Genomic DNA, 97,438 nt, shown 5'->3' on the forward strand with positions numbered 1-97,438 from the left:
GTCGCGGCCCGGGCGCGCCGACCGCGCCGTCGGCCGGCCTGCCGTCGGCGCGGGTCTGATCGACTCGCCTGCCCTGCACCGGTGTTCAGGTCTCCGGGTAGGCGACGTGGATGCCGAAGATCGCGTCCTGCGGGTCGCGCAGCACGGCCAGCCGCGGGCCCTCGGGGACGTCGGTGGGCGGCAGGGTGACGGTGGCGCCGAGCAGTGCGGCGCGTTCGGCGCTCAGGTCGACGTCGGCGACCGCGAAGTACGGCATCCAGTACGGCGGGACTTCGGCGGGGAACTGGTCGGCCATGTCCATCATGCCGCCGAAGTCCCTTCCGCCCAGGCCGAATTGGGTGTACATCTCGCCGGCGGCGACGCTCCAGCCGAACACCCTGGGGTAGAACGCGACGGCGCCCTTGGGGTCGCGGGTGGCGAGTTCGACCCAGCCGAGCGTGCCGGGTTCGTTCAGCGCGTCGGCGCCGCGCAGGGTGCCGGGCTGCCAGGCGCAGAAGACCGCGCCGCCGGGGTCGCGGGCGACGGTGAAGCGCCCCCAGTCGAGGGCGTCCGTGGGCTCGACGACCAGGCTGCCGCCCGCGTCGGTGATTTGCCGGGCGGTGGCGTCGACGTCGGGGGTGTGGAAGCTGATGCTCCACGCGACGGGCTGGCCGGGCTGCATCAACCCGGCCAGCCCGGCGACGAGTCGGTCGCCGTTGTACAGCCGGGTGTAGCCCATGGCCCGCTCGTCGGCGGCGGTCTCGGCGCGCCAGCCGAACAGCTCGTGGTAGAAGGTCTTGGCCGCGACCGGGTCCTTGGCGGCCAGTTCGACCCAGCAGGGCGCTCCGGGGGTCGGCTCGGTGATCTTCACGGGCGGTTCATCTCCAGGATCAGCTTGCCGCGGGCGTGTCCGGTCTCGACTGCGGCGATCGCCTCGGCGGCCCGCTCCAGCGGGTAGCGGGCGCTGATCTGCGGGTCGAGGGTGCCGTCGGCGACCAGCTCGGCGAGCGCGGTGAGGACGGTCGCGGTGCCGTCGCGCCGCACGTAGGCGCCGCCGAGCTCCTCGGCGGTGGCCCGGTCGGCGGTGGACACCAGCCGTCCGGGCCGGCGCAGCGCCCCGGCGACGTCGCGGACGGCCGGGCCGCCGACCAGGTCGAGGATCGCGTCGACGCCGTCGGGGGCGGCCTCCCGCAGCCGGTCGGCGACGCCGTCGCCGTAGCGGACGGGGGTGGCGCCGAGCTTGCGGACGTGGTCGGCGCTCGACGCGCCCGCGGTGCCCAGGACGGTGAGGCCGCGGGCGCGGGCGAGCTGGGTGGCGGCGCTGCCGACGCCGCCGGAGATGCCGACGATCAGCAGGGTCTCGCCGCGTTCCAGGTCGAGCTGGTGGAGCGCGTCGTAGGCGGTGGCGGCGGCGACGGGCAGCGCCGCGACCTGGTCGAAGCCGACGGTGGCCGGTTTGCGGGCGGTGGCGCGGGCGGCGAGCAGCACCTGTTCGGCGAACGCCCCGGCGGGCGCGATGCCGAACACCTCGTCGCCGACGGCGAACCCGTTCGCCTGCTCCCCCACGGCCGTCACCACGCCGGCCGCCTCGCTGCCCATCACCAGCGGCGGTTCGGCGGCCGTCCCGAACCAGCCTTCACGCTTCTTCCAGTCGGCGGGGTTGACCCCGGCCGCCCTGACCTCGATCCGCAGCCCGCCGGGGCCGGGCTCGGGCAGCGGCCGGTCCAGGAACCGCTGCTGCTCCGGCCCGCCGTACGCGACGAACCCGAATGCCTTCACCATCTCGTCCCGCCTCTTCCTCGCCGGCTCGCCGGTGACGCCCCGGCGCCACCTCAGCTTGCCGGGGTACCGGCCGGTAGCCAGGGCACGGGTGGGCCGAACGGACCGGAGGACGCCGGACGGGGCGGTCCGAGCGGGGCACGAAGGGGCGGGGCGGTCCGGGCGGGGCGGGCGACACCGGACGGGGGCGGTGCGGGCTCAGCGCTCGCGGTCGGCGCGCGGCGCGAGCTCCGGCTGGTCCGCGAACTCCGGCCCGGGCTCGGCGAGTCGGCGCACGGCGGGCACGGCGGCGGCCGGCCCGTGGCGGCGCTCGACGCCGTCGGGGCCGGCCGCGGCGACGAACTCGGCGGCGCGTTCGGGGTCGGCCTCGGCGATCCGGCGGGCGATCTCGGCGGGCCGCACGGGCCGCCCGAAGTGCCAGCCCTGGGCGAGGTCGCAGCCCATCAGCCGCAGGCGTTCGGCGTCGGCGCGGGTCTCGACGCCCTCGGCGGTGACGGACAGCCCGAGGGTGTGGGCGAGCGAGACCAGGCCGCTGACGATCCGCCACCCGAGGTGGGTGTCCTTGGCGGGGTCGTGCAGGTCGCCGACGAAGGAGCCGGCGATCTTCAGGTTGGAGACCGGCAGGTCGCGCAGGTAGGCGAGGTTGGACCAGCCGGTGCCGAAGTCGTCGACGGCCAGCGAGACGCCCATGTCGACCAGCGCGTGCAGCGCCTTGAGGGCCTCGTCCTCGGGGCCGACCACGGTCGATTCGGTGATCTCCAGCTGCAGCATCGACGGGTCGAGGCCGGTGCTGCGCAGGATGCGGTCGATGTCGGCGACCAGTCCGGCGTTGCGGGCCTGCCGGACGGCGAGGTTGACGCTGACCTTGGGGGCCCGGTCGCCGAACCGGGCGACCCAGTCGGCGGCCTGCTCGCAGGCCTGTTCCAGCACCCAGCGGCCGAGCGGCATGATCAGCCCGGTCTCCTCGGCGACGCCGACGAACTCCTCGGGGCTGAGCACGCCCAGCTGCGGGTCGCGCCAGCGCACCAGCGCCTCGACGACGGTCATGGTGCCGGTGGAGAGGTCGATCATCGGCTGGTAGTCGATGAAGAACTCGCCGCGATCGAGGGCGGCGGGCATCCGCACGGACACCGCGTAGCGGCTGACGGCGCGGGCGTTCTCCTTGGGATCGAACAGCGTCCAGCGGCCGCGGCCGGCCTCCTTGGCGCGGTACAGCGTCAGGTCGGCGGCGCGGACGGCCGCGCCGGGGGTGGTGCTGGAGATGCGGCGTTCCAGCACGCCGACGCTGGCGCCGACGGCGAGCCGGTGGTCGCCGATGACGACGGGCTTGGTGAGCGCGGCGAGCACGGTCTTGGCGGCGGCGACGGCCTCCTGCTCGCCGCGGCAGTTCTCCAGCAGGACCACGAACTCGTCGCCGCCGAGCCGGGCCACCATGTGCCCGAGCGGGCTGAGCGCGGACTCCAGCCGGCCGGCGACCACCGTCAGCAGCTGGTCGCCCATGTCGTGGCCGAGGCTGTCGTTGACGACCTTGAAGCCGTCCAGGTCGACGTAGCACAGGCCGAACCGGGCGTCGGGCTCCGGCGATTCGAACAGCCGCTCCAGCCGTTCGAAGAACGCGGCCCGGTTGGGCAGGCCGGTCAGCGGGTCGTGGGTGGCCTGGTGGCGCAGGCGCTCCTGGAGCCGGTAGCGGTCGGTGACGTCCTCCAGCATGGCGACCTGGTACAGCGGCGAGCCGTCGTCGTCGCGGATCAGCGAGACCGTCAGGTGGGTCCAGACCACTTCGCCGTCGCGCCGGTAGTACGGCTTGTCGAACTGGAAGTACTCGCGCTTGCCGCTGATCAGCTCCTCGTAGGCCTCCCACACGCCGGGGGTGTCCTCGGGGTGCATCAGGTCGTTGACCCGCACGCCCTGCATGTCCTCGGGGCCGCCGCCGAAGATCTCGCCGAGGGCCCGGTTGACGGCCAGGATGTTGCCGTCGGTGTCGCCGAGGCCGATGCCGATCGCCGCGGATTCGAACAGGGCGCGGAAGCGGGCCTCGGAGACCCGCAGCGCCCGTTCGACCTCCTGGCGGGCGGTGTCGGCGGCCAGCCGGATGGCCTCCTGCTCGCTCAGCGTGCGTTCGCGCAGCGCCGCCGCCCAGCCGGCCGCGAACGCGCCGGACAGCGCCGGGCCGCGTTCGTCGGGGACGGCCCGGCTGTGCAGCAACTGGACGGCGTCGGACAGCAGTTGGGGGTCGGTGAAGTGGTTGTCGATGAGCAGCGCCCCGACCTGTCCGGCCAGCTCGGGGCGGAACGGCTCGTCCTCGGCGGCGCGGCGCAGCAGGTCGGCGGTCCGCGCGATCAGCGGGTTGAGGACGCCGGGGCGCACGGCCGCGCCGTGTCCGGTGCGCAGCATGGCGGCCCAGGCGGTTCTGAACCCGCTGTCCGGGGCGGCCGCCCCGGTCATGACAGGCGTCCGACGCCGGCCATCCCGGTCATCCGCTCGGGGTGCGGGCCGACCGTGTCGGCGTCGTCGGGGCGCCATTCGGGCAGGTAGACCACGCCGGGTTCGACCAGCTCGAAGCCGTCGAACATGGCGGTGATCTGTTCGCGGCTGCGCATGGTGAGCGGGGTGGGGGTCGAGCGGTAGAGGTCCTGGTGGGAGCCGGCCTGGTCGGGGCGGCCTTCGAGGGAGGCGTGCGAGAGGACCAGGGCGCTGCCGCTGGGCAGGGCTTCGCGGAGCTTGGCGAGGATCTTGTCGGGTTCGTCCTCGTCGGTGACGAAGTGCATCACGGCGTTGAGGATGACGGCGACGGGTTCGCCGGGGGCGAGCAGCTCCTCGACCTCGGGGCGGGAGAGCAGGTCGTCGATGTCGCGCAGGTCGGCGTCGACGACCTGGCACAGCGGGTCGTCGGCGAGGATCAGGCGGCTGTGCGCGACGGCGACCGGGTCCAGGTCGACGTAGACGACGCGGGCGTCGGGCTGGTACTCGCGGGCGACCTCGTGGACGGCGCCGAAGGTGGGGATGCCGGAGCCGATGTCGAGGAAGCGGCTGATGCCCTCGGCGGCCACGTACTGGGTGGCGCGGTGCAGGAACGCCCGGTTGGCCCGCATGATCTTCGGCAGGTCCGGCCAGAGTCCGATCGCCTTGCGCGCCATTTGCCGGTCGACCTCGAAGTTGTGCGAGCCGCCGAGGTAGTAGTCGTAGACCCGGGCGGCGTTCGGCTTGTCGAGGTCGGTCCCCGCGGGCACCCAGTTCGGACGCGCCATGACGGCACCCCTTCCGGCGGGCAATCGGTCGAAAAATGGCAACAGGACATAAAGATCTTCCTATACTTCGGCTCCACTCGGCAAGCGGCGTCGTCCGACCAGGGGCAATGCCGCCGCCGACCGGGCGGCTTCGGCGGTTCGCGCCGCGCCCGCGCGGGCCGTGCGGGGGCGCACGCGGGGCCGCCGCCCGCCCGCACGAGTGGCGGGGGGGGCGGCGGCCGGGTCGGGCGGTCGAACGGATCAGCTGGTCGCGGTGCAGGTCAGGGCGGGCAGGGCGTTGGTGCCGGAGTAGGTGCCGCCGAAGCCGAAGCTGGTGCTCGCGCCGGCGCCGAGCGTCCCGTTGTAGGACAGGTTGGCGACGCTCACGGCCGTCCCGGACTGGCTGAGCTGGCCGTTCCACAGGTTGGTGATCTGCTGGTTGCCGCCGAAGGTCCAGCTGACCTTCCAGGTCTTGATCGCCGAGCTGCCGGCGGTGACGGTGACGTCGGCGTTGAAGCCCGCGCCCCAGTCGTTGGTCACCTTGTAGGCGGCGGTGCAGCCGGAGCCGCCGCCGGGGCCGCCGCCGGAGGCCTGGGTGGTGGCGACCAGCGCCGCGGAGGCCGCGGAGACGTTCCCGGCCGCGTCGTGGGCCTTGACGGTGTAGGTGTACGCGGTCGAGGCGCTCAGGCCGGTGTCGGTGTACGAGGTGCCGGTGGCGGAACCGACCAGGGTGCCGCCCCGGTAGACGTCGTAGCCGGTGACGCCGACGTTGTCGGTGGAGGCGCTCCAGGTCAGCGCGACGCTGTTGGCGGTGGTGGTGGCCGCGAGGCCGGTGGGGGCGGTCGGCGCGGTGGTGTCGCCGCCGCCGGACGAGCCGAGCGCCGGGTAGGCGTTCTTCAGCAGCTCCTGGAACTGCGCGGAGAACCAGTGGCCGGCCAGCGGGGCGTTCGGCAGCGCGCCCGACATGTTGTTGTTGTTGCGCGGGTTGCCGGTGTACGTCGGGTCGCACATCCGGTCGAAGCCCTTGCCCTCGTCGTTCGAGATGGCCGAGCTCGCGCCGTCCGACTCGCCCGGGGGCTTGACCCACACGTAGGCGGCGATGCCGTCCTCGGGCGCGGCCTTGGGACGCTCGCCGAGGCCCGCGCCGGACTGGTTGCACCAGTTGCCGGTCTGGAAGCGGCGGTCGATCCGGCCGCCGTCGACGTACGCGTCCACCGAGGTCTTCGGGCCCGGTCCGGCCGGGCGGTTCGCGCCGCCCCAGCCGTTGCGGGAGGTGTCGATCAGCATGCCGATGTTCGAGTTGAAGCCGGACGCGACGGCCTTGGTGCGCCACGCCTTGGCGAACGACGCCTCGTCGACGTAGTTGTTCCAGTCCACCCACTTGCTCTGGCGGACCGTGGTGCCGTTCACCGAGTCGCCGACGGTGAAGTTCGGCTCGTGCAGCGCGCCGTAGTTGGCGGTGTTGACGACGAAGCCCTGGACGTTGGCGAGCGTCGAGCCGGACGCGGTGGCGGCCTGCTTGACGGTGTCGATGGTCGGCTGGAGGTTGGAGTCCCAGCCGAGCCAGCCGTGGTGGCCGGCGTCCACGTAGTTGTAGACGTTGGGGATCGCGCCCAGCTTGGCCAGCGCGTAGCCCACACCGTTGATGTAGTTGCCGTTGGCCTTCATGGTGTCGCACGCGGGGGTGGCGGTGGCGGTGCCGCCCGCGTTGGTCACCAGGTTCGGCAGCGAGTCGAGCTCGACGGTGGTGACGATCCGCAGACCGGCGTAGGCCGGGTCGGCAAGGATCGCGGCGATCGGGTCGATGAACTCGCTCTTGTAGCGCGGCAGGTCGGTCGGGCCGAGCTCGCCGTTGGAGGCCAGCGCGGCGCAGTCGCGGCCCGGCAGGTCGTAGATCACGACCTGGAACACGTACGGCTTGCCCGCGGCCTGCTGCACGGCGGCGTTCAAGTGGGCGCGCAGGCCCATGCCGCCGTTGGCGCCGCCGATGGCGGCGATGCGGTCCATCCACACGAAGGTGGGCTGGTTGGAGACCGCGGAGCCGCCCGACTCGGCGGCGGCATGGGCGGACCACTCGGGGTTCACGTACACCCCGGCGCCGACGAACGGATTGTCCACGCGGGCAGTCGCGGCGGCATGGGCGGCGGGAGTCGCCGCGGCGATCGGCAGCACGGTCGCGGCGCTGAGCACCGCGGCCGCTGCCGCCGTCCGAAGACGGCGCGTCAGGTTGGCCGACACAGTGACGGGAGTCCTTTCGGGTGGGGGACGGACTCGACGGAAGGGCTCCCAACTGATGGGAGCGCTCCCATACTTGACCCAGGGAGGAGCTGAACTCGCCCTGGGAACAACCGATATGAAGCCATGACCACCTGGTCGCGTCAAGAAGTTGCGCAGAAGCCGTGGGAGCGCTCCCGCTGGGTGAGTGGAACTCCGGTGCACGGCAGCGCAGTTCACCGCTGTGACGGGTGGTGCTCGGCCGCCCTTCTCCTACCCCGGAAGCGGGCCCGTCACCCCGGCGAAACTTTCACGCCGACCCGCCGCCCGGCTTCGAGGGGCGGGGAGTGACAGCGGGCCGTGGCAGGCTGGGGCGACCCGGAGTCCGAGGAGGAACGCGTGCCCGCCCGCCCGAAGTTCGACGACGACCAGCGCCGCGCCCGGCTGGCCCGCCGGCACCGCCTCGCGCCCGACACCCGGGCGGCGCACGCCGAGCAGGTGGTGGACGACCTGGTCGCCGTGCACGCCTCCGATCCCGCCACGGTCTTCCTCGCCGTGTCGGCCCGGCTCGCCACCCCCGGCGTCGCCGACACCGAGCGCGCCCTCTACCAGGACCGCACCGTGCTGCGCCAACACGGCATGCGCAGCACGCTGTTCGCCGTCCCGGCCGCGCTCGCCCCGACCGTCCACGCCTCGACCACCGCCAAGGTGGCGGCCCGCGAACGCGCCCGCCTGCTCAAGGACTTCGCCGCCTCGGGCCGCGACGCCGCCTGGACGGCCCGGGTGGAGGCCGCCGTCCGGGCCGCCCTCGCCGAATCGGATGTCGACCTCACCGGCAGCCAACTCGGCGAACTGGTACCGGAGTTGCGGGAGAGCATCACGTACGGCGCGGGCACCGGGTACCAGGCGAAGCAGTCGGTGAGCATGCGCCTGCTGCGACTGCTGGGCATGGAGGGCGTCATGGTGCGCCGCCGCCCGGTGGGCGGTTGGACCAGCAGCCAGCACCGCTGGGCCCTGGGGCCGGCGGCCCCCGCGGCGCCGACCGCCGCCGAACAGGCCGACGCACAGCGCGAGTTGGCGCGGCGCTGGCTGGCCGGCCACGGACCCGCGACGGAACAGGACCTGGTGTGGTGGACCGGCTGGGGCGTGCGCGAGGTGCGCGCGGCACTGGTCGGCTGCGCCGCCGTCGAGGTCGAACTCGCGGGCGGCGCGGTCGGGTTCGTCCGCCCCGACGACCTCGAACCGGAGGCCGAACCGGCGCCCTGGGCGGCGCTGCTGCCCGCCCTCGACCCCACCACGATGAGCGTGAAGCACCGCGACTGGTACCTCCCGCCCGCCCACCTCCCGCACCTGGTCGACCGCTCCGGCAACCTCGGCCCCACCGTCTGGTGGAACGGCCGCGTCATCGGCGGCTGGGCCCAACGCCCGGACGGCGACGTGGTCTTCGACCTCCTGGAGGACCCGGGCGCCGACGCCCGCACCGCCGTCGCCGCCGAGGCCGCCACCCTCCGCACCGTCCTCGCCGACGCCCGCGTCACCCCCCGCTTCCGCACCCCACTGGAGCGGCGCCTGTCGGCGCCCTGAGCTGCCGGCTTCCCGGCGGGCCTGGCTGGCGGCGGGCGCTACCACGCGGCCGGGCGGCGCGCCGGGCGCGGGTGGTCCGAACGGCGGTCCGAGGTGCGGCCGTCCTGCGGCCGGGATCCACTCGTCGGTGCCGGGGATTCCTCGACCGTCAGCGGTCGATCTTCCCGGCGGACGGATATCGGCCGACCACGAGGATGGCAAGCGATGAGGACCGAAGAATTCGAATTCGACCACAAGCCGGAGGACATGCCGACCGACCCGGTCGAATTGCGCGGAAGGAGCCGCTCCAGCGGAAGGATGGTCGTACTCGAACGCTCATCGGGAACGGTCGAGCACACCCGGTTCGCCGCCATTCTCGACCATCTCCGGCCCGGTGACCTGCTGGTGCTGAACGACAGTTACATGCTGTCGAACACGCTGCCGTTCCGGCTCGGCGGCGAAACGGTGGACGTGACCGTCTACGGCCATGAGCCCGACGGCGCGAACATCGTGAAGGTCGACACCGGGAAGCCCCTGGAACCGGGGCTCGAACTCGTCGCGGTCGACGATCCGGAGCTGCGCTGTACCTTGGTCGCGGCCCAGCCCGACCACCTCTGGAAGGTCACGTTCACGCCCGCCGACCGGCTGATCCCGACCCTCGACCGGCACGGGCGGCGCGTCGACGAGACGGTGCCGCTCGACCCGAAGGCCTGGCGGTCGACGCCCGAGGCCTACCGCTCGGTGTACGCCAGGAAGCCCGGTTCGCTGGAGATCCCGTCGGCCGGGCTGCATTTCTCGCGGGAACTGCTGGAGCGGGTCGCCGCGAAGGGCGTGGAAATCGCCTACATCACGCTGCACGTCGGGGCGACCGAAATCCTGGCGGTTCGCCACATCAGCGCGGAGAATGTCGAGAACCACAAGGTGCGGTCCGAATTCTTCGAGGTCGACGAGGAGACCGCCGAAAAGATCAACCGGGCGCGCACCGAGGGGCGCCGGATCGTCGCGGTCGGGACGACCGTCATGCGGACCCTCGAATCGCTGGCGCTCGACGGCGGGCCGAAATCCCCGGTCGAGGCGCAGAAAGGGTGGACGGATCTCTACATCTATCCGGGATTCCGGTTCAAGGTCGTGAACGGGCTGGTGACCAATCTGCACCGGCCGCGCTCCAGCCACATCGTGCTGACGGCGGCGTTCGGCGGGAAGGACCTCGTGATGCGGTCCTACACCGAGATCCTGGAGAAGGGCGGGTACGAGTTCGACATGTTCGGCGACTGCATGCTCATCCTGTAGCGGCTGCGGGCAGCCGAAATCGGCTTGATCCACCGGCCTATGGTGTCCCGCATGACCATCGTGACCACCGCGCTCCGACTGGAGCCCATCACCCCCGCCAACGTGGACGCCGCGATCGCCCTGCGGGTCCGCCCGGACCAGGAGCACCTGGTCGATCCGGTCGTGAAGTCGCTCGCCGAGGCGTACGCGCACGGCGACACGGCATGGCCCCGGCTCATCCTCGACGGCGAGCGGCCCGTCGGCTTCCTGATGGCGTTCCTCGACATCGACTTCGCCGGCGACGGCCGCGGCCTCGACATCCGCTCGGGGCTGTGGCGCCTCAACATCGCCGCCGGGGAGCAGGGGCGCGGCTACGGCCGCTTCGCGGTGCGGTCGGTGGCCGACGAGATCCGCCGTCGGGGCGGCACCCGGATGACCACCACGTGGCATCCCGGCGAGGACGGGCCGGAGCGCTTCTACCTGGGCCTCGGGTTCCGGCCGACCGGCGAGGTCAGCGGCGGTGAGACGGTGGGCGAACTCCAGCTGGTGTGAACCCCGGCCGGCCGACGGGCTCCGGTCTCCGGCCGGTGGGCGGCGGGCTCCGGTCGCCGCCGGCGGCGCACCCGCGGGGAGCGACCGCTCACCCAACGTAAGATCGAACTGGTGGGCGATTCCGGTGCCGCTCCGGCCGGCTCCGGCTCCTCGCGCCCGGATTCCGGCCGGCCGCCGGAGCGGCCCGGCGCCGCGCTCACCCGCTTGACCTGCCGCTCCGACGGCCGGGCAGCGGCGAGGTTTGCCCGGGGGCAGACTGAGCAGGAACAACCGGGCCCTAGTCGCGTACCGAGGGATGGTGAGTCCGGTGACATCTTTACGCCCGCAGCAGGCCGATCGACCGGCCGGCTCGACACTGAGCGTGACCCCGCCGACCGAGTTGACCGAGGCGTCGGCGGAACGGCACCTGGGTGCCATCTGCTTCAAGATCGGCCCTCCGGCGCTGGTCGGGGTGGAGACGGAGTGGTTCGTCCATGACGGACGATGTCCGACCGCCCCGGTGGATCCCGCCCGGGTGGCGGCCGCGATGGCGGCGCTGCCCGTGTCGGCCGACGGCCCGGTGTTCCCGGCCGGATCGCGGCTGACGTACGAACCCGGCGGGCAGGTCGAGCTGAGCTCCCCGCCCGCCGCCGACCCGGCCGTCTGCGCCGAGGGTCTGAGCGCCGACCAGGCGGTGCTGCGGGCGGCGCTGGCCGCCGAGGGGCTGCGCCTGACGGGCACCGGCACCGATCCACTGGACCGGGAGCGCCGCATGCAGGCCACCCACCCGCGCTACCGGGCGATGGAACGCCACTTCGGCCGCGGCGGCCCGTGGGGCCGGATCATGATGACGGGCACCGCCTCGGTGCAGGTCTGCGTGGACGCGGGCACCGACGCGACGTACCGCGAACGCTGGCGGCTCGCCCACCTGCTGGGCCCGGTGCTGGTCGGGGCGTTCGCCAACTCGCCGCTGCTGGAAGGCCGTCCGACGGGCTGGAAGTCGACCCGGCAGCTGGTCTGGTCGCGGATGGACCCCACCCGCACCCTCGCGCCGCCGCCGCTCGCCGATCCGCGCGAGGCCTGGACCCGGTACGTGCTGGACGCGACGGTGCTGTGCGTGCGCCGCCCGGAGGGCCTGCCCTGGGACGCGCCGGCGGGGCTGACCTTCCGCGAGTGGCTGCGCGGCGGCGGCGAGCGCGGCGCCGTCCTGGCCGACCTGGACTACCACCGCACCACGCTGTTCCCGCCGGTGCGCCCGCGCGGGCACCTGGAGCTGCGGATGATCGACGCCCAGCCGGGCGAGGGCTGGCGGGTGCCGCTGGCGCTGGTGTCCGCGCTGATGGACGACCCGGCGGCCGCCGACGAGGCGCGGGAGGCGCTGGAGCGCCTCGGCCACGCGGGTTCGCGCGCGCCCCGCTCCGGCCTGTGGCGGCGCGCCGCCGCGCTCGGCATGGCGGACGCCGAGCTGCGCCGGGCCGCACTGGCCTGCTTCTCCGCCGCCGAGCGGGCCCTGGCCCGCCGTGACGGCCGACTGCGGCCCGCGCTGGTGCAGTTCGCCGAACGCTACCCGGCCCGGGGCCGCTGCCCCGCCGACGACCAGTTGGCCGCGCTGCGCACCGGCGCCGCGCCCGCGCTGCAGGAGGACGCCTCGTGCTGAACGCCGACCGCACCGACCCCGCCGTGCTGCGCGAGCTGATCGCCGGCGAGCTGATCGCCGCCCGGGAGCGCACCGGCCTGCTGACGGGGGCCGTGGACGACGCCGAACTCGTCGCCCAGCACTCGCCGTTGATGTCGCCGCTGGTGTGGGACCTGGCCCACATCGGCAACCAGGAGGAGCTGTGGCTGCTGCGCAACGTCGGCGGCCGCGACCCGATGCACCCGGAGATCGACCCGCTGTACGACGCCTTCGAGCACCCGCGCTCCGAGCGGCCCCGGCTGCCGCTGCTGCCGCCGGAGCAGGCCCGCGCCTACGCGCACGAGGTGCGCGGCCGGGTGTTGGACCTGCTGGCCGCCTCGCCGCTGGAGGGCGCGCCGCTGCTGGACGCCGGGTTCGCGTTCGGGATGATCGCGCAGCACGAGCAGCAGCACGACGAGACGATGCTGATCACCCACCAGCTGCGGCAGGGCCCGGCGGTGCTGGACGCCCCTCCCCCGCCCGCCGCCGAGGGCCCGCTCGCGCCCGAAGTGCTCGTCCCCGCCGGGCCGTTCACCATGGGCACCGACACCGAGCCGTGGGCGCTGGACAACGAGCGCCCGGCCCACCGGGTGGACCTGCCGGCGTTCTGGCTGGACACCGCGCCGGTCTTCAACGCCGCGTACCAGGAGTTCATCGCCGACGGCGGCTACCGCGAGCCGCGTTGGTGGACGCCGGCCGGCTGGGAGCACCGGACGGCGGCGGACCTGACCGCGCCGCTGTTCTGGACCCGACAGGACGGGCAGTGGCTGCGCCGCCGCTTCGGTCACGTCGAGCCGGTGCCGCCGAACGAGCCGGTGCTGCACGTGAGTTGGTACGAGGCGGACGCGTACGCCCGGTGGGCGGGGCGGCGGCTGCCGACCGAGGCGGAGTGGGAGAAGGCGGCCCGGCACGACCCGGCGTCCGACCGCTCCCGGCGCTTCCCGTGGGGCGACGGGCCGCCCGGCCCGGAGCACGCCAACCTCGGCCAGCGGCATCTGCGCCCGGCCCCGGTCGGCGCCTACCCGCAGGGCGAATCCGCCTACGGGGCACGGCAGTTGATCGGCGACGTGTGGGAGTGGACGGCGAGCGACTTCACCGCCTACCCGGGTTTCCGGGCCTGGCCGTACCGGGAGTACTCGGAGGTCTTCTTCGGGCCCGAGTACAAGGTGCTGCGCGGCGGTTCGTTCGCGGTCGCGCCGGTCGCCTGCCGGGGCACCTTCCGCAACTGGGACTACCCGATCCGGCGGCAGATCTTCGCCGGCTTCCGCACCGCCCGCGACGCCGAGGGCGAGGCCGGTGCCTGATGTGCCGTCACTTCGCTTATCTGGGAACGCCGTTGCCGCTCCGATCGGTGCTGCTGGATCCGCCGTTCGGGCCGCTGCGGCAGTCCTGGGCGCCCAGGCTCCAGCGCTACGGCACCGTCAACGTGGACGGCTACGGCGTCGGCTGGTACGCCGAGGGCGACGAACGGCCGGCCCGCTACCGCCGGGAGGGGCCGATCTGGGCCGACGGCGACCTGGCGGACCTGGCCCGGGTGATCCGCTCGCACGCGATCCTGGGCGCGGTCCGCTCGGCCACCCCCGGCTGCGCGCCGGGCCCGCAGGCGGCGGCCCCGTTCGCCGCCGGGCGCTGGCTGTTCAGCCACAACGGGATCCTGCCGGGCTGGCCGAACGCCTTCGCGCCGCTGGCCGAACTGCTGCCCACCGGCGAGCTGTTGGAGCTGGAGGCGCGCACCGACTCGGCGCTGCTGTGGGCGCTGGTGCTCAACCGGCTGCGCGCGGGCGTGGAGCTGGGCAAGGCCCTCGCCGAAGTGTGCCTGGCCGCCTCCGAGTTGGCCGACGCACGGCTCAACCTGCTGGCCACCGACGGCCGTTCGCTGGCGGCGACCGCCTGGGGCGACACGCTGTTCCAGCGGCGGGAGGCGGACGGCTCGCTGCTGGTGGCCTCCGAGCCGTTCGACGACGGGCCCGGCTGGTCCGAAGTCCCCGACCGTACCCTGCTGGTGGCCGACGCGGCCGGCAGCGCGCTCACCCCGCTGGCCCCGACCGGGCCGCGATGCCGAGAGGACGCACCGCTGTGACCGGATACCGGCTGACCCGTCTGCTGCCGCCCGACCACCTGCACCACGCGCTGCGCGCGGACGTGCGCGAGGGCCTCGGCGGGCATCCCAAGCGGCTGCCGCCGAAGTGGTTCTACGACGCCCGGGGCTCCGAGCTGTTCGAGGAGATCACCCGGCTGCCCGAGTACTACCCGACCCGGGCGGAGCGCGAGATCCTGACCGCCCGCGCCGGGCAGATCGCGTCCGCGACCGGGGCCCGCACCCTGGTCGAACTCGGCTCCGGTTCCTCGGAGAAGACCCGCCTGCTGCTGGACGCGCTGCGCGCGCACGGCACCCTGGAGCGGTACGTGCCGGTCGACGTCAGCGAGAGCGCGCTGGAGTCGGCCGCCCGGTCGCTGATCGCCGACTACCCGGGGCTCGAAGTCTCCGCCGTGCTCTCGGACTTCACCACCGGCCTCGGCCTGCCGGAGGAGGGCGGCGGCCCCCGCCTGGTGGTGTTCCTCGGCGGCACCCTGGGCAACCTGGTGCCCGCCGAACGGGCCGCGTTCCTGGCCGGGCTGCGCTCCCAACTGCTGCCCGGCGACGCCCTGTTGCTCGGCACCGACCTGGTGAAGGACCCGGCCGTGCTGGTCGCCGCGTACGACGACGCGGCCGGGGTGACGGCGGCGTTCAACCGGAACCTGCTGTCCGTGCTCAACCGCGAACTGGGCGCGGACTTCGACCCGTCGCAGTTCGCGCACGTCGCGCTCTGGGATTCGGAGCAGGAGTGGATCGAGATGCGGCTGCGCTCGCTGCGGGAACAGGAGGTGAAGGTCGCCGAACTGGGTCTGGTGGTGCACTTCGAGGACGGCGAGGAGCTGTACACGGAGGTCTCGGCGAAGTTCCGCCGCGAGCGGGTGGAGCGCGAACTCTTCGCCGCCGGGCTGCGGTTGAGCGGCTGGTGGACGGACGAGCAGGGCCGGTTCGGGCTGTCGCTGTCCCGGCCGATGGCGGACGCCTCGGACTGATCCGCACCCCGAACTGCTTGCCCGCCTGCGGAAATTCGCTGGCGGGCGGGCACGTCGGCCCGGACAATGCCCTGGTGCAGAACACCGAACAGCGGACGGCGACCGTCCTGATCGCATGGCAGGGCCGACTCCTCGGCGCAGTGGGCCCCTTCGCCGCCCCCTCGCCGTACTGGGCGCAGATCGGGGAGGTGGTGCGGGCCGCGTCCGAGGCGGCCGGGGCGCCGGTGGCGCTGCTGCGGATGCTGTCCGTCGCGGGCGGCGAGACCGGCAGCGGCGGCGACGTGGTCTACCTGGCCCAGGCGCTGGAGCGCCCCTCGCGGCCGCTGGCCGCCGCCCCCGACACGCGGGTGGACGACGAGCAGCCGCTGCGCCTGCCCTGGGCGTCGGCGGACGGCCTGGCCGCCGAATGGGCCTGGGCGGACGGCGAGTTGGCGGCCCTCGGGCGGCCGCGGACCGGCCCGGTGGAGCAGGTGCGCAGCTGGAACCTGTCGGCGCTGTCCCGGTTCCCGACCGGCACGGGCGCGCTCTGGTTGAAGAGCACCCCGCCGTTCGCGGTGGCCGAGGCCGCGGTGATCGCCCGGGTGGCGAAGGCCGATCCGGGCCTGGTGCCGCAGGTGGTGGCGGCGGACGGGCGGCGGATGCTGCTGGCCGAAGTCCCGGGCGTGGACTGCTGGGGGCTGCCGGAGGACGGCATGCTGAGCGTCGTCGACCGGTGGGCGGCCGCGCAGGCGGCCGTCGCCGCGGACGGGCCGGGCGAGTTGACGGACCGGTCGCCGGCGGCGCTGGCCGCGCTGTTCCCGGCCCTGCTGGAGCGGCTGCGGCCCGAACTCACCGACGACGAGCACCGGCAGGCCCTCGCCCTGGCCGGGCGGCTGCCCGCGCTGGCGGGCGAACTCGCCGACTGCGGGCTCCCGTTGACGCTGGTGCACGGCGACTGGCACCCGGGCAACTGGCGCTGGGACGGCGAGCGCGCGGTGCTGCTGGACTTCTCCGACGCGATGTGGAGCCACCCCGCCCTCGACGGCCTGCGGCCCGCCCCGTTCCTCTCCCCCGAGCGCGCCGCCACCGTCCGCGAGCGCTGGTCCGCCGCCTGGCGGTCGCTCGCCCCGGGCAGCGACCCGCTGCGCGCCCTGGAGTTGGCCGCGCCGCTGATGCACATCCACTTCGCGGTGCGCTACCAGGAGTTCCTCGACGGCATCGAGCCCAGCGAGCGCCCGTACCACGCGGGCGACCCGGCCGCGTCGCTGCGCCGCGCGCTGCGGGCGGCGGCGACGCGATGAGCGGGGGCGGGGCGGTGGACGAGGACGACACGTTGAGCGGGTACGGCGCGGGCCGGGAGCTGTACAAGTCGCTGGTGCGCATGGAGTCGGACGGCCCGGCGCGACCGCTGCTGGACGCGTGGCAGGCGCGGGTGCTGCCCGCGTACCCGGCGTGGCTGGCCCGGGCGGCGGCGTTCGACACCTTCTCCGCACTGTCCGCCAGGGACGCGGACCTGCTGGAGTGCGAGCTGTTCGCGCTGGCCCGGGTCTCGGACGCGATGACGCTGGGCTTCCAGCCGCCGTACGACGGGCGGGAGGCGAACGACCGGCCGTGGCTGGACCCGGACCGGGAGCAGTACCTCGGGTTCTTCGCCACGTTGGGCATGACGGAGGTCGGCGCGGCCGACGGCTTCGACCCGTTCCTGCACGAGATCGCCGAGCTGGTTCCGGCCGAGGATCCCGACGCGCCGATCGAGCTGCTGGACGTGCTGTGGCCGGGCCTGTTCCTCGGCGAGCTGCTGTTCACCCGCGCGGGGGTCCGGGTCCGGGCGGGCGCGCACGTGGCGGAGCCGGGCTGGGCGGACACCTCGCCGCTGTACTGGGCGAACCGGCGGCGCGGCCGTCGGCCCGTCGACCTGTCGCACGGCTGGGGCTCCAACTCGCAGTGGAGCACCAGCCACCGGATGGACTTCCGGACGGCGGACGGCGACCGGTGGAACGTCGTCCGGGATCCCGAGCGGGTCTCGGACCACTGCGTCGAACGCCACGCGATGACCCTCGCCGAGGCCGAGTCGCTGGTGAAGCACCGCTGCCTGCTGCGCCGCCCCGCCGGGCTCCCCGCACTGGTCGCGGACTCGCAGGGCGCGGCGGACCTGTGGCCGTTCAACTGGCAGCTGCCGGAGCCGGCCGAGTGCACACCGGGCTGCCGCAACCACGGCGGGCCGTTCCGCCGCTGACACCCCGGGGCAGCGAGCTGCGGAGACCACCAGGCATCCTGGCCCGGTGCCGAACTCCGCAGCTCGCCCCGGCGGCCGTCCGTCGTCCGGCTCCGCCGCCCGGCGTCAGAAACCTTCCGGCAGCTGATTGACGCCGATCGCGACGGCGATGCCGATGACCGTGACGATCAGCCCGGCCAGTGCGAACACCGAGAAGAACGCGACGAAGAGCCCGACCACGATCCTCGCCCCGACACGTGCGCCGCCGTCCATCGGTATCGCCTCCCGGGGATGGCCGGGCCGGTACCGCACGGCCACCCGGTCGCCGGCGACCCGCGGAACGCCGGAGGTGTCCCTGACCCGGACCTCCTGGCCGTCCTCGGTCCGGAAGACGAGCACCGCGGCGCGCTGGATCCGCGTGCCCCGCCCGGCCTCGTCACGGTCCTTCGCGAGCGATGTCCCCATCACCTCCGCCTCGACGAGCACACCCCTGCTGCGAATGCGGCTGCGACGCACGGCCCGCCGGAGTATCAGCACCACAACGCCGATGCCCATGGCCGCGAACAGCAGGCCCACGGCGGCAAAGAGCACCCCGAACGCCGTGCCGAAAGTCTGTCCCGCGTCATCCATCTCGTCCCCCCTGGTGCTGCGTGGTCCGCCGCATCATACGGCCGTGATCGTCTCCCTCGACCGGCCCCCGGTGCGAAGGCGTCGCCCGCATACGTCGGCGGAGACCTGGGACCGGCATCGACACGCTGCCGATGGAGCGATTTCACGGTGATGATCGTCCGCTCCGGGCATGGATGTGGCCTGTGTCCATCGGCTCCCCGGAGCTTTCGGAAGGGGTCGTGACCGTGCTCTCCGCAGTCATCCGTGCCGGAGCGCTGTGCGCAGGCGTCCTGTCCGGCGTCCTCCTGGCACTTCCCGCAGCGGCTCTCGGGTCGGCGTCGGCCGGGTCCGAACGCCCGCCGGCGCTGAGCGGCGAGCCCGCGCAGGCGCGGTTCGCGGTGGGTCAGCCCGTTCGGTTGAGCTTCACGGTGACGAATGCCGGCGCCACACCGTGCGGGCTGACCTCGGTGGCCACCGGGGCGTTGACCATCACCGCGATGTCGCGCGACGGCGAGGCCCTCACCCCGGGGCTCTCCCCACGGCTCTTCCAGGACGGACTCGGTCCGGTGACCTCGGAAGGGCTCACCAGCACCCCGGCGGGCGGGAGTGCCCGGCTGAGCCTGGAGAGCGCGGACCTGAGCGCCGCCGGGCTCGCCGCGGCCCTGCCCTCGGTGACCTGGTCGGACGAGTCCGGCAGCGTGGAGGCGCTGTGGCCGGTCGACGCCGCGGGCAGGTACGAGATGACCGCGGTCTACGCCTTCCCTCCGGTGCCCGGCCGGCCGGCCGACGTGTGTCCCGGAACGAGCGGGCCGGTGAGCGTCGCCTTCTCCGTCGGCGACCCCGGTCCCGCGTCGTGGCAGCCCGCGGTGTGGATCCCGCTGGGCGGGATCGCGGTGGCGGGCGCGTCGGCCGTGCTCTGGTTCCGGTTCCGGCGCAGGTCTCCCGCAGCGGCGGGGCTCGCGCTGCTGGCCGTCGCTTCGGCCGGCGCCCTGGTCCTGGGCGGCGCCCCGCACGCCCGGGCGGAGATCGTCGTGGACCCCGCCGCGGCAGGGGCGTTCGGCCGGTGCATGAACACCTACCGGGCCGAGGACAACAGCGGCGACCCCGCCGGGGTCGTCCGGGACCTTCAGTTCTCCCCGCACAAGGTGCGGATCGTCCTCAACAACGGCACGCCGACGAACCCCGGCGACAGCTTCTCCAGGCCCGTGAACGATGCCTGGGACAAGGCACAGGACGGCACCGGAACCGACAGCGTCATCTACTGGAACAGCCGGAGCACCCGGCCGCTGAGCGACGGAACCCCGATGGATCCGTGCGCGCAGCTGTACCACGAGATGTTCCACGGGCGGGACTACGGCCGGGGCACCCTCGACCTCCACCAGTGCCGCGGCGCCGCCCCCGGCCTGGAGACCGCCGAGGTGGAGGCCACCTTCGCGGAGAACGCCTACCGCAGCTTCCGGGGCCTGCCGCTGCGCACCGCCTACGGAGGAATGAAGCTCCCGGACTCCGCGGAGAGCTGCAAGAAGGGCAAGCCGAGCCCCTCGCCCGGGAAGCACGGCCCGACCGGCTCCGACTGCCCGGCCCAGGGCTGCGGGGGAAGCAACGGCGACCCGCACCTGACCACCTTCGACGGGCTGCGCTACGACTTCCAGGCGGCGGGCGAGTTCACCGCCGTCGAGTCCACCGCCGACGACCTCAGGATCCAGGTGCGGCAGACCCCCTACCCCGGCTCCACGCTCGTCAGCATCAACAGGGCGGTGGCGATGAACGTCGCCGGCGACCGTCTCGGCCTGTACCTCGCCGAGACCGGCATCGACGTGCACGTCGACGGAGCGCTCCAGCACCTCCCGGAGGGCGACACGAACCTGCCGCGGGGCGGTCGGATCACCCGCGTGAACGCCGAGGGCCTGGAGTCGTACCGGGTGGTGTGGCCCGACGGCACCCTCCTCACCGCCAACGTCGTCGGCACCTGGGGACTCAACGTCCAGGTCCGCCTCGCACCGTCCCGCAAGGCCCTCGTCCGCGGACTGCTCGGGGACTTCGACGGCGATCCCGACCAGGACCTGCGGACCCGGGACGGCCGGACGCTGCCCGCGGATCCGCCGTTCGACCAGCTCTACCGCACCTTCGCGGACGGTTGGCGGGTGGAGCAGGCCGGCTCCCTCTTCGACTACGGGCCCGGCGAGAACACCGGCACCTTCACCCTGCGGAGCTTTCCCGCACGCCCGGTCACCCTGGAGAACCTGCCCAACCGGAAGGTCGCGACGGCGCTGTGCCGGGCGGCGGGCGTCCCGGCCGGAGCGCCGCTGGACGAATGCGCGGTCGATGCCGCCGTGACCGGTCAGGCGTCCTTCGTGGCCGGCGCGGCTGCCATGCCCCCGACCGGCGGAGGCCCCGCGGTCGTCCACGACGGCGACCTGGTCACCGGGAACATCGCCGCGAGCGGGCAGTCCGCCCAGTACCGGGTGGCCCTCGACGGGGCCGCCGCCTTCGCGGTCGCCGACTGGCTCGGAACGAGCGAGGAATGCGACCAGACCTTCACCGTCGACCTCCTCGACGTCTCGGGCAACAACTTCCCCTGCACCGGCGGCAACGTCCGGTTCACCGTCCCGGACCCGGCCCGGACCTACGAGCTCAGGATCTCCTCCCCCACCGGCGGCACCGGCCCGTTCCGGTTCCAGCTCGTCACCGTCAAACCCCGCACCCTCGGCGCCACCCCCGGCCAACAGGTCACGGGGCTGCTCGACGTACGCGGCCGCGAGGACCGGTACGAGTTCGACGCGGCCGGAGCCCGCTCGGTCCGACTCACCGACCTGCCGTCCGGTTGTGACGCCGGCCTGGTCGCCGACGTCGTGGACGTGACCTCGGGCACGCCGGTCAGCGGCAACAACGCGCTCTGCGGCACCGCGATCGGCCCCGTCCCCCTGCCGGACCCGACGCACCGCTACGCCGTCGTGATCCGCTCGGTGAACCTGGACACCGGCCCGTACGGCTTCCGCATGCGGACGGAGAGCTGAGGGGCGTCAGCGGGCGGTGGCGAGCCTGCGGCGCTTGCGCCAGCGGGCCCGGTGGAAGATCGGGTCGGCGGCGACCAGGACCAGCGCGTGCATCGGCTGGTGGAGGTGGCGCAGCTCGAAGAAGCGGGCCAGGTCGCCGAAGCCGGACTCGCCGTGGCGGTGGATGTGCTGGTCGCCGGCCACGGTGTCGCCGCCGGCGGTGAGCAGGTCGCCGATCCGGAAGAGGAGTTCGGGGCGGGCGGTGACGATGACCGTGTCGGCGTGCTCGGTGAACCGGGCGGGCCGGTCGTCGGCGCGGCGCAGGACGTCCTCGGAGCGGTCGTGGGGGCGGGGCGCGGGGGCGGTCACGGTGAGCGGGGTGCCGGTGCGGCGCATCCGGCGGCGCAGCGCCGGCCAGTCGGAGGGGCGCAGCCCGGCATCCTCGCGGGCGATCAGCAGCGGCAGTGCCGGGTTGTCGACGAAGTCGGAAGGCCGCGCCGGGGCGTCCGGCGGGGCCGGGACGTGCACGACGGTGTGCGGGCCGGTGGCGGCGATCCGGAACAGCGCGCCGAGGCGGAGCAGGTCGGCACGGGGCGCGGTCAGGTACCCGACCTCCGGTCTGGGCGGGTGGAGGTGGAGGTTGCGCAGCATCGGGCCGCTGCTCAGCACCCGGCTGAGCCGGTGCCCGTCGTCGCCGACCCGGTGACTCGTCAGCCGCAGCCGCATCCGGCCGTCGCTCTCGCCCATCCGGCAAGTACAGCACGCACCTCGCGGCGCGCGAACTGCTTTTCCGCGCCTGCCCGGCGCGGTGCGGCGGCGAGGGTCAATTCTCGTGTCGCAGGCGGGCGTAGCGCAGTTCGAGGCCGTCGAGGAGTGCGGCGAGGCCGGTTTCGAAGGCGCCTTCGTCGATGGTGCGGCGGTGTTCGGCGAGGCGGTGGGCGTCGGTGAGGTGGGGGTAGTCGGCGGTGTAGAGGGCGGCGTCCTCGGGGAAGCCGGCGGCGAAGGAGCCGAGGGCGGAGCCGGTGATGAAGTAGCGCATCAGGGCGCCGATCCGGGTGGCTTGGCCGCGGGGCCAGTCGGCGGCGACGAGGCAGCCGAAGACGGCGTCGGCGAGGCGCAGCGCGTTGGGCCGGCGGCCGGGGCCCTGGGCGAGGACGGGGACGAGGTGGGGGTGGGCGACGAGGGCGGCGCGGTAGGAGTGGGCCCAGTCGTGCAGGGCGGTGCGCCAGTGGTCCGGCGCGTCGAACATGGTGAGGTCGACCTCGCCGATCACACTGTCGACCACGGCGTCGAGGAGTTCGTCCTTGGTGGCGAAGTGGTTGTAGAGGGACGGTCCGCTGACGGAGAGTTCGGCGGCCAGGCGGCGGGTGGAGAGGGCGGGCAGGCCCTCGGTGTCGACCAGGGCGAGTGCGGCGGTGACGATCCGGTCCCGGTTGAGCAGGGGGGTGCGGGGTCGGGCGATCTCCGCCTCCTGGGTGCGCGGGCCGATGCGGTGGGGGGTTCATTCTTGCAGGCGGGCTCTTCCGTGCGGGGCCGGGGAGGGCTACAGTCACCGTAAAACTTGCACTGCTAGTTTTCTGCCGAAGGGGTCGCCGCGTGGACCTGGAGCTGACCGAGGAGCAGGCCGCCGTACGGGAGTTGGCGGCGGGGTTCACGGATCGGGAGATCGTGCCGTTCGCCGCCGAGTGGGACCGGGCGGAGTCGATCGACCTGGGGATCGTGAAGAAACTCGGCGATCTGGGCTTCCTCGGGCTGACGCTGCCGGAGGAGTACGGCGGCAGTGGCGGCGACCATCTGGCGTACTGCCTGGTGCTGGAGGAGTTGGGGCGCGGCGACTCCGCGGTGCGCGGGGTGGTGTCCGTGTCGTTGGGGCTGGTCGGCAAGTCGATCAGCGCGTTCGGCACCGAGGAGCAGAAGCGGCGGTGGCTGCCGCGGCTGTGTTCGGGCGAGGCGTTGGGGTGTTTCGCGCTGACCGAGCCCGGCACCGGGTCGGATGCCGCGAACCTGACCACCCGGGCCGTGCGGGACGGCGACGACTGGCTGATCTCCGGCGCGAAGATGTTCATCACCAACGGGACGTGGGCCGAGGTGGCGCTGGTGTTCGCCCGCACGGGTGAACCCGGACACCGGGGGATCAGCGCGTTCCTGGTGCCCACGGACGCTCCCGGTTTCACCCGCACGCTCGTCCACGGCAAGGTGGGCCTGCGCGGCCAGGCCACCGCCGAGCTGGCCTTCGACGCCGTCCGGGTGCCGGACAGTGCGCGGCTCGGCCCGGAGGGCAAGGGCTTCACGGTGGCGATGGCGGCGCTCGCCAAGGGCCGGATGTCGGTGGCGGCGGGCTGTGTCGGCATCGCCCGGGCCGCGCTGGAGGCGGCGGTGCGCCACGCCGGCGAGCGCGAGCAGTTCGGAAAGCCGATCGCGGCGCACCAGTTGGTGCAGGAGCTGCTGGCGGACATCGCGGTGGACGTGGCCGCGGCCCGGCTGCTGACCTGGCGGGTGGCCGACCTGATCGACCGCGGGCTGCCGTTCGCCACCGAGTCCTCGGTCGCCAAGCTGTTCGCGAGCGAGGCGGCGGTGCGGTCGGCGAACAACGCGCTGCAGGTGTTCGGCGGGTACGGCTTCATCGACGAGTACCCGGTCGGCAAGTACCTGCGCGACGCCCGCGTGATGACGCTGTACGAGGGCACCAGCCAGATCCACAAGCTGCTCATCGGGCGTTCCCTGACCGGGGTCAACGCTTTCTGACGCCGTCCGCCCACCAGGCGGGAACCCCTATCGAAGAGGAGCTCGACGAAGTGCTTCCGGTCTTCATCGCCGCCGCCCGCCGCACCCCGATCGGGCGGCTGCGCGGCGCACTGTCCGCCGTCCGGCCCGACGACCTGTCGGCGGCCGTGCTGCGCGGACTGCTCGACCAGGCGCCGGGGTTGGACCCGGCGCGGATCGACGACGTGTACTGGGGCGCCGCCAACCAGGCCGGCGAGGACAACCGCAACCTGGCCCGGATGGCGGTGCTGCTGGCCGGGCTGCCCGACAGCGTGCCGGGCGCGACCGTCAACCGGCTGTGCGCGTCCGGGATGGAGGCCGTCACCATGGCGGCCCGGGCGATCGGCTCCGGCGAGGCGGACGTGGTGGTGGCGGGCGGCTGCGAGTCGATGAGCCGCGCGCCGTTCGTCCTGCCCCGCCCCGACGAGGCGCTGCCGCACCGGATGGAGACCTTCGACACCCGGCTCGGCTGGCGGCTGACCAATCCGCGCATGCGCGAGCTGCACGGCGTGCTGTCGATGGGCGAGACCGCCGAAGAGGTCGCGAGCCGCTACGGCGTCTCCCGCGAGGCGCAGGACGCGTTCGCCCTGCGCAGCCACCGACTCGCCTCGCTCGCACGGGAGTCGGGCCACTTCGACGCCGAACTGCTGCCGGTGCGGCGCCCGGACGGGGTGCTGGTGGACCGCGACGAGTCGATCCGCCCCGACACCACGGCGGAGAAGCTGGCCGCGCTGAAGCCGGTGTTCCGGGCGGGCGGCAGCGTCACGGCGGGCAACGCCTCGCCGATGAACGACGGCGCGGCGGCGCTGCTGCTGTGCAGCGAACGGGCGCTGTCGGAGCTGGAGTTGGAGCCGCTGGGCCGCTACGTGGCGGGCGCGTCGACGGGCGTGCACCCGGACGTGATGGGCATCGGACCGGTGCCGGCCACCCGGCGGGTGCTGGAGCGCGGCGGCTGGAAGCTGCGGGACGTGGAGACCGCCGAGTTCAACGAGGCGTTCGCGGCCCAGGCGCTGGCGTCCGTCGGCGAGTTGGGCATCGACCCGGAGGTGGTGAACCCGTCCGGCGGGGCGATCGCGCTGGGCCACCCGCTGGGCTGCTCGGGCGCCCGGATCCTCACCACGCTGCTGCACCGGATGCACCGCACCGGCGCCCGCCGCGGCCTGGCGACCATGTGCGTGGGCGTCGGCCAGGGGTCGGCGGTGCTGGTCGAGCGGGACTGGTAGTTCTCAACCGATGGAACGTCAGAAAGGTTTCCCAGTGGGCAAGTTCGACGGCAAGGTGGCGGTGGTGACCGGCGCCGCGCAGGGCATCGGGGCGGCGACGGCGCGGCGGCTGGCCGAGGAGGGCGCGGCGGTGGCCGTGGTCGACCTGACGGCGGAGCGCGCCGAGGGCACCGTCGAGGAGATCCTCGCGGCGGGCGGCACGGCGCGCGGCTACGGCTGCGACGTGGCCGACTACGCGGCGGTGGAGGCCGTGTTCGCGTCCGTGGTCGAGGAGTTGGGCGGGGTGCACATCCTGGTGAACAACGCCGGGATCACCCGCGACAACCTGTTCTTCAAAATGCCCAGGAGCGACTGGGACGCGGTGCTGTCGGTCAATCTGACCAGCGCCTACAACTGCTCGCACGTGGCGCAGCGGTACTTCGTGGCGCAGAAGTACGGCAAGATCGTGTCGCTGAGCTCGCGTTCGGCGCTGGGCAACCGGGGCCAGGCGAACTACGCGGCGGCGAAGGCCGGCATCCAGGGCCTGACGGCGACGCTGGCGATCGAGCTCGGCCCGTTCAACATCAACGTCAACGCGGTGGCGCCGGGCTACATCGCGACCTCGATGACGGCCGCGACCGCCGAGCGGGTCGGCGCGACGCCGCAGGAGCACCAGGCGGAGGTCGCGCAGCGCACCCCGCTGCGCCGGGTGGGGCTGCCGGAGGAGGTCGCCTCGGTGGTGGCGTTCCTGGCGAGCGAGGACGCGTCGTACGTGAGCGGGCAGACGCTGTACGTCAACGGCGGGGCCCGGTAGGCGAGTTGGCGCAGCCGGGCCCGCCGTGACCGTCGCCCGTCCGGGTCGGGGTGCGCCCGCGTCGACGGCCCGGGGGGCCGCGGTGCGTGCGTCGGACGGGCGGCGGGTCAGGGGTTGAGGTCGATCTGCCGGCCCTGCCAGCGGCGGCGCAGCCAGCGGTCGTGGCCGGCCACCACGATCGCGCCCGGGCCCTGGCCGCCGATGGCCTCCTCGAGTTCGTCGCAGAGCACCGGGGAGAGGTGGTTGGTGGGCTCGTCGAGCAGCAGGAGTTGCGGCGGGCGGGCCACCAGCAGGGCGAGGGCGAGGCGGCGGCGCTGGCCGACGGACAGTTCGCCGACGGGGCGGTCGAGGTCGGCGGCGGCGAGCAGGCCGAGCGACGCCAGCGGGACGCGTTCGGCGCGGGCGGGGCCGAGGGCGAGTCGGTAGGTGTCGCGGGCGGTGCAGTCGGGCCGGTCGAAGGCGGTGTCCTGGGTGAGCAGGCCGACCGTCAGTCCCGGCCGCCGGCGGACCTGTCCGCCCGCGTCGAGGCGGCCGGCCAGGACGGCCAGCAGGGTGGACTTGCCGGTGCCGTTGCCGCCGGTGATCAGCAGGCGCTCGTCCGCCGCCACCTCCAGTTCCTCCAGCGCGAGCCGGCCCGGCACCCGGACGCGGTGCAGCGCCACCAGCGGCTCCGGGCGGTCCCCGCCGGAGACGGCGTCGGGAGCGGTGGCGACCGTGAGGGCGTCGGGGGCGAAGCGGAGCGGGACGGGCGGCCGGGCGACCTGCCGGCGTTCGAGGTCGGCGAGCCGGCCGGCGGCGTCCCGCACCCGGCGGGAGATCTGCTGCTGCACCCGGCCGGCCCGGTGGCCGTGGCCCATCTTCTCGTTGTCGGTGGGCCCCCGGTCGGGGGCGAGCCGGTGCGCGGTGACCTCCGCGGAGCGGCGCAGGTGCTCCAACTCCCGCTGCTCGTCCGCGTACTGGCGCTCCCAGCGGTGCCGGTGGGCGCGCTTGGCGGACAGGTAGGCGCGGTAGGCGCCGCCGAAGCGGACGGGGCCGTCGACGGCCGGGTCGAGGTCGAGCAGGTCGGTGCAGACGGCGTCGAGGAACGCCCGGTCGTGACTGGCGACGACCACCGTGCCGGGCAGCGCGCGGAGTTGTTCCTCCAGGAAGGCGGCGGCTCCGTCGTCGAGGTGGTTGGTGGGCTCGTCCAGCAGCACGGCGGCGGGTCGGCGGACCAGCAGGGCGGCCAGGGCGAGCCGGCCGCGCTGCCCGCCGGACAGCGAGCCGAGGGTGCGCTCCGGGCCGACGGCGCCGAGGCCGAGGCCGTCGAGCAGCAGGGCGGCCCGGCGGTCGGCGTCCCACGCTTCGCGGTCCTGGGCCTGTTCGAGCCGGGTGCCGTAGGCGGCCAGCAGACCCGCCTGGCGCGGGTCGCCGTCCTGGATCCGGGCCAACTCCTCGCCAAGCCGGTCGAGTTCGGCGAGGTCGGCGCGCGCCTCGCGGAGCGCCTCGTCCAGCACGTCGGCGACGGTGGCGAGGGCGTCGAACGGCATCTCCTGGTGCAGGAAGCCGAGTTCGCCGGGCCGGACGACACTCCCGGCATCGGGCTCGTCCACCCCGGCCAGCACCCGCAGCAGGGTGGACTTCCCGCAGCCGTTCTCCCCGATCAGGCCCAGCCGGCGGCCGGGCGCGGCGGTCAGCGACAGCCCGTCGAGAATGCGGCGGCCGCCGAGGACGCGGACCAAGTCGTGTGCGATCAGGGCCGGTTGGGGCATGGATGTCTCCACTGGGTCGTTACGGGACGGCGCGCCCGGCGCGCCGTGAAGAGGGACAGGGGGCGCCGCTCGCCGGAGACCTCCCGCACGCGGCGCGGTTGCCGACGGCAACGGGCCGGGCGGCGCACCGCCACGCGAGCCAACCCGCCCTCAGGCGAGGCGAGTTGCTCGGCGCGGCGGAGATCCGACGCGACCGGAGCCGGCCTGCCCGGCGCACCGAACGGGCCGGCCGAACGGGCCGGCCGGGCGAACGGCCGCAGGACGGGCGCCCCGGGCACGCTCGCGGGCCGACTCGCGACCGGACGGCGCCGGTTGTGCCACCGTGGCCCCGCCCGACCGCTCGCGAACCAGCCACCACGAGCGGCCGCGCCGCCCGGCGCAGCCCGCCCCGAACACGGCCGTGCGGACCTGATCCACCGACGAACAGCGCAGACACGGCCGAGTTGCTCCGGTGCCCCTGACGGGTCGCCTCCCAGGCCGACCGGGCCGCCGCCGTCGAAGCAGGACGGAGGTCCGCCGTCGCCCCACCGGGGCGGGATGCCTCGGCGGGGCGACGGCGCGGCCGGTGGCGCTACAGCGCGGGCGCCGCCGAGGTCTCGGTGAGCGTGCCGTCGGCCAGCAGCAGGCGGCGGTCGACGCCGATCCCGGCGAGGAAGCGCTCGTCGTGGCTGACCACCAGGAACGCGCCCCGGTAGGCGTTCAGGGCGCTCTCCAACTGGCCGACGCCGACCAGGTCGAGGTTGTTGGTGGGCTCGTCGAGCAGGAGCAGCTGCGGGGCGGGTTCGGCGCACAGGACGCAGGCGAGGGTGGCGCGCAGCCGTTCGCCGCCGGACAGCACTCCGACCGGGAGGTGGGCCCGGGGGCCGCGGAACAGGAACCGGGCGAGCAGGTTCATCCGCTCCGCCTCGGGGCGTTCGGGGGCGAACTCGGCGAAGTTCTCGGCGACGGTGCGGCTGTCGTCGAGCAGGTCGAGGCGCTGCGACAGGTAGGCGATCCGGCCTTCGCCGTGGCGCAGCTCGCCGCCGTCCGGGGTGAGCGCGCCGGTGATCAGCCGCATCAGGGTGGTCTTCCCGGCGCCGTTCGGGCCGGTCAACGCGATCCGCTCCGGGCCGCGGACCATCAGGTCGATGCCGCCGGGGGCGAACACCTCGTGGCCGTCCAGCCGTGCCTGCATGCCCTGGCCGTGGAAGAGGGTGCGACCGGCGGGCACCTGGGTGTCGGGCAGCTCCAGGCTGAGGCGCTGCTCCTCGCGCACGGCCCGCCCGGCCTCGTCGAGGCGGGCCTTGGCCTCGTCGACGCGGGCGGCGTGCACCTGCCCGGAGCGGCCGGCGGCCTCCTGCGCGCCGCGCTTCATGGTGCCGGCGAAGATCTTCGGCAGGCCGGCGCTCTTCAGGTTCTTCGCGGCGTTGCTGGCGCGCCGGTCGGCGCGCTCGCGGGCCTGCTGGGCTTCGCGCTTCTCGCGCTTCAGGGTCTGCTCGGCGTTGCGGACGTTGCGTTCGGCGACCTCCCGCTCGGCCCGGACGGCCTCCTCGTAGGCGGTGAAGTCGCCGCCGTACAGGCGCAGTTCGCCGTTGCCGAGCTCGGCGATCCGCTCCATCCGGTCGAGCAGCGCGCGGTCGTGGCTGACCAGCAGCAGGCAGCCGTTGAACTCGGACAGCACGTCGTACAGCCGGTGCCGGGCGCCCAGGTCGAGGTTGTTGGTGGGCTCGTCGAGCAGCAGCACGTCGGGGCGGCGCAGCAGTTGGGCGGCGAGGCCGAGGGAGATGACCTGGCCGCCGCTGAGCGTGTGCAGGCTGCGGTCGAGGGCGAGGTGGCCGAGGCCGAGCCGGTCGAGCTGGGCGCGGGTGCGCTCCTCGATGTCCCAGTCGTCGCCGATGGTGGCGAAGTGCTCCTCGGCGACGTCGCCGGACTCGACGGCGTCCAGCGCGCGGATCACCTCGGCGATGCCGAGCACCTCGGCGACGGTGAGGTTCGCCGTCAGCGGCAGGGTCTGCGGCAGGTAGCCGAGAGTGCCGGAGACCGTCACCGAGCCTGCGGTGGGCTTGAGTTCACCGGCGATCAGCCGGAGCAGGGTGGACTTGCCGGATCCGTTCGGCGCGACCAGGCCGGTGCGGCCGGTGGGCACGCTGAACGACAGGTCGTGGAAGACCGGGGTGTCGTCCGGCCAGGAGAAGGACAGGTTGGAGCAGACGACGGCAGCGTCGGACATGTGAAGAGACCTCGAAGGTGCATCGGGGCAGGGAAAGGCCACTGCCCCGGGACGGGCGGGCGAAAAAGGGGACGACGAAACGGACCACTCCGGCAGCGCTCCTGTGCGCCGGCCCGGTGGCCGTCAGATCCGGATCTCACCCGGAGATGTCGTCGTCACCCGCCACGTCTCTGTCCCTCTGCTCACACGACTCGCGTACCCCGCGCGTCGCGTACCAACGGTGTCGCGGCGAGTGTAGCCGAACGCCACGAGGGACGTCGCGCCATTTATTCGCGCGGACCGCCACGCGAACCGCCACGCGGGCCGCCGCGCGGCCGATCTCCCCGGCGCGGGACGGGGGTTGCTCCGGCCGGGGGGTGCGGCGGCGCGGCCGGGGGCGGCGGCGTGCGTCACCTGCCTACGGTGGCCCTCGAACCGTCGGACACCCCAGAGCCAGGGAGCACGGCATGACCACGGACGACCGGCGTGAACGCTTCGAACGGGGCATGGAGGTCCTCGCGAGCATCGACGGCGAGGCGGGCGAGCGCGTGGTGGCGGCCCTCGCGGACGTCTCCCCCGAACTGGCGCACCAGATCGCCGCCTGGGGGTTCGCCGAGATCTACTCCCGCCCGGCACTGGCCCCGCGCGACCGGCAGTTGGTCACCCTCGGCATGCTCACCGCGCTCGGCGGCTGCGAACCCGAGGTCGAGGTGCACGTCAACGCCGCGCTGAACGTGGGCCTGACGCCGTCGCAGATCGTCGAGGCGCTGCTGCACGCCGCCGCGTACTGCGGGTTCCCGCGTGCGATCAACGCCACCCTCGCCGCGAAGCGGGTCTTCGCCGAACGCGGCCTGCTGCCCGTCCGCGACGCCTGAACCCCGTCGCCGACGGCACCCGGGCGCGCCTCGCGCACCGTCGCGACCGGCCGCTTGGCGCGGCCGGCGTCGGCCACGAAGCGCCCGCCTTCGGCCCGGGCGGCCGTTCCGCACCGGCCGCCGGGCACTGGAGAGGAGCACGCCAATGCCCGAACCGTGCTTCGAACGCCGGCAGTTCACCGACCGGAGCCCCGCCGCGACGAACGGTCCGGACGCCGTCGCCGAGTTGCGGCGTCGGATGGCCGACGGCCGGACGGAGACCTGGCTGCGCAGCTCGCGCGGGCGGCAGTTGGCGGTGGTCGGGCGAGCACGCCGTCGATCCGGACGCGCCCGGCCGGAGCGACAGCTACCTGCTCGCCAACGGCCAGCCGGACGAGTACCCGGACGAGGACACCGTCCCGCTCCACCGGGCCCTGTGCATCGTCCGACATCTGCTGGACCACGGCTTCCCATCGCCGGGCACACCATGGTCCGTCGATCGCTGATGCTTCGTCAATTCACCATTGCGGCCTTGGCGTTGACGAGCTGCTGGAGGTAACGCTCGGCGGCACGCAGCTTGCGGCTGTCGGGGCCGGGCAGGTGGGCGCGGAGCTCTATGATCTCGGGCGCGATGCGGATCGCCTCGGCCGGGTCCTTCACGGCGCGCCAGCAGGCCTCGGCGTTGGTGGCGGCGCGCTGGGTCTCGGGGTGCTCGGGGCCGTCGGTCTGCAGCAGCGCGGTGGCCACCTGGCGGTACAACTCGGCTGCCAGCACGGGCAGTCCGGCGACCCGGGAGACGTGTGCGCGGACCTGCCGGACCTGGAGCACCACCGGCGCGAGGGTGCCGTGCGCGGCGACCGCCTTGTCCTCCAGGGCGAGCGCGAGCGCGGCGGCGGTGTAGTGGTCGCCGGCCTCGGCGGCCCGCACGATCTCGCCGATCGTCTCCAAATAGTCGGTCGGCGGGGCCTGTTCGGCGGCGGGCGCGGGCGCGGCAGGCCGCTTGTCCAGCGGCACCGTCGCCGCCGACGGGTCGTTCCGGACGGCCGGCCGGGGCACCTCCAACGGCACCGTCGCGGCCAACGGGTCGTGCTGGACGGCGGGTTGGGGCTTCTCCAGCGGCACGGTCGAAGCCGTCGCCCCGGGCTCGGCCGACGCCAACGCGCCGGCCAGGGCCCCGCCGGTCAGCGGCACCGTCGCGGCCAGCGGGTCGAACTGCGGTTCCCCGCCTGCGGGTTCGGGCGCGGCGGCGGCCTTGGCGAAGTTCACGGCCCGCGGATCGACCGGCGCGGGCACCGACACCGCGGCAGGCCCGGACGCGGCGGCGAACGCGGGCACCGCCCCGGCGGGCGCGGGCACCGTCCCGGACTCGGACTTGGCGAGCTCGACCAACGGCGCAGCGGGAGCCGCCGGAAGGTCCTTGCCGAGGTCCACCACGGGCTGGGGCGCGCCCGTCGGCTTGCCGAGGTCGACCACCGGCGTGTCCACCGGAACCATCGGCACCCCGCGCTCCAGCGACACGATCATCCGGCGGCGGGCGGGAGTTGCGGGCACCCCGGCCTTGCGCAGCGAGACCAGCACGCGCGGCGTCCAGCCGGGGGCGAGCCGGGGACGGGCCGGTTCGGCGGGGCGCGCGGCGGGGGCGGCAGGTGCGGCGGGCGGCGCGTTGAGCGGGGCGGGGGGCGCGGCGGGCCGGGCGGCGGCGGGGTCGGCGGGGCCGATCTGCCGGGCGGTGTTGCGGAACCAGGGCCGCTCGGCGGGGTGCGCGGTGATCACCACCGTGTCGGAGCGCAGCACCGAGTGGACCTGCTGGCGCACCAGTTCGGGGGTGAGCAGCTGATCGGCGCCGGGGCGCCCCCGGTGCAGGGTCTCGATCAGTGCGCGGGTGAACGTGCCGAGCTGGTCCGGGTCGTGGTTGACCACGGCCCACAACGGCACGCCCTCGCACAGCTGTTGGCCGGAGGCGGCGACCAGCTGCGGCCACAGCACCGGGTCGGCGCTCAGGTCGCCGATCACCAGGGTGTCGAACTCGCTTCCGCGGTGCCGCAGTTCGGTGGCGAGGGCGCTCCACGGCAGGCTCTCGGACGCCTTGTTCTCGCGCAGCGACAGGTACATCTGGTCGCCGCGCCGGTCGGTGACCAGGTGGCCGCCGAGGTGGATCAGCAGCGGCCCGGGGTGGCGGGCGGCGGCGCGCAGGTGGGCGAGCACGGTCTGCGGGTCGTTGGCGCCGGGGAGGTGCACGGCGTCGACCTGTTCGGCGGAGAGCAGGGTCTGCGGGGCGACGCCGGCCAGTGCGGCGGACAGCACGGAGGCGTGCGCGGTGCCGCCGCGTCCCCAGCGGCGGCCGCCGCCGTAGCCGCCCTCGACGACCAGGATGCGGCCGCGCAGGCCGTGGCCGATGCCCCGGGCGGGCGCGGGGGCGGCTGCCGGAGCGGCGGCGGGCGGCGGGGTGTCGGCGGTGATCACCGGGATCATGCCCGTCCAGCCGGTGGTGACCGACGCGGGCGGCATCGCGGGCGGCGGCGGGACGGGCGTGCCGCCGGCCGGGGTGGGGGTCGGCGGGGCGGTCCGGTTGCCCCCGGGGGTGAGGTCGGCGGGCGTCAGGTTGACCCGCAGGTTGACGGAGGTCGCGAACGGGTCGTTGGCGGGCGGCACTTCGACCCGCTGAGCGGCGCCCTGACTCGGCCCCGACGGCTGGGTCGGCAGCTTCAAGGACTCCCCCAGGTCGGCCGCCGCCGGCCCGTCCCCGGACGTCGATGCCACATCAGCCACCGTCAGGTCACCGCCCCCGTCCGCCGCCTGTGCGACGTCGTGCCCGTTCACCGTGGCACCAGGGCGCCACGTTCCGATCCCGGCCACGATACGTGGTCGGCGGGCGGCCGGGCCAGGGCGGGTGGCCCGGCCCGCGCCGGCCCGCGCCGGTCGGCGCGGGTGCCGGACGCGGGTCGTCGGCGCGGCCGAGCGGCCGTCAGTAGGTGACGGTGATCCGCCGGGCCGGGCCGTCCACCCGGATCAGGCCGCCGTACGGGATGACCTGCTGCGGCTCGGTGTGCCCGAGGTCGACGTCGAACACGGCCATGGCGTCCGGCGCGTACGCGTCCAGCGCGCGCAGCACCGCGGCGCGCTGCTCGGCCCGGTAGGTCGCCCGCTGCTCGGCGTCGTTGGGCTGCTCGAACGACCAGGCCATCGCGCGGCCGACCAGCACCGCCGGGAACTGCCGCAGCAGCCCGCGCTCGCCGAGGTTGCGCAGCATCCGGTACACCTCGCCGCCGGACGGCATCTCCTCCGACGTCTCCAGCACCAGCACGCCGCCCGCGTACGCCTCGACGGGCAGCAGCCGGTCGGCCGCGGCCATCCAGTGCAGGATCTCCAGGTTGCCGCCCCAGCTGACGCCCTCCACCACCCGGTCCGGGCGGTGCCAGTACGCGCCGCCGGCGGGCTCGCTCGCGGGCATCCGCTCGAACGTCGCCGGGTCCTCCCAGCGGCCGAGCTCGGTGCTGACGTCCTCGGCCTCGCTCAGCTCGAACTCGCCGCGCTCGAACAGCGCGGCCCGCAACGAGGCCGCGGTGAGCGGGTGCATCGCCCCGGGCCGGCCGAACTGCGTCATGATCGCGCCGCCGTGGTACGAGACCACGCCGTGCCGCCACAGGAAGTCCAGCAGGTTGGTGTTGTCGCTCCAGCCGAAGAACGGCTTGGCGTGCGCCCGGATCAACTCCCCGTCCAGGTGGGGGATCACCGTGATCTGGTCCTCCCCGCCGATCGACGCCAGCACCGCCGTCACCCCCGGGTCCAGGAACGCCGCGTGCAGATCCGCCGCCCGCTCCTGCGGACTCGCCCCCGCCTTCCGGGTGCTCGGATACTCCACCGGCTCCAGCCCGAACTCCTCCCGCAGCCGCCGCAACCCGAGCTCGTACGGCAGCGGGAACACCGCCGGCCCACCGAACGACGGCGACACCACGGCCACCCGATCACCGGGCGCGGGCTTGGACAGGTACTTCGGCTGCTCCGACATGCCGCGATGCTAACGACCCGCTCCCCTACCCCTCGACCGCTTTTCCGACCGCCCGGTGGCGCGCTCAGGGGGTGGGCGGGTGGATGTCCAGCAGGGTCTTGCCGAGGGTGGCGCGGGATTCGATGGCGCGGTGGGCGTCCGCGGCGCGGGAGAGGGGGAAGCGGCGGCCGATGACGGGGCGCAGGCGGCCGGCGGCGGCTTCGGCGAGGACGTGGGCGGTGGCGGCGCGGACGGCCTCGGGGGTGGGGCGCAGGGCGAGCGCGGTGAGGCGGCGGGCGGCGATCTCGTGCTGCGGAAGGTCGGTCCAACTGCCGCCCGCGAGGCCGTAGTTGAGGAAGCTGCCGCCGGGGCGGAGCAGGGTGGCGGCGGTGCGGCCGAGGGCGCCGCCGACGCCGTCGAGGAGGAGGTCGACGGGGGCGGTGCGGGTGGTCCAGTCGGGTTGCAGGTAGTCGAAGGTCTCGGCGGCGCCGAGTTCGGCGGCGAGCGCGAGTTTGGCGGGTCCGCCGGCGGCGGCGACCACGTGCAGGCCCGCGCGGGCGGCGAGTTGGACGAGCAGGGTGCCGACGCCGCCGGCCGCGGCAAGGATCAGGACGCGGGCGCCGGGGTCGGGCGCCGCGGTCTCCAGCAGCAGCCTGGCGGTGCGTCCGTCGGCGAGCAGCGCGGTCGCGGCGTCCAGGGCGAGCCCGTCGGGGACGAGGTGCAGGCCGTCGGCGGGGACGGCGGCGCGTTCCGCGTAGGCGCCGCTGCCGCCGGTGGAGGAGATCACCCGCCGTCCGACCAGCGCGGGGTCCACGCCGGGTCCGACCGCGCCGACGGTGCCGCCGACGCCGTTGCCGGGGACCATCGGCAGCGAGCCGCTGAACGGGCCGAGGCCGGTGGCGCGGAACTGGGTCTCGACGAAGGTCAGGTTGGCGTGCGCGACCTCGATCAGCACCTGCCCGTCCCCCGCCACCGGGTCCGGCGCCCGGCCCGGCACCAGCACCTCCGGCCCGCCGAACTCCCGCAGCCACACCGCCCGCATCACGCCACCACCCCTCCTCGGACCGGACGTTCCGGCCGCCGCCCATCCTGTGAGTTCAAGTGCCCTTGAGGTCAAGGGCCACCCGCCGGAGGCGTGTCCGAGCCGCGTGCGAGCATGGCGGCCATGAACCTGAACGCCTTCTGGGACTTGCTGGAGTCCACCGCCGGCGCCGACGCCCCCTGCTCCCGCGCCGAACTGCTGACCGAACGCCTGGCGCAGCTCCCGCCGGACGCGATACGCGAGTTCCAGCTGCGCCTGGACGAGGTCCGCGCCCCGCTCGACACCATGGCCACCGTCGCGTTGGCGCGGCTCGTCGGCCCGGGCTTCATCAGCGACGACACCCTCTGGTACTTCCACGCCTGGCTGGTCGGCCTCGGCCGCGACGCCCACCGGCTGGCCGTCCACGACCCGGACGCCCTCGCCGACCACCCCGCCTTCCGCCGGCTGGCCGCCCTGGACGAGCGCCAGGTGCCCGACTGGGAGGCGCTCGACTACTGCGCCTCCGACGCCTGGGAGCAGCTCACCGGCGAGGAGGACGGCCTGGAGGAGGCCCTGCTCGCCGAGGGCCACGAGAGCCCGGTGAACGCCGACCCGGAGGGCGAGGAGTGGACGCCCGAGCAGACCGCAGCCCGCCTTCCGAAGCTCACCGACCTTTTCGCCAGGGTGAGTTGACGGTACGTCTATTGTCGTAGCGCGCCTCTACGCTGGTCGCCCATGACCACCATCGACGACCCCGAGTGGCTCGACAACCCACGGCTGGACGCCTGGCTGGCCGCCGGACGGGACGGCTTCCCGGCGTGGGCCGAACTCACCGGCGGGGGCTGGGATTTCGGCACCGATTCCCTCCCCCGCCTGGAGCGCGCGGTCCAGGACCGCTTCGGGAACCGCGAGCGCGCGGACGCCGCGCGCCACGAGCCGTTCCTGACGGCGGCGGCCTGGTACTTCGGCGAGGTGCACATCCGCAACTACGGTGCGCTGTGGCACTGTTCGCCCGAGCCACTGCCCCACGCGCCCGACCGCATCCAGCCGCTGCTGCGGTTGCCGAAGGAGGTGCTGGACGAGGACGAGGCGGAGGAGCTGGCCGAGGCGGAGGAGCTGTACGAGGACGACTTCCCGATGTGCGACGCGCTCGGCACGGTCGTCGCGGTGGCCGATCCGGCGAACGCCGGCCTGCTGTCGGAGACGCTGGAGGGCTACGCGTTCTGGGCGTCGGTGGTGGACCGGGCGGTGGCGCTGGCCCGCACCCGGCCCGGCCGGAGCCCGGGCAGCCGTCCCCTGCCGGACGCGCCCGGCCCGCTCGACCCCGGCCCGCCCGGCCAGGACCTCGCGCGCTGGCTGGCGACCCGGCAGGAGGCGTTCCCGCTGTGGGCCCGGGCCGTCGACCGGCAGGCCGAACTCGACTTCTCCGAGCGGTCGTTGGACGTGCTCGAAGACGTCCTGCGGCAGCGGATCCACACCCTGGGCCTGGGCGACCGACTGAACCACATGGCGGCGGTGGAGGAGTACCGGATCGCCTTCCTCCCGCAGGTGATCCGCCTGTTCGAGGACCCGGTCTTCGACTGCGCCCTCTGGTACCTCGGCGAGACCGCCTGCCGCCGCCGGGGCGCCCGCTGGCTCCCGCTGCGCGGCAACGTGGACGTCGACGCCGAGTCCCACCCCGACCTGGCGGTGGCCCGGATCGGCCGCCGGATCGGCCCGCGACTGGAGCTGACCGCCGCCGTCCACCGCTGCCTGCGCGACCGCACCGACCCGGACGACGGCTACCGTCCGCTGCGCGGGGCGCTGTCCGTCCTCACCTGAACCCGCCTCATTCCAGCGCCCGTTCGATCGTGGTACGGGTGAACAGCCGGGCCTGCTCGGCGCGTTGCTCGCGCCGCGCGTCGGTGATCTGCAACGGGGTGCCGTAGCGGCGGGCGGTGATGTCCGCGACCAGCGTGAACGAAGCTCCCAGGTGCGGGAGTTGGGAGATCGCCTCGCGCTTGGTGATCAGCCGGTTCTCGCGCAGCGCGACGGTGGCGCGGGCGGCGGTGATCGGCCCGAAGTCCACCCAGATGTCGTGCTGCCAGAGGTCGAGGCGCGCGGTGTGGGGGTACCAGTAGGTGCGCAGGTCGGTGCGGATGTACTCGTGCAGCTCCGCGTCGGAGACCGGCGGCAGCAGCGCGGCCGGGGTCGCGCTGCCCGCCAACCGCAGTGCGCCGTCCAGGAGTTCGCGGCGGCTGATGAGGGAGACCGGCCGGTCCATCGGCTCGCCCTGGGCGAAGGTGAAGTGGTCGTCGGCCGGGTCGGCGAGGCCGTCCTGCGGCAGGTAGCCGCAGTGCAACTTCTCCGCGTCCGGCCGGTCGTCGATCAACTTCCGGTGCAGCTCGGTGAGTTCGGCGCGCAGCGCGGCGTCGGGAGCGGTCGGCAGGACGGCGATCAGGTCGAGGTCGCTGAGCCCGTGCCGGTAGTCGCCGAACGCCAGCGAGCCGTGCACCCACAGCGCGGTGACGCTGGTGGCGGCGCGCACCCGGGCCGTGAACTCTCTCAGCACCGGGGCGGCGAGCGCCCGTTGGCCCAGGTCGCGGGTGGCCTGTTCGGCGGCGGTGGGCAGAGCGGCGAGATCCCAAAGCGGCATGGCACCGACTCTCGCACAGCGGCGGCACTCCTGTCCCCCGACCTGCCGCACCCCCGGAGCGCCGCCCGGCCCGGCCGGAGCTGCGGCGCTAGGGTCTGTCCGGCACGACGCCGAACCCACCGTCCCGAAAGGCGTTCCCGCGATGGCGCAGAAGATCACCACCTTCCTGTGGTACGACCACCAGGCCGAGCAGGCGGTCGAGTTCTACCTCTCGGTGTTCCGCGACGGCCGGGTCACCGACGTCCGGCGCTACTCGGAGGCCGGCCCGGGCACGGCGGGCAGCGTGATGCTGGTCGAGTTCGAGCTGTTCGGTCAGCGCTACCGGGCGCTGAACGGCGGCCCGGTGTTCACCTTCAACGAGGCCGTCTCGCTCCAGGTCGACTGCGACGACCAGGCCGAGGCCGACCGCTACTGGGACCTGCTCACGGCGGACGGCGGCGAGCCCGGCCAGTGCGGGTGGCTCAAGGACCGCTACGGCCTGTCCTGGCAGATCGTCCCGCGCCGCATGCTCGAACTGCTCGCCGACCCGGACCCCGACCGGGCCCACCGCGCGATGACCGCGATGCTCGGCATGACCAGGCTCGACGTCGACGCCCTGGAGGCCGCGGCCGACGGCCGCCCCTGAACCGGCCCTTGCCAGCACTGCCGGCCCCGCTCGTGCGAGGATGGCCGGCATGTCTGCTCCCGCCCTGGGCTTCGGCCCGATCGCGGAAGCCTACGAGAGGTACCGACCGGGGTATCCCGAGGAACTCGTCGGCCTGGTGACGACGTACGCGGGCCGGCCGGTCCGGACCGCCCTGGAGATCGGCGCGGGGACGGGCAAGGCCACCCGCCTGTTCGCCGGCCACGGAATCCAGGTCACGGCGACGGAGCCCGACCCCGCCATGCTCGCCGAGCTGAACAGGGCCGTGCCCGCGAACGTCACCACCGTGCGCGCCGCGTTCGAGGACCTGCGGCCTGGTCAGACCTACGGGCTGGTCTACGCGGCGGCCGCCCTGCACTGGACGCGCCCGGAGGGCCGATGGCCGAGAGCGGCCGCACTGCTGGAGCCGCAGGGCGTGTTCGCCTCGTTCGGCGGCCAGGTGCGACTCGCCGACCCCGCTGTCGCGGAGTCCGTCCGTGCGGCGCGGGCGCCGTTCCTGGCGAGCGACGAGGTGCCGTCCCCCGACGGGACCGCCCCTGACGAGGAGATGCAGTGGCCGGGCACCGAACTGCGGCAGTCCCCGTTGTTCCTCGACGTCCAACAGGCCGTCGTCGAACGGCGCTTCACGCTGAGCGCTCCTGACTACGTCGGCTACCTCTCAACCGTCTCGGCGTACCTCCACCTGCCGCCGGCAAAGCGCCGCCCGGCGTTCGACGCGATCACCCGGGCCCTTCCCGGGACGGTCGAGATCGCCGCCGACCTCACCGTCCATCTCGCCCGCCGCCACCCCGAGTAGCCCGCCGCCGTCCTGGGCTTCAACGTTTCCTGGGTCCGTCACCGGCAAGGCGCACGGACAGGCACAGCATGGTGGCACAGCCGGGAATCCCGGCGCGAGGCCAGGGCGCGGCGTGGCCCGACCGCCGACGACCCCGGCACGTGAACCCCAGGCACGAGCCGTCAACGGTCTCCCCCGGCAGATCCCCCTCCGGACTCGCTCCGTCCCACCGGCCGCGAACGCCGCCGCACGCCGGATCCGACGACGTCAGCTCCCCTGGAGCCCGCCCGGCGCCTCCACTGCCCGGCCCTCGGCGTCCAGGCCCTCCGGGCCGAACGGGCGGGCCTTCCTGAAGTCGCGGATCGTCCAGGGCAGTCCGACGTTCGCGGTCTCCACCCACAGCCGGTCGGCCTCCTCCGTTCGACCGGCCCGGGCCGACTTGACGGCCAGCCATGCCAGGGCCTCGGCAGTCCCGGCATCGACGGCGGCGCGGGCGAGGCGCTCCGCGTGCTCCCAGCGGCGGGCCCCGGCCAACTGCCGGACGAGGTGCACCAGCCCGGAGCCGCCGCCCGCGAGCGCCAGCCGCTCCGCTTCGTCCCACTCCCCTGCCAGCGCACGCAACCGCGCCAGCGAACCGAACGCCGACGGGACACCGGACTCGGCAGCCAGGCGCTCCGCTTCCTCCCACGAGCCTTCGTGCGCCCTTCGCCTGGACAGGTCCGCCAGCGCGAACAAACCACCGGCCTCGTGGGCGAAGGCTTCCGCCTGATCCCACTTACCCGCGTCGGCCGCGCAACGCGAAAGCGCCAGCAGAGCGAGCGAGTTGCCGGCTGTCGCCGCACGGGCCAGGCGCTCGGCCTCCTCCCACCATCCGTTGCCCGCGTGCATGGCCGCGAGGTGCCCGTAGGCGTCGGCCGGCCCACCCCGGTCGGCGATATGGGCCAGGCGTTCCGCGTCGCCCCAGTGCCCGTCCTCCGCGTACCGAACGGCGAACCGACTCAGGAGGTACGGGTCCTCGGTGTCACACGCCAGCCGTTCCGCGTCCTGCCGGCGCCCCGCAGCGAACATCGACTCGGCCACAAGTCTCAGCACCTGGACCTCACCGATCGCCGCCAGCGCGAAGCCCAACTGTTCGGCGTCCTCCCACTTTCCGGCTTGCACCTGCTGCTCCGCCAAGTCCCTCATGGCCAGGACGCCGGAGAGCCCGGCCTCCGCCAGGCGCTCCTCCGCTTCCCACCGGCCCAAGAACGCCTCCCGCTCGGCCAGTTCGGCACCGATCGAAGGGTCACCGCGCTCCTCCGCCGCCCGCCCCAGGCGCTCCACCCCCGGGCCCTCCGCATTGGCCCGCGACACCGCCAGGCCCGCCAGCACCTCCGTCCCGGCAGCCCCGAACGCCAACTGCTCGCCGATGCGGTACCGGTAGCGCGCGTCCGCCGCCCGCGCCAACGCCAGCAGTGCCCCGGGCGAACGTACCTCCGCCCCCACTGCGTCCCAGAAGCCCTGCGGCGGAAAGCACAGCCCCCGCACCCCGGCCCTCCGGGTGTACGACAGCAGATAGTCGGCCAAGACGTACCGCGACTCCGGCCCGGCCGCCCGCCCCGGCGGCGGCGCCTCCCGGACGAGTGGCCCGGGCACGCCCCGGCACGCGCGGGAGGTGTACCGCACCGCCCGTTCGAACCAGCTGCCGCGCCACTCCTCGGACTGCTGCTGCCAGTGGCTCGGGTCCAGGTAGGCCGCGCCCGCCGCGCGCAGGAAGGGCTCGGTCAGGGCCTCGGGATGTCCCATCCGGCGCGCGTCGGCGGCGGCGTCCAGCAGCGCCCTGGCCTCGTGCGGCGCCGTCTCGTAGCGCTGCACCAACTCCGGCGAGCCCGCGAGGTACTGGGTGATGCGCCGCCCGCCGCGATCGATCGCCTCCGCCAGCCGGGGGTCCTGGGGCGCGAGGAGCCGCAGCGCCGCCAGGGCCGCCGCGTCGAACGACTCCGGGACGACGATCACGGCGGCCGAGGTGAGCAGCGCCGCCGTCGGCGGACGGACCGCGCCGTCCCGCTCCGCCGTCAGGGTCGCGAACGCGTCCCGCCACAGCGTGCCGAGCACCAGGACCGGGCCGCGTCGGGCGTCGAGCAGCAGCGCCGTCACCGCCTCGGCGACCGCGCCGCCGTCCGGCCCGGCAAGGAACCGCTGCGACTCGTTGAGCCACAGCACGGTGTGCGCCAGCGACCGCTCGCCGTCCAGCACCCGCAGCAGCTCGCCGGGGCCCGCCGGGCGCCAGACCTGCCAGGGCTCCGGCAGCAGGCGGACGGCCTCCCACAGCGAACGCGTCTTCCCGGCGGAGGAGTCGGCGACCAGCACCGCCATCCGACTCTCCCGCCGCCCCGCCTCGACCTCCGCCCGCAGCCGGTCGTCGTGCGGCCGCCGCAGAAAGGCCGGCAGCGGATCGGCCGAGCCGGAGGAGTCGATGGCGGGGTGCACCTCCAGATCCTTGACGGGATGGAACCGGCCGACCGGCTGCCCGGGCCGGGCGGGCACCGGCCGGGCCGGTACGGCGACGTCCGCACCCCGCGCCGCCTCCCACCGCTTCCGCCACACCTCCTCATCGGCGCGCACCACCGCACGCGCGCCGGGCATGGTCGCCGCACGCCCGCCCGGCGGCACCGCCCCGCGCACACCGGGCGACTTCGACGCGCGCCGCTCCGCCCACTCCCGCAGCACCTGGACGAAGGCCAGCAGCTGCCGCGGGTCGGCCGCCGGAATGCCCTCCCGGATCCAGCCGCTGACCGTCTTGTCCACCAGCTCCGGCACCTGCTGCGCGCCGCACAGCGCATTGGCCTCGGCGATCACCCGGGCCCGCGAGCGCTCCCCGGAACGCGGCACGACCCCGGCCCGCGCCTCGGCCTGCCGAAGCGCCCCGGCCAGCGCCGCCCGACCCGGGTGGACGATGTCCTGCGTCACGCGCTCTTCTCTCCCGTCTCCGCCGACCGGACTCCCCCGCACCGCCCCCGACCTGCGAGAACACCGCCCGTCTCCGACGTCTCCGACAACCCTGCCGACCACCGCCGCCCGCACGGTCTGCTGTTCGGCACGCCGCGAGGGACGCGGCAGCAGAGGAGGACAACGAGATGGATCCGGTTCTGGGCGCACTGCTGGCCACGGTCGTGGTCACCCTCATCCTCGCCGTCGCCGCCGTCCTCGTGGTGCGTTTCGCCGTCGGCGGGACGGATGGCAGGACCCGCGCCGCGATCCTGAAGGCGGCCGCGGAGGTCGTCCGGGCGATCCGCGGCCGCCGTTGACGCTCAGCCGTTGACGCTCGGCCGTTGACGCTCGGCCGACGATCCGCGGCCGCCGTTGAGCCTCCGTCAGCCTCCCGTGAGCAGGTCGCGCAGCAGGGCGACGGTGTCGGGGTCGAGGTCGCGGCCGGTGCGGCGGCTCAGCGCGTCGAGGCGGTTGACGGCGCGGACCAGCTGGTCGCGGGCGCCGGCCGAGGCGTACGCGTAGAACAGGTCGCGGTGCAGGAGTTCGACGTCCGGGGCGACGGCGAGGGCGCGGAAGATGGCGGCCTCGGCGGTGCGGTGGTCGCCGTACTGGAGGCGGCGGGCGGCGAGTTCGTGCGCGGTGTCGACGATCGCGGCCAGCATGTCCTGCCGTTCGGTCTCGGCCCAACCGTAGGTGCCGGCGGGGGCCTCGGCGAACGGGGCGCCCCGGACCAGGGCGAGGGCGTGCGCGAGCGCGGCGTCGGCGGTGGTGGAGGTGGAGCGCATGCCGCGCCGGTACAGGCTGCGGAACTCGTCCCAGTCGCAGCCGACCGTCGGGGCCAGGCTGTACGTCTCGGCGGGCTCGGCGGGCAGGTAGTCGCGGCCCTCCGGGGAGGTGCCCAACCAGGCGGCCAGGGCGGCGAGTTTGACCGGCAGCGGCTCGGCGAGGCGCTCGGCGGTGGCCTTCGGGTCGAGGTGCGCGGCACCCGGGTGGATGTCGCGGTCGAGCACCGAGTGCTCGGTGCCGGGGCGCAGCGCGAGGTACGCGGCGAGCTCGGTCAGCCGGGGGCGGCCGGCCGGGTCGATGTTCCCGGCGACGCCGAGGACGTCGACCGGCCCGAGCAGCCGGATGCGCGGCGCGGACCGCAGGTGGTGCGCCTCCGGGGAGCGCAGGATCGCCAGCAGGTCGTCGCTGTCGGTGCGGGCGGCGGTGGTTCCGGGCCGCGCGGACGGGCGGGCGCTGGCGCTCGCGGCGTGCGGGTCGGGGGCCGCCGCCTGGTCGTGGATCGGCGCGGGCTCGAACACCGCCGGTGCGGCGGGCGGGAGTTGGACGGGAGCGACGGCCGGCTCCGGGACGGTCTCCACCGGCGCGAAGTCCGGCACGGCGGCGGGCACCGGCTCGGGCGCGGCCTGCACCGGCGGCAGCTCGAAGTACTGCGTCCCCTCGCCGTACCGCACGCCGTCCGTAACCGGCTCGACGTCCGCGACCGGCTCGACCGGATCGGTGAACTCAACTGCCACGGGCGGCAGTTCGGCGGTGTCGGTGTCGTCCGCGCCGGGCTCCGCCGGGAGGGGGCCGGGGCCGACCACGGCGAGGCGCGGGTCGACGGGAGTACCGTGCGGCGGCGTGGTGGCCTTGCGGGCCTGTCCGTTGGCGGCATGCCGGGGCTCGGCGGGCGCGGCAGGCTCAGCAGGCGAAGCGGGCAAGGCGGGCGAAGCAAACGCCGCAGGCAGCGCGGGCGCACCCGCAGCCCCGCCCCCCGGCCCCGGCTGCACCGGCACCACCGGCGTGATCGCGTACGGGTTGGTCGGCGCGGTCGGCAGCAGCCCGGCGAACGGGCTGCTGCCGGTGGGCACCACCCGCGCCAGCAGCTTCGGCCCGGCCGCGTCGCCCTCCGGCGCGCCGGGCTTGGCCAGCGAGAGCGGCGCGGGCGCGTCCGAGCCGGACGCCGCGCCGCCGGGGCCGCCGAGCAGCGCGATCAGCCGCGCGTCCAGGCTCCCGTCGGAGACCGACCCGGCCACCCCGCCCGCCCCGACCGGCTCGGTGTCGAACCCGAGCGGCCCGGGGTGGGCGGCGATCGCCGCGCCGACCGTCGCCAGCGCGGGTACGGGGGGCAGCGGGACCTCCTCCTCGTCCTCGAAGCCGTTGTGCGGGCCGTCGAGGGTCCACTCGGGGGCGGGGTGCTGGGTGAAGTCGCCGGAGGCGCGGACGAGTTCACCGAGCTGGTCGTACTGTTCGCGACTCAGGCGCTGGAGTTCGACGCTCAGGTGCAGCCCGGGCAGCGTGGACTGCCCGGTGGCGGGCAGCGTCCAGCGGGCGACCGGGCCGGCCCCGCGCTCGGGGGCGCGGGTGAGCACGGCCAGGCAGGTGCGGGGGCGGCCGTCGAGCAGACGGCCGAGCTCGGCGGGGATGCTGCCGGACGGCGGCTGCGCGGACAGCACGATCTCCGGCACCCACGCCTCGTCGGCGCTGCCCCGGCTGCGGGCCTCGCGGGGGCTGCCCGCCTCGGCGGCGACCAGCGTGGCGCGGGCCTTGGCGGTGCGCGGGCCGAGGGCGGCGAGCGCGGCCTCCAGGGTGGCGTGGTGGTGGACCCGGTCGGTGGCGGGCCCGGCGGCGGGCAGGTCGGCGGCGATGCCGACCAGGTGCAGGTGGAGGCGGTCGGCGAGCGGGCTGTGGGCGAGCTCGACGGCGAGGGTGCGCAGCACGTCGTCGGCGTCCTCGGGGTGGCCGGAGAGGTGCACCAGGCGGACGGTCTCCAGGTCGGCGAGGACGGTGGACCCGTCGGGGCTGTTGCCGAGGGTGACCAGCGCCGGGTAGGGGGCGCTGTACTTGGCGGCCTGCCCGGCGGACAGCAGTTCGGCGGAGTCGTCCGGGCACCACCACACGTTGGCGGCGTGCGCGGCCCGGAACGGGGCGATCGGCACGGCGGGCGCGGCCAGGTGCAGTTCGACGGTGCCGGCGGTGGTGATCCGGGCGGCGACCAGGGCAGGCAGCCGCTTCTCGCCCCGGACGGTGTTGCGGCCGAGGGTGCGCAGCGCGCGGTTGAGCAGTTCCAGGCCGCTGTCGTTCTGACGGGCCTTCAACTCGGCCTCGAACTGCCCGGCGGGCGCGGACGGCAGCGCGATCCGGTGCCGGGGGCGGCGGGCCCGCTGCTGGTCGGTACGGCGGCGGGCGACCAGGCTGATCAGCGCGGCGGCCATCACCACGCCGACGGTGGAGACGGCCAGCGGCACCGTGTAGTCGTCGTGGCGGGCCTGCTGGTCACCGGCGGTCGCGCCGTCCTGCGGCGCGGGCGTCTCACCGGCGGGCGTCCCACCGGCGGGCGTCTGAGCGGCGGGCGTCTCGGCAGCCGGTGTCTGAGCAGCCGGCGTCTCGGCGGCAGGCGTCTGCGCGGCAGGCGTCTCGGCCGCGGGCGTCCCGGCCGCGGGCGTCTGAGCAGCGGCGGGCTGCTCCCCCACCTCCGGCCGCTCCGGCGCGTGGCTGCGCGGCACAGTCAGCTGCGGCGCCCCGGCCGCGGTCCCGGCCGGCGGCTGCGCGGCAGGCGTCTTGGCCGCGGGCGTCCCGGCCGCAGGCGCCTGCGCGCCGGGCATCGTCAGCACCATGCCGGGTGCGAGCACGTCCGGATCGGTGAGCGTCTCGCCGTCGGGCGCGGCGACGCCCTTGTTGGCCTCGAACAGCTCGGGCCAGCGGTCGCCGTCCCCCAACTCCCGCTGGGCGATGCCGGACAGCGAGTCCCCGGAGTGCACGGTGACGGTGGCGTGGGCGGGCGCGGCCAGCCCGGCCGGGGGGACGGCGGCGCTCTGGGTGCCGCCCGCCATCGCGTTCCCGGCGGCGGCCGCCGGGGCGCCGCCCGCGGCCGGGTCGGGCTTGGCGTCGGCGGGCATCAGCAGCTGCCAGCCGGGCTGGATCGGCCGGTCGGCGTCGAAGCGGGTGCCGGAGTCGTCCATCGGGCGTCCGGCGTTGAGCTTGGCGATCTCCGTCCAGCGTTCGCCGGCGCCGAGTTGGCGTTCGGCGATGCTCCACAGGCTGTCGGCGGGCCGGGAGTCGCGCACCGTGTACGAGGGCTGCTGCGGGTCGGCGGCGGGGGCGGCGGCGGGCGCTGCGGCGGGCAGCGCGGCGAGGGCCGGGGAGGACGTCAACTGGGCGACAGCGGTGGGGCGTTCGGCGAGTTCGGGGGTGGCGGCGAAGGCCGATCCGGCGACCGGCAGCAGCGCGATGACGGAGCCGACCAGGCCGGCGGCGATCCGCTGCGACCAGCCGAAGGCGGGGATCCGGCGGGCGACCCGGCCGCGCAGCTGGGCGGGGATCTCGATCAGGACGGAGATCAGGAAGCACAGCCAGCCGAGCCAGCCGACGGCGACCAGCAGCCACAGGAACAGGCTGCCGTCGTCGGGGCTGGTGAGGGCCTCCAGCAGGCCGCGGGCGAACGGGTTGCCCATGGCGGCGACGGTGGCGGTGCCCAGGCCGAGCAGGGCGGGCACGCCGACCAGCAGCAGGGCCAGCGCCAGCAGTGAGCCGAGCGCGGCGAGCAGCGATCCGCCCGCGCCGCGCCGCCGGCGGCCCGCCGGGTGGACGGGCGGGGTGCCGCCGGGGTGGGGTCGCCGCCCCTGGCGGCCCTTGCGGTGCTGGTCGTCGGCTCCGCGCGCGGCCATCAGCCGGTCGTCCCTTCCGTGATGCCGTGCACCAGGGTGGCCTTGCCGTGGCCCTGCACGGGGAGTGTGGTGATGCCGACCAGGCCGAGCAGCGCGGTCGGGTAGTCCGTTTCGACGGTGACGCCGAAGGTCTGCGGGTCGCCCTGCTGCGGGAAGCCGATGGCGCCCTTGACGCCGTGGCTGCGCAGGTAGGCGGTGGCGGTGCGTTCGGCGGCGGCCCGGTCCAGGCGGTAGCCCCGGCCGGCCCGCAGCGCGTCGATGTCGAGCTGCTGGCCGCCGGCCCGGGCGGCTTCCTGGGCGAGCGCGTCGGCCCGTTCGACGGCGCGCAGTCGGCCGCCGCAGTCGAGGACCAGGCCGACCACGGCCACCAGGCTGACGGCGGTGACGGCGACCATGACCGAAATGCTGCCCCGGTCACGGCAGTTCACGCGTTGTTCGTGCACGGTCCCTCCCCTCGGCGTACGGTCAGTTTCCTCGGTACCGGTCCACCACGGAGGTGAATGTACCGGTGAGCGTCTTGTGGCCGGGCAGTCCGTCCAGTTCCATCAGGTCGCCGAACGCGACGGTGCAGGAGACCTGGACGGTGACGGTGGTGAGCGGTTCGCCGTCGGTGTTCAGGATGCCGTACTGGGGCTCCCCCACGGGCTCGGTCGCGCACAGTACGCCGCGGTCGTCGAGGGCTTGTCGGACCGCGTCGGCGGCCGCCTGCCGGGCGCCCTCGGGAGTGCGGGCCAGCGAAGCGGCGCGCGCGCCGGAGCGGGCGGCGGAGTCCACCACCGCGCCGGTGCTCTGCACGCGCCCGGCGGCGACCGCCATCAGCGCGAAGGCGAGCACCACGGGCACGAGTATCGCGGCCTCGATGGCGAACGACCCGCGGTCGTCCCGGGCCCTCACGGCTGCCCCTGCGGGACGAACTTCTCCCGGGGCGCGCTGGCGGTCTTGGTGAGCGTCAGCCGGTCGAAGAACGGCAGCACGGAGGCCGGGTGGACGGTGACGGACAGCCGGTACAGGTCGGGGTCGTCGGTGCCGGGCTCGATGCGTTCCAGCCGGGCGAGGTTGCCGAGCCGGTCGGTGAAGTCCTTGGCCCGCCTCGGCCCGTCGTCCGCGTGCGCGCCGTTGACGCGCCCGGCGTCCACGCCCTCCCGGGCGGCGGTCAGCGCGGCCTGGTCGGCGTACCACCAGAGTCCGGCCTGCACCACCAGGAGGATGGCGAACAGCACGGCGGGGAAGACGATGGCGAGGCTGATCGCCATCGCTCCCGCGTCGGGCGTCCGTGCACGCAGGCGGCGGAGCGCCGCGGCGACGGGTCGGGGCGGGCGGCGGGTCACGGCGCCTGGCCCCCGTCCGGAACGCTCGGCGGGATCTTCTTCGTCACGTTGTTGCCGAGCTGGGTGATCGCGTAGACCACGGCGCCGGCGATGGCGACCAGGACGATGACGGCGAGCGCGAGTTCGATGCTGATCGCGCCCCGGTCGCCGGACTCGCGGGCGGCCCGCAGCTTGACCAGCCGGAACTGCAGGACGGGGCGCAGCAGGTGGACGGGGAACAGCAGCGGCAGCAGAACTGCCGTTGCCAGGGCGCGGATTCGGTTCATGGTGTGCTCTCCGGTGCAAGGGGGCGGGGTGTGCGGGCGGGGGTCATTGGACGGTCAGCATCTGGTAGAGCGCGGGGAAGACGATGAGGACCGTCATCAGCAGGGTGAGCGCGGAGCCGGGGGCGACCATCCGTTCGCTGTCGGTGTTGGCCTTGGCGAGTTCCTCGGAGAGCAGTTCGCCGCGCAGGCTCTTGGCGCGGGCCCGCAGGGTGTCGTACACGGCGGCGCCGTCGACGCCGGAGATCCGCATGATGTCGGCGACGTCCTGGAGCGGGGTGAGGCCCAACTCCAGGGCGAGGGTGTCGAGTCCGTCCCAGGGCGGCAGCCGGTCGGTGGCGGCGCGTTCCAGGGCGTCGCGGATCCGGCGGAAGACGGTGCCGCGGCCGACGGCGGCGGCGCGGCGCAGCGCTTCGGCGGGTCCGCAGTCGGCGGCGCGTTCGAGGGCGACGAGTTCCAGGTAGGCGGCGATGCCGTGCAGGTACTCGGTGCGGGCCTCCTTGGCCTCGCCGGCCACGATGCCGTCGGGGACGAACCAGAGCAGGGCGGCGAGCAGCGGTCCGACCAGCAGCGGGACGGCGAGCGGCAGTCCGTCGCCGAACAGGGCGGCGACGGCGGCGAACCAGCCGGGCAGGGCGAGTCCGAGGGCGGCGAACAGCACCTTGTGGGCCATGAACCGGGCGGGGCTGCGGCCGATCAGGGCGAGTTCCTGCTGCGGGATGCGCACGCCGGGCAGCTGCAGGGTGCGGGTGCCGACCCGGTCGTACCAGGGGTCGGCGCCTTCGTCGGCGGTGTCCCGGCGCGGTTCGGGGGTGCGGTGCAGCCGGTCCAGGGCCTGGCCCAGGTCCGGTGGGGCGGGGCGGAGTTCGGCGAGCAGCAGGGCGAGGCCGCCGGCTGCGGCGGCGCCGGCCAGGACGGCCCAGGGCGAGATCATCGGGCCCCCTTGACCAGCGGGTCGGTGTCGTCGCCGGTGGTCTCGGCGGCGGCGTTCTCCTCGCCGGTGCGCTGTCCGGGCATCCGGCCGGCCCGGGAGCGCCGGTCCTGTTCGAGGACGCGGGGCAGCGGGGTGTAGGAGGCCAGTGAGCGCATCCAGGCGATCACCAGCACGAACGCCACCGCGACGACGGCGAGGACGAGTTGGCCGACGCCGGTGGTGTAGGGCTCGGTGTAGCGGGAGTTGAGGGAGCCGAGGACGACGACCAGCAGGATGATGCCGACCATCCAGCGGATGGTGGTGCGGTGCTTGGCCCGGTCGGCTTCGATGGTGCGGCGCTGGCGGACCTCCTCGCGGACCGATTCGGCCATGTCGGCCAGCGCCCGGGCGAGGCCGGGGCCGCTGTCGCCGGCCCGCAGCAGCAGGGCGGCGAGCACCTTGTCGGCGGTGGCGTCGGCGAGTTGGTCGGCGAAGGCGCGCAGCGCGTCCTCGGGGCGCCAGCGGGCCTGCAGGCGGGCGGCGAGGTCGGTGATCTCGGTCTCCAGGGCGGCGGGGGCGGTGCGGCGGCTGGTGACGATGGCCTGGTTGAGGCCGACGCCGAGCAGCAGCACGTCGGCGAGGCGCTGGGTCCACTCGGCGAGGGCTTCCAGGCGTTCGATCCGGCGGGTGTCGGAGCGGGTGGCGTCGAACAGCCAGGGCAGTCCGAAGACGGCGGCGGGCACCAGCAGGGCGACCAGCGGGATGCCGGTGAACAGCCAGCCGGCCGGGCCGCCGAGCAGGGCGAGCGCGAGTTGGACGCGGCGCAGCCGGGCGACGCCGGGCGAGGCGGTGCCGGGCGCGCCGTACCAGAGGGTGTGCAGCCGCCCTTCGAGCGGGTTGGCGCGTTCCTCGGGGTCGTGGCGCCGGCCGACCAGGCCGGTGACCAGGGCCACCAGGCCGCCGGCGACGAGCAGTCCGCACAGCACGTACAGGATCATCAGCGCATCCCCCCGATCCGCAGGTTCAGCGGCGCGCCCCAGGTCCCGTAGGGGGAGGCGAGCAGCCCGGCGTCGAAGCCGGCCCGGCGCAGGTCGTCCAGGCAGTGCGGCGGGGTGACGGGGACGGCCCGCACCTCGCCGAGTTCCGGGCGCGGCCCGAAGACGGTGTTCATGGCGGGCCGTCCGGATTCGCCGAGTCCGGCGACTTCCAGGACGTGCGAGACGAAGCGGTGGCGGCGGCCGCCGACGGCGGTCTCGTCGACCATGGTGACGTGCACGATGAAGTCGATGGCGTTGGCGGTGAGCCGGTAGGCCAGGCTGTCGGTCATGTGGGAGCCGTACTCCAGGCAGAGTTCGGCGATCCGGTCGACGACCATGTGCGGGCCGCGGGCGTGCAGGGTGCACATGGAGCCGCCCTCGCCGTTGGTCATCACCCGCAGCATCGGCACCACCTCGCCGGAGCGGACCTCGCCGACGATGATCCGCGACAGCGTCATGCGCAGTGCGGCGGGGATGAGTTCGCCGATGGTCAGTTCGCCGGCGAGGCGGCCGTCGACGCGTTCGCCGTTGCCCTCGCGGGCTTCCATGGGCACGACCTGGCGGAGGTGGCCGAGGGTGTGCAGCCACAGTTCGAACTCGGACTCCAGGGTGCCGATCCGCTCGTCGGGCGGGATCTCGGCGGCCATCGCGCGCAGCAGGCTGGTCTTGCCGACGCCCTGGGTGCCGGTGATCATGACGTTCTTGCGGGCCCGGATGGCGGCGGCCAGGAACGCGGCCAGGGTGGTGTCCACGGTGCCGAGTTGGACCAGGTCGCGGAGGTTGGCGCTGGCCACCCGGTGGCGGCGGATCGCCACGTAGGGGCGCGGGGTGACCTCGGTCATCGCCTGCAGGCGCATGCCGCCCTCCAGGCGCAGCGCCAGCATCGGGCTGGCGGTGGACAGGCTGCGTTCGCCGCCGCCGTGCTGGCGGGCGAGGTCCTGGAGGAGTTCGATCAGTTCCTCGTCGGTGTCGGCGACCGGGGGGACCTGCCGCAGCGGCTGGTGCACCCGGGAGACCCACACGTCGTCGCAGCCGTTGATCAGGATGTTCTCGATCTCCGGGTCGTCCAGGTAGGGCTGGAGCCGGCCGGCCCGGAACAGCAGGTCGTAGACGGCTTCGGAGAGGGCCCGGTCCTGTTCGCGGGTGGGCGGGATGCCGTGGGTCTGCGCGTAGGCGTCGGACCAGCGGGCGACGGACTCCTCGATCAGGGCCCGGCCGCGCTGGCGGCGGGTGGCCCGGTCGGCCTCGGTGCCGGAGGCCTCGTTGAGCCGGGACAGCTGCTGGTGCAGTTCGGCGGCGACCTGCCGCTTCAACTCCCGTGCCACCTGCGGGTCGACGGCCGGGACCGCCCCGGCGGCGGCGAGCGCGGGCACGGCGGCCACCGGCGCCACCGGTCCGGGCAGCGGCGCCACCGGCCCGGGCACCACCGGCCTGGCCCACGGCAGTCCGGCGGCGTCGGGTGAACCTCCGTACACCACCTGCCCGTTGACGGGCTGCTGGCCGGCCTGGTGCGGCGGCGGCCCCTGGTACGGGTTAGCGCGCACGGTGCGCCTCCCCCCTGCCGTCCTCGGGCTCCTCGTCCTGCCCGGGGAACGGCCCGGGGACCGGCGCGGCGAACGGCCCGGGGAACGGCGCGGGCGCGGGCGGCTGCGGCGCCACCGGCGGCGCGATGTACGGCGCGGTGTACGAGATCGGCGGCGGACTCTCCGTCCGGATCGGCCACTCGCCGGTGAACTGCCCGGTGGGCTGCGGCCGTTGCGGCTGCGGGTGCTGCGGCGGGACGGGCTGCTGCGGCTGCGGCCAGCCCTGCGGCGGGTACGGCTGCTGGGCGTGCGTCTGCTGGGGGTAGGGCTGCTGGGGCCGCCCGCCCACCGGCCCGGCGGCGAACGGCGGCTGGCCGAACGCCGGCTGGCCGAACGCCGGCTGGCCGAGCGGCGGTTGGCCGGTCGGCGGGGTCACCGTCGGCGGCTGCGCGAACGGTGCGGCGGGCGGCGCGACCTGCGGGTGCGTCACCTGGGGCGGCGTCATCTGTTGCTGCGTCATCTGCTGCGAGGGTACGGCCTGCTGGGGTGTCGGCGGCTGCGGGGCCGCCGCCGGGTAGGCCTGCGGCTGCGGTGGCTGGGGCGGGAGTTGCTGCTGCGGCGGCCGCGCCGGGACGGGCTGGGCGGGCCGGCCGGGCTGCGGGCCGAGGCGGCGGCGCCGCCCGTCCGCGAGGTGCTGGATCCGGTCGGCGGTGGTCCGCGCGGTGCGCATCAGCTCGGAGCGGATGAACCGCCGGTCGGTGGTGTCGCCGCCGTCGGACAGCACCCGGGCGGTGCGCGGGGCGTGCGCGAGGGCGCCCAGGACCGGCAGGTGGAACTGCCGGGAGACCTCCTGCTCGGGGTAGGGCCCTTCGGCGACCAGCAGCAGCCCGAGGCTGTCGGAGCCGGTGCCGTTGGTGTCGAGGTCCTCGCGCAGCGCGGCCAGCCGGGGCCGGGCCGCGGACAGCCCGCGCAGCGTGGTGCGGACGGTCGCGGCGACCACGTCGGCGCGCCGGGCGAGCACCGCCATCGGGCCGTTGGCACCGGAGCGGCCGAGGTCGAGGATGACGTCGTAGCCTTCGGGTTCGAGCGCCCGCAGCGCCTCCACCAGGGGCTCCCAGGTGTAGGCGAGGCCGGGTGCCTGGGTGGGGTCGGTGAGGCCGGGCAGCAGCAGGCGCTCGCCGGTGCCCTGCGGGGAGACGTCCAGGAGTTGTTCCCACAGGGTCTGGGCGAGCAGTCCGCGCCGGTCGGCGACGGCCAGGTTGCGCAGCCCGTAGACGGCCTCGACGCGGCCTTCCAGCGCGCCGGCCAGGATCGCGCCGCCGTCGGGGTCGCACTCGGCGAGCAGCACCCGCCGGCCCGGGCGCAGCGGCCAGGACAGCAGCAGGGCGAGGGCGCTGCTGGTGGCCCCGGGCGCCCCCGGCCCGCCGAGTACGGCCACCACGGTCATCAGGAGCCCCCGGCGTTTCGGGGTGCGAGGATCACCTGGAACTTGCCGCCGGCCACCCACGCGGCGAGCCTGGGGCCGTCGTTGGGGCCGACGGCGACGTCGATGACGGTGCTGCCGTCGGTGTCGGCGCGGCCGACTCCGGCGACGGTGGCGGCCATCGTCTCGGGGGTGCGGGTGGTGGTGGCGCCGTCGGCCTTGGCGCTGTCGGGGGTGTAGACGATCAGCACCTGGAGCCCGGGCTGGAGCCGGGTGGCGGGCAGCTGGGAGCGCTTGGCGGCGACGCCGACGATCTGCTGGCCGGGCTGGGTGGCCGGGTCGCTGGTGAGGTCGGACTTGACCAGCAGCGCGCCGCGCTTGAGGTCGGTGGTGGCGCGCAGCCCGACGGTGTGTTCCAGGTCGCGGGCGTCCAGCGGGCGCAGCGCGGGGTCGCCGGCGATGTGCGCGACGACCAGGTCGTCGGCGCCGATCACCTGGCCCATCGGGACGTCGCGGGCCAGCGCCAGGACGGCGATCCGCTGCCCGCTGCTGTTGTACAGCACCGCCCCGCCCAGCCCGCCGGCGGCGATCAGCGCGGCGGCCATCGCCAGCACGGCGGGCCTGCGCCGGCGCACCCCGAGACGGCGCGGCGGGGTCGGCATGCTTCGGTTCTCCACCGCTTCGCGGCCTCTCACTCGTGATGGAACGTCAGTGCCCGGAGACGGCCGGGCCGGTCAGTTGAGTACCTGGACCTCGTTGACCGGGATCCGCAGCACCGGGTCCTTGAGGTCGGTGCGCCAGGTGAAGTCCGCCATGTCGATGTCGACATTGGTCGAGGTGTGGGCGGTGACCCGCCACAGCAGGCTGACCCGCACCGTGTAGGCGTGGCCGTCCATCTGCGCGGAGCTGGCGGTGAAGGTGTGGCTGCAACTGGGCGTCCCACCGGCGGTGTAGGGCGTCCCGGCGTCCGCGCAGACCACGTCCCGGATCCGTCCGGAGCCGGCGGGGCCGTCGTCGACGTGCCAGACGACCTGCTTGAGGGTGACGGTGGTGATCACGTCGTAGGCGGGGGCGTGGACGGTGCCGGTGAGCGGGCCGGTGAAGTCCTTCGCGGGGTCGAACCAGAGCCACACCGGGGAGCCGACCACGGCGTCGGTGCTCGGGGCGACGTGCAGTTGGCGCAGCCCGATCTCGATCTTCCCGAGTGCCTCGAAGGCGTACTGGCGGGGCGACTTGGGTCGCGGCCCGCCGGGGGGCTTGGCGAGGAACACCGTGCCCAGCCCCTCGTTGCCGAGGCAGTACCGGTCGTAGATCGCGCCGTCCTTGCTGGTCTTCCCCTCCCAGACCTCCTCCGACTCCAGCGGCTGCGGGTCGGCCGTCCGGTAGTAGCAGCCGTCGGAGAACCAGTCGAAGCCGGGGATCGTGCAGTCCACGACCTGACCGTTCCAGCGGCACTCCTCGGACCCGGAGTCGCCGCCGCCGCCCGTCCCGCCGCCGGGGATCTCGGCGCTGCCGGTCTCCTGGTGGCCGGTGCACACGGTGGTGTCGCCGCAGGGCCCCACGACGTCGGCGCTCGCGGACGGGACGGCGGCGACCGTCAGTCCGATTCCGGTCAGTACACAGAGGGCGGCGCGCCAGGCGGAGTTCAGCATGTCTTGGTCACCTCACGGGTGATGTCGGCGATCAGCCAGCGGTTTCCGTATTTCTTCAGCACGGCCGTCGCGGGATAGCGCGACAGCCGCTGTGCCGGGTCCTTGGTCTGGCGGGTGGCGGGGTCGATCTGGTGCCAGTCGGTGACGTCGAGGCAGTCGTCGATCGTCGCGACGGGCGGATTCGCCTTCAGGTCAAGGTTTTTGACGACGGGTGCGGTCTTGGGTCGGCCGGTCATCACGAGTTTGGCATCGTGCAGCCGGTTGAGCGAAAGCTGGGCGTCGCTGAGTGCGTTTCCGGTCGCGTACTGGCTGAGCGAGGTTCCGTCCGAATTCGATCGCTCGAACACCTGGCTGCGGACGTCCCACCAGGACTGATAGGCCGTCACCGCGTTGTGCGCCTCGATTCCCTCGACGCCCTGATCGGGCACCGGGCCGCGGCCGGAGTCGGCCTGAACGGTGGGGGAACCGGCAGCGCGGGGCAGTCCGGACGCGGGGGTGCCGAGGCGGTCCGCGGAGCCCTTTTCGGCGGCGCCGCACGCCGTGACGGCCGCCAGCAGGAAAGGCAGAAGCAGCCCGCCGATCCCAACCGCCTTAGGGCGCACCAGAATTACGCGCTGCCGCATAGCCCCACCTTGTCGCGGCCGAACCTGTGGCGGTCCGGGCCGCGGATCTCGTCTGCCGTCCCCTGTGGTGATTCCGGGCGGCTCGGAGGTCGATTCTTCGCCACCTTGCCCCGGAACGGCAACACCCGGGGCGTCCTGACCTTACGCGGAAGGCGGATCCGTTGGGGCACTTTCTCGCCACAGAACCGCCAAAAGTTCATCGGAGAGCGGCAGTCCGGCGAGCGCTCCCCGCACGGCGGCCCGGTTGCGCATCAGGAGTCTTCCGCCGTCACGCGGCACCAGCAGTCTGGCCTCGCCGGCGGCGGCCGGTTCGCCCCAGCCGAGTTGGCCCTCGACAGCGGGCTGGAGGTCGAGCGGGCCGACGGCGGCGGGCGCGCCGGGCACGCCGTGCTCCAGCACCCGGCCGAGTGCCCAGCTGAACGAGCCCTCCGCGCCGGGCAGTACGCCGTCGCGCCCCCTGCGCCCGGCGCTCCAGCGTCCGATCCGCCCCCACAGCGGCACCCGGGAGTGGCCGAGCAGTTCGCCCGCGCCGTCCTCGCGCAGCAGCGCGCCCCAGGTGTCGCGGTCGGCGACCGCGTCGACGATCAGCAGGGTCTCCTCCTGTTCGCCGTGCACCATGGCGCTGGTGATCCAGTCCCAGGCGAGGCCGCGCCGGTAGGCGTTGTCGGGCGTGGAGCCGGCGGTGACCAGCGCGACCCGCCGCCCGCGCGGGTCGGCGACCAGCTGGCCGAGCAGGCAGACCACCAGCCAGCGGGCGGGTCGGGCGGCGGCCTGGCGCAGCGCGGTGAGCAGGGCGTTGGCGTCGCCGCCGGCGGGCGGCACGGTGACGTTGCTGCCCCGGGTGCCGGCGTCGAAGGTGCGCCCGGGCAGGGCCGCGGCGAGGGTGCGGGCGCCGTCGGCGACCCGTGCGGAGCCGCCGTGGCCGCGTTCGGGGCCGCCGTCCGCGCCGATCACCACCAGCTCGATGCCACCGCTCACCTGTACCGCCCCCTCGCCCGACGTGCCGGGCCGCTCGCGCCGCGACCGGAGCCAAGGTATCGCCGAGCGGCCCCGGCGCGGGCCGAATTGGGCCCGATGAGCCCCAGCTCAGGGACCATGGGCCCTGTTCGGCGGCGGGTCGGACGGGGCACCATCGACCTCATGGACCGTGACGACCGGGTGGAGACCCTCAGCGAGGCCGAGTGCCTGCGCCTGCTCGGCGCCATGCCGTTGGGACGTGTGGTGTACACCGAGCACGCGCTGCCGGCGGTGCTGCCGGTGGCTTTCCGGCTGGCCGAGGACGGCCGGCTGATCCTGGCCCTGCGCACCGGCACCCGGGTGGCACGGGCGCTGGACGGGACGGTGGCGGCGTTCCAGGTGGACGATTTCGACCCGGCGGGCCGCTGCGGCTGGAGCGTGCTGGTGCACGGGCGGGCCGAGGTGGTGCGCGACGCGGCCGAGCGCGCCGCGCTGGAGTCGGACGGGCTGCGCCCGTGGATCCCCGAGCCGGGCCCGGAGTACGTGGCGATCACCCCGGAGCTGGTCTCCGGCCGCCGGCTGGTCCCCGACGGCGCGCTGTGACGCCCGGCGCCCGGCCGTTGCGGCCGGGCGCCCACTGACAGGTGACCGGCGAGTAGGCATACTCTGCGGGGCGGCCCGCCGGGCCGGCCCCTGCCCCGTCGCACCTGTGGAGCGCCCCGTGACGACCTTCGCCTCGCTCGCCGACCTGACCGCCGCCGTCGGCGCCGAACTCGGCACCAGCCAGTGGCACACCGTCGACCAGGAGCGGGTGAACCTGTTCGCCGAGGCCACCGGCGACCACCAGTGGATCCACGTCGACCCGGAGCGCGCCAAGGACTCGCCGTTCGGCGGGACGATCGCGCACGGCTACCTGACGCTGTCGCTGCTGCCGGTGCTGGCGAAGGAGTGCTACGCGGTGGAGAACATCGCGATGGCCCTCAACTACGGCTCGGACAAGGTCCGTTTCCCGGCCCCGCTGCCGGTGGGCACGGCGGTCCGGGCGACGGCGGTGCTGGTGTCGGCGGACGAGGTGCCGGGCGGGGTGCAGGCGGTGGTCCGCTTCACCATCTCCAGCGCGGAGAGCGCCAAGCCGCACTGCGTCGCGGAGACCATCACCCGCTTCTACCCGGCCGCCTGAGCCCGCCGCCCCCCGCTTCCACCCGCCTGACCTGCGTCTTCCGCACGGACCGTCCCTCCCCGGGGCGGTCCGTTCGCGTTGCTCCCCGGCGGCGCGCCGCCCGTTGCTCCGAACGGCGCGTCGCGAGCCCGTTCGACTGGTTCCGGGCGTTTCGGACGGTAATGTCCTGGTTCGAGATGCGTCGTCCGCCCGGGGCCCCCCGGTTGTCCGGGCGGCGCCTTCCGGCCTGCCGTCGACCCGGGCGGGGCGCTGCCCGCGTCCCGCGGTCCCGGCACGCCGCCGTTCGGGTGCTCTACCGTGGAGGTTCCTTGTCCCGCCCCGTCTCCTGGCTGTTGCGCGCCGGTGAGCTGGCCGCCGAGGCCGGCCTCGCACTGCGCGACGCGAAGCGCACCTACCGGACGCTGCCCCGGGAAACCTGGCACCGGGTGCGCACCGAGGCCTTCGGCGCCGATCCGCGCGGCGGGCGCTGGCACCGGGTGCGCAGCTCGCCGCACTTCGTCGACGGCTCGTTCCGCAACCCGGTGCCCACCCGTCCGCTGGCGTACGGCCACACGCCGCTGGCGCTGATGCGCACCAGGCTGGGCACCGACGGCGGCCGCCGCAGCCCGGCCGCGGCGGTGCCGGTGCACCGGCTGCTGCCGGTCGAGCTGGCCGACCGCCCCGCGTCCGGCCTGCGGCTGACCTGGCTGGGCCACGCCACCGTGCTCGCCGAGATCGACGGCGTGCGGGTGCTGTTCGACCCGGTGTGGAGCGAGCGCGTCTCGCCGTTCGGCTGGATCGGCCCGAAGCGGCTGCACCCGGTGCCGCTGCCGCTGGCCGAACTCGGGCCGGTGGACGTGGTGGTGATCTCCCACGACCACTACGACCACCTCGACATGGACACCGTCCGCACGCTGGCGGCGGGCGACGCGGTGTTCGCGGTGCCGCTGGGCATCGGCGCGCACCTGGAGCACTGGGGCGTGGAGCCGTTCCGGATCGTCGACCTGGACTGGTGGCAGTCGGTCGAGCTGGACGGCCTACGGCTCACCGCCACCCCGGCCCGCCACTACTGCTCGCGCGGCCCGCGGCCCAGCGGCAAGTTCCTCTGGTCGTCCTGGGTGGTGGAGGGCAAGCACCACCGGCTGTTCCACAGCGGCGACACCGGCTGGTTCCCGGGCTTCGCGGACATCGGCCGCCGCTTCGGGCCGTTCGACGTCACCATGATGCAGGTCGGCGCGTACTCCGAGCACTGGCCGGAGGTGCACCTGACGCCCGAGGAGGCGGTGCAGGCGCACCGCGACCTGCGCGGCGAGGTGATGCTCCCGATGCACTGGGGCACCTTCGACCTCGCCCCGCACCCGTGGGAGGAGCCCGCCGAACGCACCGTGGCGGCCGCGCAGGCCGCCGGTGTCACGCTGGCCGTCCCCCGCCCCGGCAAGCCCTTCGAACCGGCCGACCCGCCCCCCGTCAAACTCTGGTGGCGCGCCGTCGCGGCCGCCCCCTCCGGCACCGACCTCCTCACCGCCGACGCCGTCACCGCCGCCCCCGGCCCGGCAGTCGCCGAAGGACCCGAGGCCGCCGCCGCCTCCGAGCAGGCACAGGGCCGCCCGGGGGAAATCCCACTGTCCTAGACATCTCCCCGAAACGCACCGACCGGCCGGGCCCGCGCCCGGCCGGTCGATGCGTTTCCGTCGGCTACCCCTGCCGGCGGTGTCGGCGGCGCGCCGTCGCGGCGAGCGTCCCGCCGGCGAGCAGGGCCGCGAGGGCCGTCGCGGCGAGCGCCGCCGCCGGTCCGGAGCCGGTGGCCGGCAGCGGCGGAGCGGTCGGCCCGGCGGCGGCGCCGATGCGCAGCGCGGCCCGGCCGCTGTTGTTCGACAGGTCCGGATCGGCGGTGTCCGCAGAGACGGTGGCGAGGTTCTCCACCGTCGTCCCGGCCCGGGCGGCCGCCGGGTCGAGCCGCACGGTGATCCGGAAGACCGCCTGCTCCCCCGGCTCCAGCCGGGCGACCGGGCCGCAGTCGACGACCCGGCCGCTCGGCGCGCAGCCGTCCGAGGCGGAGACGAACCGCAGGCCGTCCGGGAGCGGGTCGGCGACCCGGACGTTCACCGCTGCGGACGGGCCGCGGTCGGTGACGGTGAGGGTGTAACTGACGGTGTCGCCCGGATCGATCCGGTCCTTCCCGTCCGGCAGGTCGACGTGCTTGGCCAGGGCCAGGTCCGCCGACGGGGCGCCGGTGCGCAGCGTGAACCCGGCGTCGTCGTCGGCCGGGACGTCGTCTCCCGGCTCGTCCACGTGGCTGTGACCGGTCAGCACGAGGTCCGCGCCCGCGTCGGGCGAGACCAGCACGGTGAACCCGTACGTCACGTCGGCGCTGTCGGGGACCAGGCCCGGCGGGATCGCGCACACCGCCTCGGTGGGGCTGCTCGCGGTGCAGCCCGGGGGCAGCGGGCCGGCGAACGTCAGCCCGGCGGGCAGCGTGACGGTCTGGACGCCCTGCCCGCCGGTCGCCGACGGGCCGTTGTTGTGCAGGCGGGTCTCCAGCCGGACGCTCTCGCCGGGGGTGGCCCGGTCGGTGGCGAGCCGGGCCTGCACCGCCACGTCCCGCTTCGGCTTCGCCGGGTGGCCGCCGGACGGCAGCGGCGCGCTGTCGGTGTTGTCGGCGGTGTTCGGGTCGACGGTGGCGGCGGTGACGGTGGCGGTGTTCACCGCGTCCGAGCCGTCGCCCCGGTAGGCGGGGTCCAGCCGCAGGGCGAGGGTGTAGACGATCTGCTCGCCGGGCCTCATCCGGTCCGCGACGGGGCAGGTCAGCTCGCGGGTCGCGGCGTCGTACCGGCAGCCGGCGGGCTGCGAGGACAGGTAGGTCAGCGGCGCGGGCACCCGGTCGGTGAGCACCACGTGCTCGGCGTCGCCGGGGCCGTTGTCGGTGACGGTGATCGTGTACGGGACGCTCTCGCCGGGGGCGACCTGCGGCCCGGTGGCGGTCTTCTCGACGGCGAGGTCGGCGACCGCGCGGGGGGTCCTGCCGCCGGGCAGGCCCGCTTCGGCGGTGTTGTTCGCCGGGTTCGGGTCGTCGGTGTCGGAGGAGACGGCGGCGCGGTTGCGGACGTCCGAGCCGTCGCCGGAGTAGTCGGCGTCCAGCCGCACGGTGACGGTCCAGGTGTGGGACGCGCCGACGTCGAGGCCGGCGAGTGCGGGGCAGTTGACGCTCTGCCCGTCGGCGGTGCAGCCGTCCGGGGAGGACACGAACGCCAGCGGCGCGGGCAGCGTGTCGGTCACCTGGACCCGGCCGGCCCGGGAGGGCCCGTTGTTGGTGACGGTCAGGACGTAGTCGAAGGTCGCTCCGGGCGGCACGGGCGCGTCGCCCACCGGCTTCTTCGTGATCGCCAGGTCGGCCGCCGGGACGATCGGGCCGGGCGGGACGACCGGCGGGGTGCTGTTGTTGCCGCTGTCGCTGTCCCCGGTGTCCGAGCTGACGACGGCGACGTTGCCCAGGTCGGACCCATCGCCCAGGTAGGCGGGGTCCAGTCGGGCGAGGAACGTCCAGCTCTTGCTGGCGCCCACGGCGAGGACGGCTTCGGGCCCGCAGCTGACCGTCCGGCCGTCGGCGGTGCAGCCGTCGGCGGAGGAGACGAACGTCAGGCTCGCGGGCAGCTCGTCGGTGGCGATCACGTTCCGTGCCACGGCCGGCCCGTTGTTCTTCGCGGTCAGGGTGTACTGGAGCAGGTCGCCGGGGTGGACCACCCGGGAGGTCGGCTCCGCGGCGCGGACGTCGACCGTGCCGCGAAGCTCGGACCAGGTCTGCTCACCGGATGCGGAGGCCGCCGGACGACGGGGGCTCCCGGTCGCGGCCCCGCTCGCACCCGTGGTGCCGGCGCACGACAGCACGGCTGCCGCGACGGCGATCCGGGCAGCGAACCGCCATGCGCCTGCGGTCATTTCACCGGCTCCTCGCCGAGGAACCGCGCGATCGCGGACAGCCGGCCGTCGAGCGCCGCGCCGGGCCGGGCCTTGGGTGCGACGGGCTGGGTGCCGCCGCTGACGTCCTTGGAGATCTCCAGGTCGGCGTTGCCGGGGTTGACCGTCCCGCCGGGCAGCCCGGCCGCCGGGGTCGGTCCGGTGTTGTTGGCGAGGTTCGGGTCGTCGGTGTCGGAGGAGACGGTGGCCTGGTTGCCGATGTCGGAGCCGTCGCCGGTGTACGCCGCATCGAGCTTGACGGTGAACGTCCATGCCTTGCTCGCGCCGGGGGCGAGCGTCGCCTCCGGTCCGCAGCTGACGTCCTGTCCGGTGGCGGTGCACCCGTCGGTGGAGGAGACGAAGGACAGCTGGCTGGGCAGGGTGTCGGTGGCCTTGACGTTGACGGCCTGCGAGGGGCCGGCGTTGCTCGCGGTCACGGTGTACTGAAACGTTTCGCCGGGGCCGACGGCGTTGCCGACGGGCACCTTGTTGACGGACAGGTCGGCTTCCGGGGTGAACGGGCCGGGCGGCGCCACGGGCGGGTTGGAGTTGTTCGACGGGTTGCCGTCGGTGTTGTCCGACTTCGCCGCGGCGACGTTGCCGAGGTCGGAGCCGTCGCCGGTGTAGGCGGGGTCGAGCTTGACGACGATCTTCCAGGTCTTGGTCTGTCCGACGCCGAGCGTCGGCTCGGGCCCGCAGCTGACGTCCTGTCCGCTGGCGGTGCAGCCGTCGGGCGAGGACACGAAGCTCACGTGGGCGGGCAGCGTGTCGGTGGCGGTCACGTTGTGCGCCACCGCCGGGCCGTTGTTCTTCACGGTGAGCGTGTAGGTGAAGGTGTCGCCCGGGGTCACCGCCCGGGCTGCGGGGAGCGTGGCGGGGACGACTTCCAGAGCCAGGGCCGTGCAGGCGAGCAGTGCGCCCGCCCGGGCCCTTCGAACGAATCCTGCCATGGCTTTCGACGCCTTTCGGGGGAGGACGGCACGGCGGCGCACCGTTGCGCCGCCGGTGGGATCGGGGTGGTCGTCAGGGCCCGGCGGCCTTGCTCAGCTCCAGGTCGGCCACGGCCGGCCCGGGAGCGCCGCCGGGCAGGCCGACGCCGGGTTCGGGACCGGTGTTGTTCGCGGGGTTCGGGTCGCCGGTGTCGGAGGAGACGGTCGCCCGGTTGGCGATGTCGGAGCCGTCGCCGGTGTACGCCGCATCGAGGCGGACGGTGAAGGTCCACGCCTTGCTCGCACCGGCGGCGAGGCCGGCCACCGGCCCGCAGCCGACGGTCTGTCCGGTGGCGGTGCACCCGTCGGCGGAGGAGACGAACGACAGCTGGGCGGGCAGGGTGTCGGTGGCCTTGACGTCGACGGCCTGCGAGGGGCCGGCGTTGCTCGCGGTCACGGTGTACTGAAACGTTTCGCCCGGGCCGACGGGAGTACTGCCCACGGTGGCCTTCGCCACCGACAGGTCCGCCGTCGCCGCGCCGACCACGACGCTCGCCCGGCAGGTGCTCCCGGCCGCGGCGCACAGGTCCGGTGTCGAGGTGACGGTGTTGACCAGGTCGGTGCCGGCCGCGACCGGGTCGCCCACCCGCACCGTGTAGCTGAGCGTGACCGTCCCCGGCGTGCCCCCGACGGCCGCCGGGATGCTGCCCGACCAGGTGAGGTCCCGGCTTGCGGCGTCGTACTGCGGGGCCGCGACCGTGGCGGGCGGGGAGGCGACGGCGGCCAGTGCGGTCGGCGCGCCGGTGTGCGCGACGACCTGGGAGAGGTCGTCCAGCAGGCTGAACGCGGCGATCGGCGCGGCGCCGGGGTTGCTCACCACGATCCGGTAGTGGACCGACTCGCCCGGCGCGGCGGACGTCCGGTCGGCGCTCTTGACCAGCGTCGCCCCGCCGGTGAGCGAGACGCAGGCGCCGAACGGGGAGGCCAGCACCAGGTTGCTCGGCGCCAGGCCGCTCATCCGGTCCGCGCCGTCGGTGACGGCGGCCGAGGGGCACGGCGTCGCGGTGACCGTCGTCGGCGAGGACGTCACGTTCACCGACACGGTGCAGGTCGCCGGACCCGGGCCGATCGAGCCGCCGCTGAAGGAGACCGTGCTGCCGGAGGCGGTGACGGTGCCGCCGCAGGTCGTCTCCGGCGCGGGAACCGGGGCCACCACCAGCCCGGCGGGCAGCGTGTCGGTGAACGCCAGGCCGTTCTGGCCGGTCGCGCCGGCGGCGGTGGAGACCGTGAAGGTCAGCCTGGTGGTGCCGCCCACGGGCATGCTGGTCGGGCTGAACGACTTGGCCAGCTGCGCCTGGGTGGTGCTGGCGAAGAACACCGACCCGACCTGGAAGGAGTTGGCCACGTCGCCCGGCGGCCAGGTCCGGGCGGAGCAGTCCACCGAGCCGTCCCGGCTCCTGGCCTCGGGCCAGGCCAGCAACTTGTAGTAGCCGGGGCCGTCCGGGCCGAAGTCCTCGGCGGGCAGCACGACCTGCTTGCCGACGTCGTTGTGGTGGGAGACCACCGAGACCTTCACCGGGCTGGGCGTCAGCCGGGTCGGGCTGCCGTCCTCGTGGACGAACTGCCACCAGACGGTGTCGGTGACGCCGCAGTCGTTCTGGCCGCTGGTGCTGCCGGTCAGCGGGTTGTCGGCGTCCAGGATGAACTTGTCGCCGGGGACCTTCCCGTCCGCGGTGACCACGCCCCAGCCGTCCTGGCTGTTCCCGTCCGCACTGTTCCACACGTTGTCCCAGGGCAGGCGCATCAGCGGCCGGCCGTTGCCCGGGCACGCGTTGAAGCTGCGCTGGTCCAGCGGCATCGGGACGGTGACCACGGTCGAGCCCACCGTGACCTCGGCCTTGAGGTTCACCGGGGTGTTCGGGCAGGTCGAGTTGTCGAACGCACCGTCGCCGCGCAGCGTGATGTAGAGCCAGTCCTCGCCGCCGCCCATCGGTTCGCGCCGGACGATCTGGTACTCCTGGTCGATGCCCGGGCCGGTCTTCAGCACGGCGGTGAGGTCCATGCTCCCGTCGCCGTTCCAGTCGTAGCGGACCAGCGAGGGGGAGGTGCCGGACGGCACCGCGATCACGAAGTCGGCCCGCACCTCGCTGTCCAGGCTGTTCGGGCGCGGCAGGCCCAGCACCTTCACCAGCCGGGGTGTCACCACCCGTACCGACGGGGCCTCCTGACCCGCCGTCGCCCCGGCCGGCAACACGCCGAGCAGCACGGCCGCCCCGACCACGGCCCCGACCACGGATCTGATCCGTCCGACTGCCCCGAACACCGGCATCGACCTCCGCTCCTGCCCACACTGCGCGAAATCCCCCACCGGCCCGTCCCGGGACGAGGCATCCGTGCCGCGACGGGCAGGTGGGCGAAACGCCGGAACGGGCCGCATCCCCCGGACGCACGCGCGTGCGCGGCCGGACGGAGCAGGCCCGCTATGGGCAGAAGAGCGGATCGGGCGGGGCGGGTGTCAGTGCCGCAGGGCGTCCTCGACCAGGGCGACTGCGGCGCGCGGGTCGTCCACCTCGACGATCACCCGGGCGTAGCGCTCGTCGGCGAGCTCGATCACCACGGCCTTCGCCGGGTTCTTCACGTCCCAGAACACCAGCTCGCCGTGCCGCCGGAACCGCCCGGCCGTGATCAGCCCCGGCCACTGGGTGCCGCCGACCTTGATGCCCTTGGGCTCCGCGGCGACGCCCGGATCGGCGGTCGCGCCGCGGACGTTGGCGAGCGGTATCTCGATCCGGCTCTTGATCGCCCAGAGCTTGTCCAGGCCCTCGATCTCCACGACCAGCGTTTCGTTGTCGACGGACAGTCGAGCCATGTCGGTGAACCCTCCCTCTCGTGTATGTGTGTGACGGCCGGTCAGCCGGCCAGCCGGGCGGCCAGCGCCCGGACCTGCGGGGCGGACGCCCCCGGACCGAGGGCCCGGTCGCGCAGCCGCAGCCCGAGCACGCCCGCCGCCAGCGCGCCGATCAGCGCGCTGTCCTCGGGCTCGCGCAGCACCGCCGCCAGGGCCCGCTCCAGCGCCCGCAGCGCGTGCGCGACCACCGCGGCGACCTCCGGATCGGTGGGTGCCTGACCGACCGCCGCCGACAGCAGCAGCCCGGCCGCCGCCCCGCCGTCGAACGCCCCCGCCGCCTGCGCGAGCGCCTCCGCCGGCCCGGTGGTGACGGTCAGCGCCGCCACCGTCGGCAGCACCTCGTCCTCCAAGTGCTGCCGCAGCGCGGCCAGATACAGCCCCCGCTTGCTCCCGAACACCTTGTACAGGCTGCCCCGGTGCACCCCGAGCCGCTGCACCAGATCGTCCACCGACGTCCCGTCGTACCCGCGCTCGGCGAACAGCACCGCAGCGGCCCGAACGGCCTCGGCCTCGTCGAAGGCACGTGGTCTTCCCATGCCGACGACCCTAGACATTCGAGAACGGTCAGTCAAGAACGACCGTTCCAAAACGACTCCGGGCAAGTGGCCGCCCCGCCACCCGGGCCCCCGCGACGCATACGCAGCCATGCGCGACAGCTCCCCACCGGGCTCGCCCCAAGCCGACCCGACACCCCCGCCCACCCGCACGACGCCACCACGCGACGCGACGCGCAGCCGCCCGCGCCCGGCCCGCCCGCACGCGGCCACCGCGCGAAGCGAGGCGCCGCCGCCCGCGCCGTGCCCGCCCGCGCGGGGCCACCCACCAGGCCCGCCCCGCACTCCACGCCACGCACGAAGCAGCGCGCAGCCGCCCGCACCGGAATCCCCCGAGCCCCCGCGACGCATGCGGAGCCATGCCCCCTGCGGCAAGCCGAACCCACACCCCCGCCCACCCGCACGACGCCACCACGCGACGCGACGCGCAGCCGCCCGCGCCCGGCCCGCCCGCACGCGGCCACCCACCAGCCCCGCCCCGCCCCGCCCCGCACTCCACGCCATACGCGAAGCAACGCGCAGCCGCCGCACCGAAATCCCCCGAGCCCCCGCGACGCATGCGCAGCCATGCGCAGCAGCCCCCACCCCCAACCGAGCTCGCGCCGGGCCGCCCGCCTGGCGCCTTCGGGCTCCGCAGCCCCACCGGCCATGCCTGCCTGTGCCGCGAACACCGGCGAGCCCTGGTCGAGCGCACCCGGCCGCGCTTCGGGCCCGCCCGTCGCGTGCACCGGCGGGGGCGGTTGCGGGCCTTCCCCTGCCGCTCCGACCAGACGTCACCGTCCCCGGCGACCGCCGGGCAGGCAGTCCGCCCGCTACTCCTCCAGCAGCCCCGCCAGCACCTTCGCCTCCGCCGCCAGCTTGCTGCGGGCCCCGCTCGCCGCCGCGGCCGTCACGGCCGGGATCGGGCCCCGGGCTCCGGACAGGCGGGCGCACTCCACGGCGGCGGTGAGGACGGCAGCAGTTCCGGCGGGCGGGTGGGGGGTGAGCACGGCGGGGAGGACGCCGGTGAGGAGGGTCCAGGTCAGGCGGGGGGCACCGGCGGCGGTCAGTTCGGTGCAGGTGGCGGCGAGGCGGGTCGCGGAGAGCGCGCCGGCGCGCAGGAGTTCGCCGGTCTCGCGGGCGAGCAGGTCCGCATCGAGGTCGCCCTGGGCGGCCAGGGAGAGCACGGCGTCGACGGTGGCGGTGCGGTCCTCGGGGGTGGCCGCGCCCAGGCCGTAGGCGAGGGCCTGGTGGACGGCGAACCCGGCGGGTCCGGCCGTCTCGGCGAGCAGCGGGAGCAGCTGGGGGCCGCCCCGGTCGGCCGCCGATTCGGCGGCGGCGGCGAACTGTCCGATCAGGCGGGCGGCGGTCTCCTCCCGGTGGTGCGGCAGGACGGCGAGCCAGCGCCCGTCGGGCATGGAGTGCTCGACCTCGGAGCGCCGGTGGAACGGCTCGACGGGGCCGAGCAGCGTGCGGACGGCATCCGGCACCCCGTCCGCCCAGCGCGCCCCGGGCGCACCCGCGCCGGGCACCCCGAGCATCGCCAACTCGTCCGCCGACAGGCCGGGTTGGTCGCTGAACCGCAGGCACTCGGTCATCCACACGCCGGGCCGCGCCACCCCGGCGGGTATCGGCGTGGTCTCCTGCCGCCGCAGCCCGCCGGCCCGCAGCCAGGCGGCGAGCCGCGCCCCGGCGGGGCTGCCGAGCTGGTCGGCGACGCCCGGCGCCCCGTCGGGGACGGTCCGCAGCAGTGCCTGCGCGAGGTCCATCGGCCCAGGTTCGATGCCGAGCGTCTCGTACCGGCCGAGGCGCGCGGCGAGTTCGGCCGGGTCGATGGCGCCGTCGCGGCGGGTGGGGGTGGCGAGCAGCAGCGGCACGGGGTCGCCGGACAGCCGCCAGGCGATCTCCTCCAGCCGGGCGGCGAGGAACCCGCCGAAGCCGCCGCGCAGTTGCCAGGTCCGGAACGGGCTGGCCTTGGGGTCCTGCAGCGAGAGCCAGGTCCGCTGCTTCGGCAGTGCCCCGGTGACGGCGTTGGCGAGCATGCCGAGCGACCGCCACTCCTCCCCGGTGCGGACGGGCGCGAGTGCCGCCGCGAGCGCGTCCCGGTCGGCCCAGGCGAAGCGCACCAGCCCGTCCAGGATCCGTTCGAAGCCGACGCTGTCCTCCTCCTGCGCCGCGAGCGCCGCGGCGAGCTCCTCCGCCACCTCGGCGGGGCTGCCGAGCGGTGCGGGCATCGGCGCGGGCCGGAACGGCTCGGGCAGCCGGTCGTGTTCGGCCACCGGTTCGGCCGACTCGACGCCGAGGCCCAGCAGCCGGGTGGCGAGGGCGGCGTGCGCGGGGTCGAGCAGCAGCGCCTGCGCCCGCAGCTCGGTGAGCAACTCCCGGCTGCCGGTGGCCAGGTGGCGTCCGGTCACCTTGAGGGCCTGCTCCTGGAGCTGCCGGTCCGGGTGGCCGTAGCACTGCGCGACCGCCCGCAGCGCCGCCTCGGGCGCGCGCGCCGCGAACCGGTCCAGCCAGGCCAGTTGGGCGCGGACGAGCTTCTTCTCCGGCCGGGTGAGCAGCACCTCGGACGCTTCGACCACCGTCGCCCCGTCCAGTCGCCCGGCCCGGTCGAGGGCGATCAGGCGCTCCTGCGCGTACCCGGCGAGCGTCGAGGGGCCGTCCAGCAGCGCCGTCAACGCCCGCAGGTTCACGGCGAGTTCGTCCTCGGTGGGGTTCAGCGTCCGGAGCGCCGCCAGGTAGCTCCGCAGTTCGCCGGCGCCGCCGCCGCGCAACAGGCGGGCCAGGGCCCGGGCGATCAACTCGCCCCGGTCGATGACCTGTTCGGCGGCGAGCCGGGCCAGGACGGCGGGCCAGCGCTGGCTGTCGTCCTTGGCGGCCCAGGGGCCGGACAGCTGCTGGGCGGTGTCGGCCTCGAAGACGTACGGGGCGAGGACGGCGGTGAAGCTGTCCCGGACGAGTCGCGCGTACAGGTCGGGGCCGGGCGGCAGCTTCGGTTCCCGGCGGCGCGGCCGGGGGTCGCCCCGGTCGCGCATCCACTCGACGACGAAGCCGGGCTCGGCGGGCGGCGGGGTGGCGGAGCGGCGCAGCAGGTGTTCGGCGACGGCGAACGCGGTGGAGGCGGTCCAGTCGGTGCGCTCGGCGGGGCGGCGGGCCAGGCGCAGCGCCACGTCCCGCTGCCAGTCGGCGGGTTGGGCGTCGAGGAGCAGCAGCAGGGGCGGCTGGTCCCAGCGCTGGATGTCGTCGAAGTCGCGCTGGGCGATCCAGTCGGCGGCGCCGGACGGCGCGGTGTGGCAGACGGCGCCGACCACCAGCAGGGCGGTCCAGGTGTCGGCCCGGGAGGCGGGCGCGGCCCGCAGTTCGCGTCGCAGCGCCTTCAGCCCGGGCAGCTGCGCCCGCCGCTGCGCGCCGTCCAGGCCGCCGACCAGCTGGGCGAGTCGGTACAGTGCGGGCGCCCGGAGCGCCGCCGCCAGGTCCGTCATGTCGTGCTCCTCGCTCACCGCTGCCGCTCCTGGTCCTCGATCGTCCGCACGGCCAGCAGGTGGCTGCAGGGGCCGCGTCCGCCCCGGTGGCGGGCCCACCAGCGGCAGGTGCAGCCGGCGGGGCCGTCGGGGCCGATCCGCACGTGGTGGGCGTGGTCGCCGACGGTCACCGCCCGGATGTCGCCCTCGACCGGCCCGACGGCCCCGGCGGCGAGCAGTTCGCGGGCGGCCCGCAGGCGCGGGTTGGCGTCCGCCGCCTGGGGGGCCGTGTAGGGCAGTCGGCGGTGGAAGTGGGCGGCGTCGGCGAGGTCGTGGCCGATCAGCCCGGCGGCGGCGAGGCGGGTGAGGGCGGCGCGGACCCGGTCGGCGGGCAGGCCGCAGTCGGCGGCCAGTTCGACCGGGTCGATCCGGGGCTGCCAGGCCAGCAGTGCGGCGACCGCGTCCGTCCCGGCGGGCTCGTCGGCCTGCCGGGCGAGCTGTTCGAGCAGTCCGCCCTCGCCGGAGAAGCCGCGCGAGGCGTCCGGCGAGAGGGTGAGCGTGATCCGTCCGCCGGGCAGCGCGAGTTCCCAGGCGGACGCGCTGGCGTCGGCCGGCCCGTAGATCCGCAGGCCAAGGGCGTGCCGCAGCAGCGGCCGCAGCGCGGCGAGCCGTTCGGGTCCTGCCAGGCGGATCGCGCCGCCGGTCGGCCGGGAGACGAAGCGCAGCCCGGGGCCGGCGGGCAGCACCCAGCGGACGCCGCCGGGGCCGCCGGCGGGCAGGGCGCGCAGGAAGCGGACGGCTTCGGGGCCGGACAGTTCGGCCCGCAGGTCGAACCGGGCGGTGAGGACCTGGGTCTCGGCGAACCCTTTGAGCCAGCGCAGCGGCAGCGGCACTCGCCGTTCGACCAGCGTCCGCGCCCCGACGCCGACCTCCAGCCGCTGCGCCCCGACGCCGAGGGCGAGGCGTTCGCCGGGGGCGCGCAGCCGCAGGGCCTCGCGCAGGGCGGGGCCCACGTCGACGTTGGTGGTGCCGAGGGCGGTGGCCGCGCCGTCGAGCCCTTCGGGCAGCACGTCCAAGCGGGCGTGCACGCCGCCGCAGCCGGAGAAGGACTCGAAGCGCAGCCGTTCGCCGTCGGCGGTGACCACGGGGTCGAGCGAGGCGGCGGCGAGCGGCCGGTGGTAGCGGGCGGCGGCCACGTCGGCGACGGCGAGCAGCGCGGCGGCGGCCGCGTCGGGGTGGCGCAGCGCGCCGTCGAAGAACCGGGGGTGCTCGGCGTCGCCGTGCGGGGTGGCGCCGCCGCTGGTGGCGAGGTCGAGCCGGTGCGGGCGCAGGGCGGAGGGCGCCCGGTACCGGAAGGCGTGAACGGCCGTGGTCATGCGCGCCACGCTAACGATCAGCGCCGACACCGCCGCGGGCGCCGGGGACGTGATCCGTTCCACACCCACCCCGTACTGCAACGTGTTCTAGCATGTGCCGCGTGACCGCCTCTGCCGCTCTGCCGCCGATTCCCGCGCCTGCTGCCGTGCCCTCCTTCACCGAGCTGCTCGCCATCGAGGAGCTGGACGAGAACCTGTTCCGGGGCTACTGTCACGCGGGTGCGCCGCTGCGGGCGTTCGGCGGCCAGGTGGCGGCGCAGGCGCTGACCTCGGCGGGCCGGACGGTGGAGGCGACGCGGCGGGTGCACAGCCTGCACGGGTACTTCCTGCGGCCGGGCGATCCGCGCCGCCCGATCGTCTACCAGGTGGACCGGGCCCGGGACGGGAACTCGTACGCGACGCGGCGGGTGACGGCGGTGCAGCGCGGCGAGGCGATCTTCACCATGTCGGCGTCGTTCAAGCGCCCGGAGGCCTCGGGCGACCGCCAGCGCGCCATGCCGCCGGTGCCGGGCCCGGAGGAGCTGCCCGACCCGTACCTGGCCTGGCGGCGCGACGCCCCCGAGGAGTACGAGCGGGCGGCGATCTTCCGCGCCCTGCAGATGCGTTTCGTCCCGGCCGACGCCCCCGGCCTGCCGCCCGAACTGCCGGGCGTGCCGCAGCAGTTCGTGTGGCTGAAGACGGACGCCCGGCTGCCGGCGGACGATCCGCTGCTGCAGGTGTGCGCGCTGACCTACCTGTCCGACCTGACGCTGGCCTCCACCACGGCGCTGCACCTGCAGCCGCACCGGGTGCACCGGGTGGCGGAGTCGCGGGTGGCGCTGGCCTCGCTGGACCACGCGATGTGGTTCCACCGGCCGTTCCGCGCCGACGAGTGGCTGCTGTTCGCGCAGCGCAGCCCGTCGGCCGCGGACGGGCGGGGGCTGGCGATGGGCGAGTTCTACGACCGCGACGGGGCGCTGGTGGCGTCGGCCGTGCAGGAGACGCTGCTGCGGGAGCTGCGCCCCGCGTCCGGCTGAGGCCCGCGGGCGGCCCGGCCAACCGTCATTGAGCGGTGACCTGTCGCGTCATACCGCCGTGCGGGGCCGCCCCGTATCATGGTTCGGGTGACCAAGGTTGACCTGTCACCTCGTCCGGTGGAGGCGATGTCCCCCCGTCAGCTCGAACGCCGCGGCTCCCTCCTGTCCGCCGCCCTGGCCCTGGTGACCGAGATCGGCGTGGAACGGCTCCAGATGAAGCAGGTGTCGGAGCGTTCGGGAGTGGCCCTCGGTACCGCCTACCGGTACTTCTCCTCCAAGGATCATCTGCTGGCCGCGGCGATGGCGGACTGGCACCGGCTGCTGCTCGCCGACCTGGTGGGCGAGGTGGGGGCGGGGCGCAGCGCCTCGCCGACCGAGCGGGCGGTGCGGTTCGTGCGCCGGGGGATGCGGGCGTACCAGCGGCAGCCCGAACTGGCCCGGCTGCGGGTGGCGGTGGCGACCTCCACCGATCCGTTCGCCAGCGAGGCCCTGCAGGGGCTGGCCCGGGCGGACCGGGCGGCGCTGGGGGCGGTGCTGCCGGAGGTTCCGTCGGCGTCCGGGGAGCTGGTGCGGCACATGGTGGGGCACGCCTGGCAGGGCGAGTTGACGGCCTGGGTGACCGGCCGTTCCACCCTGGACGACGCCCGCACCCGGCTGGAGGAGATGGTCCGGCTGGTGCTGGGCCCGTACGAGCCGCCGGCGCCGCTGCCCTGACGCCTGGCCGGCTCTCGGCGTGCCGCCTACCCCGAAACCGACATGTGTGGACATAGTGCCTCACATGTCCACACCTTCGGAGTCTTCGACCGACCGTCAGCCCGCGCCGCCGGACGCCTTCCCGTTGGACCGGGTGGTGTTCGGCGTCGGCGCGGTCGCCGTGCTGGCGGTGGTCGCCTGGGGGGTGTTCGCCGAGGACTCGCTGAGTCGCGCGTCGAGCACCGCGCTGTCCTGGGTGCTGCACTCCTTCGGCTGGCTGTTCGTGGTCGCCGCGGACGTGTTCCTGGTGCTGGCGGTGGTGATCGCGGTGAGCCGGTTCGGCCGGATCCCGCTCGGCCGGGACGGCGAGCAGCCGGAGTTCTCCACGCTGGCCTGGGTGGCGATGATGTTCAGCGCCGGCATGGGCATCGGCCTGCTGTTCTACGGCGTCGGCGAGCCCCTTCAGCTGTACGCGCAGCCGCAGCCCGGCTCGGACATCGTGCCGCAGACCTCGGCGGCGGCGCAGCGGGCGCTGGAGTTCTCGCTGTTCCACTGGACGCTGCACCCGTGGGCGATCTACGCGGTGGGCGGTCTGGCGCTGGCGTACACGACGTTCCGCAAGGGCCGGGGCAACCGGATGTCGCAGGCGTTCGTGCCGCTGCTCGGCGAGCGCCGGGCGCACGGCTGGGCGGGCCGGGTGATCGACCTGCTGGCGGTGTTCGCGACGGTGTTCGGTTCGGCGACCAGCCTGGGCCTGGGCGCGATCCAGGTGGCGGGCGGCCTCGGCTACGTCACGGACGTCCGGGCCACCCAGGGCGTGGAGCTGGTGGTGATCGCGGCGCTCGGCGGCGCGTTCGTGCTGTCCGCGATGTCGGGCGTGCACCGGGGCGTGAAGTGGCTGTCCACCACCAGCGTGGTGCTGGCGGCGGCGCTGATGGCCTTCGTCTTCGTGGTCGGCCCGACGGTGTTCGTGCTGGACGCGCTGCCGTCCACGGTCGGCGGCTACCTCTCCGACCTGGCGGTGCTGGCCACCCAGACCGGGGCGTTCACCAACGAGGACTGGCTGGGCTCCTGGACGATCTTCTACTGGGCGTGGTGGCTGTCCTGGGCGCCGTTCGTCGGCACCTTCATCGCGCGGATCTCGCGCGGCCGCACGGTGCGGCAGTTCCTGGTCGGGGTGCTGCTGGTGCCCAGCGGGGCGACCACCCTCTGGTTCGTGGTGATGGGCGCCTCGGCGATCCGGCTGCAGTCCACCGGCGCGGCCGACCTGGTGGCGACCATTCCGCAGGGCGCGGACGCCGGGCTGTTCGAGATGCTCAAGGCGCTGCCGCTGGGTTCGCTGACCAGCGTGATCGCGGTGCTGCTGGTGATGCTGTACTTCATCACCTCGGCGGACTCCGCCTCGCTGGTGCTGGGTTCGCTGTCGTCCGGCGGCGCGCTGCACCCGCGGACCTGGCTGGTGGTGGTGTGGGGCGCGCTGATGGCGGCGGTCGCGGCGGCGCTGCTGCTGGCGGGCGGGCTGACGGCGCTGCAGAACGCCACCATCCTGGTCGCGCTGCCGTTCGTCCTGGTGATGCTGGCGCTGTGCGTGGCCCTGGTCCGCGAGCTGCGGGCCGACCCGGCGGCCGGGCCGGCCCGCTCGCACCCGGCGCACGGCCTGCGGGACGCGGTCGGCACCGCCGTCGGCGAGGAATACCCCGGGCGGTCTCGCCCGCAGGAGTGAAACCTCCCCGGCGCGCCGCCCGGCCGCGCGCCCGGGCGGCCCGTGCGGCGTCTGGGCGCGCGGCAACTCTGCTGCCTTTACCAAGAGTTCGTAATGGTCCGGGCCGCCGCGCGGCGGTGCCAGGCTGGGCCGGGTCGGACTCCACGCCGAAGCGGCGGCCGGGCGGCCGTCATCCGCCCGCGCCGCCACGGCCCGTCCGGCCGCACCACCGCCGGCCGAAAGCCTGAACTCCCATGCTGTGCACCGCCCTCGACGCCACCCTGCGCCGCCGTCTCGGCGCCGCCACCCTCGCCGCCTGCCTGCTGGGCGGGCTGCTGCCCGACCCGGCGGGGGTGATCCGGCACTGCCGGGCCGACGGGGTGACGGTGCCGACGCTGATGCTGTTCGCGGCGATGTTCATCGGCGGGTTCGAGACCCGGGCGGCGGACGTCGGCCGGGCGCTGCTGCGGCCCGGGCTGCTGCTGGCCGGGCTGGGCGTGGCGGTGGTGCTGCGCGCGGTGGTGCTGCTCGGCGCGGAGCGGGCCACCGCCGGGTGCTGGCCGGACGGCCGGGAGGCGCGCTGGCTGGTGGTCGGGCTGGCGCTGACCGCCGCGATGCCGGTGGCCGGCGCCGCGCAGACCTGGGGCGCCAGGGCCGGCGGCGACGCCCCGCTCGGTCTCGGCCTGGTGCTCACCACGACGCTGCTCAGCCCGCTCACCACCCCGCTGGGCCTGGCGCTCGCCGAGGGACCGGAGAGCGGCGGCCCGCGCCGCGCCCTGGACGCGCTCGCCCACTCCGACGCCACCAGCCGGTTCATGGCCCTGTGGGTGGCCCTGCCCTGCCTGGCCGGCCTGCTCGCCCGCCGCGCCACCCGCCGTCCCCTGCACGGCCGGCTGCGCGCCGCGCTGCTGCCCCGGCTGCGGCTGACCGGCCTGCTGATCGCGCTCGCGCTGACCTACCTGAACGCGGCGGGCGTGGCCCGGGAGATCGTGCTGCGCCCCGAGCCGCGCCTGGTGGCGATCGCCGCCGGCTGCGGCGCGCTGGTCTGCGCCGGCCCGTTCCTGGCGGGCTGGCTGGCCACCCGCCGCTCCCCCGCCGCGCCGGCCGCCCGCACCACCCTGACGCTCGCCTCCGGCCTGAACAACACCAGCGCGGCGGCCGCCCTGGCGGGCGCCCAGTTCGGCGGCCACCCGGCCGTGCTGCTGCCGATCTTCTTCTACGGCGCGGCCCAGCAGGTGCTGGCCTCGCTCCTGCCCGGCCTGCTGCGCACACCGACGATCACCGCCCCGACCTGCGGCGATCCGGCTGTGGAGGTTCCGACGCCGAGATCCCTTCCGGATTTCACCCGCGTTTCGTGACCGCGTAACGCCGCCCTGCCAGGCTGCCTGCCATGAACGCCCGCACCGCCCCGAGCTTCCCGCTGCCCAAGCGGCACCGCCGGATGCTCGCCTGCGCCGCCGTCGCGGCCTCCGTCGTCCTCGGTTCCTTCGGCGTCGCCGCCACCGTGGAGACCGTCGGCCATCGGCCGCCCGCGGTGAGCGCCGCGCAGCGCTGACGCTGCTCCGAACGAGTGGTGGGCTCCCCGGCCGCATCCGATACTGAGGGTGACCGGCCCGAAGGGAGCCCCGCCATGGAGACCGGCACCGTCCGGTGGTTCGACACCCGCCACGCCTACGGCTACATCGCCCCGGACGACGGCGGCCCCGACGTCGCCGTCTACTACGACTCCGTCGTGGCCCCCGAGGACGACCGCTTCCTGCACCGGGGCCAGCGCGTCCAGTACGACGCGACCGTCCAGGAGTTCCGCCCGGTCGCCGAGCACGTCCGCCCGCTGACGCCCTGAGCGCGCTCACACCGCCTGGCGGTCGCGGCCCTTCGCGGGGCGGGAGTGCCGGCCGGAGCCCGGGGCGGGCTGGAGCTCCGCGCGCGGGGCGTAGCGGGCGGCGGGGGCGCGCAGCAGCCAGTTGCGGCCGGCGGGGGCGGCCAGGCCCATCCGGTGCAGCAGGTCGAGGGCGTCGCGGCGGAAGGCGGCGAGGTCGGCGAGGTAGCCCGCGTCCCAGCCGGCGCTCATGCCGTAGTCGTCGGTGATGTCGCCGAGGGTGCCGTCGATCAGGGCGTCGGGGATGAGGACGGCGGGCGGGGCGCTCTCCGTCTCGACGGGGCGGAGGTCCTCGACGAGGCGCTCGGCGAGCAGCAGCGCGGCCTGGGCGAGGGTGCCGGGGCCGGGCAGGGCGAGGTCGGTGAGCTCGTCGGCGGGGTCGAGCAGGGCGATGCCTTCGGCGCGGATCTCGGCGGTGAGGCCGAGCACTTCGGCGAATCGTTCCGTCTCGGCGGGGGCGGCCCTGCGCAGGTGCTCGCGTTCGGCGGGTGCGAGGTCGTCGAGCAGCACGACGGGGGTCTCGGCGAGCAGGCGGCGGACGGTCAGTTCGGGTCCGGCGGGCGGCAGCGGCACCGCGGTGAGCAGGTCGGCGGCGAGGTCGGCGGGCGGCCGCCACTGGTCGAGCAGGGCCCGCACCCGCTCGTCGGCGACGTCCGGGCGCGCGCCCTCGGCGAGCGCGGCGAGCGCGTGGACGAGCGCGGCGTACCCGGCGGGGCCGAGCCCGGGCAGTCCGCGGCCGGGGAGCGCGGCCTTGTGCAGCCGGGCGTGGCCGGGGCCGAGGGTGAGGCGGTAGCCGAGCAGGGTGTGGAAGCGTTCGGCGAGGGTGGTGGCGTGACGGCGGATCAGCGGCAGCGAGGCGCCGTGCGGGCCGTCCGCGGTGACCACCGGGTGGGCGAGCAACAGCCGTGCGGCGATGCGCAGTTCGGTGGTGGGGCGTTCGGTCTTGCGGTGCCGGCCGCCGCCGGTGGGGCGGGCGGCGGGCAGCGCGGGGGCTTCGCGCCGGACCCGGCGGTAGCCGAGCGGGCGGAACAGCGGCGAGGTGGTGTGGTGCACGCTCGGGCCGTGCCACCAGCTGGTGCCGGCGGCGGGTTCGGCCTGCTGGGGTGCGCCGCCGAGGTGCCGGGCGCCGTGCAGGCCGAACACGGCGGAGGCCAGCAAGTCCGCCTCGGCGGCCTCGGCGGCGGCGAACCGCTCCGCCAACTCCCGGGCGCGATCGGCGAGTTCGCCTGCGCCGGCGGCGTTCTCCGGGTACGGCCGGGCCGGGGTCGCGAGCCGTTCGGCTCCGCCCGTGGGCCTGATCCCCGTGCCGCCGGCGGCCGTTCGGGCGCCGGCGGTTGCTTCCTGCCGCTCCATGTCGCCCCCAAGCCTAGACGCCGAATCGGACTGTACGCGCCGGTAACAACCTCTTCCGCAGGCCCACCCGGGTCGCTTATGGTTCCGGGCATGCCTCAGCTGCCCGATGTCGTGCTCTGGTCGATACCGGCCTTTGTGCTGCTCACCGTTCTCGAGATCGTCTCCTACCGGTTCCATCCGGACGAGGAGGAGCAGGGCTATGCCGTGAAGGACACCGCGGCCAGCCTGTCGATGGGCCTCGGCTCGCTGCTGTTCGACGCCGGGTGGAAGATCCCGATCGTGGCGATCTACTCGTTCCTGTACGAGTTGACGCCGCTTCGGATCCCGGTGCTGTGGTGGACCGTGCCGCTGATGCTGCTCGCCTACGACTTCTTCTACTACTGGTCGCACCGCGGCCACCACGTGATCCGCCTGCTGTGGGCCTGCCACGTGGTGCACCACTCCAGCCGGCACTACAACCTGTCGACGGCGCTGCGCCAGCCCTGGACGTCCGCCACCGGCTGGATCTTCTACCTGCCGATGATCGTGGCGGGCGTGCACCCGGCGGCGGTGGCGTTCTGCGGCTCGGTCAACCTGGTGTACCAGTTCTGGATCCACACCGAGCGGATCGGCAAGCTGCCCCGGCCGATCGAGTACGTGCTCAACACGCCCTCGCACCACCGGGTGCACCACGCCTCCCAGGGCGGCTACCTGGACCGCAACTTCGGCGGCATCCTGATCGTCTTCGACCGGTGGTTCGGCTCCTTCGCGACCGAGGCCGAGCAGCCGGTGTACGGGCTGACCAAGAACATCACGACCTACAATCCCCTGAAGGTCGCCACCCACGAGTACGCGGCGATCGCCCGGGACGTGGCGCGCGCCACCACCTGGGGGGACCGGCTGCGCCACCTGGCGAAGGGCCCGGGCTGGCAGCCCGCGCCGCGTACCGAGTCCCCCGCCGCCAACCCGGAGAGTGCCCCCGCATGAGCCCCGCCCGAGACCCGCGCACCGCGCGGGCCCTGCTGATCGCCTTCGCCGTCGTCTCGGCGGTGCACCTGCTGGCGATCGCCGTCCACCTGCCGCCCCTGCGGTACTGCACCAAGCCGCTGCTGATGCCGCTGCTGGCCGCCTGGGTGTGGGCGTCGGCGCGGCCGGGGACGCCGAAGCTGCTGATCCCGGCGCTGCTGTTCGGCGCGGGCGGCGACATCCTGCTGCAGGTCGGCGGCACCGGCGGGTTCCTGGCCGGGATGGGCTCGTTCGCGGTCGGCCACGCCTGCTACGTGACGATGTTCGTGAAGCTCGGCGCGCTCGCCGACCGCCGGCGCACCGCGCTGGTCGCGGCCGGCTACCTGGTGGCCTGGGCGACGCTGATCACGCTGCTGCTGCCCGACCTGGACGCGGGCATGCGGATCCCGATGGCCTGCTACAGCCTGCTGCTGGCGTCCACCGCGGTGACCTCGTCCCGGATCGACTGGCGGGCGGGCCTGGGCGGCGCGCTGTTCCTGCTGTCGGACACCCTGATCGCCACCGACATCGCGGAGTGGAAGCACCTGCCCGCCCACAGCTTCCTGATCATGCTGACCTACATCGTCGGCCAGTACCTGCTGACCGTCGGCACCCTGGAGCGCACCTCCTCCACCGCCGCGGCGCGGCCGGTCCCGGCCACCGCGGGCTGAGACACGTCGAGAGGGCGGCCCCACCACGACGGTGGGGCCGCCCTCCGCTGTTCTCCGGGGGACGCGGAGCGTGCCGGGTACGGTGGGCGCGTACCGGACGACCGCTCAGAGCGCCCGGCTGTCGGCCGAACCGCGCCGGCGCAGCAGCCAGAACCCGGCCACGCCCGCCGTCACCAGCCCGGCCCCGGCGGCCAGCCGCCCGGCGTCCATGCCGACCGAGCCGCCGACGCCGGTCTCCACCCCGCCGTGCGGGAGCCGCGTGCCCTCCCACTCGCCGCCCGTGCTGCCGCTGCCGCCCGTGCCGCCGGCGGCGCCGGTGCCGCCGCCCTCGGACTTGGCGGCGATGCCGACCGCGCCGGTGAAGCTGTCGCCATTGGGGCACTTGCCTTCGATGCCCCAGGACGCCTCGCCGGCGGTGGAGCGCTTGGCGGCGTCGGCCATCTCGTGCTCGGAGATCACGGTGGCGGTGCCGGAGTACTTGCCGTCGGGGCCGACACTGAGCGTGGTCGAGCCGCCGACGAAGGCCGTCGAGGTCGCCGTCAGGGACTTCGTCGAGCTGCCGGCGCAGTTCACGCTGACCGAGACGGACTGGCCGGGCAGCGCCTGCGCGGGGCTGACCCAGGCGGGCTGGCCGCTCTTGGCGGACGCGGGGGCGGTGGCGCCGGCCAGCGCGAGCAGGGCGGTGGTGCCGAGCAGAGCGGCGGCGGCGGTGCGCGTTCGGCGCATGCCGTACCTCCAGGGGGATCGAGGTGGGGGCAGCGGTCGCGTAGCCGTTCCGCTACCCCTGGTCACCGACCACGCTAGGCAGCGCCACCCGCCCCGGCTACACCTCAAGGGCCGTTCGGGTCCGAATAATGATCCGAACGCGAACGGCCCTTTCGGCCGAACGGGTACTCCGTACGGGCGCTACTCGTTGCGGGCGGTCTCCGGGCCGGTGATCCGCCGCAGCAGCGGCAGGGTCGCGCCGATGACGGCCAGCGCGACCGCCAGACCCGCCGCGACCACCGCCCAGTACCCGGCGCCCAGCGCGTGCAGCGAGTACTTCAACTGCGAGCGCAGGAACAGATCGGCGGCGAGCAGTCCGACGCCGACCGCGACGGTCGCCATCACCAGCAGCGGCACCACCGACTCCATCGCCACCACCCGGCGCAGCGTGCCCAGCGACACACCGGTCAGGCGCAGCAGGCTGAACGGCCGCTTGCGTTCGCTCAGCGACCCGGCGACGCTCACCGCCAGGCTGCAGCCCGCGATCGGGAAGGTCGCCAGGATCACCGCGTCGGCCAGCTGCCGGAAGGCGCGCATGTCGGCGCCGGCCAGCTTCCACGACTCGGCGAGCGTCATCGCCTGCCGCGTCCCGGGGTAGGCGGTGTCCACCATGGTGCGGGCCTGCTCGACGGCGGCGGTCGAGCCGTCGGTGTCCACGACCACGTTCAGCACCCCGAGCGCGGCCAGCTGGTCGGCGGTGTAGGGCGCGGTCGGCCACTGGGTGGCGCTCTCGTCGCTCCAGCCGGACCAGACGTACGCCACGTAGGCGGCCTGCGCGCCGGGCGCGCAGTGGCCGTACAGCCCGATGGCGTTCAGCCGGCGGCAGTCCACCACCTGACGGCTGGTCTCGTCGCCTTCGCCGGTGTGCACCTGCACGGCCTCGGCGGCCGGGTGGGTCAGCAGCACCGTCCGCACGCCCGGCACGTTCTGCAGGCGCTCGACCAGTTCGGGCGGGGCGGGACGGCCCTGGCTGACCGGGCGGCGGTCCTCCTCGTAGCCGCCGCTGAGGTCGTTGACCAGCAGGTTGTTGAACTGCGGGCCGCCGTGCGGGTGGTCGCGCTCCTCGCCGATCGCGGTGATGACGCCGATGGTCGCCGTCATCACCAGCAGCGCCAGCACCAGTCCGCTGACGGCCCGGAAGCCGGCGGTCGGATTGTCGGCCAGGCGGCGCACCGCGATCAGGGTGGCGGGGCGCTGGGTGCGGCGGGCCAGCAGGGTCGCGCCGATCATCGTCAGCCACGGGCCGGACAGCACCAGACCCAGGGCGATCAGCAGGAACGACGACAGGTACCCCCTGACCTGCCCCGGCACCGACTCCGGGTGCCACACCAGGAACGCGACCAGCTCCACCAGGCCCGCCACCAGCGGCACCACCCGCCACGCCCGGGGCGGCTTCGGCGTCACCCGGCGACTCACCCCGAGCGGCGAGATCTGCACCCGGCGCAGCGCGATCCGCGCGGCGACGGCGGCGGCCAGCGGCACCCCGAGGGCGACGGCGGCGATCTGGCCGGACGACAGCGTCAGGTCGGAGCGGAAGAACGGCGAACCGGTCAGCTGCGCCTGCGCCACGGTGCCGCGCAGCGCCAGGAACGGCACGAAGCCGACCAGCACCCCGATCGCGGCGGCGACCGCCGCCTCCACGGCGGACACCACCGACACCTGCCGGGGCGTCGCGCCGACCAGCCGCATCGCGGCGAAGCGCTGCTCGCGGCGGGCGGCATTCAGGCGGGTGGCGGTGCCGATCAGGATCAGCACGGGGAAGACCAGGGCGCCGCTCACCACCGTCAGGATCAGGTCGATCCCGTTGGACTTGATGCCCACCACGCAGTCGCCGCACTTGTCGGGCGCGGCGGCGGCGACACTGTCCACCAGCACGGCGTCGCGCTGCTCCCGCAACTCCTGCGGGCTACGGCCGACCAGCGCCACCAGGCTGTCGGGCGAGGGCAGCGCCGCCGCGCCGAGGATCCCGATCCGGCGCCCCTGGAACCGGTCGGCGAGCTGGGCCGGCGGCATCTCGTCCGCGAGGCGCGCCAGCGCCGGCGACAGGTAGTACTCCCCCGGCCCGGGCATCCGCGCCACCCCCGGCGCAAGCGCCGCATTCGGCCCGGTCACCGCCACATCGACGCGCGCGACCTCCTTCCCCACCACGGTGTCCCGCCGAGTCAGCCACCACATCGGATCACCCCCGGAACCACCCGCACTCGCCCCGCCGGAGGCAGATTTCGCCTGCCCGCCGGACCCGCCGGAGGCGGATCTCCCTGCCGCCTCACCGCCAGAGACGGAACTCGCCGCCGCCACACCGCCGGAGGCGGAACTCGCCTGCCCACCGGCCCCGCCGGAGGCGGAACCCCCCGCCGCCACACCGCCGGAGGCGGAACTCGCCTGCCCACCGGCCCCGCCGGAGGCGGAACTCCCCGCCGCCACACCGCCGGAGGCGGAACTCGCCTGCCCACCGGCCCCGCCGGAGGCGGAACTCCCCGCCGTCACACCGCCGGAGGCGGAACTCGCCGCAGTCGCACCGCCGGAGGCGGAATTCTCCTGCCCGCCACTCCCGCCAGAGGCGAAACTCCCCGCAGCCGCCCCGCCGGAGGCGGAACTCGCCTGCCCACCGGCCCCGCCGGAGGCGGAATTCGCCACACCGCCGGAGGCGGTGTTCCCCGCGGCCTCCCGATCCGCGGGGTGGCCGTGGACGAACGGGGTGTTGAACCAGGCGTTGCGGCCGTTCTGGGCGTGCACGCCGTTGATCGCGGCGAGCGTGGTGAACAGCAGGCCCACGCCGATGGCGACGGCCCCGGCGGTGATGGCGAGCCGAATGATCGCCTCGCGGCCGCCGCTGACGGCCAGTCGCAGTCCGAGTCGGATCATGAGGTCAGCCGTCCGCTCAGCGAGGTGGCCCGGCCGTCGCGGACGATCGCCTCGCGGTCGGCGTAGGCGGCGATCCGCGCCTCGTGGGTGACCAGGACGACGGTGGTGCCCTGGTCGCGGGCGCTGCCGACCAGCAGGTCCATCACCTGTTCGCCCGTCAGGGAGTCGAGCGCGCCGGTGGGTTCGTCGGCGAACAGGACGCGCGGTTCGGCGACCAGTCCGCGGGCGAGGGCGACGCGTTGGGCCTGGCCGCCGGAGAGTTCGCCGGAGCGGCGGGCCTCCAGGCCGTCCAGGCCGAGCCTGGGGAACCAGCTGCGGGCACGCTGGAGCGCGGCACCCCGGCGGGCGCCGCCGAGCAGCAGCGGCAGGGCGACGTTCTCCTCTGCCGTCAACTCCGGTACCAGCTGGCCGAATTGGAAGACGAAGCCGAAGCTGTCGCGGCGCAGGGCGCTGCGTTCCTGTTCGCCGAGGCGGTCGATCCGGCGGCCGTCGAAGTGGATCTCGCCGCTGTCGGGGGTGAGGATGCCGGCCAGGCAGTGCAGCAGGGTGGACTTGCCGGAGCCACTGGGGCCCATGATGGCGAGGATCTCGCCTGCGTCGACGGCGAGTTCGGCGCCGCGCAGGGCGGGGGTCTCGCCGAAGGAGAGGGTCACGTCCCGGGCGTGCAGCAGGGGTTCGGTCATCGCTTGGCCACCTCCGCGGCGAGGGCGTCGAGTCGGGCGGCGGTCAGGTCGATCCAGCGCAGGTCGGACTCCAGGTGGAACAGTCCGTGGTCGGCGAGGAGGGCGTCGACGAGGCTGCCGGAGCGCTTGATCGCGGTGAGTTCGCGCATCCGCGCCAGGTGGGCGGCGCGCTGGGTGTCGAGGTACAGCTCGGCGTCGCGGCCGAGCATCAGGGCGAGGACGACCTTGCTGAACAGCACGGTCTGCAGGTGGGGTTCGGCGGCGACGGGTTCGCGCAGCCAGTCCTCGAACTCGGTGGCGCCGGTCTCGGTGATCACGTACCGCTTGCGGTCGGGCCCGTCACCGGCCTCGGGCTCCCCGACGACCACCTTGCCGTCCCGGGCGAGCCGCCCGAGGGTCGCGTACACCTGGCCGAAGGGCAGCGGTTTGCCGCGCCCGAAGAAGGCGTCGTAGTCCCGCTTGAGGTCGTAGCCGTGGCTGGGCTCGCGTTCGAGGAGCCCGAGCAGGGTGAGTGGAACGCTCATGATCGGAACAGTACGCCGGAGGTGTACTTCGCGTCTATACACTCAGAGAATACTGCCGCAGAAATCTCCGCCCACCGGCCCCGACCTGCGGTTTCACGAACGAGGAGACGAAACAGTGGAGTTCACGAAGCTGCGCCCGGACGGGGCGTCAGCCGCCACTCGGCTCGGTGAACTGACGCTGCACCGGACCCGCGCCAGGACGTACGGCGACACCGCGGAGTCCTGGCGAGTGGAGCTCGACGGCCGCCCGCTGGCCGAGCTGCCCCGGTTCGGGCGGCCCGGCTCCCACGCCGCCGCGTTGGCGCGCCGCGGCATTCTCGGCACCTTCGACGGCGCCGAGCTGCACCTCCGCGCCCGCGGCCGGCATCTGCTGCGCTCCGGCCGTTTCGTGGAGTTCCGCGCGGGCGACCGCACGCTGCGCTTCGTGCGCCGCGGCCTGCTGTGCGCGGAGCTCCTGGAGGACGGCCGGAGCGTGGCCGGCTCCGACGGGCGGGTGTCGGTGGAGCCGGATCCGCTGCTGGTGTGCGCCGTCGCCCTGTACCACTGGGCCGAGTTGGACCACGTCAACGCCAACCCGGTGCTGGGCGGCGTCGTCCTCGCGGCACTGCTCTCCTGACGGCTCAGAGGTCCAGGTCGACCAGGACGGGCGCGTGGTCCGAGGTGCCCTTGCCCTTGCGGGCCTCGCGGTCGACGTAGCTGTCCGTGACGGCGTCGGCGAAGGGCTTGTTGGCGTAGGTGAGGTCGATCCGCATGCCGCGGTTCTTCGGGAACGCCAACTGCCGGTAGTCCCAGTAGGTGTAGGGGTGGTCGTACTTGAGCGGGCGGGGGACGACGTCCTGCAGGCCGATCTCCTGGAGGGCGGTCAGCGCGGCGCGCTCGGGGGCGGTGACGTGGGTGAGGCCGGCGAAGGCGGCGATGTCGAAGACGTCCGCGTCGGTGGGCGCGATGTTGTAGTCGCCGAGGACGGCGAACGGGCGCTCCCCCGCCGCGTCCTCACGAACGGCGTCGCGCAGCGCGGCCAGCCACTCCAGCTTGTAGCGGTAGTGGGCGTGGTCGACCTCGCGGCCGTTGGGCACGTACACCGACCAGACCCGGACGGGGCCGCAGGTGGCGGCGACGGCGCGCGGCTCGGTGACCGGGAGCATCGCGTCCTCGGCGAGGTAGCCGGGCTGGCCGGGCAGGTCGCGGACCACGTCCGCCAGGCCGATCCGGGACAGCACGGCGACGCCGTTCCACCGGCCGGTGCCGTGCGCGGCGGCCTCGTAGCCGAGCTCCCCGATCGCCTCGGCCGGGAACGCCTCGGTGGAGCACTTGAGTTCCTGCAGGCAGAGCACGTCCGGCTTGGCGGACTCCAGCCACTCCAGCAGCTTGGGCAGCCGGGCGGTGACGGAGTTGATGTTCCAGGTGGCGATGCGGACGGTCACGGCGGCCTTCCCTCGGCGGTACGGACGGACGGGGCTCCCGGCACCGGGCCGGCCACCCCGTCCGAACATACCGCCCACCACCGACAGCGCCCGGCAGGCGACGGCTCGGCGGGACGGCTCAGCGGGACGGGTGCACGACCGCTGCCGAGCCGCCGCCGCGGCGGGTGGGTTCGGCGGCGGCCAGCCAGCGGCCGTCGGGGAGCCGTTCGATGCCGGTGGCGGCGCCGATCTCCGGGGTGGAGCTGAACACGTGGCCCATGGCCTGGAGCTTCGCCGCCTCGGGCGAGGCGAGGAAGGCCGGCTCGGCCTGGGTGGCGGCGGTGTTGCGCTGGCTGGCGCGGGGCGCGGCGATGGCCTGTTCCAGCGTCAGTCCGCGGTCGATCCGTCCGGTCAGCACCTGGAGCACGGTGGTGATGATGGTGGCGCCGCCGGGCGAGCCGACCGCCAGGTACGGCTTGCCGGCCTTGAGCACGATGGTCGGGGAGATCGAGGAGCGCGGCCGCTTGGCCGGGCCGGGCAGGTTGGGGTCGGGGACGCCCGGGGTGAGCGGGGCGAAGTTGAAGTCGGTCAGCTCGTTGTTGAGCAGGAAGCCGCGGCCTGGCACGGTGATGCCGCTGCCGCCGGTCTGCTCGATGGTCAGCGTGTAGGAGACGACGTTGCCCCACCGGTCGGCGACCGTCAGGTGCGTGGTGCTCAGGCCCTCGTACGGTTCGGCCGCCGGCTGCCCGCCGCTCGCGCAGGGCGCCGGGTGGTACGGGTCGCCGGGGGCGACGGGGCTGGTCAGGGCGTGGGCCGGGTCGATCAGGCAGGCCCGGGAGGCGGCGTAGGCCGGGGAGAGCAGCTGCCGGGTCGGCACCTGCACGAAGCGCGGGTCGCCGACCCAGCGGTTGCGGTCGGCGAAGGCGAGCCGGCTGGCCTCCAGGAAGCGGTGGTCGTACTGGACGGGGTCGGCGGCGGCGCCGGTGCCGAGGATGTTCAGCGCCTCGCCGACGGTGGTGCCGCCGGAGGAGGACGGGGCGATGCCGTACACGTCCAGGCCGCGGAAGGAGACGTGGGTCGGGTCCTGCTGCTCGACCCGGTACGCGGCGAGGTCGGCGGCGTCGACCTTCCCGGGGCGGGCGTTGCGGCCGGAGGCGGGGTCGACGGGCGGGTGCTGGAGGGTGCGCACCACGTCCGCGCCGATCGGTCCCCGGTACAGCGCGGCGGTGCCGTTGCGGCCCAACTCCCGGTAGGTGGCGGCGAGATCGGGGTTGCGGAAGGTGGAGCCGACGACCGGCAGGGCGCCGTTCGGCAGGAACAGCGCGCGGCTGGCCGGGAAGTCCTGGAACCGGGCCTGGTTGAGGGCGGTCTGGTCCTGGAAGGTCTGATCGACCGTGAACCCACGGTCGGCGATCCGCTCGGCCGGTTTCAGCACCTCGCCGAGATCCCGGCTGCCCCAGCGCCGCAGCGCCTGCTCCCAGGTGGCGGCGGTGCCGGGCACGCCGACGGACAGGCCGCTGGTGACGGCGTCGGCGAACGGCAGCGGCTGCCCGTTCTCCAGGAACAGCGAGCTGTCGGCCGTCCGCGAGGCGGTCTCCCGGCCGTCCAGCGTGGTGACCTTGCCGGTGCGGGCGTCGTAGTACACGAAGTACCCGCCGCCGCCGATGCCCGCCGAGTACGGTTCGGTGACGCCGAGCGCGGCCGCGGTGGCGACGGCGGCGTCCACCGCGTTCCCGCCGTGCCGCAGCACCTCCAGCCCGGCGTTGGTGGCGTCGGCGTCCACGCTGGCCACCGCGCCGCCCCACCCCACCGCCTCCGGCTGCTTGCCGGCCGTGCCGGGCGCGGCCTGGGCGGGTGCGGCGGTGCAGAGCAGTCCGGTGACGAGTGCGAGTGCGGGGACGAGACGGGCGAGGGGTCTCATACGGCCTCCCTGGGACGGCGTCGGTCTCCCGTTCTCCCACACCCGCCCCACCCCCGACAACGTGCCCTTCGGCCAACTGCCGCAAGCAGAACCGTATCTGTCGGTGCGTCAGCGACCGGTCGCGCGTTCCACCCGGCGGCGTTTGACGGTGCGGAAGCGGCGGGCGACCTGGCGGGCCAGGTCGGCGGCGCCGACCAGCCCGGCCTCGTTGCCGAGCGCGGCGTGCACGATCTCGGCCTCGGGGCGGAAGCCGCGGCCGGTGAGGGTGCGGCGGAAGGCGTCCTGGGCGGGGGCGAGCAGCAGGTCGCCGGCTTCGCTGACGCCGCCGCCGACGACGAAGCGGCCGGGGTCGAGCGCGGCGGCGAGGTTGGCGATGCCGACGCCGAGCCAGCGGCCGACCTCGTAGAGCAGCTCGACGGCGACCGGGTCGCCGTCGCGCGCGGCCTCGGTGACCAGCGGGCCGGAGATGCCCAGCGGGGTGCCGCCGGCCCGGGCGAGCAGCGGCTGGACCACCGGGGACTCCTCGGCGGCGAGCTCGCGGGCCTCGCGGACCAGCGCGTTGCCGGAGGAGTACTGCTCCCAGCAGCCGCGGTTGCCGCACGGGCAGCGGTGGCCGCCGGGCACCACCTGCATGTGGCCGAACTCGCCGGCCAGGCCGTGCTTGCCCCGGTCGACGTACCCGTCGCGGACCACCGCGCCGCCGATGCCGGTGCCGAGGGTGATCATCACCATGTGGTCCTCGCCGCGGCCGGCGCCGAAGCGCCATTCGGCCCAGGCGGCGGCGTTGGCGTCGTTCTCGACCACCACGGGGAAGCGCAGCCGGGCGCTGAGCGCCTGTTGGAGGGGCTCGTTGCGCCAGTTCAGGTGGGGGGCGAACAGCACGGTGGAGCGTTCGGAGTCGACCCAGCCGGCCGCGCCGACGCCGACCGCGTGGACGTCGTGCTTGTCGGCGAGCTGCAGGACCAGGTCGATGATGACGTCCTCGACGACCTTGGGGCTCTTGCTCTTGTCCGGGGTCTCGGTGCGCACCCGCTCCAGCACCCGGCCCTCGCCGTCGACCACGCCGGCCACCACCTTGGTGCCGCCGATGTCGACGCCGATGGTGGGCAGTCGCAGCACTCCGGCGGGCAGCGTGCGGCGGCGGCGTTCGGCGCGCGGGCCGAGGCCCAGCAGGCTGGGCAGGGCGGGGCGGGCGGGGCCGTTGGCACTGGTCACGGAATGAATGCTCCTGGTTTCGGTAAAGACTGCGGGCTGGTGCGGGAGGGCTGTGGGCGAACTGGCAGACTAGGCCGCGAACGCACAGCGGATTCTCACGAAAACGTGATGTTCCTCTCAGGTTTCTGCGGGTGTCGCCAGCAACTGATCGTGTGTTTGACGCAGTCTGACAAGTGTGATGTGCGAACCGGGGGACCGTGCCCCGGACGGCCGGACGACCCGATTCGAGAGAACCCGATGCAGCTGACAGGCACCCCGTTCCTTATTCTGACGATCATCCTGGTGCCGATCTCGATCGCCGTGGCCCTGCTGCTGTGGGGCCGGGCCCGGGGGCCGAAGCCGGTCCAGGTGCTCTCCAGGATCGTGATGCTGCTGTTCTGTCAGATCACCGCCGTCCTGACCGTCTTCGTCATGGTCAACAACGCCAACCTGATCTACGGCAGCTGGGACGACCTGCTGGGCACCGGCAACCACGTCCGCGCGGTGCCCAACGTGCAGGCCGACACCGGCGCGAGCGGCACCCCCGGCAACGACGCGAAGCCGCAGCACACCAAGGTCGTCCAGCAGTTCAAGCCGGTCGGCGACTCGAAGGTGCCCGGCGACGTGCAGACCACCGACCTCAAGGGCGCCCTCTCCGGCGTCGACGGCGAGGTGCTGGTCTGGCTGCCGCCGCAGTACAACGACCCGGCGTACAAGGACAAGACCTTCCCGGTGGTCGAGCTGCTGCCGGGCTGGCCGGGCTCCTCGAAGACCTGGTTCGGCACCCTGCGGGTCTCCGAGCAGCTCAAGCCGATGATGCAGAGCGGCCAGGTCACCCCGTTCATCCTGATCTCGCCGCGCACCAACCTGCTGGGCGACTCCACCGACACCGGCTGCGCCGACGTGCCGGGCAAGGTCAACGCCGACACCTGGCTGTCCAAGGACGTCCCGCAGATGGTGCTGGACAACTTCCGGGTGGACCCCTCGGCCGACCGCTGGGCGGTGGCCGGCTACTCGGCGGGCGCGCACTGCGCGGCCAAGCTGGCGCTGGAGCACCCGGACCGCTACCGCGCCGGGATCAGCCTGTCCGGCTACAACGACCCGGCCGCCGAGGGCCAGTCGCTGACCGCGAAGGACCCGCACCTGCGGGAGATCTCCAACCCGCTGAACATCCTGAAGAACGCCAAGACCCCGCCGAAGACCGCGCTGTACGTCTCCGGCAACAAGGGCGACGGCCTGGAGGGCGGCGAGGCGCTCAAGGCGGCGGCCAAGGCCCCGACCACGGTGACCGTCCAGGAGACCACCGGCGCGCACAGCAGCGACGTGTGGAAGCCGATGGTCCCGGGCGTCTTCACCTGGCTGACCGGGATCATCCCCGCCCAGCACTGACACCCCGCGACGCACGAAGGGCCCGGCAGCTGCCGGGCCCTTCGTGTTCCCGCGTCAGGACTTCGGCAGGGTGTCGACCCAGTCGGTGCCGGCGCCGTAGAAGCCGTCCACCGTCTGCTGCACCTCGGCCGCGGAGACGGCCTGGTCGGCCTTGTAGTAGAACCAGTTGACCTTCATGTCCCAGCTGCGCGGGCCGCTGATGGTGGGCAGCAGGTCGATGAACCAGTTGCTGAAGTGGACGTCCATCCGCTCGCGCGGGACGTACTTGTCGGAGCTGGTGAACAGCTCCTTGCCGTCCAGCGAGTAGACGACCTTGCCGTCCATCGCGGTGACCATCAGGGTGTGCCAGCCCTCCAGGCGCTGCTTGGCGGCGTGGGTGACGCGGTCCGGCGGGTCGGCCTTGAACCAGCTGGTGGTGTCGAGCTTGGGGCCGGGCGCGCCCCAGCCGCCGTTGGGCAGGTACTCGTAGTCGAGCTCGCTGTAGTTCGCGGAGTCGTCGGCCGGCGAGATCGGGAAGAAGGTCTGCACCACGTGGTCGCCGGTGCGGCCGCTGGACGGCTTGTCGCTGAACCGGATCCGGGCGGCGAAGGTGCCGTGGAACAGGTTGGTGCCGGTGCTCTGCACCTCGACCTGCCGGGTGCCCTGCTTGGTGCCGTCGGTGGTCGAGCGCAGTTGCAGCGCCCGGCCGCCCTGGGCGCTCTGGTCGTCGGGGAAGGACGCGCCGGCGGCGCTCCAGGTGTCCTTGATGCCGGGGCCGCCGCCGCCCTCCCGGACCTCCCAGCCGTGCGCGGCGAAGTTCGGGTCCTCGGGGCCGGTGTAGCGGAAGGTGTCGAACAGGGTTCCCGGCGGCCCGCTCGGCTTCGACGGGCTCGCCGCGGCGGGCCCGCCCTTCGCGGCGGAGTCGCCGCCGGCGGCGGGGTCGCCGGTGCAGGCGGCGAGCGCGCACAGCAGGGTCGGCAGCGTGATCACGCTCCACACGCGGCGGGCGGGACGGCGGGACTGGCGCACACGGGCTCCTTGGGGCGCGGCGGCGGTGGCTGGACACGCCTGCCGCACGGGGATCGACGACCGGTCGGAGGCGGTCATCCTAACGGGGCTCACCGGCCGCGCCGCCGCCGGGACGGCCCGCGCGGGCGGGCATCGGCCGAGGTCCACGGTCCGTGCACAGGTACATACCAGTACGTGATGGTAGGGGTCTCGATCCGGTCACAACCCTGACTCAGAAGGTGTCGAAACTGGACATCGGGGCCAATTCGGCTCAGGTCGGTGCACTAGCGTTCGATCCACGCTCCCGCGGTCTTCGCTCCCTGCCCCTGAAAGGCCTCGCTCGGTGCGCCCTGCCATGACCTCCTCCGAGCGCGAATCGACGCACCCGGCCCCGGACTTCGACGCGCGCCTCGCCGAAGAGCCGCTGCCCGAGCCGGTGTTCGTGGACGAGTCGGGGCTGCGCGGCCGGCTGCTGCGGGGCCTCGGCTGGCCGGTCTCGGTGGTGGGCGCGGTGCTGGCGGTCGCGATGGGCGGCAGCCTGATCGGCGTGCAGGCGGACGCCCCGGCGATGGAGATCCCGCCGCAGAGCGCCCAGCCGGAGCGGCCCGCGCCCTCCCCGTCGCCGTCGCCGTCCGCCTCGGGCAGCGCGTCGCCCTCGGTCGGCCCGTCGTCCTCCCGCTCCGCGCCCGCCAGGCCCAGCAGCTCGGCCGGCTCGAAGACCACCGTCAAACCGACGGGGCAGTCCACCAAGCACCCCTGATCCATCCGCACCACCCTTTCCAGGAGCGCCCTTTGTCCCGCCACCAGCGCCGGCGGCAGTCCCTGCTGAGGCCGCGCCGACTGGCCGCCCCGCCGCTGCGCTTCGTGATGCCGCTGTCCCTGCTGGCGTGCCTGCTGGTGCTGCTGGTGCTGCGCGGCCTCGCCACCAACGAGGTGTTCCACGACACCCGGATCGCGCAGTCCGTCGACAAGACGACCGTGCCGGAGGACCTGCTCAAGGGCGGCCCGGTGATCGACGCGCGCGGCGACAAGAAAGGGAACCCGGTCAGCTACCGGATCCCGGACAAGACGGTGGTGCTGAGCTTCGACGACGGCCCCTCGCCGGAGTGGACGCCGAAGATCCTCGACGTGCTGAAGGCGCACGACATCCGCGCGGACTTCTTCGTCACCGGCGCGATGACCACCCGCAACCCGGAGCTGATCCGGCAGATCGTCGCGAACGGCCACGAGATCGGCCTGCACACCTTCACCCACCCCGACCTGGCGTTCCAGTCGCACACCCGGATCAGCTGGGAGCTGGCGCAGACCCAGCTGGCGCTGGCGGGCGTCGCGGGCGTGCACAGCTCGCTGTTCCGGCCGCCGTACTCCTCGGACGCCTCGGCGATGGACGACTGGAACTACCCGGTCATCAAGTACGTCGGCGCGCACGGCTACCTGACGGCGTTCATCGACAAGGACACCGACGACTGGAAGCGCCCGGGCGTCGAGGAGATCGTCAAGGCGGCGATGCCGTCCAAGCCGGGCGCGGGCGAGCTGATCCTGCTGCACGACGCGGGCGGCGACCGCTCGGAGACGGTGGAGGCGCTGGAGCAGATCATCGTCAAGCTCCAGGCCGAGGGCTACCGCTTCACCACCGTCTCGGACGCGCTGGGCGCCACCCCGGCGATGGTGCCGGTGCACGGCTTCCAGCTGTGGGCGGGCAAGGGCTTCGTCTGGGCCACCCAGGTCGCGGTGTACACCCTGCCGCTGCTGGTCGGGCTGCTCGCGCTGGTCGGCTTCCTGAACTTCGGCCGGTTCGCGCTGATGATCGTCCTCGCCCCGGTGCACGCCCGCCGCTCCAAGCGCAAGGGCGCCTGGGGGCCGCCGGTCACCGAGCCGGTCACCGTGCTCGTCCCCGCGTACAACGAGCTGGAGTGCATCGCCAACACCCTGAACTCGCTGGCCGCCAGCGACTACCCGATCGAAGTGATCGTCATCGACGACGGCTCCACGGACGGCACCGCGGACATCGTCGAGGAGATGAACCTGCCGTTCGTCCGGCTGATCCGCAAGGTCAACGGCGGCAAGCCCAGCGCGCTCAACGCCGGCATCGAGGCCGCCTCGTACGACATCGTGGTGATGATGGACGGCGACACTGTCTTCGAGCCGTCCACGGTGCGGGAGTTGGTGCAGCCGTTCGCCGACCCGAGGATCGGCGCGGTGGCCGGCAACGCCAAGGTCGGCAACCGGGACAGCCTGATCGGCGCCTGGCAGCACATCGAGTACGTGCTCGGCCACAACCTGGACCGCCGGATGTACGACGTGCTGAACGTCATCCCGACCATCCCCGGCGCGGTCGGCGCGTTCCGCAAGGAGGCGCTGCGGCAGGTCGGCGGGATGAGCGACGACACCCTCGCCGAGGACACCGACATCACCATCGCGGTGCTGTGCCAGGGTTGGCGGGTCGTCTACGCCGAGCGGGCCCGCGCCTGGACCGAGGCGCCCGCGAGCCTCCAGCAGCTCTGGTCGCAGCGCTACCGCTGGAGCTACGGCTCGATGCAGGCGATGTGGAAGCACCGCCGCGCCGTGGTCTCCCGCGGCCCGGCCGGGCGCTTCGGCCGGATCGGGCTGCCGATGGTGGTGCTGTTCGGCGTGGTCGCCCCGCTGCTGGCGCCGCTGGTCGACCTGTTCCTGCTGTACGGCGTGCTGTTCACGGACGCGCCCATCACGCTCGCCAGCTGGGGCGGTTTCATCCTGCTCCAGGCGGTGCTGTCCTGGTACGCCTTCCGGCTCGACCGCGAGAAGCCCTGGCACCTGATCAGCCTGCCGCTGCAACAGGTGGTCTACCGGCAGTTGATGTACATCGTCCTGCTGCAGTCCACGATCACCGCGCTCACCGGCGGCCGGCTGCGCTGGCACAAGCTCCGGCGCACCGGCGAGGTCGCTGTCCCCGTGGAGGCCTGACCATGAGCGACACCATCCGGCTGCGGATCCCCGAGCAGCTGCGCCGCGACCACGCCCCGGACACGTTCGTCTCGTCGGTGCGCAAGGCCGGCCGGGACCGCTACCTCGACCTGCTGCGCGCGATGGCGCTGGTCCGCGTGGTGCTGTACCACCACTTCGAGTGGTTCTGGCTGCCGCTGGCCTTCCCGTCGATGGGCGTGATGTTCGCGCTGGCCGGCTCGCTGATGACGCGTTCGCTGAGCCGCCCCGCGCTCGGCGTGATCCGCAGCCGGCTGCGCCGCCTGCTGCCGCCGATGTGGCTGTTCGGCGCCGTGGTGGTGACCCTCCAGGTCCTCGACGGCGGCGGCCCGGACGCCGACGGCCACCCCGGCTGGTGGTGGGCGAAGCTGGCGTTCTGGGTGCTGCCGCTGAGCACTCCCCCGTTCGCGGCCGAGTTGCACGGCTTCGGCGGGCACCTGGAGACCGGCTGGGCCTCCCAGCTCGTGGTGCCGCTGTGGTACCTGCGGGCCTACCTCTGGTACGTGCTGCTGTCGCCGCTGATGCTCAGGGCGCTGCGCCGCTTCCCGATGGTGACGCTGTTCGCCCCGCTGGCGCTGGTGATCGCCATGAACGCGTTCTTCACCGGGCAGGACTTCCCCTACGGACGCGTCTGGGAGACCGTCAACGACTTCGCGATGTTCGGCTCCTGCTGGATCCTCGGCATGGCCCACCGGGACGGGCTGCTGCGGCGGATCCCGCAGTACGTGGTGCCGTCGATCGCGCCGCTGATCATGGTGGCGGGCTTCTGGTACCTGCAGACCCGGCCGGTGGATCCCACCCAGCCGACCGACATCGAGGTCTGGCCGATCGCGCAGGCGCTGTGGTCCTTCGGCTTCGTCGCGCTGCTGCTGCACATCAGCCCGTCCTGGGAGCAGTGGCCGCCGCGGCTGGAGCGCTGGAACGGCCTGGTGGGCCTGCTCAACTCGCGGGCCGTCACCGTCTACCTGTGGCACGTGCCGGCGCTGGTGCTGGCCTTCCCGCTGATCGACCCGCTGTGGGACGTCGACTTCTTCTACCAGCACCTCAGGTGGCTGCTGACCAGTGAGTGGTTCAGCCTGCTGGTGGCGATCCCGGTGCTCGTGGTGCTGGTGGCGGCCCTCGGCTGGGTGGAGGACGTGGCGGCGAAGCGCAAGCCGCGGCTGTTCCCGTACCCGCGCCGTCCGCGCGGGCGGCGGCGGATCGGCTGACGGCGCCGGTCAGTCGATCTGGAGGGCCAGGTAGAAGTCGACCCGGTCCTCCAGTCGGGACAGGTCGCGGCCGGTGAGCTCCTCGATCCGCCCGATCCGGTAGCGCAGCGTGTTGACGTGGACGTGCAGCTGGGCGGCGCAGCGGGTCCAGGAGCCGTCGGCGCGCAGGAACGCGGCGAGGGTGTGCAGCAGGTCGGCCTGGTGCTCCTGGTCGTAGGCGGCGACGGGGTCGAGCAGCCGGGCCCGGAAGGCGCGCCGGACCTGGTCGGGGACGGCGGCCAGCAGCAGGACGTGCGAGGCGAGTTCCTCGGGTCCGGCGACCCGGATCCGGCCGGGGCGGGTGTCGGCGATCCGGCGGGCGTGCCGGGCCTCTTCGAGGGCGCCGCGCAGGCCGCCGGGTTCGGTGGCGGGTTCGCACACGCCGACGGTGATCCGGGCGTCGTCGTCGAGTCCGGCGTCCAGTGGGGCGAGCCGGGCGCGGACGGCGTCGGCGGGGACGGGGGCGTCGGGGGCGGGCAGCAGGGCGACGGCGCCGGCGGGGCCGGGGGCGGCGACCAGGGCGGTGGCGGGCAGGGCCTCTTCGAGGATCGGGCGCAGCGCGCCGTCGGGCAGGCCGGTGGCGTGGGCGGACAGCACCAGCCAGCGCGGGTGGTCCTGGTGGGTGGCGGCGTGCAGGGCGCGGGCGATCTCGGCGGGGTCGGCGGCGTGCCGGAGCAGGGTGAGGAGTTCGTCGGCGATCCGGCGGCGCAGGCGGCGGCCGTCGTCGCGGCGGGTGCGTTCGGCGGCGACCAGGCGGGCCAGGTTGTCGGCGAGCTGGCGGCGTTTGGCGGGCCAGTCGGCGAGGTCGCCGGCGAGGACCAGGAACCAGTCGGCGAGCGGGGAGGCGGTGGCGCCTTCGGCGGCGGGCAGCAGGGAGTAGGCGCCGTCGGCGAGGCGGACCCGGTGCGGGGGGCGGTGGCCGCGGTGCTGGGCGGCGAGGTGGGCGCGGGCGAGGCGGTCGCGGTCCTCGGGGGCGAGGCGGTCGGCGGGTCCGGCGATCACCCGGCCGGTGGGGGTGAGCACCCAGCAGTCCAGGTCGAGGTCGCCGCCGAGCAGGTCGAGGACGGCGTCGAGGCCGCCGGCGCCGCCGGCGGAGACCAGCAGCCGGTGCCGGTCGACCAGGGCGGCGAGGTCGGCGGCGCGCCCGGCGGAGACGTGCCGGCCGACGTATTCGGTGACGGTGCCGAAGGCGATGTCGTCGGGGACGGCGAGCAGCGGCAGGCGCTGGCGCCGGCAGGCTTCGACCAGGTCGTCGGGGACGGGTCCGACCTCGACCTCGCCGGCCCCGAGCGCGGCGGCGCCGCCGGCCACCAGGGTGCGCACGAAGCGCTCGGAGTCGGCGGGGGCGGTGCGCCACAGCATGCCGGTGAGGACGAGTTCGCCGCCGTGCAGGAACCGGCCCGGGTCCTGGAGGTCGGTGGTCATCACCGAGGTGACCTGCCGGTCGAGCTCCTCCGCGCCGGCGAGCAGGCGCAGCCGGGGTGCGCCGGGGGCGAGCAGGTCGCGGACGCGCATGGAGGGGGCCCTTCGTGACGGTGCGGCGGGTGGTGCGGGTGCTTCGTGGGGGTGATTCCGGGGCGGGGACGGCCCAGGGTGACCCGGTCGGGCCCATGGATCGTCCACATTGGACGAACGTACAGGACAGTGCGGTGGCGCACCGTCGGCCCTCATGCCATCGGTGACTGCCGGCGGCCCCTTCGGCGGCGGTTCACTGGCCTGCAGGCCGCCCGGTCCGGCCCGGCCGGGCCCGGCCGGGCCCCGCCGGGGCGTCCGGCCCGGGCGTGCGGCCGCGGCGGGCGCCCGC

Annotated in this window: 80 protein-coding genes; 35 read left to right on the plus strand and 45 right to left on the minus strand. The window is 74.7% G+C overall.

Features of this window, described 5'->3' with window-relative positions:
• Positions 1–85: 85 nt before the first annotated feature.
• The 5 genes from ACWEMJ_RS09870 to ACWEMJ_RS09890 form a co-directional block, all read right to left on the minus strand.
• Complete coding sequence (locus ACWEMJ_RS09870) at positions 86–850, minus strand: VOC family protein (RefSeq protein ID WP_452136474.1); 765 nt, start codon at positions 848–850, stop codon at positions 86–88.
• A complete protein-coding gene (locus ACWEMJ_RS09875) occupies positions 847–1,761 on the minus strand; it encodes an NADP-dependent oxidoreductase (protein WP_452136475.1) in 915 nt (304 codons plus the stop codon). Before ACWEMJ_RS09875 ends, ACWEMJ_RS09870 begins: the two co-directional genes overlap by 4 nt.
• Before the next feature lie 195 nt (positions 1,762–1,956).
• On the minus strand, positions 1,957–4,203 hold the full coding sequence (locus tag ACWEMJ_RS09880) for a putative bifunctional diguanylate cyclase/phosphodiesterase (RefSeq protein WP_452136476.1): 2,247 nt from the start codon (positions 4,201–4,203) through the stop codon (positions 1,957–1,959).
• Positions 4,200–5,006: an SAM-dependent methyltransferase gene (locus ACWEMJ_RS09885; protein WP_452136477.1), complete on the minus strand. Its 807-nt coding sequence runs from the start codon at positions 5,004–5,006 to the stop codon at positions 4,200–4,202. Before ACWEMJ_RS09885 ends, ACWEMJ_RS09880 begins: the two co-directional genes overlap by 4 nt.
• Before the next feature lie 240 nt (positions 5,007–5,246).
• Complete coding sequence (locus tag ACWEMJ_RS09890; RefSeq protein ID WP_452136547.1) at positions 5,247–7,175, minus strand: glycoside hydrolase family 6 protein; 1,929 nt, start codon at positions 7,173–7,175, stop codon at positions 5,247–5,249.
• 423 nt (positions 7,176–7,598) lie between these two features.
• Between ACWEMJ_RS09890 and ACWEMJ_RS09895 the strand changes: the two genes are divergently transcribed.
• The 9 genes from ACWEMJ_RS09895 to ACWEMJ_RS09935 all read left to right on the plus strand — a co-directional run bounded on the left by ACWEMJ_RS09895 (position 7,599) and on the right by ACWEMJ_RS09935 (position 17,518).
• The gene (locus ACWEMJ_RS09895; RefSeq protein ID WP_452136548.1) at positions 7,599–8,783 is read left to right on the plus strand and encodes a winged helix DNA-binding domain-containing protein; all 1,185 of its coding nucleotides are present in this window, start codon (positions 7,599–7,601) and stop codon (positions 8,781–8,783) included.
• Positions 8,784–8,987: 204 nt separating this feature from the next.
• Positions 8,988–10,052 carry an S-adenosylmethionine:tRNA ribosyltransferase-isomerase gene (locus ACWEMJ_RS09900; RefSeq protein ID WP_452136478.1) on the plus strand — a complete coding sequence of 355 codons (1,065 nt, stop codon included), beginning with the start codon at positions 8,988–8,990 and terminating at the stop codon, positions 10,050–10,052.
• Between the two features lie 60 nt (positions 10,053–10,112).
• Positions 10,113–10,583 (plus strand): GNAT family N-acetyltransferase, encoded by a 471-nt coding sequence (locus tag ACWEMJ_RS09905; RefSeq protein ID WP_452136549.1) that lies wholly within the window; start codon positions 10,113–10,115, stop codon positions 10,581–10,583.
• 361 nt (positions 10,584–10,944) lie between these two features.
• Positions 10,945–12,219, plus strand: a complete 1,275-nt coding sequence (gene egtA / locus ACWEMJ_RS09910; protein ID WP_452136479.1) for an ergothioneine biosynthesis glutamate--cysteine ligase EgtA — start codon at positions 10,945–10,947, stop codon at positions 12,217–12,219.
• Entirely contained in the window at positions 12,213–13,541 is a 1,329-nt protein-coding gene (egtB, locus tag ACWEMJ_RS09915; protein ID WP_452136480.1) for an ergothioneine biosynthesis protein EgtB, read from the plus strand. Before egtA ends, egtB begins: the two co-directional genes overlap by 7 nt.
• Entirely contained in the window at positions 13,541–14,317 is a 777-nt protein-coding gene (gene egtC, locus ACWEMJ_RS09920; protein WP_452136481.1) for an ergothioneine biosynthesis protein EgtC, read from the plus strand. The genes egtB and egtC overlap by 1 nt, the downstream gene beginning before the upstream one ends.
• Positions 14,314–15,303 carry an L-histidine N(alpha)-methyltransferase gene (gene egtD, locus ACWEMJ_RS09925; RefSeq protein WP_452136482.1) on the plus strand — a complete coding sequence of 330 codons (990 nt, stop codon included), beginning with the start codon at positions 14,314–14,316 and terminating at the stop codon, positions 15,301–15,303. Before egtC ends, egtD begins: the two co-directional genes overlap by 4 nt.
• Before the next feature lie 74 nt (positions 15,304–15,377).
• Positions 15,378–16,583, plus strand: a complete 1,206-nt coding sequence (locus ACWEMJ_RS09930) for a phosphotransferase family protein (RefSeq protein ID WP_452136483.1) — start codon at positions 15,378–15,380, stop codon at positions 16,581–16,583.
• Between the two features lie 14 nt (positions 16,584–16,597).
• Complete coding sequence (locus tag ACWEMJ_RS09935; RefSeq protein WP_452136484.1) at positions 16,598–17,518, plus strand: hypothetical protein; 921 nt, start codon at positions 16,598–16,600, stop codon at positions 17,516–17,518.
• 105 nt (positions 17,519–17,623) lie between these two features.
• On the opposite strand, the gene ACWEMJ_RS09940 is transcribed toward ACWEMJ_RS09935, so the two are convergent.
• On the minus strand, positions 17,624–18,127 hold the full coding sequence (locus ACWEMJ_RS09940) for a DUF3592 domain-containing protein (protein ID WP_452136485.1): 504 nt from the start codon (positions 18,125–18,127) through the stop codon (positions 17,624–17,626).
• A gap of 407 nt (positions 18,128–18,534) precedes the next feature.
• Between ACWEMJ_RS09940 and ACWEMJ_RS09945 the strand changes: the two genes are divergently transcribed.
• Positions 18,535–21,123: a VWD domain-containing protein gene (locus ACWEMJ_RS09945; RefSeq protein ID WP_452136486.1), complete on the plus strand. Its 2,589-nt coding sequence runs from the start codon at positions 18,535–18,537 to the stop codon at positions 21,121–21,123.
• Between the two features lie 6 nt (positions 21,124–21,129).
• Here ACWEMJ_RS09945 and ACWEMJ_RS09950 read toward each other — a convergent pair whose 3' ends face one another.
• Positions 21,130–21,849: a hypothetical protein gene (locus ACWEMJ_RS09950; RefSeq protein WP_452136487.1), complete on the minus strand. Its 720-nt coding sequence runs from the start codon at positions 21,847–21,849 to the stop codon at positions 21,130–21,132.
• A 76-nt stretch (positions 21,850–21,925) separates the two neighbouring features.
• Positions 21,926–22,564, minus strand: coding sequence for a TetR/AcrR family transcriptional regulator (locus ACWEMJ_RS09955; protein ID WP_452136550.1), 639 nt, complete (start codon positions 22,562–22,564; stop codon positions 21,926–21,928).
• Between the two features lie 134 nt (positions 22,565–22,698).
• On the opposite strand from ACWEMJ_RS09955, the gene ACWEMJ_RS09960 reads away from it, so the two are divergent.
• Genes ACWEMJ_RS09960 through fabG form a run of 3 tightly spaced genes read left to right on the plus strand, consistent with a single transcriptional unit; the run spans position 22,699 to position 25,881 of the window.
• Entirely contained in the window at positions 22,699–23,847 is a 1,149-nt protein-coding gene (locus ACWEMJ_RS09960) for an acyl-CoA dehydrogenase family protein (protein ID WP_452136488.1), read from the plus strand.
• A 50-nt stretch (positions 23,848–23,897) separates the two neighbouring features.
• A complete protein-coding gene (locus ACWEMJ_RS09965) occupies positions 23,898–25,088 on the plus strand; it encodes a thiolase family protein (RefSeq protein ID WP_452136489.1) in 1,191 nt (396 codons plus the stop codon).
• A gap of 34 nt (positions 25,089–25,122) precedes the next feature.
• The gene (gene fabG / locus ACWEMJ_RS09970) at positions 25,123–25,881 is read left to right on the plus strand and encodes a 3-oxoacyl-ACP reductase FabG (protein ID WP_452136490.1); all 759 of its coding nucleotides are present in this window, start codon (positions 25,123–25,125) and stop codon (positions 25,879–25,881) included.
• A 107-nt stretch (positions 25,882–25,988) separates the two neighbouring features.
• Here the strand turns inward: fabG and ACWEMJ_RS09975 are convergent, their stop codons facing one another.
• Together ACWEMJ_RS09975 and ACWEMJ_RS09980 are read right to left on the minus strand one after the other, a co-directional pair.
• The gene (locus tag ACWEMJ_RS09975; protein ID WP_452136491.1) at positions 25,989–27,632 is read right to left on the minus strand and encodes an ABC-F family ATP-binding cassette domain-containing protein; all 1,644 of its coding nucleotides are present in this window, start codon (positions 27,630–27,632) and stop codon (positions 25,989–25,991) included.
• Positions 27,633–28,203: 571 nt separating this feature from the next.
• Complete coding sequence (locus tag ACWEMJ_RS09980; protein WP_452136492.1) at positions 28,204–29,841, minus strand: ABC-F family ATP-binding cassette domain-containing protein; 1,638 nt, start codon at positions 29,839–29,841, stop codon at positions 28,204–28,206.
• A gap of 446 nt (positions 29,842–30,287) precedes the next feature.
• Between ACWEMJ_RS09980 and ACWEMJ_RS09985 the strand changes: the two genes are divergently transcribed.
• Positions 30,288–30,695, plus strand: coding sequence for a carboxymuconolactone decarboxylase family protein (locus ACWEMJ_RS09985; RefSeq protein ID WP_452136493.1), 408 nt, complete (start codon positions 30,288–30,290; stop codon positions 30,693–30,695).
• Between the two features lie 492 nt (positions 30,696–31,187).
• Here the strand turns inward: ACWEMJ_RS09985 and ACWEMJ_RS09990 are convergent, their stop codons facing one another.
• From ACWEMJ_RS09990 to ACWEMJ_RS10000, 3 genes are all read right to left on the minus strand, one after another.
• Positions 31,188–33,434 carry a hypothetical protein gene (locus ACWEMJ_RS09990; protein WP_452136494.1) on the minus strand — a complete coding sequence of 749 codons (2,247 nt, stop codon included), beginning with the start codon at positions 33,432–33,434 and terminating at the stop codon, positions 31,188–31,190.
• A 205-nt stretch (positions 33,435–33,639) separates the two neighbouring features.
• Positions 33,640–34,683, minus strand: coding sequence for a S66 family peptidase (locus tag ACWEMJ_RS09995; RefSeq protein WP_452136495.1), 1,044 nt, complete (start codon positions 34,681–34,683; stop codon positions 33,640–33,642).
• A 64-nt stretch (positions 34,684–34,747) separates the two neighbouring features.
• A complete protein-coding gene (locus tag ACWEMJ_RS10000) occupies positions 34,748–35,704 on the minus strand; it encodes a zinc-binding dehydrogenase (RefSeq protein WP_452136551.1) in 957 nt (318 codons plus the stop codon).
• 123 nt (positions 35,705–35,827) lie between these two features.
• On the opposite strand from ACWEMJ_RS10000, the gene ACWEMJ_RS10005 reads away from it, so the two are divergent.
• Together ACWEMJ_RS10005 and ACWEMJ_RS10010 are read left to right on the plus strand one after the other, a co-directional pair.
• Positions 35,828–36,376, plus strand: a complete 549-nt coding sequence (locus tag ACWEMJ_RS10005) for a DUF4240 domain-containing protein (protein WP_452136496.1) — start codon at positions 35,828–35,830, stop codon at positions 36,374–36,376.
• A 42-nt stretch (positions 36,377–36,418) separates the two neighbouring features.
• Positions 36,419–37,504 (plus strand): hypothetical protein, encoded by a 1,086-nt coding sequence (locus tag ACWEMJ_RS10010; protein WP_452136497.1) that lies wholly within the window; start codon positions 36,419–36,421, stop codon positions 37,502–37,504.
• A 7-nt stretch (positions 37,505–37,511) separates the two neighbouring features.
• On the opposite strand, the gene ACWEMJ_RS10015 is transcribed toward ACWEMJ_RS10010, so the two are convergent.
• Positions 37,512–38,318, minus strand: coding sequence for a nucleotidyltransferase (locus tag ACWEMJ_RS10015; protein ID WP_452136498.1), 807 nt, complete (start codon positions 38,316–38,318; stop codon positions 37,512–37,514).
• A 142-nt stretch (positions 38,319–38,460) separates the two neighbouring features.
• Here ACWEMJ_RS10015 and ACWEMJ_RS10020 point away from each other — a divergent pair, with 142 nt between their 5' ends.
• Complete coding sequence (locus ACWEMJ_RS10020) at positions 38,461–38,943, plus strand: VOC family protein (RefSeq protein ID WP_452136499.1); 483 nt, start codon at positions 38,461–38,463, stop codon at positions 38,941–38,943.
• A 49-nt stretch (positions 38,944–38,992) separates the two neighbouring features.
• Positions 38,993–39,757 (plus strand): class I SAM-dependent methyltransferase, encoded by a 765-nt coding sequence (locus tag ACWEMJ_RS10025; protein WP_452136500.1) that lies wholly within the window; start codon positions 38,993–38,995, stop codon positions 39,755–39,757.
• Positions 39,758–40,003: 246 nt separating this feature from the next.
• Here the strand turns inward: ACWEMJ_RS10025 and ACWEMJ_RS10030 are convergent, their stop codons facing one another.
• The gene (locus ACWEMJ_RS10030) at positions 40,004–42,685 is read right to left on the minus strand and encodes a hypothetical protein (RefSeq protein WP_452136501.1); all 2,682 of its coding nucleotides are present in this window, start codon (positions 42,683–42,685) and stop codon (positions 40,004–40,006) included.
• A 167-nt stretch (positions 42,686–42,852) separates the two neighbouring features.
• Between ACWEMJ_RS10030 and ACWEMJ_RS10035 the strand changes: the two genes are divergently transcribed.
• Positions 42,853–43,023, plus strand: a complete 171-nt coding sequence (locus ACWEMJ_RS10035) for a hypothetical protein (protein ID WP_452136502.1) — start codon at positions 42,853–42,855, stop codon at positions 43,021–43,023.
• 66 nt (positions 43,024–43,089) lie between these two features.
• On the opposite strand, the gene ACWEMJ_RS10040 is transcribed toward ACWEMJ_RS10035, so the two are convergent.
• The 13 genes from ACWEMJ_RS10040 to ACWEMJ_RS10100 all read right to left on the minus strand — a co-directional run bounded on the left by ACWEMJ_RS10040 (position 43,090) and on the right by ACWEMJ_RS10100 (position 57,098).
• Positions 43,090–47,358: a BTAD domain-containing putative transcriptional regulator gene (locus ACWEMJ_RS10040; RefSeq protein ID WP_452136503.1), complete on the minus strand. Its 4,269-nt coding sequence runs from the start codon at positions 47,356–47,358 to the stop codon at positions 43,090–43,092.
• Positions 47,358–47,753 (minus strand): hypothetical protein, encoded by a 396-nt coding sequence (locus ACWEMJ_RS10045; protein ID WP_452136504.1) that lies wholly within the window; start codon positions 47,751–47,753, stop codon positions 47,358–47,360. The genes ACWEMJ_RS10040 and ACWEMJ_RS10045 overlap by 1 nt, the downstream gene beginning before the upstream one ends.
• A gap of 70 nt (positions 47,754–47,823) precedes the next feature.
• Complete coding sequence (locus ACWEMJ_RS10050; RefSeq protein WP_452136505.1) at positions 47,824–48,252, minus strand: TadE/TadG family type IV pilus assembly protein; 429 nt, start codon at positions 48,250–48,252, stop codon at positions 47,824–47,826.
• Positions 48,249–48,611 carry a TadE family protein gene (locus ACWEMJ_RS10055; protein WP_452136506.1) on the minus strand — a complete coding sequence of 121 codons (363 nt, stop codon included), beginning with the start codon at positions 48,609–48,611 and terminating at the stop codon, positions 48,249–48,251. Before ACWEMJ_RS10055 ends, ACWEMJ_RS10050 begins: the two co-directional genes overlap by 4 nt.
• A gap of 71 nt (positions 48,612–48,682) precedes the next feature.
• On the minus strand, positions 48,683–48,952 hold the full coding sequence (locus tag ACWEMJ_RS10060; RefSeq protein WP_452136507.1) for a hypothetical protein: 270 nt from the start codon (positions 48,950–48,952) through the stop codon (positions 48,683–48,685).
• A gap of 43 nt (positions 48,953–48,995) precedes the next feature.
• Entirely contained in the window at positions 48,996–49,883 is an 888-nt protein-coding gene (locus ACWEMJ_RS10065) for a hypothetical protein (RefSeq protein WP_452136508.1), read from the minus strand.
• Positions 49,880–50,860: a type II secretion system F family protein gene (locus ACWEMJ_RS10070; RefSeq protein WP_452136509.1), complete on the minus strand. Its 981-nt coding sequence runs from the start codon at positions 50,858–50,860 to the stop codon at positions 49,880–49,882. Before ACWEMJ_RS10070 ends, ACWEMJ_RS10065 begins: the two co-directional genes overlap by 4 nt.
• Positions 50,860–52,443 carry a CpaF family protein gene (locus ACWEMJ_RS10075; protein ID WP_452136510.1) on the minus strand — a complete coding sequence of 528 codons (1,584 nt, stop codon included), beginning with the start codon at positions 52,441–52,443 and terminating at the stop codon, positions 50,860–50,862. The genes ACWEMJ_RS10070 and ACWEMJ_RS10075 overlap by 1 nt, the downstream gene beginning before the upstream one ends.
• Complete coding sequence (locus tag ACWEMJ_RS10080; RefSeq protein ID WP_452136511.1) at positions 52,433–53,869, minus strand: hypothetical protein; 1,437 nt, start codon at positions 53,867–53,869, stop codon at positions 52,433–52,435. Before ACWEMJ_RS10080 ends, ACWEMJ_RS10075 begins: the two co-directional genes overlap by 11 nt.
• The gene (locus ACWEMJ_RS10085) at positions 53,869–54,507 is read right to left on the minus strand and encodes an SAF domain-containing protein (RefSeq protein ID WP_452136512.1); all 639 of its coding nucleotides are present in this window, start codon (positions 54,505–54,507) and stop codon (positions 53,869–53,871) included. The genes ACWEMJ_RS10080 and ACWEMJ_RS10085 overlap by 1 nt, the downstream gene beginning before the upstream one ends.
• Before the next feature lie 72 nt (positions 54,508–54,579).
• On the minus strand, positions 54,580–55,497 hold the full coding sequence (locus tag ACWEMJ_RS10090; protein ID WP_452136513.1) for a hypothetical protein: 918 nt from the start codon (positions 55,495–55,497) through the stop codon (positions 54,580–54,582).
• Positions 55,491–56,120: a hypothetical protein gene (locus ACWEMJ_RS10095; RefSeq protein WP_452136514.1), complete on the minus strand. Its 630-nt coding sequence runs from the start codon at positions 56,118–56,120 to the stop codon at positions 55,491–55,493. The genes ACWEMJ_RS10090 and ACWEMJ_RS10095 overlap by 7 nt, the downstream gene beginning before the upstream one ends.
• Before the next feature lie 141 nt (positions 56,121–56,261).
• The gene (locus ACWEMJ_RS10100; RefSeq protein WP_452136515.1) at positions 56,262–57,098 is read right to left on the minus strand and encodes a hypothetical protein; all 837 of its coding nucleotides are present in this window, start codon (positions 57,096–57,098) and stop codon (positions 56,262–56,264) included.
• Positions 57,099–57,260: 162 nt separating this feature from the next.
• Between ACWEMJ_RS10100 and ACWEMJ_RS10105 the strand changes: the two genes are divergently transcribed.
• From ACWEMJ_RS10105 to ACWEMJ_RS10115, 3 genes are all read left to right on the plus strand, one after another.
• Entirely contained in the window at positions 57,261–57,680 is a 420-nt protein-coding gene (locus ACWEMJ_RS10105) for a pyridoxamine 5'-phosphate oxidase family protein (protein WP_452136516.1), read from the plus strand.
• Positions 57,681–57,798: 118 nt separating this feature from the next.
• Positions 57,799–58,257 carry a MaoC family dehydratase gene (locus ACWEMJ_RS10110; RefSeq protein WP_452136517.1) on the plus strand — a complete coding sequence of 153 codons (459 nt, stop codon included), beginning with the start codon at positions 57,799–57,801 and terminating at the stop codon, positions 58,255–58,257.
• Positions 58,258–58,565: 308 nt separating this feature from the next.
• Positions 58,566–59,867, plus strand: a complete 1,302-nt coding sequence (locus ACWEMJ_RS10115) for an MBL fold metallo-hydrolase (RefSeq protein WP_452136518.1) — start codon at positions 58,566–58,568, stop codon at positions 59,865–59,867.
• A gap of 64 nt (positions 59,868–59,931) precedes the next feature.
• Here the strand turns inward: ACWEMJ_RS10115 and ACWEMJ_RS10120 are convergent, their stop codons facing one another.
• From ACWEMJ_RS10120 to ACWEMJ_RS10150, 7 genes are all read right to left on the minus strand, one after another.
• Positions 59,932–62,172, minus strand: a complete 2,241-nt coding sequence (locus ACWEMJ_RS10120) for a DUF11 domain-containing protein (RefSeq protein WP_452136519.1) — start codon at positions 62,170–62,172, stop codon at positions 59,932–59,934.
• Positions 62,169–63,140 (minus strand): DUF11 domain-containing protein, encoded by a 972-nt coding sequence (locus ACWEMJ_RS10125; RefSeq protein ID WP_452136520.1) that lies wholly within the window; start codon positions 63,138–63,140, stop codon positions 62,169–62,171. The genes ACWEMJ_RS10120 and ACWEMJ_RS10125 overlap by 4 nt, the downstream gene beginning before the upstream one ends.
• A 73-nt stretch (positions 63,141–63,213) precedes the next feature.
• Positions 63,214–65,412 carry a DUF11 domain-containing protein gene (locus ACWEMJ_RS10130; protein WP_452136521.1) on the minus strand — a complete coding sequence of 733 codons (2,199 nt, stop codon included), beginning with the start codon at positions 65,410–65,412 and terminating at the stop codon, positions 63,214–63,216.
• 222 nt (positions 65,413–65,634) lie between these two features.
• Positions 65,635–65,988, minus strand: a complete 354-nt coding sequence (locus ACWEMJ_RS10135) for a hypothetical protein (protein ID WP_452136522.1) — start codon at positions 65,986–65,988, stop codon at positions 65,635–65,637.
• Positions 65,989–66,029: 41 nt separating this feature from the next.
• Positions 66,030–66,563, minus strand: a complete 534-nt coding sequence (locus tag ACWEMJ_RS10140) for a TetR/AcrR family transcriptional regulator (RefSeq protein WP_452136523.1) — start codon at positions 66,561–66,563, stop codon at positions 66,030–66,032.
• An 830-nt stretch (positions 66,564–67,393) separates the two neighbouring features.
• A complete protein-coding gene (locus ACWEMJ_RS10145) occupies positions 67,394–70,060 on the minus strand; it encodes a DUF6493 family protein (RefSeq protein WP_452136524.1) in 2,667 nt (888 codons plus the stop codon).
• Positions 70,057–71,397 carry an SWIM zinc finger family protein gene (locus ACWEMJ_RS10150; protein WP_452136525.1) on the minus strand — a complete coding sequence of 447 codons (1,341 nt, stop codon included), beginning with the start codon at positions 71,395–71,397 and terminating at the stop codon, positions 70,057–70,059. The genes ACWEMJ_RS10145 and ACWEMJ_RS10150 overlap by 4 nt, the downstream gene beginning before the upstream one ends.
• 92 nt (positions 71,398–71,489) lie before the next feature.
• On the opposite strand from ACWEMJ_RS10150, the gene ACWEMJ_RS10155 reads away from it, so the two are divergent.
• The 6 genes from ACWEMJ_RS10155 (at position 71,490) to ACWEMJ_RS10180 (ending at position 76,651) form a co-directional block, all read left to right on the plus strand.
• Positions 71,490–72,413: an acyl-CoA thioesterase gene (locus ACWEMJ_RS10155; protein ID WP_452136526.1), complete on the plus strand. Its 924-nt coding sequence runs from the start codon at positions 71,490–71,492 to the stop codon at positions 72,411–72,413.
• An 87-nt stretch (positions 72,414–72,500) separates the two neighbouring features.
• Positions 72,501–73,127, plus strand: coding sequence for a TetR/AcrR family transcriptional regulator (locus ACWEMJ_RS10160; RefSeq protein WP_452136527.1), 627 nt, complete (start codon positions 72,501–72,503; stop codon positions 73,125–73,127).
• A gap of 64 nt (positions 73,128–73,191) precedes the next feature.
• Positions 73,192–74,829 carry a BCCT family transporter gene (locus ACWEMJ_RS10165; protein WP_452136528.1) on the plus strand — a complete coding sequence of 546 codons (1,638 nt, stop codon included), beginning with the start codon at positions 73,192–73,194 and terminating at the stop codon, positions 74,827–74,829.
• Positions 74,830–75,062: 233 nt separating this feature from the next.
• Positions 75,063–76,166: a hypothetical protein gene (locus ACWEMJ_RS10170; protein ID WP_452136529.1), complete on the plus strand. Its 1,104-nt coding sequence runs from the start codon at positions 75,063–75,065 to the stop codon at positions 76,164–76,166.
• Positions 76,167–76,198: 32 nt separating this feature from the next.
• A complete protein-coding gene (locus ACWEMJ_RS10175) occupies positions 76,199–76,363 on the plus strand; it encodes a hypothetical protein (protein WP_452136530.1) in 165 nt (54 codons plus the stop codon).
• Positions 76,364–76,438: 75 nt separating this feature from the next.
• Entirely contained in the window at positions 76,439–76,651 is a 213-nt protein-coding gene (locus tag ACWEMJ_RS10180) for a cold shock domain-containing protein (RefSeq protein WP_452136531.1), read from the plus strand.
• A gap of 6 nt (positions 76,652–76,657) precedes the next feature.
• Here ACWEMJ_RS10180 and ACWEMJ_RS10185 read toward each other — a convergent pair whose 3' ends face one another.
• Positions 76,658–78,040: a DUF2398 family protein gene (locus tag ACWEMJ_RS10185; RefSeq protein ID WP_452136532.1), complete on the minus strand. Its 1,383-nt coding sequence runs from the start codon at positions 78,038–78,040 to the stop codon at positions 76,658–76,660.
• Positions 78,041–78,130: 90 nt separating this feature from the next.
• On the opposite strand from ACWEMJ_RS10185, the gene ACWEMJ_RS10190 reads away from it, so the two are divergent.
• Complete coding sequence (locus tag ACWEMJ_RS10190; protein ID WP_452136533.1) at positions 78,131–79,006, plus strand: sterol desaturase family protein; 876 nt, start codon at positions 78,131–78,133, stop codon at positions 79,004–79,006.
• Complete coding sequence (locus ACWEMJ_RS10195; protein WP_452136534.1) at positions 79,003–79,695, plus strand: lysoplasmalogenase; 693 nt, start codon at positions 79,003–79,005, stop codon at positions 79,693–79,695. The genes ACWEMJ_RS10190 and ACWEMJ_RS10195 overlap by 4 nt, the downstream gene beginning before the upstream one ends.
• Before the next feature lie 105 nt (positions 79,696–79,800).
• On the opposite strand, the gene ACWEMJ_RS10200 is transcribed toward ACWEMJ_RS10195, so the two are convergent.
• The 4 genes from ACWEMJ_RS10200 to ACWEMJ_RS10215 form a co-directional block, all read right to left on the minus strand.
• Positions 79,801–80,421, minus strand: coding sequence for a hypothetical protein (locus ACWEMJ_RS10200; RefSeq protein ID WP_452136535.1), 621 nt, complete (start codon positions 80,419–80,421; stop codon positions 79,801–79,803).
• 180 nt (positions 80,422–80,601) lie between these two features.
• A complete protein-coding gene (locus ACWEMJ_RS10205) occupies positions 80,602–82,530 on the minus strand; it encodes an FtsX-like permease family protein (RefSeq protein ID WP_452136536.1) in 1,929 nt (642 codons plus the stop codon).
• Between the two features lie 791 nt (positions 82,531–83,321).
• Positions 83,322–84,008: an ABC transporter ATP-binding protein gene (locus tag ACWEMJ_RS10210; protein WP_452136537.1), complete on the minus strand. Its 687-nt coding sequence runs from the start codon at positions 84,006–84,008 to the stop codon at positions 83,322–83,324.
• Positions 84,005–84,532, minus strand: a complete 528-nt coding sequence (locus ACWEMJ_RS10215) for a helix-turn-helix transcriptional regulator (RefSeq protein ID WP_452136538.1) — start codon at positions 84,530–84,532, stop codon at positions 84,005–84,007. The genes ACWEMJ_RS10210 and ACWEMJ_RS10215 overlap by 4 nt, the downstream gene beginning before the upstream one ends.
• A 115-nt stretch (positions 84,533–84,647) precedes the next feature.
• Here ACWEMJ_RS10215 and ACWEMJ_RS10220 point away from each other — a divergent pair, with 115 nt between their 5' ends.
• Positions 84,648–85,148, plus strand: a complete 501-nt coding sequence (locus ACWEMJ_RS10220; protein WP_452136539.1) for a hypothetical protein — start codon at positions 84,648–84,650, stop codon at positions 85,146–85,148.
• Between the two features lie 4 nt (positions 85,149–85,152).
• Here ACWEMJ_RS10220 and ACWEMJ_RS10225 read toward each other — a convergent pair whose 3' ends face one another.
• The 3 genes from ACWEMJ_RS10225 to ACWEMJ_RS10235 form a co-directional block, all read right to left on the minus strand.
• Positions 85,153–85,956: an exodeoxyribonuclease III gene (locus ACWEMJ_RS10225; RefSeq protein ID WP_452136540.1), complete on the minus strand. Its 804-nt coding sequence runs from the start codon at positions 85,954–85,956 to the stop codon at positions 85,153–85,155.
• A gap of 118 nt (positions 85,957–86,074) precedes the next feature.
• The gene (ggt, locus tag ACWEMJ_RS10230) at positions 86,075–87,856 is read right to left on the minus strand and encodes a gamma-glutamyltransferase (protein ID WP_452136541.1); all 1,782 of its coding nucleotides are present in this window, start codon (positions 87,854–87,856) and stop codon (positions 86,075–86,077) included.
• A gap of 108 nt (positions 87,857–87,964) precedes the next feature.
• Positions 87,965–89,029, minus strand: coding sequence for an ROK family glucokinase (locus tag ACWEMJ_RS10235; RefSeq protein ID WP_452136552.1), 1,065 nt, complete (start codon positions 89,027–89,029; stop codon positions 87,965–87,967).
• A 279-nt stretch (positions 89,030–89,308) separates the two neighbouring features.
• Here ACWEMJ_RS10235 and ACWEMJ_RS10240 point away from each other — a divergent pair, with 279 nt between their 5' ends.
• Positions 89,309–90,439 carry an alpha/beta hydrolase gene (locus ACWEMJ_RS10240; protein ID WP_452136542.1) on the plus strand — a complete coding sequence of 377 codons (1,131 nt, stop codon included), beginning with the start codon at positions 89,309–89,311 and terminating at the stop codon, positions 90,437–90,439.
• A gap of 54 nt (positions 90,440–90,493) precedes the next feature.
• Here ACWEMJ_RS10240 and ACWEMJ_RS10245 read toward each other — a convergent pair whose 3' ends face one another.
• Entirely contained in the window at positions 90,494–91,447 is a 954-nt protein-coding gene (locus ACWEMJ_RS10245; RefSeq protein WP_452136543.1) for a glycoside hydrolase family 16 protein, read from the minus strand.
• Positions 91,448–91,781: 334 nt separating this feature from the next.
• Here ACWEMJ_RS10245 and ACWEMJ_RS10250 point away from each other — a divergent pair, with 334 nt between their 5' ends.
• The 3 genes from ACWEMJ_RS10250 to ACWEMJ_RS10260 all read left to right on the plus strand — a co-directional run bounded on the left by ACWEMJ_RS10250 (position 91,782) and on the right by ACWEMJ_RS10260 (position 95,595).
• Positions 91,782–92,186 (plus strand): hypothetical protein, encoded by a 405-nt coding sequence (locus ACWEMJ_RS10250; RefSeq protein WP_452136544.1) that lies wholly within the window; start codon positions 91,782–91,784, stop codon positions 92,184–92,186.
• A 95-nt stretch (positions 92,187–92,281) separates the two neighbouring features.
• Positions 92,282–94,369 (plus strand): bifunctional polysaccharide deacetylase/glycosyltransferase family 2 protein, encoded by a 2,088-nt coding sequence (locus ACWEMJ_RS10255; protein ID WP_452136553.1) that lies wholly within the window; start codon positions 92,282–92,284, stop codon positions 94,367–94,369.
• A gap of 2 nt (positions 94,370–94,371) precedes the next feature.
• On the plus strand, positions 94,372–95,595 hold the full coding sequence (locus tag ACWEMJ_RS10260; protein ID WP_452136545.1) for an acyltransferase family protein: 1,224 nt from the start codon (positions 94,372–94,374) through the stop codon (positions 95,593–95,595).
• A 9-nt stretch (positions 95,596–95,604) separates the two neighbouring features.
• Here ACWEMJ_RS10260 and ACWEMJ_RS10265 read toward each other — a convergent pair whose 3' ends face one another.
• Positions 95,605–97,149 (minus strand): PucR family transcriptional regulator, encoded by a 1,545-nt coding sequence (locus tag ACWEMJ_RS10265; protein ID WP_452136546.1) that lies wholly within the window; start codon positions 97,147–97,149, stop codon positions 95,605–95,607.
• Positions 97,150–97,438 lie beyond the last annotated feature (289 nt).

Source organism: Kitasatospora sp. NPDC004531, from assembly GCF_053602195.1.

Excerpts from the sequence above, each read along its gene's own strand:
- ACWEMJ_RS09875 (WP_452136475.1), bottom strand. The coding sequence starts at position 1,761 with ATGGTGAAGGCATTCGGGTTCGTCGCGTACGGCGGGCCGGAGCAGCAG.
- ACWEMJ_RS09880 (WP_452136476.1), bottom strand. The coding sequence starts at position 4,203 with ATGACCGGGGCGGCCGCCCCGGACAGCGGGTTCAGAACCGCCTGGGCC.
- ACWEMJ_RS09885 (WP_452136477.1), bottom strand. The coding sequence starts at position 5,006 with ATGGCGCGTCCGAACTGGGTGCCCGCGGGGACCGACCTCGACAAGCCG.
- ACWEMJ_RS09900 (WP_452136478.1), top strand. The coding sequence starts at position 8,988 with ATGAGGACCGAAGAATTCGAATTCGACCACAAGCCGGAGGACATGCCG.
- egtC (WP_452136481.1), top strand. The coding sequence starts at position 13,541 with ATGTGCCGTCACTTCGCTTATCTGGGAACGCCGTTGCCGCTCCGATCG.
- ACWEMJ_RS09940 (WP_452136485.1), bottom strand. The coding sequence starts at position 18,127 with ATGGATGACGCGGGACAGACTTTCGGCACGGCGTTCGGGGTGCTCTTT.
- ACWEMJ_RS09950 (WP_452136487.1), bottom strand. The coding sequence starts at position 21,849 with ATGGGCGAGAGCGACGGCCGGATGCGGCTGCGGCTGACGAGTCACCGG.
- ACWEMJ_RS09975 (WP_452136491.1), bottom strand. The coding sequence starts at position 27,632 with ATGCCCCAACCGGCCCTGATCGCACACGACTTGGTCCGCGTCCTCGGC.
- ACWEMJ_RS09980 (WP_452136492.1), bottom strand. The coding sequence starts at position 29,841 with ATGTCCGACGCTGCCGTCGTCTGCTCCAACCTGTCCTTCTCCTGGCCG.
- ACWEMJ_RS09985 (WP_452136493.1), top strand. The coding sequence starts at position 30,288 with ATGACCACGGACGACCGGCGTGAACGCTTCGAACGGGGCATGGAGGTC.
- ACWEMJ_RS09995 (WP_452136495.1), bottom strand. The coding sequence starts at position 34,683 with ATGTCGGAGCAGCCGAAGTACCTGTCCAAGCCCGCGCCCGGTGATCGG.
- ACWEMJ_RS10000 (WP_452136551.1), bottom strand. The coding sequence starts at position 35,704 with ATGCGGGCGGTGTGGCTGCGGGAGTTCGGCGGGCCGGAGGTGCTGGTG.
- ACWEMJ_RS10005 (WP_452136496.1), top strand. The coding sequence starts at position 35,828 with ATGAACCTGAACGCCTTCTGGGACTTGCTGGAGTCCACCGCCGGCGCC.
- ACWEMJ_RS10010 (WP_452136497.1), top strand. The coding sequence starts at position 36,419 with ATGACCACCATCGACGACCCCGAGTGGCTCGACAACCCACGGCTGGAC.
- ACWEMJ_RS10015 (WP_452136498.1), bottom strand. The coding sequence starts at position 38,318 with ATGCCGCTTTGGGATCTCGCCGCTCTGCCCACCGCCGCCGAACAGGCC.
- ACWEMJ_RS10020 (WP_452136499.1), top strand. The coding sequence starts at position 38,461 with ATGGCGCAGAAGATCACCACCTTCCTGTGGTACGACCACCAGGCCGAG.
- ACWEMJ_RS10025 (WP_452136500.1), top strand. The coding sequence starts at position 38,993 with ATGTCTGCTCCCGCCCTGGGCTTCGGCCCGATCGCGGAAGCCTACGAG.
- ACWEMJ_RS10035 (WP_452136502.1), top strand. The coding sequence starts at position 42,853 with ATGGATCCGGTTCTGGGCGCACTGCTGGCCACGGTCGTGGTCACCCTC.
- ACWEMJ_RS10040 (WP_452136503.1), bottom strand. The coding sequence starts at position 47,358 with ATGGCCGCGCGCGGAGCCGACGACCAGCACCGCAAGGGCCGCCAGGGG.
- ACWEMJ_RS10045 (WP_452136504.1), bottom strand. The coding sequence starts at position 47,753 with ATGGTCGCCGTCACCGCCGTCAGCCTGGTGGCCGTGGTCGGCCTGGTC.
- ACWEMJ_RS10055 (WP_452136506.1), bottom strand. The coding sequence starts at position 48,611 with ATGGCGATCAGCCTCGCCATCGTCTTCCCCGCCGTGCTGTTCGCCATC.
- ACWEMJ_RS10060 (WP_452136507.1), bottom strand. The coding sequence starts at position 48,952 with ATGAACCGAATCCGCGCCCTGGCAACGGCAGTTCTGCTGCCGCTGCTG.
- ACWEMJ_RS10065 (WP_452136508.1), bottom strand. The coding sequence starts at position 49,883 with ATGATCTCGCCCTGGGCCGTCCTGGCCGGCGCCGCCGCAGCCGGCGGC.
- ACWEMJ_RS10070 (WP_452136509.1), bottom strand. The coding sequence starts at position 50,860 with ATGATCCTGTACGTGCTGTGCGGACTGCTCGTCGCCGGCGGCCTGGTG.
- ACWEMJ_RS10080 (WP_452136511.1), bottom strand. The coding sequence starts at position 53,869 with ATGACCGTGGTGGCCGTACTCGGCGGGCCGGGGGCGCCCGGGGCCACC.
- ACWEMJ_RS10085 (WP_452136512.1), bottom strand. The coding sequence starts at position 54,507 with ATGCCGACCCCGCCGCGCCGTCTCGGGGTGCGCCGGCGCAGGCCCGCC.
- ACWEMJ_RS10090 (WP_452136513.1), bottom strand. The coding sequence starts at position 55,497 with ATGCTGAACTCCGCCTGGCGCGCCGCCCTCTGTGTACTGACCGGAATC.
- ACWEMJ_RS10095 (WP_452136514.1), bottom strand. The coding sequence starts at position 56,120 with ATGCGGCAGCGCGTAATTCTGGTGCGCCCTAAGGCGGTTGGGATCGGC.
- ACWEMJ_RS10105 (WP_452136516.1), top strand. The coding sequence starts at position 57,261 with ATGGACCGTGACGACCGGGTGGAGACCCTCAGCGAGGCCGAGTGCCTG.
- ACWEMJ_RS10120 (WP_452136519.1), bottom strand. The coding sequence starts at position 62,172 with ATGACCGCAGGCGCATGGCGGTTCGCTGCCCGGATCGCCGTCGCGGCA.
- ACWEMJ_RS10125 (WP_452136520.1), bottom strand. The coding sequence starts at position 63,140 with ATGGCAGGATTCGTTCGAAGGGCCCGGGCGGGCGCACTGCTCGCCTGC.
- ACWEMJ_RS10135 (WP_452136522.1), bottom strand. The coding sequence starts at position 65,988 with ATGGCTCGACTGTCCGTCGACAACGAAACGCTGGTCGTGGAGATCGAG.
- ACWEMJ_RS10140 (WP_452136523.1), bottom strand. The coding sequence starts at position 66,563 with ATGGGAAGACCACGTGCCTTCGACGAGGCCGAGGCCGTTCGGGCCGCT.
- ACWEMJ_RS10150 (WP_452136525.1), bottom strand. The coding sequence starts at position 71,397 with ATGACCACGGCCGTTCACGCCTTCCGGTACCGGGCGCCCTCCGCCCTG.
- ACWEMJ_RS10155 (WP_452136526.1), top strand. The coding sequence starts at position 71,490 with ATGTGCCGCGTGACCGCCTCTGCCGCTCTGCCGCCGATTCCCGCGCCT.
- ACWEMJ_RS10165 (WP_452136528.1), top strand. The coding sequence starts at position 73,192 with ATGTCCACACCTTCGGAGTCTTCGACCGACCGTCAGCCCGCGCCGCCG.
- ACWEMJ_RS10170 (WP_452136529.1), top strand. The coding sequence starts at position 75,063 with ATGCTGTGCACCGCCCTCGACGCCACCCTGCGCCGCCGTCTCGGCGCC.
- ACWEMJ_RS10175 (WP_452136530.1), top strand. The coding sequence starts at position 76,199 with ATGAACGCCCGCACCGCCCCGAGCTTCCCGCTGCCCAAGCGGCACCGC.
- ACWEMJ_RS10180 (WP_452136531.1), top strand. The coding sequence starts at position 76,439 with ATGGAGACCGGCACCGTCCGGTGGTTCGACACCCGCCACGCCTACGGC.
- ACWEMJ_RS10185 (WP_452136532.1), bottom strand. The coding sequence starts at position 78,040 with ATGGAGCGGCAGGAAGCAACCGCCGGCGCCCGAACGGCCGCCGGCGGC.
- ACWEMJ_RS10190 (WP_452136533.1), top strand. The coding sequence starts at position 78,131 with ATGCCTCAGCTGCCCGATGTCGTGCTCTGGTCGATACCGGCCTTTGTG.
- ACWEMJ_RS10195 (WP_452136534.1), top strand. The coding sequence starts at position 79,003 with ATGAGCCCCGCCCGAGACCCGCGCACCGCGCGGGCCCTGCTGATCGCC.
- ACWEMJ_RS10200 (WP_452136535.1), bottom strand. The coding sequence starts at position 80,421 with ATGCGCCGAACGCGCACCGCCGCCGCCGCTCTGCTCGGCACCACCGCC.
- ACWEMJ_RS10205 (WP_452136536.1), bottom strand. The coding sequence starts at position 82,530 with ATGCCCGGGCCGGGGGAGTACTACCTGTCGCCGGCGCTGGCGCGCCTC.
- ACWEMJ_RS10210 (WP_452136537.1), bottom strand. The coding sequence starts at position 84,008 with ATGACCGAACCCCTGCTGCACGCCCGGGACGTGACCCTCTCCTTCGGC.
- ACWEMJ_RS10215 (WP_452136538.1), bottom strand. The coding sequence starts at position 84,532 with ATGAGCGTTCCACTCACCCTGCTCGGGCTCCTCGAACGCGAGCCCAGC.
- ggt (WP_452136541.1), bottom strand. The coding sequence starts at position 87,856 with ATGAGACCCCTCGCCCGTCTCGTCCCCGCACTCGCACTCGTCACCGGA.
- ACWEMJ_RS10240 (WP_452136542.1), top strand. The coding sequence starts at position 89,309 with ATGCAGCTGACAGGCACCCCGTTCCTTATTCTGACGATCATCCTGGTG.
- ACWEMJ_RS10250 (WP_452136544.1), top strand. The coding sequence starts at position 91,782 with ATGACCTCCTCCGAGCGCGAATCGACGCACCCGGCCCCGGACTTCGAC.
- ACWEMJ_RS10260 (WP_452136545.1), top strand. The coding sequence starts at position 94,372 with ATGAGCGACACCATCCGGCTGCGGATCCCCGAGCAGCTGCGCCGCGAC.
- ACWEMJ_RS10265 (WP_452136546.1), bottom strand. The coding sequence starts at position 97,149 with ATGCGCGTCCGCGACCTGCTCGCCCCCGGCGCACCCCGGCTGCGCCTG.